The sequence below is a fragment of the Bacillus sp. DB-2 genome (genome assembly GCF_003315125.1).
Lineage (GTDB): Bacteria > Bacillota > Bacilli > Bacillales > Bacillaceae_G > Bacillus_A > Bacillus_A mycoides.
The window spans coordinates 216,405-331,747 of sequence record NZ_QNRN01000002.1 but is presented as its reverse complement, the minus strand read 5'-3'; the positions used below and the strand labels follow the sequence as shown (position 1 = coordinate 331,747).

Below are 115,343 nucleotides of genomic sequence, written 5' to 3'. Positions count from 1 at the left end.
TAAATATTGTTTATAAGTTCCATCTTGGAAAGTAATCCACATGTTACAATCTACTAAATCAGAACCTTCTTCATCTAGCGTTAAATCGCCTTTTTTTGCTGTATCCATACTGTTAATGAATGTTTTTAATTCATCTGTTTTTGTAAGGAAGATAGATTTTTTTGTCTTAAGCGACTCTACATGTATATCTTTTATTTCCTGTTTTCCTAAAAAAACAGGAGGTGCATTTGGGTCTCTTTGAGTTGAAATAATAGTAGCTTTCTTCTTTGGTTTACTTGCTGTATAGAGATCTTGAATAGATTTTCCAGAGTTTAAAAACCATACGGTTCCAAAAATGATCAATGCGCTACCTAGCAGTAAAATGATTTTCTTAATAGAATATTCTCCTCTCTATTACTTCATGTGAAGAGCTTTTCTACTAATATATGATAGGTAAGCGTAAAGTATTATAGTTGAACGTGATTATGCTTCACGGTTTTTATAGGGCGATCAATGAGTAAATTGTAAGTGAGCCCTATTAATACGAGAATTCCACCGATAATTTTTCCGGTTGATAGTTCGTGTGACAGGAAGAAATCGATGATAGTCCCCGTAAACAATTGTCCGATAAAGATGAGTAACGTTAAATAAAATGCTGATATTTTAGGAGTAATATAGTTTGATAATGAGATGACGATAACGCCTACTAATCCGCCTAAGTATACAGCGATAGGTATGGATTGTAACGTATGACTAGAAATATACAACGAATCTGAACTGAAAATTAAAAATAACATGGAGAAAAATAATCCAGTAATATAATTGAAAAATGTGCCTTCCCAATTTCCAATTTCCTTTGCTAAATTCGCGTTAATAATTCTAGCAACAACGATAGAAACACCAGCTAAAATAGCGATACAAATATATAACATTTTCTTACCTCCATTAGTAAATTGTCATGACTATAATTCCAGAAGAGATGAATACTAATCCAATTAATTTTTTCTTATCAAACTTCGAAACTTTCATTCCTAATAAACCGAAATGATCAATAACTATGGAAGCGATGGATTGGCCAAGTAAGCTTAATGCAATCGTAATAGAGGCACCAAGAGCAGAGAAACTTATATTATTAAAAAGAACAGTGAATACTCCAATTGCCCCAGCGCTATATAAAAAAAGTGGAATACCTTTATCAAAATGGAGTTTATTTTTGTTAAGGATTAAAACGAAAATAACTGCTATTAAACCGACAAGATGAATGACAACGCTTGCTGTATACTTGCCAATTAACTCAGATAATATCCCATTCAATGGGAGCATAATGGCAATAAGCACACCAATAAAGACAGAAAGAAAGTTATACAATGTAATATCCCCTTTTTATATTTCATATTTGTAATGACTGTATCATGCTGAAATTGTGTATTACTATGACATATGTCATAGTGAAAGAAGAAAATTTTGTTTACAATTGAGATGAGTTGTAAAGGTGGGGGACTATGAAGAAAGTATGTAATCCTAATAAATTAGCAGAGTATATGAAACAAAATAATATTGATTCATTTTTTAGTAGTGATATGAAACCATATATGGAACTTATATTTTTTAAAAAGAATGAGTTCATTTGCAGAGAAAACGAAGAGATAGATTATTTATATTTCTTTGTTGAAGGAAAAGCGAAAGCGTTTAACACATTAAGTAACGGGAAATCGGTATTATTATGTTTTTATGATAGTTTGCAGTTACTAGGAGATGTGGAGTTAATTCATTCTCAAAAGACTGCTTCAAACGTACAAGTGATGGCAGATTCGTATTGTGTTGGGCTACCTTTAGGGAAAGTGAGAAATCAATTATTTCATGATGCGAAATTTTTAAGATGTATTTGCGGTTCTTTAGCCCATAAATTAAATCGACTTTCAAAAAATAGTACAATTAATTTACTGTATCCACTTGAAAATCGACTTGCGAGTTACATGTTAGCAGCAGGGGAACGGGCGGTTCAGCACGGAAATAGAATTGTGTTTAGTGGGAATTTAACGGAAATAGCTGAATTGTTAGGGACGAGTTATCGGCATTTATTACGTACATTAAATGTTTTTTGTGATAAAGAAATTATAAAGAAAAGCAATGGTTGTTTTGAAGTGATGAATGTAGATGTTTTGCGGGAATTGGCGGCGGATGTTTATAAATAATATATTAAAGTGGGGATTTAGATGAAAATAGCTATAATTTCAGATGTTCATGGGAACAGTCACGCATTAAAAGCAGTATTAAAAGATATTGAACGTCGCAAGGCCGAAATGATAATCAATTTAGGAGATAGTGTGTATGGGCCGTTAGATCCTTTAGGGACAATTGAAATATTAATGAATAACGAGATGATACATATTAAGGGTAATTGTGATCGCATGCTTTGGGAACCTATACAAGAGCAGTCTGCTACACTAACTTTTGTCCAAAATCAATTAACAAAAAATCATATAGATTGGTTAAAACAACATCCTTCCCAATTTATTGTAGACGATATTTTATTTTGTCATGGTACGCCAACTTCAGATGAGGTGTATTTATTAGAAGAGATGGACGAGAATGGTGCAGTATTAAAGAGTGAAAAAAATATAATGGATCAACTCCAAAATATAGAACAAAAAATAATAGTATGTGGTCATACGCATATTCCTAGAGTTGTTTATTTAGCGAACGGAAAAATCATTATAAATCCAGGGAGTGTAGGACTTCCTGCATACAAAGATGAATTACCCGTTTTGCATAAAATGGAGTCAGGAACTCCGCACGCAAAATATGTAGTGATAGAAAAAAATTTGGGAGAATGGATAATTGAACAAATTTCAGTTCCTTATAATTGGGAAGAAGCAGCTGGGTTAGCTGTTCAACAGGAAAGGCATGACTGGGCACAAGCGCTAAAGACTGGAAAGGTAGAATGAAGAGGAGTTTTACTTTATAGTAAACTCCTCTTTTTATTTTATGTAGATGTTGAATTATATAAAAATAAAATGTTATGGTTATGGAAACATATGAATGTGTGAACATGTATTCATATATAAGAGGAGGAGGGATTAGAGTGAAAGACCTAATTATTATTGGAGTTGGTCAAGCTGGATTAACCATGGGATATTACTTGAAGCAAGAAGGGTATAATTTTTTATTACTTGAGGCAGGGAACCGAATTGGTGATTCATGGAGAAACCGATATGATTCTTTACAACTCTTTACACCGAGGGCATATAGTAGTTTACCAGGTATGATATTAAAGGGAGAAGGAAATGGATTTCCATGTAAAGATGAAATGGCAACGTATTTAGAAGAATATGCAAGGCACTTTAAATTACCGGTCCAATTGCAAACCGAAGTTTTAAAAATAAAGAAAGAAAAAGATATATTCGAATTACATACTCCTACAGAAACTTTACAATCAAAAAAGGTTGTTATCGCAACAGGTGGTTTTCAGCAACCATTCATCCCCACATTTTCACAATATCTTTCATCGCATTTTTTTCAAATACATTCATCACAATATAAATCACCATTACAAATTCCAAAGGGAAAAGTACTTGTAGTAGGTGGTGGGAATTCAGGCATGCAAATAGCAGTAGAACTTGCAAAAACTCATGAAGTTACAATGGCTATAAGTCATCCGTTAACCTTTTTACCGTTATATCTTTTTAGAAAAAGCATTTTTAATTGGTTAGAAAAAATGGGTTTATTGTATGCTGAAATACATACAAAGAGAGGAAGGTGGTTTCAGAAGCGAAAGGATCCCATTTTTGGTTTTGAAGGTAAGGAACTTATTCGTAGTGGAGCAATAAAACTACAGGGAAAAGTGGTAAGTGTATCAGGAAATAATATTATGTTTCAGAATGGTGGCACGTATAGTGCACAAAGTATTATATGGTCAACTGGTTTTGTTCAAGATTATAAATGGATTGAAATAGAAAAGGCAGTGAATATGAATGGATTTCCTAATCATACAATGGGAATGAGTCCAGTAAGAGGATTGTATTATATTGGACTGCCGTGGCAATCTCAAAGGGGTTCTGCGCTTATTTGTGGTGTAGGAAAGGATGCGGTGTATTTGCTTTCTGAAATCAAAAAATAGATCAGTAGCAACAGCTACTGATCATCCATATGTACATGAATTAGGAGAGGTCAAACATTTCAAACGTTTATTAGCTTTAGTATAATAGATTTTCACGAAATAAAAAACTGAAAATTATAATTTTTTATTGAGAAAGTTTTTTGTATCGAAATATATAAAAAAACGGGGATTTCTATTGAAAGAAAATATGATATTTAAATTTTAGTAAATTATGATATAGTCTATATAAGATTCTTTTCCTTAAATTAGGTTTTTTGTATAGTAATTACATTCGCAGTTGGAAAGGGGAAAAAATTGTGAAGTTTGATGATCAACGTCTACTAGGAATACGATTAGGTTCTGTACTCATAACAGAAGAAAATCAATATTTAGTAATTAAGAAGAAAGATCATTATGCACTATTAAACATACATAATTTAGAATGCACACATGTCGAAGTGCAGTTAGAACATATTGAAGAACTGCTGCATGAGGATTTCCAAGAAAGTATAACGGAAATTATCGCACCAGAACATATTAAAATTGTGGTGAAAAATGTTATATAAAGAAAGAAGCTGGGAGGATCAGCTTCTTTCTTTGTTTTACTTCGTTAATTATGAGGATAACATTTTTAAAATCTCACCAATAATTCCATCCTTTTGATGAACACCTAAATCCGAGTTCGTCATAATAACAGCGCCATTACCTCGGTATGGATTACATACCATCATACATTGAAATCCAACACCCCAGCCAAGTGAATGAATTTGTAAGTCTTCATTAGAATACTCTAGAAAAAGACCTAACCCAGTCCATTTGGTGAATCCTTGAGGAGAAATCATATCTTGTACTGTTTTTTGAGAAAGTTCCAGTTTGCTATTTCCTTGTAAGGAATGAATGAGTCCGAGTACTAAAGTTGATAAGTCAGTTGGTGTTGTCCAAACGCCTGAAGCTGCTGCGAATGGATAAAATGGATACTTCTCATTTGTTACAGTTCCATCTTTATTATGCCCGCAAGCAAAAGCATCGGTTTTATCTATGTCTTCGGGAGAGAAGAGTGTACTATTTTTCATTTGTAGTGGCTGAAAAATAAATTCTTCAAGTAAAAGGTTAAACGATTTTCCAGTAATATCTTCAAGTAGTTGTTCGATAATACAAAAATTTGCGTCAGAGTAGTGGAATTGGCTTTCTGGTGCATAAGTTACTTCTATAGGTACTGGGCAATATAATGTTTTACCAGCAAGGAGCTCATCCATTTTAGGTAGTCCTTGTGCAAGTGTATAATGTTCAAAACCATTGGGAGGATCAATGATTCCAGATTGGTGACTTAATAAGTTTCGCAGCGTGACTTTTTTCTGTGAAGTAAATAGATTGGTAGGGATGTTCCAAGATGTGAGTCTATCATTTACGTCTTCATCTAAATGTACGATTCCTTGATCTGATAACGTTAGTACAAGCATTGAAGTGATGAATTTGCTAATAGAACAAGAATTGAATATGGAATTCGTAGTGACAGTTCTAGTTGTTCCAGATTCAAGTGTTCCGAAAGCAGTAGCTTCATCAAGTTTACCGTCACGTATAACGGCAAAGCTTAACCCTGCAACAGAATATTGGTTCATTTTCTCATAGATATTGTTACTTTTTAAGTTCATAGTGACTCCTTTCTTTTAAAAACAGAATATTAATTTTATTATACATGAGTAAATAGAGAGAAAAGGAAACACTTCATCTTTTATCGATGAAGTGTTTTCTTAGTTTAAGTTAATTCGAAGTAAATGCTTTAAAAATTTATCTCTGTACATGTACATAAGCCATGAGGCTGTTATAAAGGAAATAAAGATTTGTTTGTTTTTAATTGGTGCACTGAAAACAAGCCAGCCAACTATATCAAATAACAAATGTAGTGCAATTGAAAGAACTACAAATTGTAGTAACGTCTTAAAAAATCTTTTCATAAAGTGTCCCCCTAAAATAAAAGGTTTTATCCCGCATTAACGGGCAGTAAAACTCCCACCTCAAAATTCGACTGGGGCAAAGAAGTTAGGTGGGAGTCGGGCTGCCCGTAAACGCCCGATTGGTGAAGACTAATAATCAGTGGGGGACGAACAAAACCCCCACTGATTAAAGTTTCATTTTATCAATAATGTTGTATATTACTATTATACATTAAATGTTTCCTGTGGTAAAATTTACATAAATTACTTAAATAAAACAATGCTAGTGAGGAGGAACAGTCTTGGAATTTTGGATTGTCATACCGATAGCGGCCTTTGGATTTATGTATCTCGCTGAAAAATTAAATAAAATCGAAAAGAAAACAGATACGCGTTTAAAGAGGATGGAAGATAGATTACAATTAATTTCGAAAGAAATGGGAATTGTAGATAGAGAACCTGAAATTAATAAAGAATTACGCCAGCTTGTAGAAGAAGGAAAAACAGTTACAGCAGTTAAGAGAGTAAGAGAGGCTTTTGGATTTTCATTGTTAGAAGCAAAGCAATATGTCGATAAATTATGAAAAAGATCATCCATTTGGATGATCTTTTTTACTGAACCATACGTGTATTTACATATGCGGCTATTATGACGTGTCCAATTACAATGATAGGAATAACGATTTTGACATTAGGAGTAATGAAGACACTACCAATTGTGGCGATAACACCAGCGCTTAAATTATAAAGGCCAATAATTTTTGATAACTTCACTTTATCTGGTACACGGCGTTCATTGAATCCTGATAAGAGCCAAGTGTATTGTTTTACTCCGATGAAATAAGCTAATGCAAATGAAATGATTGCTAGTATGAATAATGATGGGGAAGCGAAGAGAGTCATTGAAAACACCTCCGTTAATAGGCTATAAATAAATTATAGTATGAATGTTATAATTTAACAAAATACAATTTTGATTTTAAGTGTGATAGAACAATGGAGTATTTGTGATGAGGGGAGATTAAGTATGAATATTGCGGAATTCCAGAGGTATGTATCAAATTTCAGTAAAGAAAAAGGATTTCAAGATACAACAATTGAAGAGCGTACGATGTATGCGATGGCGGAATTAGGTGAATTAGCGGAAGTTATATTAAGGCGTGATAAAATACAAGATTTGAAAAGAGAGATTGGTTTAGAAATGTTTGATGTAATTTGGAATGTATGTGATTTAGCAAACAAGTTAGAAATTGATTTAGAGAAGGCATTCGAAGAAAAAATGATGATTAATAAAAAACGTGAATGGTAAAAGGAAAGTTAAAAAGCGCACAAAATTTTGTGCGCTTTTTATTAATGGTATGAAAAATATGTAAAAAAAGATGGAACAAACATTTGAGATGAACTGTCTAATATAGGTAATAATTATTTAGTTTGAAAGAAAGGGTGGAGAAAATGAAAAAGAATACATTATTAAAATTAGGGGTATGTGTTAGTTTGCTAGGAACAACTCAATTTGTTAGTACAATTTCTTCTGTGAAAGCGGAACAAAAGCTAGAGCAAAAAGTAATAAAGAATGAGACAGGAACTATTTCAATTTCTCAGTTAAATAAAAATGTATGGGTTCATACTGAGCTAGGTTATTTTAATGGAGTAGCAGTTCCTTCGAGTGGTCTAGTTCTTACTACTTCTAATGGGTTAGTACTTGTCGATTCTTCTTGGGATGATAAGTTAACGAAGGAACTAATAGAGATGGTAGAAAAGAAATTTAAGAAGCGCGTAACGGATGTTATTATTACACATGCGCATGCTGATCGAATTGGCGGAATTAAAACGTTGAAAGAAAGAGGCATTAAAGCGCATAGTACAGCATTAACTGCGGAACTAGCAAAGAAAAATGGATATGAAGAGCCACTTGGAGACTTACAAACAATTACGAATATGAAGTTTGGAAATATAAAAGTAGAAACGTTCTATCCAGGGAAAGGGCATACAGAAGATAATATTGTCGTATGGTTACCGCAATACAACATTTTAGCTGGAGGCTGTTTAGTGAAATCTGCGGAAGCTAAAGATTTAGGGAATGTTGCTGATGCATATGTAAATGAATGGTCCACATCGATTGAGAATGTATTGAACCGATATGGAAATATGAACTTAGTAGTGCCTGGTCATGGAGAAGTAGGGGACAGAGGATTACTTTTACATACATTGGATTTGTTGAAATAAGAAACTGTGGGAATATAAAAGCGAGGAGAAATAATTTTCTCCTCGCTTTCTTCTAACTATATTTAAATGCGAAGCTATAAATTATGCCTGCATAAGTTACTGAGATTTTAATTCCAAGTATACAAATACCAGTACCGTCATAATTGCTATAACAACATAAGTAACATCAAGCATTATAAGTGTCTTTAAAGTTTCAGTCATCCTAATTCACCCCTGTTATAAAAATATAACATGACCTCTTATCAATTAAATAAGAGATCATAAAGATAACAATGTACATGAAATTTCTTAAGTAGTTTCTATATAAATATATCATATAAATAATGTAAAAAATGTTAAGATGGTGTAAATGTATTGTAAATAAAGAGGTTTCCTATAAAATCTTTAATCAAAAAATTGATAGTTCTTCAAAATGAAAAAACGCTATTCTTTCTGTTGAATGATAGAAAGAATAGTGTTTTTGTATGCTTATTAGTTGCTAATAGTTCTCTAAATCAATTATCTAGCTATTTGAAGGCATCAACAAAGGTGTCCATTTTTCTGTATGTTTTTTAGTGTCAGTAAAAATATTATGTCAACAATATGAACTGTCACAAATTTATATATATTATTGTGATTGATATCACATCCTTTTTTCCTAATGGGTATTATGCTTGATTTGTAATGAATGATTGGGAGAGGGTGGGATGATATGTTTTGTTATCAATGTGAACAAACGCCAACAGGCGGATGTAAAGTGATGGGTGTTTGTGGTAAGAATGAAACAATTGCAAGTTTACAAGATACGATTGTGTTTGGATTAAAAGGAATAGCGGCTTATCGTACACATGCTGCGCAGCTAGGGTATACAGATGCATTTGTAGATGCTACAACTCAAGAAGCGCTATATATGACATTAACAAATTCTAACTTTAATGAACAAGAACATATTGATATGGCTATGAAAGTAGGGAAATCGGCTTTACGAGTAATGGAGTTATTAGATGAGGCACATACGAATCACTTTGGTGTTCCGGAGCCTGTTCAAATTACGCAGAACCATGTAGAAGGTAAGGCAATTGTAGTTACTGGTCATAATTTATTTGCATTAGAAGAGTTATTAAAGCAAACAGAAGGAAAAGAAATTAACATTTATACGCATTCTGAAATGCTACCAGCACACGGATATCCACAACTGAAAAAATATAAACATTTAAAAGGAAACATTGGTAAGGCATGGTACGATCAACGACGACTTTTCGAAAAATTCACTGGTGCTATATTAGCTACAACGAACTGTGTTATGCCAATTAAAGGATCATACTCTGATCGATTCTTTTCATATGATATTGCAGGCTTAGAGGGCGTACAAAAAATTGAAAATGACGATTTTACACCAGTGATTCAAAAAGCGCTAGAACTTCCAGAAGTACATATGGAGTCGGATGAACAGTTAGTAACAGGGTTTCATCATAATACAGTATTATCATTAGCTCCAGAAATTATTGAGGCAGTAAAGGAAGGGAAAATTAAGCGTTTCTTTGTTATCGCAGGTTGTGATGCACCAGGAAAAGGCGGGGAATACTATCGTGAATTAGCAACGTCACTTCCGCCAGAAACGATTATTTTAACAACTTCTTGTGGGAAATTCCGTTTTAATGATGTAAATTATGGTGTTGTACCTGATACGGAGATTCCGCGTTACATTGACTTAGGACAATGTAATAATTCAATTTCTACAGTGAAAATAGCGGCCGCTTTAGCTGATGCTTTTCAATGTGAAGTGAATGAATTGCCAGTGAGTATTGTTCTATCATGGTTTGAACAAAAAGCGGTTGCTATTTTACTTGGGCTATTTAGTCTTGGAATTCAAGATATTCGCATTGGTCCAAAGGCGCCTGAATTTATTTCACCTGGCGTGCTTGATGTATTACAAGAGACATTCGGTTTAAAACTAATTACAACCGCAGCAGAAGATATGAATATGATGTTATCGTAACAAAAAGGATGTCCTATATGTAGAGTTGACTTTATCCCGCTATTTGCGGGCAGTAAAACTCCCACCTCAAAATTCAGCTGGAGCAAAGAAGTTAGGTGGGAGCCCTGTTGCCCGTAAACGCCCGATTGGTGAGGGCTAATAATTAGTGGGGGATGAACAAAACCCCCCACTGATTAAAGTTTCACTTTATAAAGAATTTGTATGTATTCGCAAGCTCATGTATTAGATGCACAGGTGCATTAGTAGAAGAACAAAAAAAATGATCCGTCTTTTTAATAAGGAGAGCTATCCACATTCATTAACTTCGGAATATTATAACGCCCAAAATAAAAATGCGGAATTTTTGTTTTGGGTATTTCCTTTTCTTAGCTGGATAGGTATGTGGTGAGATTTCTTAAGAAGAAAATAGGCAGTATCCAATAGATAATAGCGGATTTAAGAAAAAATTTAAAAATCGAGTTGACATTCCATCTACATAGTCATACAATGTAGTGGTAATGAGTAATACTGAATAGCGTAGTTTTTAAAAATATATTCAGTATCCAATAGGCAAAAGCGGATTTAAGAAAAAATTTAAAAATCGAGTTGACATTCCATCTACTTAGTCATACAATGTAGTTGTAATAAGTAATACTGAATAGTGAGGTTTCTCAAAAGCTATTCAGTAAAAATTAGCCTTAGTACTCTGTGATACTGAATATAAGTCAGACAGAATAGGGGGTAAAGGAGGATCAGAATATGGAAAATTTAACTGAAATGCTGAAAGGTTCGCTGGAAGGATGTGTTCTGGAAATCATTAGCCGCCGTGAAACTTATGGCTATGAGATTACCCGCCACCTGAATGAGCTTGGGTTTACTGAAGTCGTGGAAGGAACGGTCTATACCATCCTTGTGCGATTAGAGAAGAAAAAACTTGTGAATATTGAAAAGAAACCGTCAGACATGGGGCCGCCTCGCAAGTTTTATTCACTAAATGAGGATGGCCGTCAGGAACTTGAATTGTTTTGGAGAAAATGGGATTTTGTATCATCAAAAATTAACGTCTTGAAGTCAAACTAGCCTCATAAGATTAAATATTCGGCCGATATTTTGGGAGTTTCTTGTTCTGCTTTATAAAAAAGGAGGAAAAATAATATGTTGGAAATGTTCAAAAAATTAATTGGTGATAAAAAAGAGTACAAAATGATGATGGCACGTGTTGGAGCTCTGCCAGAGGACTATCAGTTTGTGTTTAAGAAAATTCAAAACTACATGTGGAATTTCTCAGCTGGTAACGGGATGGATATGCTACACATACAGTATGAACTAATCGATTTGTTTGAAGCCGGTGCGGCGGAAGGCAGACAAGTGCTAGAAATCACTGGGGAGGACGTGGCATCCTTTGCTGACGAACTAGTGGCAAACGCTAAAACTTATGTTTCCAAGTATCGTGAAGATTTGAATGAAAGTATCATGAAGCAATTGAGAAAAAAATAAATGCAACAGGTAATACCGACTGATTAGCTGGTTACAAATGTGAATTGACGCCACTGCTATTCAGTTATATTTTTAAATCAGTACTAAGTAATACAGATTATCAGTAATACTAAATAGAGGGTGTAGGCAGTCTATCTTTACAAAACATTTTTTAAGGAGGAAAAAAGCATGACCAATACAGCGATTTCTGTAAAAGGATTAAAAAAATCCTTTAAAGATAAGGAAGTGTTAAAAGGGGTAGATTTTGAAGTGCAGCGTGGCGAAATTTTCGCACTGCTGGGCTCAAATGGAGCGGGCAAGACGACGATAGTCAATATCCTCTCGACGCTGATGAAGCAAGATGGCGGCGAAGTAGGTATTTGTGGTTTTGACGTTCAGCGTCAACCGGATCATGTTCGTCAAAGTATCAGTCTGACAGGGCAGTTTGCAGCTTTAGACGGTATGCTCACGGGGAGAGAAAACTTGATAATGATTGCCAATTTGCGTGGAGTTTCTAGTCCTGCTCAAGTCGCTGATAATTTGCTTGCAAGATTCAGCCTGACTGATGCAGCCAACGAGAGGGCAGACCAGTACTCAGGTGGGATGAAGCGCCGGCTTGATATCGCGATGAGTTTGATTGGGACGCCAGCAGTCATTTTTCTCGATGAACCGACGACAGGGCTTGACCCCGAAGCGCGGATTGAAGTGTGGGATACCGTCAAGGAACTTGCCGGCGGCGGCACAACCATCTTGCTCACGACCCAGTATCTCGAGGAAGCCGAACAACTGGCGGACCGTATCGCTATCTTGCATGGCGGAAAAATTATTACGACTGGTACTCTTACAGAACTTAAAGAGATGTTCCCGCCAACAAAAGTGGAGTATATCGAGAAGCAGCCGACATTGGAAGAAATTTTCCTTGCGATCATTGGCAAAAAGGAGGAGATGTAAATGAAGAGCAAAACAGGGGTATTATTAGGGCGTTTAATGCGCAACATTATGCGCAGTCCGGATACAATTATTACGGTAGCGATTACGCCGATTATGATGATGCTGTTGTTTGTCTACGTATTTGGCGGCGCCATAAAGACAGGAACGGATAACTACGTCAATTATTTATTGCCGGGAATCTTGCTGATGGCTATCGCATCCGGTGTCGCTTACACTTCCGTACGGTTGTTTACGGATGTAAAGAGCGGGCTGATGGCACGTTTCATTACTATGCCTATCAAGCGTTCGTCGGTATTATGGGCTCACGTATTAACATCACTTGTTGCTAATGTGCTTACTATCGTGGTGGTTATCCTTGTTGCGCTCTTAATGGGCTTCCGTTCCAGTGCTAATATTCTGGATTGGCTCGCGGTAGCTGGAATACTCGGGATGTTTACGCTGGCGCTGACATGGTTGGCTATCATTCCTGGATTGACAGCGAAGTCTATGGAAGGGGCGACAGCCTACTCGTACCCACTAATTTTTCTGCCCTTTATTAGTTCGGCCTTTGTTCCTACCGAAACTATGCCAAAAATTGTTCGTGCGTTCGCTGAAAACCAGCCTGTGACTTCAATCGTGAATGCGATTCGTGCCCTCTTATATGAAGGGACTGTTGGCAACGATATTTGGATTGCACTTGCTTGGTGCGTTGGCATTATGGTTATCGCTTACTTCTTCGCTGGTAAAGCATTTAAACGTCAGTTAGGGTAAAACCATCAGTTCGGTGTTCTATTGCAACTAAATCTTCTGAAATAATATATATGTTTGGAAAAGTGGATTAAAATCACATCAATCTTAGTTAATGCTATAGTTATTGGTATTTTTACTGGTTGCGTAGTTGGTACGTAAGTAGGATCAGACGTTGAGAAAAAGCAGACTGAGAGAGTTAAAAGGGAAGAGATAATATTTTGACCTCAATTCTAATTGCCATATAATAAATGCAATTTTTATACATGAAAAGCCCACCTATTTCCGTAGGTGGGCTATATCTTTACTACACAATTCGAAAGTATACTCTCCTTTTCTAAATATGTAATTATGCATATTTAGAAAAAAATACACTTAATAAATATTACATATAGTAAATGGAAACTTATGGTGTAATTCTTTTAACAGGCTTAACATGATAACCATTATATAAGGTGCGTAGGCTCCTTTGTAAAAGTTCTTCTTTTCTGAAAAATGAATATTAATTCGTTATATGTAATAAAAATTCATGGGAATAATTTTATGTTTTCTAAATTTATTCCTTTACATCAATGTGTATTATTTATTACAACAGCTTCATGTCAAAGATAAGATGTGAAAGCAAAGGGAAATATAAGTATCTTTATAACGAGTTCCTAATATAATCAATGTGTTAACGAAAGGAACTCTGTATTATGTTTATTTTTCTATTAACTAATACAGCTTCAAAAAATAGACACAATTGCTACATACCAATTGTAATTTATTATCTATTCATAATTCTGTTTATTCTGTCTTTCTAAAAATAAAAAAATATTAGACTCGCAAATATAAACGTTATAATGAGGGCGTCGAGAGGTAACCGATTACCTACGAAGAAAATATCAAACATTTTAAAATTGGACAGACTGAAACGATTAATTACAGAAAGGTGTGTGACCAGAAGGGGGATTTCTTCAAAATAGTTTAGCAGCAGCGGATATCGTATTAGCTGGTGTAAACAATATCATCAATGGTAAGTATAGGGTTGGAGGATAAATGCCTCGCACATTAAGAGAGACAGCTTTAGGTGGAATCGTTTACAATATGGTGCATCAAGTAAGCGGTTCATTTTTTAAGAATGGTCTATATTCTTAAGCCTAAAAAGAGACGTAAAAATAGGATACAAGGGGGATTTATTATATGAATGGGAATACTGCAAAAAAAATAGAATTTCAAGCTGAAAATACTGCAGTGAAAAATGAGAAATATCTAGATCCTAAAAAGTGGCATAAACAAGATACTACCTGGGCATTGAGCCTTTTTGGAACAGCAATTGGAGCAGGGGTGCTCTTTTTACCGATTAATGCAGGTTCAGGTGGTTTATTATCATTACTACTAATTACATTGCTTGCATATCCAGTTATGTATTACTCACATAGGGCACTTGCTAAAATGATTTACACTTCTAATTCTGCTGATGAGGGGATTACAGGCACAATAAGAGAGTATTTCGGAAATAAGGCAAGTATCATTTTTAACATCGTATATTTCGGCTCAATTTATACAATCGTATTGATGTATTCGGTTGCGCTTACAAATACCGCAAGTAGTTTTATCGTGCATCAATTGCACATGCCGGAGCCTCCAAGGGCCATTTTATCTCTTGTATTAGTGCTCGGCCTTATTGCTATACTAAATTTTGGTCAAGATATTACTGTGAAAATCATGAGTATGCTCGTATATCCTTTCATAGCTTCTCTACTTTTCATCGCAATATCTTTAATTCCACAGTGGAATACGTCAATGCTTAGCTTTTCAAGTGTTTCTACTGCTTCAACAGGAACAGGATATTTTGGAACGATATTAATGATTTTACCAATCATCGTATTCTCATTTAATCATTCACCTATGATTTCATCATTTGTTGTGAAACAGAAGGCTACGTATGGAATAGAAGCTACTGATGCTAAATGTGCACAAATACAAAAAGTTTGTTATATCATGACATTCGTTGTAGTTATGTTCTTCGTTTGGAGTAGTACACTGAGTTTGACTCCAGAGGATTTAAAAATGGCAAAAGAGCAAAACTTATCAATCCTTTCATATCTTGCTAATGAGCTTAATTCGCCTGTAATCACTATTGCAGCTCCAATCATTGCTTTTGTGGCTATTACAAAGTCTTTCCTTGGCCATTATATAGGAGCATTTGAGGTAATGCGTGACGTGATTATGAAGTTCGGTAAAACACGTGGAAAAGTTATTGAAGAAAAAACAATTAAGACAATGATCCTTACTTTTGTTGTATTAACATGCTGGTTTGTCGCTTATACAAATCCAAGTATTCTTGGAATTATTGATTCTCTGAGCGGTCCATTAGTTGCTGCTATTTTATGTCTATTACCGATGTATGCGATTAGTAAAGTACCAGTACTAGCTAAATACAAAGGGAAAATGAGCAATGTATTTGTTATTGTTGTAGGTGTACTTACTGTTTTAGCAAGTATTAAGTCATTATTCTAAGTCACTATTGTTGGTTTTAGTTCAAAAATAGTGGAATATGAAAAAAGAATGAAAGATCTTATGGATAAGATAAATCCACACTCGAATTTTAACGAAGGTTAAACTCTAATATAAAAAGACATGAACAAAGATTAGTTCATGTCTTTTTTGCGTTCGCGTTATGACTAGAAGAGCGTTTAAAGCAGCGGTAGTAAATAAAATATTTTCTCTATTTGCTTGAAAATAGGGGTAACTGGCATCTAGTCAAACTCAATATTATTTTAGGTGTAACGGGTCACTGCTTATGGGCAGTATAAGCATAATCTCTCTTTTAAACCTTCTAACACTTCTTCAGGAACTTCCCTGATTTTGATATCTTTACCTAGGAAAAGTAGCCAATTTGTTATTTCTATCAATTCATCGAGATTGTTAACATTGATAAAAGTTTTTAGAATGGCTGTGGATTGGTAAGGATTTGTATAGGAAATAGAAATTTTTATAGGATGGTATTTTTTGAACTGGGTAATCGCTTTTGGACCAAGTTCAAGTACAAGGTTGATTGCTTCGTCCTTCTTACCTAGTTTTTCTGAAATTTTTTTCTTACTTAATCTATTTTTCGGCGTATAGGGTTCGACATTAATGAGATGATCGACAAGAAACATCTTCTTTTTTTCTTCTTTTATGTCAAAGCCTTCAATTATCCAATGGCTTTTTTCTTGATAAAGGTGCAGTAGATAAATTGGATAAGACTTGGTTTCCTCCTCTTCTTTTAAGGTAATCAATAAATGGCTATCTAAAAGAAGGATTTGGATGAGTTTTTCTAACATAGGATGGGGGAGGTCAGAAAGCTCAAGTAGGTCAGGATTATGAGGGTTAGTCCCTTCAAAAAGCAAGATTTGATTTAAAAGAACAAGATCATCCTGCTGGATTTCTGAGATGAGTCCTAGTAGTTTTTCAGCTAAAGACTGACGACTTTTTAAATAGGGAAGTTGTTGATTTCTTGTGGCCATAAAGGCAATAAAAAGAGCTTTGACCTCATTATCAGTAAAGCGAACAACGGGCAGGATAGAGTTATGCATGACAAAATATCCTCCATCCCTGCCAACTTCAGCGACGAGCGGCATCCCCATGGCTTCAATTTCTCTAATGTCTCTAATAGCTGTCGATCGTGAGATGTTAAATTCTCGTATGATTTCAGAAATTGTAAAGTGGGAGCGGTTGTTAATATAGCGCATGATCGTATTAATCCGTTCAACTTTTTTCATGTTGGTCTCCTAAACAGTATCATTTTTTGACATGATTTAAAGATATTATAAACTCATCAAGTGAAAAGATAAATCGTTTGATTAATTTAAAAGTGAGGAAGGTTTTAAATATGAAAAATTATACAATAGAAGAAAAAGATAGCTTTATCGTGTTAGGTATTGGAACTGAACTTAAGAGCCACTATACAGACTTTGCGGGCATAAACAAGGAAAAGGCAGACTTTTGGCTGGCCGTCGAACAAGATGGAAGGTTGGACACTTTAAAAGCTTTAGCTACAAATGATTACATTTTTTCTGTGAGTGAAGCGGTGAATAACAAGATGATGTATTACGCTGGTGTCATGACAGAGGCAACGATACAAGAAGAATCTAGAGTTATCCAGTTTCCGAGGGGAGAATACCTAGTAGTTAAAGGGGAAGGCAATACAGCTGAGGAGCTAAGTAATAAGCTTACTGGTATTGCATTTGGTCAAGCATTAGCAGAAGTAAAAGATTTTGCCTATGTTGGTGGGCCAAATACAACAGTTGAGATGGGGCAGCGAAATGGCTTAGTATTTGGTGAAATATGGATTCCAGTTGTTAGGAAGTAAAGTGTTAAAAGGAGAGATGGAATTGTCCAATATAGTTGATTTTAAAAACGTAACTACAGCTGGCATGGAGTCTTCACCTGTAGCAGAAGCACTTGCGGGTTTACGTGCCCATGAAGCACGTTACTTTATGAATAAATACAAGCATGAATTTACGGTTGTATCAGCTAGTGAAAGCGAGAAGACTCTTGATTATGTGAACCGCATTTTGAAAGAAGAACGTGATATTGAGTTTGCGGCAAAACCTTTAGAAACATCACGTTTTCAAGTGGAAAATATTAAATTTGCGTACGTCTTCTACGAGGATGGTCTTGCAGTCAACGTCATGTATACATTGGATAATCCGAAGAAGCGGGCTGTTGGATTTAAGCTTTCAGAGGGAATGGAGATACCAACGGAGTTAGTAGAGAAGTTTAAGTTTGCTAGACAGAAGTCTAAACTTGCTGGAACAATTCGAGGTTCGTTTTTTGTGATAAAAGGAGAATATAGTGTAAGTTGAAGAATCATTCATTTGTTATATTGAGTTATTTTTTAAAAGGTGCGATTAAGGCTAACGATCTTGAATTGTTAGCCTTTTTTTACATAAGTAAATAATATTTACAGTTTGCTACACACTACGTTCAGATAAAATAAAACGAAAGGAAATTACTGTAGGGTGGTGGTGGCGTGAGCAAAAAAAGGCTATTTGAGCTATTCTTAGTAACTTTTGCTTTACTGTTCCTTCATGTAAGTACATTTACTAATGAAAAATTGAATGATAAATTTGGTAACTTTACCTTCTTTGTTGTATTTCTCATGTTTTAATATCAACGTTGCATTTATAGAACGGTATTTTGATGATATACAAAAGTGAATTCGAAATATCACATTTCTTCTTGCCTTGTTAGTAGTAACTTTAATATCACTATGGATAGGTTACTTTTAAAGCCTTGTGATCAAGAAAGTCCCCCAGTTTTAAAAAATGGAGGACTTTTCATAGTCTTCTAAATACAGTGAACCCCGATAATAATAGGCTATGTTAACCTTATATGAATAGGCATACATTAATCTTTTTTCTCCTCAATCATGATAAAATGGACGATAAGAAATTTATGTAAGATAAAGGGGTGGAAGATTCATGGTCAGTTTTAGCACTTTGCTAGCTTTTGCAATTGTTTCACTTAGTATGGTTTGTTCACCTGGGCCTAACATGATTTATCTCATTTCTCGCTCGATTACGCAGGGGCGTATGGCAGGATTCATTTCTCTTTTGGGTATCATGCTTGGCTTCATAATTTATATAATCGCAACAATGTTCGGACTTACAGCCCTTTTCCTAGCTGTTCCGTCTCTCTATGAAGCAGTTAAGTGGGCAGGTGCTGCTTACTTACTCTGGCTCGCATGGAATTCGATTAAGCCTGGTGCTACATCTATTATGGAACCTCGTACTATTGCTATTGAGCCGCCACGGAAATTATTTTTAATGGGACTTATGACGAATCTGCTGAATCCTAAGATTGCTATTTTGTATGTGTCACTTCTACCTCAATTTGAAGATCCTGAGAAAGGATCGTTGCTTCTACAAGGTGCAGTTCTGGGCTTTACACAAATAACGGTTAGCTTTATAGTCAACCTCCTAATTGTATTTACAGCAAGTAGAGTTGCCAAATGGTTTGGCACACGCCCAACGTGGCTGCGAGTGCAGCGTTGGCTTATGGCAAGCGTCTTGACAGGTCTTGCTGTACGTCTTGCTTTTGAACGTCGACAGTAAGAGTCTTCTTGGGGAAAGTTACTATCTTTTTGGAACGATTGTAAGGGGAATAAGAATGATATTAAAAATAAAGCCAGCTACTGTATGTTCTTACTTTTACCTAACGTTTTTTCAAAAATGCTAGTAGATGCTGTTTCTTTTTTTAGAGGATACGGTAGGAATACCGTATTTTTTATTATAGGGGAATTTTGTTTTGTTAGCTTGAGAGCAATGTGAAACCTAAAATAATATGATCATATTATTTTAGGTACTTTTTTTATAATATGATCGTATTATAAAAAGGGAGGAGGATATGAGTGCCTAAAATTGTTGATCAAATACAAAGGAAGAATGAGATAGCCACCGCTACTTGGCGTGTAATATTAGAAAAAGGTATTGATAAAGCTTCCATACAGCAAATCGCTGACGAGGCAAACATTTCGGTTGGACTTGTTCAGCATCATTTTTCGTCTAAAAATGAATTAATTCATTATGCAATGAATTTAGTATTGAATCGAATGGAAGGACGGGCAAACACTCGTACAAGTGAATTTAAGGGAACGAAAGAAGAAGCACTTAGAAGATTAATGAAATTTATTATTCCTTCTAATAAAGAAGAAATGTTGGAAGGGAAGGTTTGGATTACATTTCTGGGTATATCCTTTAGTTCTCCAGAACTTATTGAACTTCGGAAGAAAATGGATGACCATACGAGGTATCTTATGGGAATAATTCTAGATTTAATGAGGGATCTAGGATACGTCACACCAGGTCACAATAGAGAATTTGAATTAGAGATACTGTACGGATTTATTGATGGGCTAGTAATTCATGTCCTTCAAACACCAGAATCATATCCAGAAGAAAAAGTAAATCAACTTATTGAGTATTATTTAAAAGAAAAAAAGAGGGATTAATCGCATGAATAAAGTTTTCATTATTATTCTTGTAGTCGTTATTGTATTGATTATTAGGCAGCTTATCCCGAAGAAAGTAGATAGCTTCGATCTTCTTGGTATACCAATCATGGCTATAATCAGAACTTATATGGGTCTTCCAAATAGATTGGACTATATTATTACAATTGAATTAATTAGCTTGCTTATATTAGGAGCGATAGTTGGTTATTGGCAAGCTAAGAGGGTGAAAGTTTTTCATCATAATAATCAATTATGTAGTGTTGGAGGCTATACGTATATTATCGGATGGATTATTATGCTTTTGGGCAGGAGTGTTATTTTATTGTTGTTCAATCTTAACTCGCTCGTATCGACATTTCAAGCGGGACAGGAACAGTTTACGAGTGAAATAATTAAAGTTCTTTCTCATGCTGGAGATTGGTTAATATGGTCTACTATTCTTGCATCTTCCATCATGTATACCGTTACCTTATATAAAGATCACCCGGATATCAAGAAATTAATACATGATCGTTTTAAAGAAATAAAACAACGAATAAAATATTAATTTAACTAATTGTTGTTATATGGGCCATTGCCGCATGCCCATCAACTTAAGAAAACAAATCAGCCCCAAAACGAAAAAATGAGCTTTTTTGTTACAAATTAGCACAAAATCTCGTTCTGGGGATAGCTGTATTTTCTTAGCTTAATAGCGATAATACAAAATGATTACAACAGTATTAACAGGGCACTCTTTTAAGTACAGGAGATTATTAACAGGTGGAGAAAATGTTGAAGATGTACAGACAGATAAACATATTCCATATGAACAAAATGAATTGTAACAAACCCTAGAAAAGTACGATTCGAAGAAATTTGAGTTATAAAAAGAAAATAGATAAATTGACAAGAGAACAGCACTTTGTGTATATCACAGGTGCTTTTTATTTTCATTTTAATATAGGGCTTGCATTAAATTTTTACACTAAAATATATACGGCAAAAAGAGGGGAGTTCATTGCACAAAGTTATTTATGGAATATTAATTTTAATTTATACTTTGTATTCATTTTTTGTAAGTGATGGAAGTGAAGTAGGGTTTATTATGGTGTTAACTATAGTACTTATCTTTTCTGTGGTTTTAGAAAAAGGAAATGCAAACAAAACGACTGATTAAAGGTCTTTTTGTTTGCATTTTTTTAATTGGCTATTACAGTCCAGATGTTTTAGGGATAGCACCAAATCGCCATCAAGCTTAAAGAACGATTTATCCCCCAACAATAAATACGAGCAACATGCATAAAATTTTCGTTCTGGAGGTGGTATGAGATTTTGAGTTGATGGGCATGTGGTGCTCCCCCATACCCATCAACTTAAAAATTCAGAATTACCCCGAAATGAAAAAATGAGCATTTTTGTTACAAGTTAGCACAAAATTTCGTTCTGGGGGTACTATAAAATTGTAGCTTGATGGAGATTTGACGTTACCCCTATAAAGGTATGGTTTTCGTACTGTTAAATACAATTATGTCACTTAAGTAATGTGAGCGTCGCTGCTATTACATTGTCGACAAAGGAACGTTGGGGGCGAGATTTCATCATAACCGTTAGACCGATTAACGATACAATCAGTGCCTGTGCCAAAGACTTTGCATCTGTGTTGGCTTCCAGCTCACCTGATTGGATTCCTCGTTCGATCGTCTCCTGAAAAATGACGGCGAGGTACATTTGATGTTCTCTGGTCAAAATTTCAAATCTCTCATCATGAGGTGCTAGTTCAACCATTGTATTGATACAAAAACAACCTTTACTAAGATCCCCTGCGTATTCTTCATTGACGACATCGGCAAAGAAAATAGAAAATGCCTCTTTTACAGAGGAGTGACTTTGAAGCCTATTTCGTATATCAGAGGCCCGAGACATTGTATACCTGCGAAGTGCGGCTTCAAACAATTCTTTCTTATCTCCAAAAGTCGAATAAATACTAGGGCGTTGAATGCCCATTCTAGAAGTAAGATCACTTAATGAGGTAGCCTCATATCCCTTCTCCCAAAATAACTGCATTGCTGCATCTAAAACTTGATCCTCATCAAATTCACGAGTTCTTGCCATTAAGAATTCTCCTCCTCAAACTTTGATTTTATTAATTGTTTTAGGATAGGTGTGTAGGTAATTACAATTGTTGTTTTTATTACCAAACAGTATGTAATTATTATATAATTAGCCATTCTTCCTGTCAAATCAAGCTCCATTCATTTAATGCAATATTAACTTTAGTGCAAAAAAATCGTTGACATCATGAATAAGGCTAAGTTATATTTACCAGTAATCATATTGTACTGAACGGTACGTTATGATCAAAAATCTAATGTGATTGGAGGTTAAGGTATGTTTAAAACAGAGACAAATATAGAAGATGATCCACTCTACACTAAGATAAGTCATAAATCTTCCATAACAAAACCTAATTTGAATCAACAGCCATCCATGTCTCACGCTTTGGCATTATTGTTTGCGACTGCCTGTGGAATGTCTGTTGCCAATATTTACTTTGCACAGCCGTTGCTTGATCAACTATCTAATGAGTTTAGTATTAACCATTCCATTATTGGTATTGTTATTACCGTTACACAAATTTTTTATGGAGTGGGCTTACTGCTACTCGTACCGCTTGGAGATTTGCTAAACCAGCGACGTCTAATTGTCGGTCAGATGCTATTATCTACAACAGCTCTGGTTATAGTTGGTACTGCTTCCTCCAGCATGGTACTTTTCGCAGGTATGGCTTTGGTGGGTCTGCTTGCAGTTGTGACACAGACTCTCGTGGCGTTTGCAGCGACCATCGCTTCCCCTACAGAAAGAGGACGTGTCGTTGGCATTGTAACAAGTGGGATTGTTATTGGCATACTTCTTGCACGTACTTTTGCTGGTATATTAACAGATGTTGCGGGATGGCGTTCTGTATATCTATTTTCTGCTGCGCTCATGCTTTTGATGGTTTTTATGTTTATAAAGATGTTGCCCAATGTTGAGCGCGAGGTAAAATCGCTATCTTACCCTCAGTTGATTAGATCGGTGCTTGCTTTGTTTATTCAAGAACGAACGTTACGCGTTCGCTCCATTCTAGCCATGCTGATTTTTGCTGATTTCAGCATTTTGTGGACTTCACTAGTACTGCCACTTAGTACACCTCCAATTGCTCTATCTCATAGTGCAATTGGCGCATTCGGTCTTGTAGGTGTGGCTGGAGCCTTAGCTGCGGCACGGGCAGGGAAATTGGCCGATCAAGGTTACGGACAACGAACGACAGGTATTGCTTTAGCTCTATTATTGATTTCATGGTTGTTCATCAGTTATATAGAGCAGTCATTAATCGCATTAGTGATAGGGATAGTTCTACTTGATTTGGCCGTACAGGCAATACATGTCACGAATCAAACCATGATCCTTCCATTGCATACAGAAGCACGGAGTCGACTTACTGCTGGATATATGGTGTTTTATTCTATCGGCAGTGCTGGTGGTTCAATTGCTTCGACTCAAATATACGCACACTTTGGCTGGGGAGGGGTTTCCTTACTTGGAGCCTCTGTCAGTGCTTTCGCTCTTCTTTTTTGGGCTATGACCAGACGAGTTAAGATTTCATGAAATAAACGTGTGTTAGCCAATATGAGAAACACGTTACTACCATAAAGGAAATGTTTAATTTTTTTGACTTAAAATCTAATTGGACTAGGAGAGATAACAAATGGAAATAGGTATTACGTCTTTTGTAGAAACGAAACCAGATGTACATAGTGGTGAAGTGATAAGTCACGCACAGCGATTACGTGAAGTTGTTGAAGAAATCGTTCTTGCTGATCAAGTAGGACTTGATGTGTTTGGTGTTGGTGAGCACCATAGGAAGGATTATGCAGCATCCTCTCCAGCGATGGTTCTATCAGCCGCGGCACCACAAACGAAAAAGATACGGCTCGCGAGTGCAGTAACTGTGCTTTCTTCAGCTGATCCTGTGCGCGTTTTTCAGGATTTTTCTACACTGGATGGCATTTCAAATGGACGCGCAGAGATTATGGCGGGTCGTGGTTCCTTTATCGAATCTTTTCCATTGTTTGGCTATAACTTGAAAGACTATGAAGAACTGTTTGAAGAACATTTGGACCTACTGCTCAAAATACGTCAGTCCGAAAAAGTGACTTGGGAAGGCGGACATAGACCAGCAATCAATAATTTAGGTGTGTATCCAAGACCTGTTCAAAATCCTTTACCGATATGGGTTGGTAGTGGTGGGAATCAGGAATCTGCTATCCGTGCTGGTTTTCTGGGATTACCACTTATGCTGGCGATTATTGGTGGTAGCCCAATGCACTTTGCACGAATTGTACAGCTATATAAGAAAGCAGCGGCTCACGCTGGTCATGATGTATCAAAGCTTCAGGTGGGATCTCATTCAATTGGATTTGTTGGAGAGAATACGGAATCGGCAGCAGATACATTTTTCCCTTCCACTCAGGCAGGCATGAATAAACTTGGTAAAGAGCGGGGATGGCCTTATTATGATCGTTCCAGCTTTGATGCTGCACGAAGTTTTGAAGGGGCGTTGTATGTTGGTGATCCAGATACAGTCGCCGAAAAAATCATTCATCTTCGTAAGCATGTAGGGATTACACGCTTTATGATGTATGTACCATTAAGTACCATGCCACATGATCAAGTCATGCGTGCCATAGAATTGCTTGGAACAGAAGTTGCTCCTCGTGTAAGAGAGGAAATTGCCAAATGGGAAGCTGAAGGAGAACAGGAGACACATCTATTCCGTTAATTATTCCATAAGGATTACATCAGGTTTCATTATTTAACTGGAGGAATTTATATGAAAATTGACAGTCGAGTATTACCAGAATTAAAACAGGCTTTCTCACAATTTCCAGGCTTTCAATTAGAGGAGGATTTAGAGGCGAGTCGAAGTCTCTTGTCGAATCCACATTTGGAAAAATCAGAGCTTGTAAACATGACCAAGCGAATGATTCCTGGCGCAGCCGGCGAGATGTTAGTTAAAATTTACGAACCCGTTGAGAAAAATCTTGATAAACTTCCAGCTATGCTGTGGATTCACGGTGGTGGATACGTAATAGGCCACCCTGATATGGACGATGTTTTGTGTGAACGCTTTGTTCAGACTGCTGAATGCGTTGTTGTGTCTGTCGATTATCGACTTGCGCCCGAACATCCTTATCCAGCGGCTATTGAAGATTGTTATGCAGGCTTGGTTTGGATGACAAATGAGGCAGACTCGCTGGGCATTGATGTGAATCGAGTTGCGATCGCCGGTGCAAGTGGAGGCGGTGGACTAACAGCAGCGCTTGCGTTAATGGCTCGGGATAAAGGAGGTCCATCTATTATATTCCAGATGCCGCTGTATCCGATGCTTGATAGCCACAACATAACACCATCAAGCTATGAGATTACAGAAGACCACGCAACATGGAATAGATCAAACAATTTGACGGCTTGGAGTATGTACTTGGGCAAGGAGAAAGATTCCAACGAACTATCTCCCTATGCCGTACCTTCGAGAGCAGAAAACTTAGCAGGGCTACCGCCAACTTATACATGTGTAGGTCAACTCGATTTATTTCGAGATGAAACTATTGAATATGTAACACGACTTGCACAAGCAGGAGTAGATGTTGAATTTCATCTCTACCCCGGCTGCTTCCATTGCTTTGAAGTACTTGTGCCTGAAGCCGAAGTGAGTCAGCGTGCCAGTCAGAATTATTTTGATGCGATGGCACGGGCGCTTCATCCATAACTTATCTTAGTTCAGTCATCGGGGTGTTCAACTGAAGGCATGAGTGATAGCTCTAGGTTTATTCGATGAGCAAAGATTACAGGACAAAGTACAAATAGTGCCACCATATACTTTGAATTTTGCCCCTTACTCATTGATTAAAAACAGGAAATACTTCAAAGTTGGAATAGTTAACCAAGATTTCAAAATAGTGTGCTAGCAATTCAACTTTTTACTGCAGTTACGATGATAAGCACAATCAACACTTTGGAGCGTTTTTTTCGTAAGTCGAGTTACTTTTTTAATCGCATTCATACTAAACAGCAGCAGGAAAGGGCGCCAATTGAACATTGGCACCGTTTATAAGAAGCGATAGACTGCATCCTTAGCTGGATCTTCATTTCAAGCTCGGAAAAAATAGAATTAAGTTCTTTTGGTAGTTGATGACATTGGTTATTTTGAGCTATTGTAGTTAAGGCACCTCTTCTGTGGTAGTGATTTCTAGGTAATCTCACTATACCAAGGATCGAGGTGTTTTTCATTTTACTCAAGTTGTACAGTACACAATTGATAGACTCTAAATTCAATATAGCTAAATCTTCCCGCTTATTTTATAGGTGCGAAAGTTGAGTTATTTAATTCCCATCTTAATGAAGAATTATTGAAATATATTCCTCCATTAGAATGGGAACACATTAATATTCTAGGAAAATACCGATTTAGTATAAAAGAAATTGCATCATTAGACTTCCTACGATCACTACAAACAACTTAACAGTAAAAAGCCAATTATTCTCTTAGAGTACCGTTGAAGTGCACCCCGATTGTTAGACTGTGTCTAACAATCGGGGTGCACTTCAGAATAATCGGCTTTTAAAATAATTAATGAGACCCTTTACGGATCTCATGTTTAGCTAAGATTGCTGTGTGTTTCTTTACCTAAAACGTGTAAGATTCACCATCGTCTGGTATTAACACATTAGACGTGATTCCTTTTTCATGAATAAAGCTCTTTAATTCTTCTCTAGACAATGCCCAATGGTTTATAGCTTCCATATGAACAGCAATAATTTTTGCGTTGGGAGCAGCCTTATACACTTCATAAACATCATCTTTCCCCATGACAAGAGAACCACCTTCAAAGAATTGGTTATCTCCAGCATTTACTACAATGATTTCTGGTTTATGTGTATCAATCACTTCTTGGACAGCGTCGTACCATACTGTATCCCCAGCTACATACAATGATTGCTCAGTTGAGTGCTTGAAGACAAAGCCACACACTAAACCAGTAAGTTTTAAAATTTCTCCTCTTCCGTGTTCGCCTTTTGTTTTGATTAATTGGATATTCTCAAAGACTGTATCCTCTTGTAAAGCCTCCACATTTTGAAAACCGGCGTTTCTAACTTCTGTAGCATCCTCTTCATTTTGTATAAACATTTTTATATCTTTTGGCAATATTCTTTGAGCTGCCTCATCAAAGTGATCTAAATGCAAATGAGTCAAAATGACAGCATCTATATTATTAATAATATTTTCAACGGATACTGGTAAGCTAACTAAAGGATTATTTTGATCTTGTCTTGGTGAATTTGGAAAAGGTGAGTAAGTACCTTTCTCAGCTAACATTGGATCTATTAAAAACTTTTTTCCTGCATATTCTACAACGATCGTTGCATTCCTAATTTGTGTGATCTTCATATTTACACTTCCTTTTATTTTTGTTTAGTAACTTACGTATATTCTATAACACTTGCAATATATATTTACATAGATAAAATCAAGTGTTTTTGTAGTTTGACTTGAATTTTGAAAGACCCAACATGTTTTTGTGTTCATGAGTATTAATTAAGCTAAACCACATTTCAATTGAAGAAATATAGAGATTCATTTAAAATAATGTGTGGAGAAAAAGAGTCACTTTATTCTTTTTTAAGTAAATGTGCTGAGCTATTTCAAAAAAATTTGTCATCAGCACAATTTTTAGCATTAACAAACTTATTAAAAAGCACTTCATTTACGTAAAGATTTTTACACTTTTTTGAAAGGATTTGATTTTATGCTGGATCATACAGACATGCGAATATTAGAAGAATTATCTGGAAATAGTCGTATCACTATGAAAGAATTAGGAGAGAAAGTTCATTTGACAGGACAAGCCGCCGCATCTAGAGTTGCTAAATTAGAGGATAATGGGGTAATTGAAGGTTATAGCATTAAAGTAAATCAAGTTAAATTAGGTTGCTTTATGTATGCTGTTATTAATATCTATATAAAAGATACACATCATCAACCGTATCTTTCATTTATTAAAACATATGAGAAACACATCATAAATAACTATAAAATTAGTGGGGAAGGTTGTTATCTTCTTGAATGCAGATTTCCATCTAATGAATCATTAGATCAATTTTTAATGGATTTAAACAAGTATGCAAACTATAAATTATCCATTGTAATCAAGAAATAATACAGCACTAAAAATGTTCGTTTAATTCAAAATAGATAACTAATAAAAAGAAACGATTTTGAAAAAAGTTTTAAATAAACTAATCAAAACAGTTTCTTTTTCTTATGAAATTTTAGCTTGATGGCGATGTGGTGCGACCCCATCGCCATCAAGCTAAGAAAAGCAAATACCCCCAAAACGAAAAAATAAACTTTTTATTACAAGTTAGCACAAAATCTTATTGTGGGTAGTTGTATTTTTTTTGCCTGATAGCAATGTGACGGTACCCCTGTAAGAAGTTCCATTACGGCCTTTTCAAACTCCTCAACGGTAATAGAATAGGCTAAAGATCATCCGTTTTTTCACGGACTTCCCTTATCCTAGGAAATACAAAACTATCAAGGACTTTAAAATAACGATGCTCTAAATGATGTTAGATTTTAGCCAATTCTATAATAGAGCTCCATATTTTTGTAAATGCCCCGTTGAAAGTTTACCTATACCGATATAAGGGTTTACATTTCTGAAAATTAAATCTATTATTAATAGTGGAAAATTAAGTAAGAAGGATGTGGTTCTGTGTCGAAGAAAATCATTCTATCAGGCTGGGAGCTAATTATTCATCTATTGTTGTCGTTTGTCGGTATACTAGCGGTTGGCTCTCTACCAATTCTATTCAAAGGGCTTTCAATAGATATTCCAGGGTATTTTAGTAGTATTTATAAAATTTGCGAGAAGATAATACTACATGCTTCATCTATGCAGTATGGTATGAAGATTAAAAAGGATTTGTTCCCACAAATATTTTTTCACTATAAAGAGACGATGGTTATACTCTCAATTTCACTGATTGTTTCATTAATAGTGTCATTTATACTAGTACACGTAATCTTAAGGGTTAACGAAAAATGGCAGAATAGGATTAAAGAATTCATGTTATTTCTTCAATCTTTACCTGACATATTGTTTATTGTTGGTTCCCAATTGTTGGTGGTATGGATATTCCAGAAAACTGGTGTTATGGCAGCACAAGTAGCAGGAATTGGAGACCAGAAGGTGCGACTCTTACCGATTATCTGTTTTTGTATACCTACCGTTATCATGTTTGTTAAGTTCTTACTTCTAAGATTTGAGGATGAGTTGAGAAAGGATTATGTGTTGTTCGCTGCTTCAAAGGGGATGGATCGTCTTCATATTTTAAACCACCATGTACTAAGAAACGTTCTATTAAGTACTTTGTTCTTTGTAAAAGCTAATATATGGTTTATGCTCTCTAACTTATACATAATAGAATCGATTTTCAATACTCTCGGATTCTTTGTTTTTATTAAAGAATACCAAAGTGTTGAGGTATTCACGGTTGGATTAATATTAATTTACTTACCTATATTCTTATTTTTTAAATGTTTCCATTGGTTGGTACCTACTGCGATGAAGGAGAAAATATAATATGTGGAATTATTTAAAACGTGATAAACGGTTCTGGTTAGGTGGTTTATTTTTAACAATATTAATGGTCCTAAGTATAGGAAATACTGTTTTTAATGACGGAAATATACATAAAGTAATCCTTCAATATGATAAAACTGGTTATCCTGAAGTGCCTCCATTTCCACCTTCAATGCAGTTTTTATTTGGTACCGACAGAGCGGGGTACGACTTACTCAATCTGATAATTGAAGGGGCAAAATGGACTATTGGGTTTGCAATCGTAGTAGCCATATTACGCATGGTGTTAGGCGTTATAATCGGTTTTTTACTTGGTGCATATGTTAAAAGAGGGTTTAAAAAAATTGAAGCATTTTTTGATAGTTTTACAATTGTACCAATGGTTATGATTTGTTATTTCATATTATCAGAAGTACTTATTTATGCAAATGGGACGATACCGGCTCCATTTTACCAAAGACTTCTATTTCAATTGGCTGTGATTGTTCTTTTAAGTGTTCCCACTCTATCATTATATGCTGCAAATGAAGTAAGGAAATTGCAAACTGAAGAGTTTGTTGAAGCTGCAAAGATCCTCGGTGGCGGAAAATTATACATTGTTGTTAAGCACATTCTTCCTCACCTGGTTCCAACGTTTATAATAATGCTTATGCAACAATTCGTACAAACACTAACATTGTTGCTTCATTTAGGCTTACTAACTTTGTTTTTTGGTGGAACAGTTCTTTATGGTGATGAGGCTGATTCTGTAACACATGAGTGGACTGGTTTAATTGGGATGTACTATCCTTCTCTATCTGCTGATACTTGGATTCCAATGGTTCCGATAATCTTCTTTAGTTTGACTGTTCTAGCTGCGAATAAAATAACTGATAGTATTCAAGATTCTTTAGAAAAAAACAGAGCTGCCAGTATCTCTGTTAAAAATACTAATAAGAGTGTTTTGCAGGTGCCTGAAAATGAATTGTTTACATTCAAACATCAAGCATAAACACAGCTTTAATTCTCACTTACAAGGGGTATCATCATATCGCTACCAAGTTTATAAAAAGAAATGCCCCCTAAAATGAAAAAATACGTTATTCTTTCTGTAGAATCATAGGAAAGGATGGCGTATTTTATGTCTGTTTCTGTGTCTGACGAATTACAACTATTTGCTCAAGAGATTCAAAGTTTTTTATCTCCATATGCCTTACGGGATCTTGCTAGAGATGTTGGTTTTGTACAACGAACCAGTAAGTACCAAGCAAAAGATTTAGTAGCTTTATGTGTATGGGTGAGCCAAAATGTAGCTATGACTTCTTTAACTCAGTTATCTAGCTGTTTAGAAGCATCAACAGAAGTACTCATCAGTCCTGAGGGACTAAATCAACGGTTTAATAAGTCGGCCGTCCTACTCTTACAACAGCTACTAGCCGAACTACTAAGCAAAAAATTGGCCGCATCTATGCCGATTTCTTCTCCATACACTTCTGTTTTCAAGCGTATTCGTATTTTAGATTCAACTGCATTTCAACTCCCGGATGTATTTTCATCGGTTTATCCAGGTGCAGGAGGATGTAGCCATACTGCTGGGATAAAAATTCAACTTGAATATGATTTGTTAAGCGGACAGTTCCTACATATTCATACAGGTCCAGGTAAACAACATGATCGTACTTACGGCTCTCTGTGTGCCCCAACTGTGACGGCAAATGATTTATTTATCCGAGATTTAGGTTATTTTCATTTAAAAGACCTTCAATATATACAAGATAAAGAGGCCTACTATATCTCTCGTATCAAGTCGAATACACGTATGTATCAAAAAAATCCTAACCCTGATTATTTTCAAGATGGAAGAATTAAGAAAGGTACAGAGTATATACAGTTAGATATGGAGATGTTACTGAACTCTCTTCAACCAGGACAAACATGTGAAATAGCTGATGCTTATGTAGGAATGATTGATAAAGTGCCAGCTCGTGTAATTGTTCATCGATTAACAAAACAACAGCAACAAAAACGATTACAAGATCAAGCTGTAAGAGAAAAAAAGAAAGGAATGAAGTATTCTTCTCGTAGTAAACGACTCAGTGGTATCAATGTATATATGACAAACACCCCTACAGATATTGTCCCGATGGGACAGGTACATGACTGGTATTCTTTGCGTTGGCAAATCGAAATTTTATTTAAAACGTGGAAGTCATTCTTTCAAATTCATCATTGTAAAAAGATAAAACCAGAACGATTGGAGTGCCATTTATATGGTCAGTTGATTGCCATTCTACTCTGTTCTTCTATCATGTTTCAAATGCGCCAATTGCTCCTCATGAAGAAAAAACGAGAGCTTAGTGAGTATAAAGCCATATATATGATTAAAGACTATTTTCTTCTTCTATTCCAAACTATACAAAAAAACACCCAAGAGCTATCAAAGGTGTTACTTCGTCTGTTCAATCTCCTACAGCAAAACGGGCGGAAATCTCATCGATATGAGAAAAAAACGGTCTTTGATATATTAGGTGTCGTTTACAATTCCATGTCTGATAATCAAGCCGCTTAATTCAAAAAAGTGAAACCCATTAGGGTTTATTTCGTATGCAAATCTTTCAATCACCTACACTTACCCCTTAGAAAAAAGAAACAAATTGACTTTGCATAAGCTTAGCTTGATAGCGATGTGGTGCGACCCCATACCCATCAACTTAGGAAATTCATCGTTCCCCAAAGCAAATAAAATAATTGTGAAATTTCCCTATTCACAATATGATAATAATGCAAGGAAAAATAAGGAAGCGGGGGACGTCGATTTATGAGTGTAGGTATTATGACCCATAACGAGGTTATTAGAATCGGTGATGCATATTTACTTCCATTAGTATCAAACTTGTACGGGTTGCAAGGCTATGAAGTCAAGCCGGTTAAGGCACATACCGGAGGGCGTAATGTCGTTTATACCTGTGAGAAAGAGGGCACTGATGCCAAGATACTTAGAATCTCCTTTTTAAATGACAGAAGCCGAGAAGATTTTCTGGGAGAAGTTGAGTACATCAGGTATTTATTCAAGCATGGAGGAAGTGTATCGGATGTAATCAGCTCTAAGAAGGGGAAACTGCTGGAAGAGATTATCTATAATAATCATACCTTTTTTATCTGTCTATTTAAAAAGGCAAAAGGAAAAATGCTTGTGGAAAATAATTATAGGTACCGGGAAGGAGTTCTGATCTCCGAGTATTATTATAATTGTGGTAAATCCCTAGGAAAACTGCACCAAATATCAAAGGGGTATACTCCTGTCCACCACCGGAATAGTTTTTCTGAAAAGTATAATGCCGAATATGTCGATAAACTTATACCTGACTCGTTATCGCTACTTAAGGAGAAGATGATACAGCTCCTTAAAACCTTAGAAGGATTGGACAGGAACCGTGAGTCTTTCGGTATGGTCCATTTTGATTACAACGATGGGAATTATTCGATAGATTTTGATACGGGGCAAATAACCGTATATGATTTCGATAATTCATGTTACTGTTGGTATATGTTTGACCTTGCAAGTCTCTGGACAAACGGAATGGGTTGGATACAATTTGAACCAGATGCGGATAAACGTAAAAAGTTTATGGATAATTATTTTGAAGTAGTCCTCGCAGGATACAAATCTGAGACCAAAATTGAAAATGCGATGTTAGAAAAGTTACCCTTATTTATCAAGGTAAACCTCATGGAATCTATTATAGAGGAATTCGACTGTATGCGGAACAATGGTGAAGAACCGGAATGCGATGAAGAGTTGTCATATCGCATAAAATGCTTGGAAGACGATATTCCGTATATGGGATTTTTTCATAAAATTTACTCGTGCAAAGAACCCTTTGAGTATGAGGAGCGAAATATATAGTCTTTTTGTAGCAACCTTTAATAATTTCTTAAGTTGATGGGTATGGGGTAGCACCACATCGCCATCAAGCTAAAAAATTGTATCCATAAAACGAAAAAAACGCTATTCTTTTTGTAGAAATATACAGAAAGGATAGCGTTTTTGATGAATCCTATCATTTCAAATGAACTGAATCTTTTCGCACAAGAGCTACAATACTTTTTATCTCCAGTATTCCTACAAGATATCGCCAAACAAGTTGGCTTTGTACAGCGATCTAGCAAGTATCAAGCCAACGAACTCATTGCCCTTTGCGTATGGATCAGCCAAGAAATTGCTAGCACATCACTTACACAATTGTGCAGTCAGTTAGAAGTTTCCACTGGGGTACTTATGAGCTCAGAAGGACTGAATCAACGCTTTAATCCAGCAGCTGTCGCATTTCTTCGAGAAGTCTTTACTTCTCTTCTCACACAAAAACTCTGTTCAAATCACTCACTTTCTGCACACGTGATCTCTACTTTCAATCGTATCCGTATTTTAGATGCAACAGTGTTTCAACTGCCTGACCATTTCGCCACTGACTATCAAGGTTCAGGTGGGAGTAGTAATACCGCAGGCGTGAAAATCCAATTGGAATATGATTTACTTAGTGGTCAATTTCTTAACGTGCAGCTTGGACCAGGAAAGAATAATGATAAAACATACGGTACTATCTGCCTTGAAACCGTAGAAGCGGGCGATTTGTGTTTACGTGATCTTGGTTACTTCGATTTAGGAGACTTACAAACCATTCATGATAAAAATGCTTATTATATCTCGAGGTTGAAGTTAAATACACGCATTTATATCAAGAACCCTGAACCAGAATACTTCAACAATGGTACGTTAAAAAAGCAGACAGAATACATCCAACTTGATATGACACAAATGATGTCTGGTCTAATCCCTGATGAAACGATAGAAATCCCCGAGGTATACATTGGCCAAAACCAGAAACTTCCAGTACGTGTTATTATCCATCGTTTAACCGATGATCAAACGCAAACACGCCTGAAAAACCAAGCGATACGTGAAAAGAAGAAAGGCATTGTCATGAAGGATAAAAGTAAACGTTTAATGGGCATGAATGTATATATCACGAACACGTCGCTAGAAGAAGTACCGACGAACTACGTGCATTCATTATATTCACTTCGTTGGCAGATTGAAATTTTGTTTAAAACGTGGAAGTCATTCTTTGAAATTGATGAATGTAAAAATATTAAAAGGGAACGCCTAGAGTGCCATTTATATGGACAACTCATGGGCATTCTCCTCTGTTCTTCTACAATGTTTCAAATGCGACAGTTTCTGCTTGAAAAGAAAAAGCAGGAGCTGAGTGAATACAAAGCGATTTATATGATTAAAGATTACTTTCCTTTACTGTTTCAAGCGATAGCCGTTGGCACAGAAGAACTTTTAAAAATTCTGCATCGCCTTTATCAGCTGCTCAAAAAAAACGGTCGTAAATGTCATAGGTATAAGAAGATGACCGTCTTTGATATTCTAGGGATTGTGTATAAAACGACGGTGAAGCATAGACAAGCTGCCTAGCGAAAAAATCGCATTTTAATAGGCTTCTTTAGCATGCCTACTTTTTTATCACTTGCTAGTTTTGAAACAAGAATCATTTCGTATCTAGTAATTTACTTGGTTAGCTTGATGGGCATGTGGTGCTACCCCATTATGTTGAAAAGGAAAAGAACATCTGTGGAACTAGTGGTGACAATAGAGTTGTTCCACAAATGAGACAGAAGAATAGTGTGCTCTATCTGGGAAAATTGGAATATTTATGATTATAGAAACTGTAGCTATTGAAAATAGAACAAATAAAAGCTAAATAACAATAATATAATCTCTTTTCTAGATATGCCTTTATCAAGAATCAAAAAACTTAATACCACTTAGTACAAAAGCATCAGAACTTGGGCTATAACCAACTAACTTTCTTGTTCCTTCAATATCAATTCGTTTAAACCTGTTGTTAGATACACCATGTAAAATTGAAAATGGAGGTAAGTTCTTTGCCGTCATCGACTTTAAGAGAAGGTCCATAAAATCTTCTGGGCTTAAGTATGCACTCATATCTCTAGCTGTTAGTGATTTACCATATGGATTATAATCATCATATGCACCTATACGAATAGCAAGACTTTGTAACCCTTCTTCATAAGCAAAATAAGAAGCAACAGCCTCTGCAAAACACTTACTTACCCCGTACATATTTTTGGGTCTCGTGGGTGAATAAGCATGTGGTTGATAATCCAAAGGATAGCCTTCAATTGTTTGAGCACTGGAAGCAACTATCACTTTGGATACATTATTATCACTAGCAGCTCTAAAAATATTATAGGTTCCCTTTATATGATTTTCTAATAAGGAGCCATAAAAATCAGCATTTGGCGAAGGATTACCTGCCAAGTGTATAACTATATCTATACCTTTCGTAAATTCTTGACAAGCAGCTAAATCAGAAACATCTAAATATATGATTTCATGATGTGTATCTTTAAAAGTTTCTAAAGCAGATAAGTTAATATCTGCTAGCCGTAACTGGTAATTCCCTTGCTTATCTAGGAATCTTGTAACATCTTGGCCAATCTTACCTGCAGCACCTGTAACTAAAATTTTTTGCATTTCACTTCATCCTTCCATAAAAAATACATCCCTTGTCAAGGGTCATATAATAGAGCATGCACTTATTGTATGTTGGTAATGGCATTAAATAAAACGAAGAAATATAATGGAGACATGAATAAAATTCATGAGGAGGACCATAGTGACTTTAATAAAATATGAAATATTTAACAAAGTGGCAGAACTCAATAGTTTTACAAAAGCTGCAGAAGTGTTAGGTTTCACCCAATCTGCTGTAAGTCATGCAATTAGCAGTTTGGAAAAAGAGTTTTCCTGTCCTTTATTTATTCGCAATCACTCTACTTTAACATTGACCAAAAATGCAGAGGAGCTTTTAATTACCGTTCGGAAAATTTTATACTATAACAACATGCTGAAGCAGGAAGTAGCCGCTATCAATGGGTTCCAAAAAGGAACAGTAAGAGTGGGGGTTTTTTCGAGTATTTCTAAAAACTGGATTCCTGGTATTCTTAAAAAAATGGAGGAAAAGTTTCCAAATATTGAAATCGAATTACTGGAAGGAAACTATGCTGAGGTTGAGAATTGGTTACAAAACGGGAGATTAGATTGTGGATTTATTAATAATGATACTTACTTTGAATCATTTGAAAAATCCTTTGAAATCGTACAATTGAAGAGGGATCGACTTTTATGTGTTGTATCTAACCAATCCCCATTATGTAAGGAAAACCAAGTATCAATGCAACAAATAGAAAATGTACCTTTTATTATGCCAACATATCAGTGTTATGATGATATTCAAAAAATATTTAGGGAGAATAAAGTTAGCCCCAATATTCGATTCGAAAATATGAATGAATACTCAGTGATCTCCATGGTGGAGAATAATCTAGGAATTAGTATATTGCCAGAAATGATTATACCGACATCAAAAATTTCTTTTGCAGCCATTCCACTTGAAAGTGATAGCTATCGAACTATTGGATTAGCTATAAGAAAACCAACCTCACTCGCGACTAAGAAATTTTCTGAGATTACTAAAAGGTGGGTATCATTTGAATCAATTTAATTTTGCCAAAATCTGAGTTATTTAAACTGATAGGGTTCTTCTTGAACGGAGCAGATTAGTTCAATAAGCAATGAGAAAAAGTTATATATTATGTGTTGATGTAGAACTATAATATAAAAAAATCAGGAGGTAATTATATGGTAATATATAAATTATACGACAGAATACCCTAATAACTTTGACTAATTACTAAACCTATATGAATCTTTATGGTGGAATTCACTTAAATTAACAAGTATTGATTTGGAACGAATGTGCAATCAAAGTTGATACGCGATTTACGCATTTGATGAAAAATAATTAGTGGGTATGGGGCGTGTTATTTCAGATTGTGTAATTACTGGAGTAGTTTGGGGAATATGCGTTCTACCAATCTATCTGTCCGAAGGAATCGCCGCCATGTAAAAATAGCGCTGGGCAATTGAATCATTTTTCCGTTGGATTTAGCTGAACTTGAACGTTTCCGTATTGTTTGGCACAACATCCAATGCGTTGTTCAATCAGTTATTCACAGCTATAATTAATTGCCTATGCTTTGCTGAAATTTCTTCGTGCACAAGGCCAAAAGACAAAATAAACGCTTGTCATTTGCAGGTTTCACACGCCTGTTTCTTTGTGAAGCCTTGTCAATTGAGTGGCAAATTAGTTTGAAAGAAACACTTGAATTCTACAGGTCGATAAATCAAGAAACTGTATTACTTTGGTTAATCAACATACGTGTTAATTTATAGTATAATGATTGCTTGAAATAATGCGGTGGAAAACAGGGGGGAGAGGGAACCGATGCCTACTATACTAGTTGCTGACGACGATGCGAACATTCGCGAACTCGTCTGTTTATTTCTACGCAACGACGGATTCGCAACAGCTGAAGCAGCGGATGGCAAGGAAGCACTGGCCGTCTACATCTCAACGAATGTCGATCTTGTCGTACTTGACATTATGATGCCGATTATGGATGGTTGGACGTTAAGCAAGGAGCTCCGAAGAGCCAATCCTGATCTACCTTTACTTATGCTGACTGCGAGAGGAGAAACATGGGAGAAAGTGAAAGGTTTCGAACTTGGGACGGACGATTATTTAACCAAACCATTCGATCCGTTAGAGTTGACGGTTCGTGTTAGGGCACTACTCAAACGATACAAGATTGGCTCCACGCAGACGATCCATTTAGGGAACGTCATCCTTGATCGACAGACCTATAAGGTGATGAAAGGGACGGAGTCGCTTACGTTGCCGCTAAAGGAGTTCGAATTGCTGTATAAGCTCGCTGGAACACCCGGACAAGTCTATACGCGCGTGCAGTTGATCGATCAGATTTGGGGTATCGATTACGCCGGAGATGATCGAACGGTAGACGTACATATTAAACGGCTGCGTGAGCGGTTCGCGACAACACCCGATTTTCGGATCGAAACGGTGCGCGGACTTGGGTATCGGCTTGAGGTTTATGAATGATCAGATCCTTATATATACGTGTTGTCCTGACATTTTTAGTCTCCATCATCGGGGGCACGATCATTTCTTTTTTGGTGTCAACTTGGATATTCGAAGATAAATTGAACGAAAACGCTCAAATCAACTCACGTAACTTTGGCCAAGACATCGTCCGGATTTACAAGACCTTTCCGTTACGTGAAGCGGACTTGTTCGTAAGTGAAATGAAGCAGCTCGATTCTTATTATATTCGAATTTACGAAGAAACGGGTCAGTTCAAGTCTTACGGTAAACTTCACGGACACAAACCTGCGCCTGTGACGATGGAGCAACTAAAGAAAGTATTAGATGGAGGTGTTGTTCAGGACACTCCTAATGGTATTGCCACGGTCCTCTTAGGGTTGCCGTTGAAAACGGAAATGGGAACGAAAGCGATATTTTTGGAAGCGCTCGCCCCTCCTTCAGCCTCTTTTGTCACAAAGTGGGCATTGGTCTTTGCAACATGTTCGTTGATTGCGGGAAGCTTATTGATTCTAGTTGCCTCTGTATTCCTGGTAAGACCGATAAAAAAGCTGACAAAAGCGACCAAGCGGATAGCATCTGGAGATTTCAACGTCAAGTTGAATATTAAGCAAACGAGTGAGCTGGGTACTTTGGCTCGCAGCTTCGAAGAAATGATGCACGATCTGCAGCAACTTGAGCGGATGCGCAGGGAATTCGTAACGAACGTGTCGCACGAGGTTCAGTCCCCGCTCACTTCGATATCCGGTTATGCTCTAGTGCTTAAGCAAGTTGACCTCTCAGAATACGAACGAAGCCGTTATCTTGATATTATCATCGCTGAAGCGAAAAGGATGTCCAAAATGAGCGATAACCTGCTAAAGCTGAGTTTTCTTGAATCGCAGTCAAAGCAACTGCGGCTCGTCACGCTCAGCCTCGATGAACAAATCCGACGGATAATTGTGGCGCTCCAGCCACAATGGTCTGCTCGCGATATACATTTCGAGCTTGACTTACAGACAGTTAAAGTAACGGCTGATCATGACCTGTTAAATCAGGTATGGACGAATATCCTCAGAAATAGCATCAAATTTTCCGAGGATGCCGGCGTGATTAACGTAAGCATCAAACAAGATATCAAAAACGTCACAATCCTAATATCCGACACTGGTATTGGTATTCACCTTGACGACCAGAAGCGTATATTCGAGCGTTTTTTTAAGGCCGATCGTTCCCACAGTCGTAAGTATGACGGAAGTGGTATGGGACTCGCTATCGTTAAACAGATCGTGTCGCTTCATCAAGGTGACATCCGAGTGAAAAGTGAACCTGGCCAAGGAACGACCTTCATTGTCACCTTGCCAATCACTACACCAACAGATTAGTTAGATTCATTCTCTATGCTACGACTCATATGCAAGCTTACTTGCATATAGAGCCGTAGCATTTTTTTTGGCAGTTCATATTCAGTTCATATTGTCGTCATGGTGAGTACATCTTCATTGGTTAAGTTTTCATTACAGGCACATGAAGGAAGGCAAACAGATCAGGACAGGAGAAGATGACAGTGACACAACAAGAGGAAAAGAAAACGCTGAGCGGAATGAAAATAAAGAAAGTGCGAAACATCTTACTTAAAATCATAGGAGCAATCGTTCTAGCCATTGTACTTTTTTTAGGTATTGTTTATATCGTAAATGTGATGAGTAGTCATTCGGAGCAAAAACGAATAGTGCCCTACGGGCAGCACGTATCTGTAGATGGGAAAAACATGAATGTGTTAATTCAAGGCGAGGGCGAGGAAACGATCGTGCTCCTGCCTGGTTATGGAACAGCTACTCCAGGGCTTGATTTTAAGCTTCTTATCGATGAATTATCTCCATTTTACAAAGTTGTTGTGGTAGAGCCTTTCGGTTATGGATTAAGTGATGAAACTGTAAAAGAGCGAACCACGGAGAATATGGTAATTGAAGTTCATGAAGCTCTACAGCAGCTTAATATTAACAGATACATGCTCATGGGCCACTCCATTACAGGTATTTATGGAATTGATTATGTGAACAAATATCCAAACGAGGTGACTGCATTTGTCGGAATCGATAGCAGTGTTGCAACACAACCGGGTATGGATATCAATTTCCCATTAGAAACGTTTGCATATCTCAAAAAATCAGGCCTCTTAAGATTGGCTATGAAAATCAGTGCTGACCCCTATGCTGGACTGGCATTTGATGAAAAAACCGTAGAGCAAATGAAAATGATTTCGAATAAAAACATGTATAATGACACAACCTTGAATGAGATGGACCATATTTCGTCTAATTTTAAAGGGGCTCAAGGTTTAATCTTCCCTAAATATCTTCCACTTCTTCTCTTTGTACAAGCGAATAGTGAAGATGTAGCAGGATGGATACCTCTGCATGAAGGGCAGATCAAAGACTCGGTACATGGAAAAGTAGTAACCATGGATGGATCACATTATTTACACCATACCAAATTCAAAGAAATCGCTGAAAACGTTAGACTATTTATGAAAGAAGTAAAGTAAGTGTTCAGAGAAATGTTCATCCGTTATTTTATGCATTTGTCTACAGTCTGCAAGACCATCATTTCGATGGTCTTTTTTATGTCCAAACAGTTGTATATTTCCAAACGAAGATTATACTTTCGCCTGAAAGACATTGGGTTTCATTTTCATATTAACTAACGAGGCAGGTGTGCGGCCAAGCCTAGGTCGTATCATATAACGGGTGGGATTCCCGTCGAGTAAGAACTAGCCATTCGCTCGTAGCGAGTCTTGGAGGGCTAAAGGTAACTTTAGTCTTTAAGCGTAGACAGTTAGGTGGCGGATTTGCTTTACTGATCGTTCTATTCATCCTGTTAATCATTATAGGATGTAGTTGTTGGGGCGGCGGATTCGGTTACTAAAAAAAGGGGCACTCATAAGAGTGTCTTTTTTCTCAATATAAGAACTCTAAGAATATGATATTATTTTAATGCAAATTCCCTTTTGTGCAATGAGATAGTAATGTCCAACAAAAAACCCACCTATTTCCGTAGGTGGGCCTTATCTTTATTACACAATATCAAAGTATACTCTCTTTTTCTCGTGAATTTTATGTAATTATACATATTTGTAAAAATTACATAAAATAAATATTACATGTAGTAAAATATAAATTGTGGACACGTTCTATAAAGCTGATTCTCCGATTAGAAGGCGTAACACATCTCAACCATATAGGTGTGGCGTTGCTTTAATCTAGCCAAACAAACGATCTCGATTCTCTTGTATTTGTACACTAACAATCTGTTGAAAATAAATGATTCTGTTTTATAGGACGTGTTTACTTAATGTCCAATACATATTATTAAATTAAAGTGGTTCAAGTCGGAGGAAGGCACCGGCACCTTAGGGTGTCTTTTTTTTATGTAATAATGCATAGAATATTAAATTTAACAGATATTATGATATACTCTCAAGGTGTGATACATAATTTCTTTAAATTGGAAAACTAAACCTTATCTACCCAATTGTGGGGGACGCCTTATGGCGTCTTTTTTTTAGGACGTGCTCAATTCAGGCGTAAAAACATAAGGTAAAGTGAACCCGTTAAAATACATGGAATGAACCCTAGTTTCACCCTCTTATCTAAAGGAGGAAATATTATTATGGGATATGGTGGTAGTTGCGGCGAAGGCTGCGGATTTGCTGGAGGATTTGCTTTACTTGTTGTATTATTTATTTTATTAATCATTATCGGATGCAGTTGCTTCTGCTAAAAAACTATTGGAAAAGACACTCTTATATGGGTGTCTTTTCTTTATGGGGTCTCACCACATCGCCATCAACTAAAAAAATATATAAAACCCCCAAAAAGGAATTTTATATATTTTCAATTTGAAGAGATCAATTTCCTCGTTTGAGGTATTTGTTTACCTTATCATGAGGACAATAAAGTGTTTTATGTTATATTTTTTGAAATATCAGTAAATTATTTGATGAATTAATAAGTTACTATTAATCTATAAATAGTAACAGTGCAGTAATCCAAAAGAAAAATGCTCAAATCGATAAATAGGGGAGGATTCTAGATGAAGGTAAATCAGAATATTGTTTTAAAAATTATTGGGTTAGAATTTTTATTAATGATTTTTTACACGCTTAACGGGGCCTATCAAACTATTACTAAGCCATCCAGTCCAGTATTACAATTTATTGGACTTGTTCCTTTAGCAGTGGGAATTTTAATATATTTAACAATAAAGAACAAGTGGAAATTCTATTTCTTTGATATTAAGTTAAATAATTCAATGAAGAATACCATTTTATTAAATTCCCCATTAGTGATTGTTCTATTAGTAATACTACTTGGTAATAAAGGATTAAACACAACATCGGTATCTGACTTATTTTTTATGTTTATCATGCAATTTTTTGTTGTTGCATTTATTGAGGAAATCTTTTTTCGTGGATTTATGCTCAAAATGTTGTTTTCAAAGGGGATAAAAAAATCAGTTTTGATTTCGAGTTTTTTGTTTGGTCTCACCCATTTATTACAACTAATTGGTGGGCAGTCTATTGAAGATACCATTTTACAAATCATATATGCATTTTTAGTTGGACTTGTTCTGTCCTTACTTATCGTAAATAAGCAATCAATTATTATCACCATTACTTTCCACACTTTTAATAATTTCTTTAATTTTATGGGGAATGTTCAAGCCTCGTCGCTTTTCGCATATGTTATTATTGCAATTTTATTCTTCTACACCATATATTTATGGAAACGTGCTAATAAAAAAGAGTGTATTCGACAGGAAATAAATATAGCAGTTTGAGTTGTGATATTACCTTTTCAGTATAGAGGGCAGCCTGGTACCGCAATATTACCTTTAAAGGGGCTTGCTGCATGCTCATCAACTTAAGAGATTAATTATTCCCCTAAAATGAAAAAATACGTTATTCTTTCTGTAGAATCATAGGAAAGGATGACATTAGGCATGGTTAAACTAATAGAAATGATACATTAAACGTATTTAATGAGTCTGCTAGGTATAAAGATAATTGATAATCATACAATGATATGGAAGGGCCTTTTCTAACGTGTTAGTTACCTCAACGTATATGTATCTCTTGGCGCCTGGGCGAGGGTGCTTTTTTTATTGCACATTATAATATGGACAAGCATAATATTATGTAACAGGACGAGTTTTTCGTGTCCTATTCAATGCTCAGGATAAACCCCAATTCACATTGAGAGCACCAATAGCGAGGGTACTCTCTTTTTATTGAATCTACATTTATTTTTATGCCTAATGAATTCGCTAAGTGGATACTATTTCATGTAAAATGGTGATTTTATTTATATTCTGGATAGATTTCTTGCGAAATATGTAACTAGAGCCGTATTTAAATTGAAATATGATACGATAGTTGTATATATACATTTAGATGGTAAGAGGGGATAAAAGTTGATGAAAAACCATATAAAAGTAAATGGAAAACTCCTTCAAACAAATATATACAATTTTAATTTTTTTGGAGGCGTTCTTCAATAAGTTTTGCTTTTTCATTCACTTTTGTTGTATATGTGAAATCACCGTAACAATATGGATATCTAAAATTTTGTTTATTTCCACCACAAGTGTATGTAGCTGGATTCTGATCAACTTTCAACTTAGAAAACTGTTTAGCTGTATCTTCCGAGTGTTGTTTAGCTTCTTGATTGGCAATAAAATCAATATAGCCTGGCCCCATATTATAGCTTTGGATAATTGTATCCATGCTAACACCTTTTTCTTCTCCATATCTATACATTTGAACAAAGTGCTTTACCCCTTGTTTAATGCTCAAGTTTATCTCTTGGATTTCATTTGGCTTTAATCCAAGTGATTCGGAAGATTGCATAGGGTCGTTGCCCTCACCCCTACTCTCGTGGTACATAATTCCTAGTAAAATTGCTGTTTTTTCTCCCAAATTATATTTTTCTAATTCTTTTTTCATGATGGGCTCATATTGCAATAAACGTTCCTCGGTAGCGAACGCTTTATTTTTTTGAGTATTGGTTTTGTCATTAAAATATAGTATCCCGATTATTGTTCCTAACCCTAAAATACTAATAAAGAATAATATAATAGTTTGTACTTTTCTCTTATTCTTCAAATATTACTCCTCCTTTTACAAGAAACCCTATTTTCAATGGTGGCTGGTTATTAAAAAAATTCAATAATTCTCTATTTCCCAGCTTTTTTAGACTCGAAAATTTTTTTCTAAATGCTAAGTTTAATAGAAAAATTTAAAGATAAGGTAAAGATAAGATAAAGATAAAATAAAGTCCATTTTTTAGGGTATCTATTATGTGTTCTAAAGGCTCTAGATTCAAGAGATATATTATCTACATAACCCATAAGAGAGAAGGAGATAAGCAAAATATCACTTGAAACAGATATAATTCTTTCTTTATTAGATATAAAACTGTGGATGGCCCATCATTCGGAAATTAGTCGCTTAAAAATAAAAAAAATTAAAATCAGAACCGTACCTCAATAAGTCTTCAAGTGTTAATAAAAGAAAGCTATATAAGGTGAGGGAATAAAGATTCAACACCAATGATTATCAATAATTGAAGTGCTAATGATTATAATAAAAAGAACCTTCAATAGGCTCTTTTTTATAGTTGGTAAATATGTTATCAACAATAGATGGTAATAAAGATAGAAATTTAGACACTTTTTATTAATGGGCTAAGTTTTCTTAGGAAGAAATTTATTTCTCATGACTGATCGCTAGATATAACAGGATATATCATTTATTAATTTGGGTGGGTGATTTAGCTTTTTGAGTTTACCAAACTAAAATTTAAATTTTGTTTAGGGACAAAATGTTAAAGTGTTACATTCTGAATTGACAGAAAATTAAAGTGGTAAAAATCCTATTAAATCTTTTATCAGGTAACTCATATTTCTTTGGCCTTATTTTCATGGTATTACCGAACGTTTATATGTCTCTAAGGGAAAGAAATACTTTAAGTTTTATTACCATCTAATGTTTGATTAAGATGGTAATATGAAAATAAAACGTTTACAACTAGAAAATAAAGAAAAAATATAAAAATTCGACTTTTTTCGACATTACGACTATGAGAGAAAGAATCTAAATTAAGTAAATCTTATATTTAGAGGGGATATTTACCTTATACATAACGGTTAAAACATTTGCAAATGTTTCACGAGTAATTAAAAACGTCGAATATAAAATTATATTGTGACAATTTTAAACGAATATACTTTATAATTCATACTTAGACTAATAAATTAATTACTAATAAATTAAATACGCTATATTTAATAGAGTATAATACGGAATATTTAACTTTAATATTCCGTATTATATATAATTATGAATAATTTAACATATTTGTTGCGGAAAATTTTGACATAAGATATTTTAAATATTAAGCACAGAAACATTTCAAAGAAAAAGAGCTATTTTAAAATGTACCCTAAAAACGTTTTTCCTAAAAGTAGTAAGATTTTGCAAAATGTTTCTGTGCCTAATTAGATGAAAATAATATGATAAATTGTTTAAAAGAGATAAAAATAAGTTGCTTTTATGGAGAAATATACGTCCCATACTATTAGAATTATGTCAAATTGTAGTTTGCAAATTACATTTCAAAGTATAAAAGGGGCATTTATTGCAGCTCGAATATCTATTACTGATTTATTGCATAAAAAGGTAGCTGCACAAAAGTACAGCTACTTTTTTCTTGAAAACATTATTATGCAAATAGCATACTTAACGTAAACTTGCGCTTAACGGTACTTGTGAATAAATTGTGAAATTGCTACTCTATGTTTCTAACTAACATTTTTGCACCAGAACCATATAAAAAGAGGACGAATAGTTACGTCTTCTTTTTATATGGTTATATTAGCTACAAAATAATATCATTTAAATAAATCTTCTATTATATTAGCAGGGGATAGTGATAGAAAAGTGTGTTCCTTTTCCTAGTTCACTTTCTATCTCTATATCTCCGTTTAATTCTTTAATAATACTGTACGCAATCATAGTACCAAGCCCAGTACCTTTTTCTGTTGTTGAATAAAATGGCAAGGCAATACGTTTTATTTGTTGGGAAGACATTCCTATTCCTGTATCAATAATATCAATTACAATATTATCTTTTATTTTTTGTATATTTATTTGTAATACGCCACCATTTTTCATAGCCTCAATTCCATTTTGTATGATGTTGGTTAGACATATTTTTAATTTTTCAGTATTAGCATTTATGTAAAGGGAATCTGTTGTAATATGCTGTTTTATTTCAACATTATATGAAAGAGCGAGTGGTGAAATATTATCTTTCACTTGATTTAATATGTAATTAATATCTAGTTCCTCTTTTATAATGTTTTGTGGTTTGGTTAAAGATAAATAGTTATTAATAGTAGATTGTATTTGCTGCATTTCAAGTAACATAATTTCTAAGTACTTATCTTGAGACATCTTAGCACTCTCATCTTCATTTAGTAATTGAGTGAATCCACGTACCGTGGTCAGTGGATTATGAATTTCATGCGCGATCGATGCAGCTAGTTCGCTAGCTATATAAAATTTTTCTGCTCTTTGCATTCTTTCTTTTATTTTATATTTCTCGATCATTCCTTCTATTAAATAAACTGATAATAATACTGTGAAAATATTTATGATTATATAATTGAATAAAAATTCAATGAGAGTAGAGTCAATTTTACCACCTGTATTTATTTGCGTTACAATACCGCAGATAGAAAGGGAAGTTGTACATATCAAAATAAGTAGAATACTTAATAATATCTTCTTTTCCTTGAAATAAGTAGGTGACAAGTAACGAAACATGATTGTAATAACAGAAATAACAGTAAAGATAATAAATGATGGGAAGACTCCGCTTCCACCTAAGTAAAATCTATAAGAAAGATATAAAACTCCAATACAAATAATGCTCTTTGTATTTCCATATAGAAAAACTAATATAATGGGAATAAAACGTAAATCATAAATGAACCCAGCGTGTAAATGAAAAGGAAAAGTCATACAAAAAATAATTGCAATGGAGGAAAGTACAGAAATTAATATATTATTACATGCCATTTTTTCTTTATGTTCTAGCCAAAATACTTGGTAACTAAGGATACAAATAATAATAATAAATGTATTTAATAATAGTGTAGGAATTCCCATAGTTTATACCTCTCTGAGAGTTTGTAAGTAGGATTATGTATGTGTTTAATCTAGGTGTTTGCTTTTATTAGATTTTCTATCTTTAAAAAAGAAAAGGAAGGGCACTTGAAAAAGTGCTTTTTTACCATTTATATTAAAATTGATGAGGAAGATAGAATAAAAAGTTACTTTTACTTATGAACAAAAAAATTGAAAGTAGCCCTTGTATAGGTAAAAGATGAAGCAAATTACTGAAATAGTTACGTTTCTCTGGAGTGAATATTCCGAAAAAACATTGTGTATGGCGAAATCCATTTTATAACCTTCGCCATATTAACATGCAACTTATTAAATTACAAAGAAAAAAATTAAAAATTATTATTTTTTTGTTATTTCAATTTATTTTATTTAAAAACGTAAAAGTATTCAAGAGGTTACCATTGAGATGCTAGGGTACTTAGACCAATATTCGAACTTCGTAATAACGTTGTTACTTTTTTACTAATATTCTTAATACTAATTTTAGTATAATTAATTGATTGAAAGTTCTAATAATTATTTACGTACCCCTTTTTTTATATCATTTTATATTAAATACAATGATATTTATTGTCACATAATAATGCAAATTTTCAGTAAACTAATAGAAAAAATCCTATAAAAACATAATTTACTATCTTTTATATAAACATTGCAGGTGTAAATGCAATAAAATTTCATTATTAATACATATATTCAATCTGAAAATATCTGTTTACATATTAAAATATCTTTGGAGTGGTCCTTCATGCCAAGAATCGTTTCCGTACGCCAACTACCGTTATTCTAGTATTTTACCAAGTTTCTTATTTTGTTAAGTTATCCTAATATTGTTACTTTTGTAAAAAGAAATGTTTTAATATTATAATTTATAGTGGATGTTGAGAAAATGAATAATTTGTAAAAATAATATAATATTTGTAACTTTATGTCTTATAATATGAAATATCTTCGTTGTGATTATTTTAAATATTTGAATAATACATCGGATTCATTTTATCTAGGGAGGTTTTAAAATTGGGGAAAAGAGTTGTTAAAAGAGTTTTTGCATTATTATCAGTACTAGCATTATTCTTTAATGTGTTTCTACCGAAGGCAAATGCGGAGGTTATGACGCATGAAAAGTATTCAATGAACTGGAGTTATAGCAACAGTTTAGGAAAGGATATCCGAACTGAAATTATCAAAAATTCAAGCGGTCAAATTGCTTATTGTTTAACTCTAGGTTTAAAATCACCAAATGGTGAAGATCTTCCTGAAATGGGGAAAACAGATAATGTAGTATATAGGGTTCTATTAAATGGTTTCCCACAAAAAAGTATAGAACAACTGGGAGTAGCTAATAAGAATGAAGCACATTATGCAACTCAGCTTGCGGTTTGGAATGCATTAGGTCAACTTGATGTAAATGAATTAAAGCATGAAAATAAAAATGTTGAAAAAGCGGCTAAGACAATTATTAATGCTGCAAATACAAGTGAAGATACTCAAGATATTTTTATGAATGTGATTCCTGCTGAAAAGCAAAAGGCAGAATTAAAGGGTGAGTTTTTTGAAACAAACCTATACACAGTACAAACAAATGCTAAGAGTGGTTCTTATAAAGTAGTAGCGAAAAATGCACCTAATGGAGTTAAAATTGTTAGTGAAAATGGAGAAGTGAAAGATCAGCTTTCACTTGGGGAAAAATTCCGTATCCAAATTCCTAAAGATACAAAAACAGGTGAATTTAATCTAAGTGTTGCTGCAAATTTAACTAAAGTTCAAGCAATTGCTTATCGCGGTACTGATACTGTTCAGAATGCTACAGTGCTACTAGAAAGAAATGAGGAAAAGCTTAGTAGTGACCTTGCAGTAAATTGGGAAGCTGCTGGTTCTTTAAAAATTAAAAAGGTTGGGGAAAATGGAGAAATATTAGCTGGTGCAGTATTTGAAGTCTTTAATGCAAATAATGAATCAGTTGGAAAAATCACGACGGGTGCTGATGGTACTGCAGAATTAAATAACCTACCAATTGGTACCTACACAGTAAAAGAAATTAAAGCACCAACAGGTTATGTTTCAGGTGATAAACCACAAACTATTGAAGTTAAGACAGGGGAAATAGGAGCTGTTCAAGTAGTAAACAACAAAGTAAAAGGTAACATCGAAATAAAAAAACTTAGTGATTCAGGTAAGATGTTACCTAATGTTGAATTCACGGTCTTTACTGAAGATGGAAAAGAAGTGAAAAAAGTAGTAACAAAAGAAAATGGAATTGCAAATGTTGATGGTCTTACGTATGGTAAATATTATTTCTTAGAGACAAAAACACCTAATGGATATATTGGAAATAAAACAAAGTATCCTTTTGAAATTAAAGAGCACAATAAAACACTTACTTTTACAGTGGAAAATACAGAAGTGAAAGGTAGTGTGAAATTACTAAAAGTAGATAATGAAGATATCAGTAAAAAATTAGAAGGTGCAGTATTCGAGCTAAAAGATGCAAGCGGGAAAGTAATTGGGGAATATAAGACAGATAAAAATGGTGAAGTTAACGTCAAAGATTTAGCGTATGGTAAATATTCATTTGTAGAAAAGGCTTCTCCAAATGGTTACGTTCTTATTACAGAACCGATTGTGTTCGAAATAAAGGAACACGGAAAAATTATTGAGCTATTAGCAGTTAATCATCTTATCAAAGGTGATCTAGAAATTACAAAAGTTGATGTAGCTGATGGAAACAATAAGCTTCCGAATGCAGAGTTTACTATTTATAATGAAGCAGGAAAAGAAGTAGTTAAAGGGAAAACAGACGATAAAGGTATCGCGAAGTTTGAAAAGTTACCATTTGGAAAATACACATATAAAGAAACTGTTGCACCAAAAGGTTATGTATTGAATGAAGAAATATTCTCTTTTGAGATCAAAGAGAATGGTCAAATCATTAAACATATTGTCAAAGATGAAAAGATTCCATCAGTAAAAACAACAGCTACTGATAAAACCAATGGTACAAAAGAAATGCACACTTCTAAGTCTGTAACAATCCAAGATAAAGTGGAATACAAAGACCTACAAGTAGGTAAAGAGTACACTTTAAAAGGTAAATTAATGGATAAAGAGACTAATAAACCATTAGTTGTAAATGGTAAAGAAGTAACTGCTGAAACTAAGTTTACACCAAAAGAAGCAAACGGTTCTATTACACTAGATTTCACTTTTGATGCAACTGGTTTAGAAGAAAAAGAAGTAGTATTATTCGAAGAGTTACTGAAAGACGGAAAAGTTGTTACTACACATGCTGATATCAATGATAAAGGTCAAACAGTTAAGTTCGTTAAGCCATCAGTAAAAACAACTGCTACAAACAAAGCTGATGGTGGAAAAGAGATTCATTCAAAGGATTCTATCACTATTCAAGATAAAGTAGAGTATACTAACTTAGTTGTTGGTAAAGAGTACACTGTAAAAGGTAAATTAATGAACAAAGCTATTAATGAACCATTATTAATTGATGGTAAAGAAGTAACAGCTGAGACTAAGTTTATTGCAAAAGAAAAGAATGGTTTTGTAACATTAGACTTTACTTTCGTTGGTGCTGAACAGCAAGGAAGAGAAGTAGTTGTATTTGAAGATTTGTTACATGAAGGTCAAGTAATTGCAACACATGCTGATATTAACGACAAAGGTCAAACAGTTCGATTTGTAGAACCTTCCATTAAAACAACAGCTACAAATAAGGTTGATGGTTCTAAAGAGTTAGACGCTTCTAAATCTGTAACAATCCAAGATAAAGTGGAATACAAAGACTTAATCGTGGGTAAAGAGTACGTTGTAAAAGGTAAACTAATGGATAAAGCAACAAACAAACCATTATTAGTTGATGGTAAAGAAGTAACAGTAGAATCTAAGTTTACTGCAAAAGAAAAAAATGGTTCTATCACACTCGATTTCACATTTAATGCTTCTGCATTACAAGGTAAAGAAGTGGTAGTGTTTGAAGAATTGTATCAAGATAATGTCTTGGTAGCTATTCACGTTGACATCGAAGATAAGGGTCAAACGGTGAAATTTAAAGAAGTAAAACCGGAACAACCAAAACCAGAACAGCCGCATCAAGATAAAAATACTCCAACTTCAGAACAACCAAAAGAACAACCACAATCTAAGAAAGAAATTCAATCTAAAATTGGATGGTTACCACAAACAGGTGCTGACCTTACAAGTTGGATCTCTATGGCTGCAGGCGCATTACTGTTAATTGTTGGTGGAGTTATATTCTTAAAACGTAAAAATGCATAAAAATTAAAAAATAAGCACATCTGTTTTTTTACAAGATGTGCTTATTTTCTTGTATTATTTTTGATCTAAAATGAAATTTGTTACAGGATCAATTAAATTCATTCCTTGTTTTGTAAATACATTTCCAGCGGAAATAACTTATTTATCATTATTTGTAAGTCGAGTATTAGAAATTCTTTACTTTTTACCAATAGGCCAAGTCCTTCCTTCAGCATATGATGGTTCTACTTTAAATCGTTGGGGATTTTTTCATCTGGATATGTTTTGAAATTTGTATTTACACTTTCAATTGCGCTATAACTTTTGTTCATTCTATCTCTCCAGGCTTGCGTTTTTGAAACTTGATTATCTTGTTTGTTTGCATCGATTTGATTTTGCAGATAGGGATTGGAAATAAAGGGTAGTTAATATTAATTTGTTTTTGGGGGAGGTTTTGATAATTATAAATTCAACTTTTCTATTTTGGGACGTTTCACTTACAGAAGATAAATAATAACATAATTTTCTCAATAAGGAATTTTCTGCTTTTAATATAATTTTTTAACAATTTGTGGTATATCTGTATTAAGGGGACCTTTTCAGTTGATTAGGGAGAAAGATTATAAAAATGATATGGGAGGAACAAAAAATGTCATTGAAAAAGAAATTAGGTGTTGGAGTGGTTTCAGCCGCTCTTGGCTTATCTTTAATTGGTGGGGGAACATATGCATATTTTAGCGATCAAGTGGTGACAAATAATTCATTTGCTTCAGGTACATTGGATTTAGCTATGCAACCAACTACTTCACTTAACTTAGAAAATTTAAAACCTGGGGACAAAATATTAAAGAAATTCAATTTAAAAAATAGTGGTACATTAAATATTAAAGATATCATGATGAAAATAGACTATACTGTAAACGATTTAAAACAAAATAACACTACAGAAGATTTCGGTAAACATATTAAAGTACAATTTCTTTTGGATTGGGATCCTGCGAAAAGCCCTGTATACGAGACAACTCTTGAAGAACTAAAATCGCAAAGCCCAGAGATTGCCTCCAAAAAAGTATTTCATTCTAAGTGGAATGAAACAGGGGGATTAAAACCTGGGAAAATGGATTGGTTTTGGATAAAGTTTGTATTTGAAGACAACGGCACAGATCAGAACGTGTTCCAAGGGGATAGTATTGCGCTAAAAATGGAATTCCAAGCCAATCAAACAGATGGACAAGAAAGATAAATTTAAGAGCATGTTACTGGTAAAAAGTAAAACTGAGTTTATGCCTTTTAATTATTTAAAAGATTGTAGGTTATTTAAAATGAGAAACAAAAAGAACTTGTAGGAATCCCTACAAGTTCTTTTTTAGATAATGCAAAAAAGGTGAAACAAACTATCTCATAATTTGAATCGGAGCAAACACTCTAACTACGGGTTGCCTTCATTATATACCAAATCCTAACATGTGAAGTTTTAATATTTGAAAATTACGTAAATTTAGAGAGAGAAAATAAAACCCTGATTATAATTCCTAAAAACCTCAATTGTTTATTTTGCACAAAACACTTTAAAACAATATTTATATCATAATAAATTATAAAAAATGTGAGTGTAGGTAAATAGAGAAGAATGTAGCATTCTTACAGAAAGGTATATATTTATGTTTAAGATTAATTAACTATAAGAAAATGAATTTCATATTATATCTAAATATAATTCATGAATATATGTAAATGGGGTATTCTTATTTTTTTATTTATGTGATGAAGAAATTTGGTGTAGGAGAATTAAACAAACGTTTGTTAAAATATTTTATCTATGAATCAATGTGCGAGATATATGAGTTACGGGGTTCAATTGTCCACTTTGTTAAATTCCACGTTTGTTATATAAATTTTATATAATAAAGAAAAAAGTATCGCTCAATTATATTTTCTATTATCGGTAACACTTTAGGTAAACTATTTAATGTGGTCTCGTCAACAAAATACGAATCTTGTACGCTAAGCGGATTCCAAAATGGGAAAATATAGTTAAGGGAGCGATGAGAATGAAAGATGTATACAAAGCATTAAACTATTTTGTTTTCATGTGTGTATGTATATTTAGTTTTGGTCTTGTCCGAGAGAAAACTCACAGCTTTACTGTGTAACGGAAGGATAAAAGCCTGGAAGAAACTGTTTAACAGTTTTCTCTTAGGCTTTTTTTGTTTTTTTTGGTAAGAATAAAATTGGAGGTGTCTTTTAGATGAGTAAAGACTGGATTAAAGTATTTATTGCTGCTTTCTTTGAAATTTTTTGGGTTATTGGTTTAAAAAATGCTGATGATTTTTGGACTTGGACGGGGACTATCATTGCTATATTTTTCAGCTTTTATTTAATGATCATGGCAGGAAGAAAACTTCCCGTGGGAACTGTTTATGCTGTTTTTGTTGGGTTAGGTACAGCTGGAACTGTCTTTTCTGAAATCCTGTTCTTTGGTGAACCATTTAAAGTGGGAAAAGTACTCTTGATTTTATTTTTATTAGCTGGAGTAATTGGCTTGAAATTAGTTACAGATGACAAAGTTCAGAAAGGTGATGAATCCTAATGGCATGGATTTCTTTAATCTTAGCAGGTCTTTTTGAAATGTTTGGTGTTGCTATGATAAATAAATTGCATAAAGATCAAAATTGGCAATCATTAGCTTTGTTAATTCTCGGATTTGGATTAAGTTTTATATTTCTTGCTTACGCAATGGAAACACTACCTATGGGAACCGCTTATGCAATTTGGACTGGAATTGGTGCGTCTGGAGGTGCAATTTTAGGCATGGTTTTTTATGGCGAATCAAAAGACTGGAGAAGACTTATCTTTATAGGTATGGTTTTAGGTGCTGCAATAGGTTTAAAACTCGTTTCATAAATGATTTTTTAGATTGTACTATGAAGAAGATAATCTGTTTTTATTAAGCAAATTATCTTCTTCATTTTTTGCACCTCTTCATATGTAATCAGGTGACTATTATAACGTGTGTATACTTATGATGCAATTAATACTGTGGATAGAAAAAGGGATAGAAGTACTGAAATGGGTGATTGAAGAAAATGAAAAGCTTTCAGATTCAAAATTAATAGAAGTGTTCGATATGGAATGGATTAGAAAAAATAATCTATCACCCCCGCTCAATAAGCATTGGGGGAACAATCCTTTTCATTATTTAAATGCAGCATATTGAGGTGAATTTCAATAATGGAAATTTTGTAGAGTGCGAAAAGGATATTGGAATAAATCAACCGCGCTTCAGGTATTACATATATTATTGAAAGAAAAATATAAGATGGCAGAAGAAGATGTACTACAAACATGTGATACGAAGTGGGTTGTTGCAAATGACTTATCAACGCCCTTACATAATTTTTGGAAGAACAATCCGTTTCGTATATTGCATGACTACAATCCAGAAGTATATACAATAGAAAAATGGGAAGTCATAAAGAGGATGAGAAGAAAGAAACGAGTTGGAAACAAAAATACACCTATTGTATAGGTGTATTTTTTAGACTTGAAAACCACTTATGTAGTAGAGATTTCTCTCGGCTACAGTGTACCACATTAGAAAACATGCGTATACATCATATTTGTTACGTAAAATAGTTTTCTTTTAGAATACGGATCATTTAAAATCTAACTTGATCCCCTTTTGGTAACTTAGATATCTCCGCCAGGTTCTGTATTAGCAGGAGCCACGCCAGTATTACCATGAGATTCTAACGTAGGAGCGATTAAATCTGCATGAGTCTCTTTTTTAGGAGCCCAACCTTCCCCATGAGTATTTGTAAATGAAGGTGCCCAAGTATCTCCTTTATTGTATGATGAAATAGGAGGTCTTCCATGATCATAAGCAGGAGCCCATGAATCCCCATGTGACTCTAATCTCGGAGCGCCACCAGTATCCCAAATATTATAGGCAGGCGCGCCAGTATGGCCATGTTCAGCTTTTACAACTCCGCCATCCCCAATGTTTAAGCCAAAAAGACCAAAACTAAAGACAGATAATCCTACAATTGTTGTACCAATTTTTCTTTTCAAACTATACCTCTCCTTTTTTTTCTGTTTTTTCTATTTTGTCTAAACGTGGTAGATAAAATGAAACAAATCGTAAAAAATTACCAATTCCATACGATATACGACTAATTCTGTGTAAGATTTTGTAAAACCTCCTTGATATTTGAATTTTATAAAAATAAATTTCGACAAAAAAACCACCTTTTCAAGTGGTTGTATGGATAAAGGGATATTTTTAAACTTGCACGGAAGGGTCGTGAAAACGGCTTTTGAAGTAGGTAGGCTGGGGCGGCATTTCTATTAATTACAACACAGTTGATCATATCGAAGAAGTGCATGAGGTAAACAATAACACTCAAAATAATGATGATGTGTGGATTTGGTCTTAATAAGATTAGTAATATTAGAATCAAAACAGTAAGACGTACTTATGTTGTAAAAGCTATACTGAAGTGAGTATGGATTATAAAATTTATTTCGATTAAACAAAGGAGAGGAGTCTATTCTATGACTTCTCTCCTTTGCTTTATTCGAACTTTGTTTGAGTCTATTATATGACCATATTTAAGCAAGAATAGCTTTTAAAATCGACACTTTATTCGTAGTAAATAATACATAATTTTGTTTTACAGTTCTAATTAATATACGATCAGTTGTCCCATATGCTGTTCCGATACGGATTGCACTTGGTTCTTCAACACCCGCATAGGTAGCATCTTCGGTAACCTCAATCACATCACGTAATGGAATCGTGACCTCCGCAAATTGCCATGAAATAATTAACTCTTCTTTTGTTTTTTTGACATCAATACCTAGCATTATACCAAGACCTTTCTATAATAGAATGCTGCACTTCATATCTTATTATACAAATTTTTAGATTGTTTTTCTACATGTATGAATAGAGCTGATATTTTAAGGGTGCCAAAAGAAAGGGAAGATATACTATCAATCTATTAAGGAATACGTTATGAAGAAAAGTTCACAGGGAATTAATATGGATTTGATATGGTTGAAGTATGATGAATGAGTAACAGTAGGAGTTGCAGGAAGGAAATGAATGATGAGACTTAAATTAGTAGGAACCTTAACTTGTATAGTAGTAATGTTAGGTATCTTTATCATTTACACCAATATATCTATTGGTAAAGAACCATATAAGACAAACCATGAAACTAGTGAAAACTCCATAAATAAAGAAAAAAATAGTAAGCAAAATGGGACTTCAAATAAGATAGCAAGTTCCTTTGCTAGTATACAAGCTGTAGTAAATAAGGAATATGGTTTACCCGAAGACTATATGCCAGAGGATTTAGTTGTACCAAATGTACCGTTCTCATTTAGTGGAACGGTAGAAAAGAGTCATCTTCGTAAAGAAGCAGCGGAAGCGTTAGAAAAACTATTCCTTTTAGCTAAGCAAGATGGGATCCAGTTGAATGCTGTTTCAGGATTTCGTTCCTATGGGTATCAAAAAGGTCTGTATGCCAACAATGTTAAAAAGAAAGGGCAAGAGCATACGGATCGCTTCTCTGCAAAGCCAGGGCATAGCGAACATCAAACAGGGTTAACGATGGATGTTTCTTCTAAAAGTGCGAACAATGAACTAGAGCTATCCTTTGCGAATACGAAGGAAGGAAAATGGCTGAAAGAAAACGCGCATCGTGCAGGGTTTATCATTCGTTATCCTAAGGGGAAGGAAAGTATTACGGGTTATGCATATGAACCTTGGCATATTCGCTATGTAGGAGATATTGCTGAAAATATATATAAGGAAAAATTGACTTTAGAAGAATATATGAATCTGTGAAAATAGAATTGAAGAGTTAAACTGTATTCATTGTTTATGAATGCTACTTTTTCTATTAAAAAGCCTAATTTCTCAATGTTTTGTAGAGAAATTAGGTTTTTTTCATCACTTCATTAGAGTTTTTTAGGCTTCGTTCGTTGGTATACTTCACACAATATTATAAAGGAAATAGAACTTACTGAAGATAACATATGAATGTTTTATAAATGTATCAAAAAAGTGAACAAAATCGTTATTTTGCACAACAAGGTAGTCAGCTTAATGAAATAACTGCTTGTAAAAAAAGAAGCCCTACAGGAAATATTACAGGGCTTCACCAAGTTGAGTTATGTCGTATTCACAAGGGATTTTAACATGATATTTGTGTTGAATAAACTGGTAAATGTGTCCAAGTAATTTGGAGCTATTTTATAAAAAAAGAGAAGCGCTTAATCAGGACGCTCCTCTTAATGCCAATACACAATAACTATCCCATTATACTATATAAGCGTAAAATATTTAACAATTACCTTCATGGTAAATATTTCATTTTGTCTTAGTGCCTTTAAATCACGAAAAAAGGTTCTGCTGTTTCCAACAGAACCTTTCCTAAAATGGCAAAGAGTAACTCTTACCTTACTCTTTGTTCATATACTACAGGAGTTTTAATGAAAATCCAAGGCTCCTTATATTGAGAAATAAAGAAGAATCATTATAAAAATTTTATCTTTTTTCATAAATAAAAGAGCAGCTAGCAAAAACTAACTGCTCAATACAAGGAGATACAGAGAAAACTAAATGGATTTTGGCATACAGCCTATCAACATTATGGACATAATATTGATTTTTATTCGAAGGAATTCATGTTTTACAAATCAGATTATGATAGTCGATATTCTCCATATTGACCAGAAAAGAACCAAGAATTCTAGTGAAATTCCAAGTGTTCTTTTCCTAGTTTTTTGAAATTCTTTTACTAAATAGCCAATAGCGCTAATTGCTAGAAGAATGAAAAGAATAAGTTCTAGTGTAACTGGCATTTGATCTACTCCTAATCTATTATTTTAATTCAGTATATAACAATTATAAGATATTTTTTTTGTGGTTAGTGGTGAGAAATTAAACAAAACCATCTCTTTACGAAAAAAGGTCCTGTTGTCTCCAACAGAACCTTTCCTAAAATGGCAAAGAGTAACTCTTACCTTACTCTTTGTTTATATACTACAGGAGTTTTAATGAAAATCCAAGGCTCCTTATATTGAGAAATAAAGAAGAATCATTCTAAAGAATCTTATCTTTGTTATAAATATAAGAGCAGTTAGCAAAAACTAACTGCTCATCTCCAAGGGAGAACAAGGAGAAAAATCTAATGTCATCTATATTATTGACGGAATATTGAGTTTTACTCATAAAAAACTACGTTTAACTTAATGCATAACCCACAATCAAAGTTAGTGTTAAAAAAACTGATAATAACAATGTTAGTAAGACTGTTGCTACACTCCTAAGCATCGCAATCCAATTATTCATCTTAGAAAATCCTATAATGCCAGCAAAAAAAGTTCCTATTGTTAAAACTAGTAATATAAATAAAGGGTGAATGTGTAATGAATCCGTGAAAAATTTGAATAATTCAAGTGGAATTTCAAAATATAAACGGAATAGTCCAACGCAAATCAAAGAGCATATAAAGGACCATAGATTGAGGTTATGTTTCATAGCTTTCTCCTATGTTATCAAAATAGTTTTACTCAATTTTAATGGGAAATAAAAGAAAAAGATAGAGGTTATAAATTAGAATCAAGTTTTTAACAAAATAATCCTTTTAATAGAAAGAGAGGAATAACAATGGGACTCGGAAACCGTGGGATGGCATTTGAAATGCTTATCAATCTAGCGAATGAAATGTATCATAGAAACAATTAAAGAAAAAGGGGCTTCTATTAAGTCGTTAAAAGACAATTGGCTTGATACTACAAGCGATAATCCATACAGCACTTTCCGACTCACTGTAATGGCTGGTGTTAATGAGTTAGAACGTGAACTAATTCGAATGCGGCAACGAGAAGGTATTGAACTAGCTAAAGAGCGTGGTGTTTATAAAGGGCGCCCTAAGAAGTACGATGATGATAATCCTAATATGGAACATGCTTTAGATCTGCTTGCAAACCGAAAGGAAAACAAGCTTACAGTAAAGAAGATATGTGAGGTTACAGGTGTAAGCCGCACGGTTCTTTATGAGAGAGCAAAAGAAAAGGGAAGTATGTAGATTTTAAAGTAGCGAATGCGCTGCTTTTTTATTTTATCATTTAAATTGTTTTTGAGTAGAAATGAAAATAGGGGTTTGCCTTAAACATTTATTATTAATCAAGAATATGAGTATAGAAACAGGTCTAAATTCTGTAATGGTGGAGGGGATTGTTGTGGACATAACTCAAAGTGTGGTAAGAATAGTGGTTAATGGGAAAGACCTTCCGTTCACTTCAGTTCAAACCTCTGCATGGAATCATGGACCTGTAAATGATTTAATCGTTTCGACGAATCAGAGAGTGAATGAGCTTTATCAATTCATGTGGTCACAAGTACCAGTTACGATCTCGGTGTATTTTCTTCAAGGGGCGGACTTAATGAGATTCGCTAGGATCGCTGGAATTAATGAACGTGTAACGGGAGAATATATATATCATTTCATTTGGGGATAAGAAGAATTCAAAGTAGCTTAACAGCTGCTTTTTTATTTTGCATAGAAAAAGGAACCATAATAGGCTCCTTAATTTGATTCAGAAGTTGTGTAGTTTTTCTTGATGATATCTTTTATGTTGATAATTAAGGATATAAGGAATCCAGCAGCTAGGATACCGTTTACCCAGTAATATGTATTCCCGGATGTAAATTTATTATAAAAGGAATCGATATTATAATACACTAAGCCTGCTGAAATGACGGTAGAGATTACTAACGTACCAAAACTTTTCATGACGCTGCCCTCCGATTCTGAAATTTTAGACTTTTAATACAATTATACATTTAAATAAAAAGGTTTACAAAGGAATTACCATAAGGAGGAGTTATAACGAGTTTCTTCCAATTGATGGTTTTTATTTTTGAAAAAATAACTATTTTATAAAAAATATTTTTTTGACCCCCATAAAATTATTTATTCCTTCGAATATATATAAGTAGAAGAAAACAAATGAAAGAAAAAGCTAAAATTACCAAAAATATAGCGAAGAGTTATTCAAAGATTGCAGCTAAAATAGAAAAGAGCAAGAAGAACAAGTGGTATTGCAAAAGAAAACAAGAAAGTAATACAAAATACAGACTTCACTTTAGTACAAGTGGAAAAAATAGTCATATAAAAAGTCGGCCTCGAAAAATATGAGCACCAGCAAGTAGACAAGCCCAAAGAAAAGTACTAAGAAAATGTGGTTAAATGGTCACTTGTTTAGTGACCATTTTGCTATTTGAAGCAGAAGGAGGCAGGGAGATTACTAGTGTTGAGTTTAGTAATGAAAATCTTAAAAAAAACGAAAATAGAAAATATCGTATTTAACATACAAAACAACGGAGGAGATAAGGAAGCTTTTATCGTACAGTATCAGCCGTTTATTAGAAAATCAATCTCGTCTGTCTGCCGCAGGTACATTACAGAACAGGATGATGAATATAGTATTGGATTGTTTGCGTTTAACGAAGCAATTGAACAGTATTCATATAAAAAAGGAAAATCTTTTCTAGCGTTTGCTGATCTTCTTATAAAAAGAGATGTAATTGACTATATACGCAAGGAGTCTAAGCATAATCTTGTCTTTTTAAAAGAAGATAAGCAAGAGGAAATATTAGAAATACAAGTATCGCTTACGGAGTATATGAAAGAGATGGAAAATAGTAACCGTAAGGAGGAAATTCTTCATTTTCAAAGTGTGCTAGCTGAGTTTAAAATCACATTTTCAGAGCTTGCTAAGGAATCCCCTAAGCATCGTGATACGCGTGAGCACTTAATAGAAATTGTAAAGATTATTATAAAAGACGAGAAAATGATGGAAGAGCTATTCCGAAAGAAAAAGTTACCCCTTAAACATATTGAACCACGTGTTAGGGTAAGTCGTAAAACGTTGGAGCGACATCGAAAATACATTATTGCGATGTGTATTATCTTTGCAAACAACTATACATATATTCTGGATTATATAAGAGGGGAGAAGCATGATGAATAAAGGAATTGTGATGGATATAAAGAAACATAACGTAGTTGTTTTAACTCCAAATGGAGAGTTTATTACGTTTAAAAGAAAAGTACACTCTTACATGATTGGAGAGGAAATCTCGTTTAACGAACAAGAGCAAAGAGCACCGCGTTTTTCAATGCCACCTTTCTTAAAGCCTACAACAGTAATTGTTGCTGGTTTTCTATGCGTATTGCTGTTTTTCTACAATCAACCGGAAGAAAAAGTGTTTGCTTATGTCTCAGTTGATATAAATCCAAGTTTAGAGGCGAGCGTAACGGAAGATCTTCGTGTTATAGATTTGCGGGCTTGTAATGATGATGGAAGGCGTATTTTAAAAGAAATGAAAGGGTGGGAAAATAAGCATCTGCAAGACGTAATACGTACTATTATAAAGCAGAGTCAAAAGGATAAGTACTTAACGAATGATAAGCAAGTTATGCTAACAGCTGTTACAAAGGACAAATCGCTAGAACCACAGTTGGAAAAGGCTATGCAGGAATTAAAGAAAGAGTATGAGATAAAACATGTTACAGTCGAATATCAAAGCAGTACGATGCAAATACGGGAGGATGCCAATAAAGCAGGAGTTGGCACAGGTGTTTATATAAAGCAAGAGAAAGAGAAGCAGAAATCGCTTACTCCACCTGCATCGCCGCCTAATCAAGAACAACAAAAGTCATCTTCTGATGCATCATCGGACGCATCTCCTGTAAAAGAAGAAAGCAACGAGAAGAAAGAGCATATAGAACAAAAGCAATCTAATGAACAACAACCGAAGCAAATAAAAGAAAATAATGGGAATCAGCAAGAGAACAACGGAAGAGGATCACAAGGAAATAATGGAAATGGGCAAGGAAACAACGGCAGAGGGTCACAAGGAAATAATGGAAATGGGCAAGGAAACAACGGCAGAGGGTCACAAGGAAATAATGGAAATGGGCAAGGAAACAAGGGAAGAGAGTCACAAGGAAATAATGGAAACCAGCAAGGGAACAACGGAAGAGAATCGCAAGGGAATAATGGGCATCAGCAAGAGAATAACGGAAGAGAATCGCAAGGGAATAATGGAAATGGTCAAGGGAACAACGGAAGAGAATCGCAAGGGAATAATGGAAATGGTCAAGGGAACAACGGAAGAGAATCGCAAGGAAATAATGGGAATGGTCAAGGGAACAACGGAAGAGAATCGCAAGGAAATAATGGGAATGGTCAAGGGAACAACGGAAGAGAATCGCAAGGGAATAATGGAAATCAGCAAGAGAACAACGGTAGAGGATCACAAGGAAATAATGGGAATCAGCAAGGGAACAATGGTAGAGGGTCTCAGTAAGGAAAGCTCCTACCACATAATATCGAGTGGAAGAAAAATCTATAGAATATTGAACAGAGGGATTCCTTCCATCTGAAGGAATTTCTTAATATTTTTTAAAATGACGGACATAAAATCGTATATCCTTTCGAATTATATATATGGATATCATTAATATTTATATAAAAGGGGAGAAAAAATATGAAAAAAACAAAAGAAATGTATGAAGAAATCGCTGAAGTATTAAAGGTATTGGCACATCCTGTCCGTTTATCCTTAGTAAAAATAATGCTTGCAAAAGGCCCTACGAATGTAACAACAATGTATGGGGATTTACAAATGCCCCAAAGTACAATTAGTCAACATTTATCCAAACTAAAAGCTGCTAAAATCGTTACAGGTACTCGAAAAGGATTAGAAATTTATTATGAGGTAACGGACAATCGTACAAAAGCGATATTAGCAAGTTTAGTTTAAATGCTGATTTTCTAGCCTGCAAAATTAAGAAGAGGATACGAAAGTAATTCTGTGGCTATAATTTTTAAGACTCCTATACGAGAGTTATATTTATAAGAATATTTAATTTTCTTTCCCTGCAGTTAGTTCTTTTGAGAAGTCAGCGTTTTGTTAACTTAATAGTGATGTGGCGATACCGAATCGCTATGAAGATAACAAAAGCAAATCCCGCCAAATAAATTTTTTCGTTTTTGGAGGTACTTCCCATGCACATCAAGCTAAGATTTTAAAGTACCCCCTAAATGGAAATTTTGTGTTTTTATAGCATCGAAGTTTATTTTTCTCTTTTTGGGGTAACTTGTTTTCTTAAGTTGATAGCGATGTGGCGGTATCCTAGGCCTATCAAGCTAAAATTTTTAATTACCCCCAAAACGAAAAATTTATCTCTCTACAGTCATTTATGAAAAATTAATCGAATTTCTTTTTTTCAACAGATGATTAATTTTTTAAAATTATACTCAAAGGTTAGGATTTTACAATAACTTTTATGAACTATTAATACTTCATAAAAGTTATTGTGAATTTTGTGAATGAGTGTTTTTGGCTTTCTACTTTAATAAATCCATGATGAGCTTCGATAATTGATTTTGTTAGTGCTAAGCCAATTCCAATGGACCCTTCTTTATTAGAATTTTTTGTTTTGTAAAATCTATCGAATATATATGGCAAATCTTCTGATGCAATACCTTCACCAAAATCTTGAATTATAATTTCAGTATGAATAGGAGAGTTTGTGACTTCAATATAAATGGAACCATTCTCATTTGAATGTTCAATAGAATTCTTTAAAATATTTAATAAAGCTTCTTGCATCCAAATACTGTCATGGAAAAGTGATATTTTTTCATTGGTTTTTAAATGTATGTTCATATTTTTTTTATTTAATTTACTGTTCAAACTAGCAATGGCCTCATAAATTGTATCAATAATATCAGAGTTTTCTTTTTCAAATAGTATTGCCCTAGCATCTATTTTTGAAACTTTTAATAAATTATGTATTAAAAAGCTGATTCTTGAAATTTGAACATCATTATTGTGTAAAAAATGATGTTGCTGTTCATTTAATTTACCTTGTAATAAGATATCGTTGTTCACTGTTAGTGTTGAGAGTGGTGTTTTTAGTTGATGAGAAATATCTTGTAAAGTTTGAATTAAAAATTGTTTCTCTTCCAATAAATTATGCATACTTTTTCTAATAACATTTTTCAGTTTATGAAAAGAATTAGCAAGTTTAGCTAAATCTCCTTCTCTATTTTCCTTGATATCAATGGTGTAATCACCTTCAATAATTTTATTCGCTGCAGCTGTTACATTTCTAATTTTTAAGAAAAAAGATTTATATTGTAAGTAATTTAGAAAAATTAGGATTAAACTGAACCCTATTACTCCAAGGAGCATGTATATATTGTTTTGGGATATATGTTTATTTAAATAAGGAAAAAGTCTTGAATCCAATTCAGCAGATAGACCATATTGATTTAATAGCATTTCTCCATCACTGGAATAATCTTTTTTATTCGCTGTATCATTTGTAAGTGTTTGTATTATTTCGTATTCATTTTCTGGGTTTTGTGCAATAAGTTTTCCGGTAATTTCACTCCAAATAGTAATATAATCATTTTTTAAATGGTCATATAGAATATGAACTGTGATAACTTGATATATAATAAATAAAAAAGAGATTAATGCTAATGTAAGTATATTAATTTTTATTTCTCGATTTATCATTAAATTACTCCTTACTGACGTCTTTATTCCAATAATATCCGAGACCTCTTTGTGTGATTATGTAGTTAGGGTTTTGTGGAGTATCCTCAATTTTACTTCTTAATCTTTTTACATAAACAGAAAGAGTATTTTCATCGAAAAACACTTCACTTTCATCTGCTATTTTTTTCAATATCTCATTTCTTTGTAATACTTTATGAGGATTTAGCATTAACGTTAATAAGAGTTTGTATTCTAAATGCGTTAAATTTATACTTTTCTCATGCTTAAAAGCTCTGGCCGCCTCAACTTCAAGCTGTATATTTCCAGACCTCAATATAGTATTAGAAGCTGTTTTAATTTTTTTTCTTAATTGTACCTTTACTCTAGATAATAGCTCTTTTACCCTGAAGGGTTTTGTTATATAATCATCCCCACCAATTTCAAGGCCCATTACTACATTTGCCTCCTCATCTAGTGCTGTGAGAAAAATAATAGGTATATCACCTTTTCTTTTAAGATAGGTACATAAATCATACCCATTTCCATCTGGGAGTCCAACATCCAATATAGCTAAGTCAAATTTATTATTTTCGTATTGATCTTTTGCATCTTGTACAGTAGAAACTCTTATAACCTCAAGTCCTTCTCCTTTTAGAGTAAACTCAATAGCCATTCCTAGATCGTTATCGTCTTCAACGAATAATACTTTATCCACAGTATCTCTCCTCATTTGTCTTTGATTATGGCAGTATTTTAGATTATGACAGTTATTTTACACGTTGATTGGCTAATTTAAAATAGTTTAGTATGGAAATGGACTTTTAGAGGCTTTTCTGAGTATAAGCATAATACCCAAATCGGCTTTCAGCTTTTCAGCACATAATAAGATACAACAATTATTTAAAGCAGAATATTTACGTAATTCATACATGTTCTTGCTTATATTTTGAAAAACCTTGTAATAGAGTCCTGTTGAATTTGTACGTCTTTATAAAATCAGTAATGTTTTATTAAAGTTATCTTATACAAAAATGTTAAATGAAAATTGGATTCGCATTAATTATGTAAATGAATTTTAAAAACAGCTCATTGAGATTAAGAGCCGAATGGGAGCGGATTTTCGAGAATTTGAAAAGTATGTGTGTACTTAAATAAGTGTATAAAAGCCATTTAAGTGTACAATTTTAAAATATATCTTGAGCAGAGTTACGAGTATATAAAAAGTTAGATTTAGTAATCTTACTAAACTGTAAGATTAAAGTATATATAGTAAGACAAGAGTTATTCAATTAGCAATTAAAGACGTCTATACTGAAGGTAATCATTCTTTATTAAGACTTTTAGCATTTTAGCCACTGTTTTATTTAAAGAAGAAAACCACTGTTCTAATCCCAGATTAAACATAGTATATGAGGAGGAAGAAAATGAAAAAGGTAATAGGATTTCTAGCAGTAACAGCAATTTTTATAGGTATAGGGTTTGCTGTAAATCGTTATATAAATGGTCCCTCACAACCAGTAAACGGTATCATGGTATCGGGAACGAAAGAAAATATATCTGCTGTTAAAAATCTGTATAAAGATCAAAACGTACAAACAGCAGATTATAGTTATAAATTGGTCACAGAATTAATAAAACAAGAACTCACTACCGAACAGAACGAAGAAATTAAGAAAGAATGGAAAGAAAAAGCAGGAAATATGACTGAAGAAGAGATGGATAAGGAACTTGATAAACCATTTGTTAGAAAGAAACAATATGCGGTAATTACAAAATCTACAGCTGAAAAATTCTTAAAAAAAGGAATTATAAGAACGCCCTTAGAAAAAGATAGTTCTTCAATGACTTCAACCCCGGTAAAAGAAATAAAAGAATTAGCGAGTGGAAAAAACTTGTTTTATAGGAAAACAGCAGAAGATGAGGAAATAAAGGATGGGAATTTAAATTTAAATGGACAAATGATACCTGTTCAACATATTGAACAAAATAATTGGATTGGTTATTTTTCATCACCAATAGTAATTGTTAATGAGGAAACATATAAACAATTAAAAGAAAAAGAAGTAAGTCTTTCGTTAATTAAGTTTGCAAAAGAAAATTTTGATTATAAAAATAAAAACAAGGTAAAAAAGGTGGTTGAAAACATTACAAAAGTGTATGAAGTGAAAGACGAGAATGGTGACTACGATAAGGATAAAATCTATTTTGTAGAGATTCAAAATTAATCTGTGAAAAGGATGAGTTGTATGGAGGTTGTTAGATTAGAAAATGTAGTAAAAATATATGGAGAGGGAGAAACGCAAGTACAGGCGTTAAAAGGAATTAATCTTTCCATTCATAGGGGAGAATTCGTAACCATAGTTGGAGCGTCAGGTTCTGGTAAAAGTACGTTATTGCATATTTTAGGAGGGCTGGATCGTCCGAGTTCAGGAAATGTGTTTATAGGAGGTGAAAATATCTACAATTATAAAGATAATGAACTATCTATTTTTCGCCGAAGAAAAGTTGGCTTTATATTTCAGTTTTTTAATTTGATTCCTGTCTTGAATGTACAAGAAAATATTGCTTTGCCAGCTCTATTGGATGAGGAACAGGTAGATGATCATTACCTGGATGAAATTATACGAACTCTAGGATTAAATGAAAGACGAGATCATTTGCCATCTGAATTATCGGGTGGTCAACAACAAAGGGTATCTATTGGTAGATCTCTTATAAATAAACCTGATATTATCTTAGCGGATGAACCAACCGGAAATCTAGATACAAAAAATACAAATGAAGTTCTGAATTTATTAAAAGTAACAGCTAAAAAATATAATCAGACGGTGATTTTAATTACCCATGACCCTGCTATCGCATCAAATTCTGATCGAATAATAACCATTGAAGATGGAATGATTATTTCAGATAAACAATTAGTACAAAATCATGCAAACTGTGGAGGGGAGGAATATTGATTCGTAGTTACAAACAGTTAAGTCAAAAATATCTCAGAAGTAATATCAAACGTACTTTGCTAACATTAACAGGGATTATTTTAGCATTGGCGCTAATAACAACGATTGGACTGTTTTTTAATAGCGGATACACTTCGGGAATTGAAAATGCTAAAAAAGGTTCTATGGGTTCCGCAAATATTTCAGTTGAAAATTATAATCAAAAGCTTTTCAATATGATAAAAAGTAATCCGAATATATCTTCTTATGGCACCATAACTCCAGGAGAGACGCTCAATGTTGATGAAATAGCTGTCTCTTATATGTATGCAGACCAACAAGCATTAAAGCTGTTAAATTCTAGTATGCCTGTACAAGGTAAGCTACCTTCAAATGAAAACGAGGCTGTTTTGGAAAAATGGATGCTACCTTACTTTGGGCCCAATCTTAAAGTAGGCGGTATGTTTACTATTCATGAAAAAAAATATAAACTTGTTGGTTTGCTAAATAAGTCTAGTAGTACTCAGGAAAATAAAACAGGTCAATTATTGACATATAAAAATAAGTTTAAAGTTGGAGAAGGTAGCGTATTGATTGAATTCAATAAGTACGCAAACTTTGATGAAGTTGAAAATCAATTTAAATTATTGACGAATAAAGAAAATATAAAAGTAAATAACGAATTAAAGAGAGCCTTAAAGCCTAGTGTGGAGATCATGGTGGCAGCCACTATTAGTATTGGGATTGTTGTGATTTCTACGATTGTTATTATTTACAATGCATTTCAAATTAGTATAGTAGAGCGAATGAAACAGTTTGGGTTATTGAGAAGTATAGGAGCTACAAAAAAACAAATTAGAAAAATTGTGATAAGGGAAGCAACATTTCTTTCTATTATTGCTATCTTTTTTGGGATTTTGTGCAGTATATTAGTAGTCTTTTTACTTAATCAAGTACTGATAAACGTACTTAAAAACGCTATGGGATATACAATTAAATTCGATTGGTTAATTATATGTGTAAGTTCTTTAATTACATTGATAACTGTCTATATTTCAAGCTATTTTCCTGCTTTTTTTGCAGGTAGAATTTCACCGTTACTGGCCGTAAGTAGCCGATTAGCTATAAAAAAAGAAAAAATAAAGAAAAAAAAGAGAACAAAGTTAAAGAAACCACTATCTTTTCCGTTAAGTATGGCATTAAAAAATATCCAAAGGAATCCCAATAGATATACAGTTACAATATTGTCTATTATTATAAGTAGTGTACTGTATATTACGTTTACGTTTCTCATAGATACTGTCATTCAGCGTAAACAACCGGAAATTCAAGCTCTAAAATCGGACATATCAGTTATGCTTAATTCAAATTTAGACAAGCCTAGCATAGATCGTATGAGTCGAAATATTTATAAAGTCAATAATGTAGAGAAGCTGTACAAGCAATATCAGGCAAATGAATTTTATACGAAAGTACCAAAAAATAAACAAATTAAAGAATTACAAGGAAATGAATCGCTGTATCAAAAAGTAAAATATAATAATCAAACTGTAGAAATTATGAAAACACAAATAAAAGCATACGATGAGAATAGTTTAAAGAAACTAGCTGAAAATGTAACTAGTGGAAGAATTGATATTTCAAAATTAAATCGTGAAAAAGAAGTTATTTTAGTAAAACAAGCTGCATCAAATGATATGAATACAAGTAAAAAATATATAGGTTCTCTAAGTACTTTTCAGGTAGGGGATGAAATCCAATTAACAAGTCAGCAGGAAAGAAAATCTACAGAGGAAACCTCCTACAATGAAGAAAAACTAGAAACTTTAAAAATAGCCGCAATTGTAGAATTGGATATTTTTAATATGAGCAGAGCGATGGATACCATAACTTTTATTACTAGCGAACAAGTAGCTGATTATATTACACAATCCCCACAAAAATTAACAGGTTTTGAAATTGAATTAGAAAATCAAGCTCAGGCTGATGCTACAATTTTAGATATACAAAAGAAACTGGGTGGAGATGCACCTATAGATGTAAAAAATAATATTGTTCAAAGTAATTTCCATAAAGATAATATACTTTATATAAAAATATTAGGGTACGGATTTATAGCTGTTATTACACTGATTGGTTGTGTAAATATTTTAAATACCATTACAGTCAGCATCATTATGAGAAGAAAAGAATTAGCTGCTTTAAAATCGATTGGTATGTCGCAAAAGGATTTGAAAAAGATGGTTATATATGAAGGACTCCTGTACGGTTTCTTTGGAAGTATACAAGGAATCTTTTTCGGCTGTATGCTGTCGTATATTCTTTATGTAGCACTGTCAAATACGGTGTCGTTTGAATGGATTATTCCTTATCAGGCTAGCTTTATCACATTTATAACTGCACTGTTGATTAGTTATGTATCGGTACTAATTCCGCTTCGGAAAATTAAAAAGGATAACGTTATAGATGTAATTAGAGAAGAATAGCAGTAGTCATAACAATATGTGATTCTGAGGTTCAGCCGAGATACGTGTAAAAGGGTTCGTAATCTGTATTATATTTCTATTATTGGGTTTTTAGCTAAAAATATCTGCCTCACGATTAACAAATAGCTGATTACCTAAATGCTATAAGGCCCGATACGACCGAAAAAAGAAAATTGTAAGTTTAGGGGTTCAGCCACATCGCTATCAAGCTAAGCTCATACAACGTCAATCATAGTAGAGGTTGTTTCTTTTTTCTGTAATAATTGCCAAATCCATTCCAGCTACAACGAGGACAAACACACGAAATTCACGAAGCCTATATCAAATTGGGTTAGTAACACATCGGTATCAAGTTTAAATTTTATAGTGCCCCCAAAACAGAAACTTTTTGTCTTTTATAGCAAAGAAGTTCATTTTGGGGGTAATCTATTTTCTTAACTTAATAGTTATGTGACGATACTCCTATTACAAAATTTCAAAAGAATTCTTTGCATAGAAGATGTAACAAAGTAGGTAGGGTTCTTTTAGTCATTTAATCTTTTCATCTGATGATCTTTTCCCCATTCAAATAGTTCATTCATAATTTTCATTAAAGATTTTCCGTGTTCACTTATTGTGTACTCAACCTTTGGTGGTACTTCTTGATATACGGTACGATGGATAATCCCATCAGCTTCAAGTTGCCGAAGTTGCTGTGTAAGAACTTTTTGTGTAAGGTTTGGAATTTCTCGTTTGATTTCATTTGTTCGCATTTTTCCATCCATCAAAACACATAAAATATAAACTTTCCATTTTCCACCGATTACATCGAGTGTCGTTGCAATTGGGCAGTCATCATTTTGATTCATATAACACCTCCAAAGGTACCTCAAGGTTCCTATAGCACCTGAAAGTACGTACTTTTCAATTATATGTGACTCATTCATACTAATACTAAAGCGTTTGAATTATTTATAAGGGGGAAGAAAATATATGAAAACACTTGTAATTGTAGCACATCCTGATATTGAAAAGTCTCGAATTAATAAAAGATGGGTAGAAGAACTTGAGAAATATTCAGATGAAATTACGGTGCATGAACTATATAAAGTGGCACCAAATTGGGAGTTTAATATTGAAGAGGAACAAAAGCTGTTAGTAGAACATGACCGATATATATTTCAATTTCCGTTCTACTGGTATAGCTCACCACCATTATTAAAAAAATGGTTTGACGATGTATTAACATATGGATTTGCTTACGGATCTAATGGGGATAAAGTGAAGGGGAAAGAGTTTGGTGTAGCTATTTCTATAGGTGGATTAGAAAAAGACTATAAAAATAGCGGAACCACAATGGATGAATTAACGAAACCATTTCACGCTACAAGCTTATATACAGGAATGGAATTTATACCATCATTTTATTTATATGGAGCAGAATATGAAATCAGTGATGAAGAGATTAATAAAAGTGCACCTGAGTATGTACAATATGTTATGAACAAGAAGTATTCTAATATATGAGGAGAAATAGCCATTTACTTGATAAGTAGATGGCTATTTTTTATTTATTTTATATTCACTAAGTGTAATCTTTAGTAAATTAATATTTAATCTGGTAAAATAAAAAACCTAACATATATAAAGGGGAGTTTTACTTGAGAACGATGCGACAATTATTACCAAAAAGAGCAATACAATCACCAAATTTGGAAGCGCTTGTTGGGGGAGAGAAAAGGTATTCGTTTCAACAATATAATGAACGAGTAAATCAGCTTGCACATTACTTGTTACATAGTGGTGTACAAAAAGGGGATCGCATAGGGATCTTATGCAAAAATAATCATCCGTTTCCAAGCGTTATGATGGCAAGCTTAAAAATTGGAGCGGTATTTATTCCGCTTAATCATCAGCTTACTGCTTATGAATTAGAATCGATTGTAAAAGAAGCGAGATTAAAAGTATTAGTTATTGATGATGAATTTAGTGAAGTTGTATTAAAGATTAATGGAGTTAAAGAAATTCCTTATGTAATTGAGACGACAAAAGAAGGATTTGGCTCATTTGAATTAAAATTAAAGGAACAGCCAATAACAGAGCCGAATGTGGAAGTTCATGAAGATGATGATGCCATTTATTTATTTACTTCAGGAACGACTGGACAGGCAAAAGCATGTGTAATTGGTCATAAAAACTTACACCATTATTTTACTGAAATTGCGGGGCAAAGAGAAATTCCAGCAGGTGAACGCTTTTTATCAGTGCACCCATTGTTTCATATGAGTGGCGTGCTTTCTATTTTAAATTGTATTTATCATGGCGTTACGATGGTCTTTTTAGCTGATTCGAATCCTACTCTTATTTGGGATAAGATTGAAGAAGAGAAAATTACTACGATGCTTGCGTTCCCAGCTGTTTATAGTTACATGCTTGATGAATTAGATAAAAAAGAGCGCAACATTTCGGCCTTTAAAGTAGCGCAAAGTGGTGGTACAAAGGTGCCAGAAACACTCATTCAAAAATATATGGAAAAAGGCATTTATATGGTGCAAGGTTATGGGAGTACAGAAGGTTGGGTAGTAACTTCTTGGCATCCAAATATGGGAAAAGAAAAAATGTCTTCTGTAGGGAAAACTTTGAAACATGTAGAGCTGAAAATTGTTCATCCAGAAACAGGTGATGAGCTAACAACAAATAAAGTTGGAGAGATTCACGTGAAAAGCCCGTACATGTTTAAAGGATATTGGAATAATGAAGAGGCAACAAAGAAGGTAGTAAAAGATAATTGGTTTAACATGGGTGATGCCGGTATGATAGATGATGATGGATTTCTACATATTATGGGAAGATATAAAGACGTTATCGTACGCGGTGGTGACAACGTATATCCAGATCAAGTAGAAGATGTAATTCATGAAATAAATGGCGTTTTAGAAGTTGCAGTAGTTGGGATCCCAAATGACTTTTGGGGGGAGGTTCCAACAGCTTACATTGTAAAGGACATTCAAACGTCTTTAACAGAAGAAGAGATTATTCAGCATTGTAAAGAAAAACTAGCAAGCTATAAAATACCAGAAGTTGTATTTATGGACGAATTACCGAAAAACGCTTTAGGGAAAGTGTTGAAGAGGGAATTAAGGGATGTTTTTCTTGTGAAATAAAAGGTTATTAAATAATGAAGAATCCAGTTATGTAAAAAGCATAACTGGATTTTTGTTTATAAAAAACATAATGATTTACTAGATTTTGTATTTTGTGTAAGATAATAAAGAATATTCAATTAACAATTAAAGGAAGAGATATAAATGAAGCTGCCACTATTACAAGTAGAGACAGAGAGACTGATTATTCGTCCATTTCAAAAAGAGGATTATGAAAGTTGGTTAGATGGATTCAATAAGAGGTTACCATCTCAATATAAATACGATGATGGCTATCATGACATGTCGTCTTCAACGAAAGAATGGTTTACGGAATGGATAAGAGGATTTGATGAGGCGGCAAGACGGGATGAAATGTACGTTCTAGGTATTTTTCAGAAAGAAGATGGCGCCAATATTGGAAAGCTAGAACTTATAAAAATTTTACGTATGGACTATCAATGGGCGATGATGGGCTACTCTATTCATAATCAATATTGGAAAAATGGATACGGAGCAGAAAGTGTAATAGCTGCGCTGCCGTTGTTTTTTAATGGCCTTCAATTTCATAGAATCGAATTACATATACATATCGATAATGAGCCATCTATTCGTCTTGCAGAAAGAGCTGGTTTTTCATTTGAATGTACGAGAGAGGCATTTTCTATGGGGAATGGTAAGTGGGCAGATTTTCTTATTTATTATAAAAATAAGGAGATGGATATATGAGGGTACTTATTACAGGTGGAAATCGTGGATTAGGGTTACAGCTAGTGAAAGTGTTTCATGAAAATGGACATATTGTTTATCCGCTAGTTAGAACTGAGGTTGCGGTAACGCAATTGAAGAAAATGTTTAGTTCTAGATGTTTTCCTATATTAGCAGACTTATCGATTGATGAGAGTACGGAGCAAATTAAGAACCAGCTGGAGGAATATACAAAGTATATTGATCTAGTTATAAATAACGCTGGAATTACTGGTAAGGAAACCGAGATTTTACGTACAAATTCTGAAGAGTTAATGGAACTATTTAATGTTCATTGCTTAGGAGTTATTCGAGCTGTAAAAGGTACATATGTGGCTTTAACTAAGTCGAATCAACCAAGAATAATAAATGTATCCTCTCGTTTAGGTTCATTGCATAAAATGGCGAACAAAGAGTTTCCACAAGGTAAGTTCTCATATTCATATCGGATCGCAAAAGCCGCACAAAATATGTTAACGCTCTGCTTACAACAAGAGTTTGAGAATAAAGGAATTCGTGTAACCGCAATTCACCCTGGAAAATTAAAGACTGACATTGGTGCCTTTGATGCGAATATGACTCCGGCTGAAGGAGCAAAAAATATATATGATTGGGTAATAGATTCAAATGAGGATGTTTCGGGTAAGTTTATTGAGCCGGGTGTAGGGGAATTGAAGTGGTAAAGTACAATCTTACAAGTATTAACAATTGGAAAGTTAGAAGAAGATTAGGGGACAAAGAAATGAAGACTATAAACGTATTTCATTACGACGCATTTACGAATAAACCAAATATGGGAAATCCAGCAGGTGTTGTACTAGAGGCGGATGGATTAACGGAAGAGGAAATGCAGCGTATTGCTGAAAAGGTTGGATTTAACGAAACAGCTTTCGTTCTTTCTTCAGAAGTAGCAGATATAAGAATGCGCTATTTTACACCAGGGTTTGAAATGAATTTATGTGGTCATGGGACAGTTGGCACTATATATGCCTTGCGTGAAAGAGGTTTATTAGAAGAAAAAACAAACCTTACGATTGAAACGAAGGCAGGTGTTTTACCAATACAAATAGGTGCAAATGAAAATGGAGAAACCTTTATTAAAATGAGGCAGGCAGCACCTCAGTTTAAAGATTTTGCAGGTTCAAAACAAGAATTAGCTCATAGTATCGGTTTGGAAGTAACGGATTTAGATGCAAGTGTACCGATTGTATATGGAAGTACGGGGAACTGGACTGTAATTGTACCGATTAAAAATCTAGATGCATGTGAAAGAATGAAACCTAATAATGATAAATTTCCATCGGTATTAAAAGAAATATCTAACGCTTCTATTCATCCACTTTGCTTGGAAACATATGATGCAGAAGCAAAAATGCACGGTCGTCATTTCTCATCACCTTATTCTGGAACAATAGAAGATCCTGTGACAGGAACAGCTTCAGGTGTAATGGGAGCGTATTATGCGACGTATTTGGAGAAAGATTTTGACCATGAACTGGAGTTAATCGTTGAGCAAGGACAGGAAATAAATAAAGATGGTCGTGTAATGGTTTATGTAACGAAAGATGTAGAAAATGATAACTTACAAATTGATATTGCTGGAACAGCGGTGTATGTGAAAGAGTTTGAAATTTCAATATAAAAGAATAAAGCCCAGCACATAGCTGGGACTTCTCTTTATCTGTTCAACACTTCAATATAAGAAGCATCTCCAGCTGTTCTAATAGTAGAGCGGAAATTATTGTGTTCTAACGTTTCAGCAACTTGTTTTAATTGCTGTGCATCATCATGGTGGATAAGTAAACTATCTGCACCACTTTCTTCTATATGAATATGCTCAACATTTCCAATCGCTTCATGTATAGCTTTTAAAAATTCAGGTTTCATATTGTCCTCCTATATGTATGTAACGTCGTTAAATAGTATTTCCTTATTTTTGAAATATAAAAGTAAATGAAAGGAGAAATGAAAATGAATATAACGCAGTTTAAAGAACATATTACATCACTTTTTGAAGAGCATCTAAATAAATACGGTGATGACGAGTATGGCTTTACTCACATTAGTAAAGAGGAATTTCACAAAATAGGTTACACGACAAATTTGACGCTAGAAACAATTGAAGAAGCGTATAGAAATGGTGTCGATATGATAGTGACACATCATGCACCGTGGAGTTTTCTATTCGGTATGGAAGAGGCTTGTATTGAGAAATTAAAAGAATATGAAATGAATCATTTTTGGATTCATTTGCCGTTAGATTTTGTAAAGTTTGGCACGTGTACGTCGTTATTTAATGAAATTGGGATTGATACAATACTGGAATATTCCACGTATGAGGAAGAAGAGCTACCGGGAATAGGAGAATATAAAGAAGCGATTCCCTTTTCAAATTTAGTTGAAAAACTTGAAGAGAGAATGGAAGAGAAAGTGAAGAGCTGGAAAAATCATGACAGACCAGTGAAACGGATTGCGATATTGACAGGTGCAGGGAACGATACAAATTTGATTGAGCGTGCGCTAGAAAAAGGTTGTGATACGTACATAACAGGAGAAAAAACATTATATACGGTGCAACATGCAAAATTTAAAAGGATAAATTTAATTGTAGGAAGCCACACATTTACAGAAGTATTTGGTGTAGAAAGTTTGGCTCGTAAGTTAAAAGAAAGAGATCGTGCAATAGAGATTATTAGATTAAATGAAGAGCATTTGGAGTGAGGGAAATGGTAACTATATGCGCAAATTATGGGGAATCAAAAGTGAGGTTAACGTGGAAAAAAGATTGTATATTGCCAGAATACGAAAGAATCACGAGTGTTCACGGTTTTTGTTTTCATAATAATAAGGTTTTACTGATAGACCATGAGCAGCGTGGTTGGGACTTTCCTGGTGGGCATATAGAAGAAGGGGAACTACCAGAAGAATGTTTTAAAAGAGAAGCGTGGGAAGAAGGTTATGTAAAAGGAGAATGTACTTTATTTGGATATATTATCGTTGACCATAGTGATAATCCAAATTGGAATGAAAATAGTCCGTATCCAAAAGTAGGGTATCAGCCGTTCTACCGGATGGAGATTAATGAAGTGCATAAGTTTGACGGTGAGTATGAATCCGATAAAAGGATGTTTGTTAGAGTAGAAGAGAGTGCAGCGTATCATTATAAATGGAATGAATTATATGATGAAATCTTGAAGGAAGCCGTTTTGATAAAATGAAAATTAGTTTCTGTAATATTAAGATGTTAGAAGGGATTCTCTTGTGATTGTCAAATAATAGTAAAGTTGTCTTTTGAATTGAAGGAATCTTCAGACGTGAGGGTGAGTGAATGAACATTTCAGTAATCGCTAAACAATTAGTTAATGAGAAGATTATTTCACATTATCCAAATAGCATGAAAGTGTTGAGCGGAGGAACGACAAGTACTGTATATTTGTTGGATGGAAGATATGTTGTGAAATCGAATGAAGCGAAAGTAATACGTGAAGAAGCTAATTTTCTTTCTTTTTATGAGGGGAATGCGTTATTTTCAAAGCTTTTGTATAAAGAACCTTTACATACATATGTTGTGTATTCTTTCCTTGAAGGTAGTACTTCGTACGAACAAGGACATAAACGAAGTACGCTTATTACACTTGTAAAAGAAGTTATCAATAAGTATAAAATTGTTCCAGGTGCAGATGGCTGGGGATGGAAAGAAAGTCTGGTTCAATCTTGGAATGAATTTTTAACGGCAAATGTGATGAAAGCTTATGAAAATGTAAGACGTTACATAAGTGAGGAAGAGTATAGAATTGTTCTTAAACTAGCGAATAGTCCAAATAGGGGGACTGGAATAAATCAGCCATTTTTATTACATGGTGATTTCGGATTTCATAATTTTATATTCCAAGAGAATGAGCTGTATGGTGTAATTGATCCATTACCAGTACTAGGAGATCCTATATATGATTTAATTTACGCGTTCTGTTCAACTCCAGAAGATGTAACAAAAGAAACGATTGATTATGTGATAAAACAATGTGTATTTCATAAAAAAGAACGAAATTTATATGAGGAAATAGTCATAGGCTTATATTTACGTATAGATACGTGTATAAGACACCACCCAAAAGATTTAGAAGATTACTTAGTAGTTTGGCGTTATTGGATGAATGAGATTATGTTCGATAGCGAAAATAAGACGACATTATAGCACTTATATTTTGGGGGAGATATAGAAAAGAACATTTCAGAAGCAAAAAGCGATTTAGCACAAAAAACGAAGAAGGGATTTCCTGTTATAATAGCTGGTCTTTTATTTTGGATTGTAGCGAGCATAACTGGTGTTCTTCTTTCAGAAAAGCAAGTTGTGTGGGTATATTTAATTGGTATGGGCTGTGTGTTTCCTTTCGGCTTAATGATAGCTGCTATATTAAAAATTGACATGTTTGCGAAAGGAAACCCGCTAGGGACTTTAGCTGGAGTAATTGGTGGGATAAATGTATTGAATATCCCGTTTGTATTACTTGCATATTTTCAATTTCCGGAGTGCTTACCTTTTGTAGTAGCGATGTTAATAGGTGTTCATTTTTTACCATATGTATGGATTTATGAAAGTAAAAGTTATGGTTTTTTATCAGTAGGAACTGTATTAGTAACGTCAGTATGTGGGATTCTTTTTGCGGAAAAAGGATTTATTGTAATTCCTATGGCGGTTACAGTTGTCTACTTTATTACTCTTATAAGCGTATCACTTGAAAATAAAAAAGCAGAAAACGATCAACAAATATCAGCTTAATAAAAAATTAAAGGGATAGGGGAATAACTATGAATAATTTCGTTTGTACAACGTGTGGAGTACAGTATGCAGCGAGTGTGGAAGAACCGGTAAGTTGTGTTATTTGTGATGAGGAGAGACAATATGTTAATCCGAAAGGGCAGTCTTGGACGACTTTAGAAAACTTGCAAACGAGTGATACATATAAAAATGAAATTATAGAAGAAGAAAATGGGCTTTATAGTATTACGACAAAACCAGAATTTGCGATCGGGCAAACGGCGTTTGTAATCAAAACAGAGTCATATCGTTTGCTATGGGATTGTATTACTTATTTAGATGAAACGACAGTTGAACAGATAAAAGAGTGGGGCGGATTAGATGCGATTGCACTATCTCATCCGCATTATTATTCAACGCAAGTAGAGTGGGCAGAAATATTAGATGTACCAATTTATATACATGAAGACGATAAAGAGTGGGTTATGCGTCCAAGTAGTCGTATTATTTATTGGTCTGGTGAGTCTTTACCATTAGCGGATGGAATTACTGTTCATCGTCTCGGAGGGCATTTTAGCGGCGGTTCTGTATTACACTGGGAAGAAGGAAATGATGGGAAAGGTATTTTATTAACAGGTGATATCATACAAGTTGTAGCGGATCAACAGTGGGTGAGCTTCATGTACAGCTATCCCAATTTAATTCCATTACCGGCGAGAAAAGTTGAGAAAATGGCGAATCGAGTGAAACCGTTACAATTTAATCGTTTATATAATGCTTTTCACCGAGTAGTAAAAGAAAATGCAAATGAGGCAGTTGAACGTTCTGCGGAAAGATATGTGAAAGCTATAGAAGGAAAGTTGTTTCATACTTAAAAGGAGAGTTAGATTTATGAAAACGTTAGTATGCTTTGGCGATAGTATTACAGCTGATGAAACATTTTTTGATGGAATGCCGAGGTTAACACCACCTTTGCAAGAGATGTTTCCAAATTGGAAAGTGGTTAATGCGGGTGTTCCAGGTGATAATACGTTCGATGCGTTAAATAGGATTGAAGACGATGTAGTATCATATAAACCAGACTTTGTAACAGCTTTTTTTGGTACGAATGATTCGGTGTTATTTGATCCAGTGCCATTACAATCTTACAAAGAAAATTTAGAGAAAATTGTAAGTGCGATTTCATCAGAAAAAGTATTACTTATTAGTCCTGCACCAGTTGATGAAGCAAGGCAACATAATAGAACGAATGAAGTACTCGGTCAATATGTAAATGTGGTTGAGGAAGTGGCGAAAGAAACAGGAAGTCATTTTCTCAATTTGTACGCTGAAATGATTCAAGAAAAGGATTATAAGAGATTTGTAGAAGATGATGAAAAAGACGGTTTACACTTCGGACCACAAGGTTATGAATATTTAGCGAAGTTAATTTGTGAAAAGTTAAAAGGGATTTTGTAGGAAGCAAAGCGTGGGCGCTTTGCTTTTTTGTATTTCTTGTAATGAATTCGCGTGTATTAATTTGGCTTTTTCGGTATTCACACGAGTAAAATATAGTATCTTTTCGCAAGGACATTGTAGCACTGTAAAAATGCAAACACCTTACTATATTTTAATTAATCAAGGAAGTAGACAATTCTTGTACTAAATGTTTAGTATCTATAGCACTTTAAAGTACATACATTTTTAATGTGTTAAATATAATTCATAATAGCACCAGTAAGAAGAAAACAAGCGTTACGGTACTATAGAGTCTGGTAATTCTAAAAAATGCCAATGTGGTATAAGACAATTAGGGAGGTTAAAGATATGAGTACTTCAAATTTGAGTGAAATAAGTAAACAAATATTAATAGAGGAGGAAACACTTCAATTTTCCTCTTTTACAAATGAAGATGCCTTGCAATTAGGCTTATATATCGTTGAAACAGCAAAGCGAGAGGGAAAGTTGATTGCTGTTGATATAACCAAAAATGGTGTGCAATTATTTCATTTCAAGATGACAGGGACAACTGAGGAAAATACGAAATGGATTGAGCGTAAAAAACGGGTCGTTTCCCTGCATAATCATAGTTCGTATTATATGCAGATAGAAAGTGAAATAAGCGGAATTCCATATCATGAAAAATACCGTTTAGATGGCTCGGAATATGCTGCGTTTGGTGGATGTTTTCCTATCCAAATAAAAAACGTAGGGGTTATTGGAATGATAACCGTCTCAGGATTACCACCAGAAGTAGATCATGAGTTGGTTATATGAGCAGTTAAAAATCATTTAAATCAATAATAGAAGTAATTTTAATGGTTAAATAAAAAGGCAAAAATGAACATATTCCTGTTCGTTTTTGCCTTTTTATTATTTCTTTTTCGGTCTACGTACTAACTCGCCGCCACAATTTGGGCAAACGTTTTGTCTTTCCTCTGTACATGGTGCACAAAATGTACATTCATACACGCATATGTATGCTTCAGAATCAGGCTGAAGGGAATGGTCGCAAATTTGACAGTTTGTTTTCATTTCTAATGCCATCGTAATCCTCCTTGTTATTCGAAAGTTCTTAATTTAATTATAATTAATGTTGTAGTGGGTGTCCTTTTTAAATGAAAAGAAATAGATGGATTATGTTGTTGTTTGAAATGAAATATAACCGTTTATTTTAAATTTGATAATTTACTATAGTTGGATTATTATGGAATAGTTGAAAGGTAGCAGGGGGTATATATTTTGACTAATAATAACGATTATTTTCATGTAGAAGAGGATGCAAATCACAATAGTTTAAAAGCGGATTGTGAAAAATGTTTTGGTTTATGTTGTGTAGCATTACCGTTTGCAGCATCAGTAGATTTTGCGGTGAATAAAGATGGTGGTAAACCTTGTACAAATTTACAATCAGATTATAAATGTAGTATACATAGAGATCTTAGAGAAAAAGGGTATAAAGGTTGTACAGTATTTGAATGTTTCGGTGCTGGGCAAAAGATTTCTCAAGTTACGTTTAAAGGAATTGATTGGCGGAAAGATGCCGAGCATGCGAGAGAAATGTATGATGCTTTTCCGGTTATGCATCAGCTTCATGAAATGCTGTGGTATTTGAATGAGGCTATTCTATTAAAGTCGACGCAGACAATTCATAAAGAGCTGAAGGAAGCAATTGAAGAGACAGAGCGTCTTTCTAATTTAAGTCCAGATGAGTTAATGGAAGTAAATGTGCCATTACACCGAGCGGAAGTGAATGTTCTCCTTCTGGAAACGAGTGAACTAGTCTGGAAGGAAATGAATTCTAAAAGTAAGAAAAGGATCAGTCACCGAGGGGCTGACCTAATGGGAGCGAATCTAAAAAAGAGAGATTTACAAGGAGCCAATTTAAGAGGGGCGTATTTAATTGCGGCTAACCTTAATGGTACAGACTTACGCGGAGCGGATCTCATTGGAGCAGATTTGCGTGATGCAGATATTAGAGGGGCAGATTTTACGAATAGTATTTTTCTTACGCAAGTCCAAATTAATGCGGCGAAAGGGGACAAACATACGAAATTACCGAAAGTGTTGTCTCGTCCAGCACATTGGCCTGCGTAAAGAGTATGGAGTGAAATAGTTTGGATATGTTTCAGTATTTAGAGGAAATGCAGGAAGACGTATTTTCGTTATCAGTATCTCAAATAGAATCGAAGTATTATGATATTTGTAGCACACTAGCGTCAAGTGAGGATGCGGAGCGCGTTAAATTGATTCCATTAGATTCATACAAGGAAAGTATGAGGATAGGTTTGAAAGAAGCATTAAAAGTCGCTGAAAGTGAAGAAGCGAAGGCAATTTATTTTGAATATGACCTTGATAATGAGTGGGATAGTCAGTTATATGTTTGTGACGATTACATGTTTCTTGAAGTAGAGGATGATGATTGGGCCAGTGATTGGACGGATGAAATAGAAGGACCATCTTTAGGAGAGTTAGCTGATATTTATGGTGAAAATGGCTTTGATTCAAATAAAAAGGCTGTAGGTATTACTTTATATTTAATCGCAAGAACAGTGTGTAGTTTTATCAATGCACGTAGTGGTTTGCAAAGTAATATACCAATTTGCATTGGTTTTCACGACCAAGACCCAATTATGCGAACAGGCAGAGACTAAGTCTCTGCCTGTTTTTTATACTACGTTCTCTTTTCAAAAGTAGTAATTATAACGCTACATATAATAAGGATACCACCAATGAAAAAGTTACTACTTAACGTCTCATTTAATAGGAGCCAGCCAAGTATTGAACCGACGATAGGTTGAAAGAAGAAAAATAATGAGCCAATGCTAGCATCCATTAATTCTAACCCTTTATTCCAAAGAAAAAATGCACCTGCGGTTGAGACAATTCCTAAATAGAGTACGCCTAATAATACGTACATGTTTATATGTTCAATAGGACTTGATTGGAGTTCCCATACCATAAAAGGTGTAATGAAAAAGAGTGAAAAGAATATTGCGTACGTTGTAATAATTAAAGATGAAAATCGAGCGGAAGCGATTTTTACATAAATGGATAGTAAAGCCCACGTAATAGCAGCTCCAACTAAAATGATTGTACCGATAAAATAGGAGCCGATTTCAATATCCCATCCGATAACGATAATGACACCGATTGTCGCTATTATAGTTGATAAAAGTCTACGAGTAGTTAGTTTCTCTTTTAAAATGAACGCTGCAAATATAACCATAAATGCAGGTGTAGCTGATGTCACTAAGGAGCCTGTATGAGCATCGGATAATTTCGTTCCGATAAATTGACATGTGATTGAAATGAAATACCCGATGAATCCAATCCAAGTAAATAATAGCCAATCTTTTTTGTGGATGGGTACTTTTTTCTTTTGCTTTTTTTCAGTTATTTTCAAAATCACATATAAAACAACAAAAGCGATAATAAAACGTAGCCAAACGAGTGTAAGTGGCGGGATAAAGTCGAGTACGTATTTACTAACGACGTACATACCGCCCCAAATACTTGCTGCTAGAGATAAACATATAGCTCCTAAAATTGTTTGTTTCATTTGAATTACCTCCGTCTATTTTTAGGGTTATGATTTATTCCCTAAGACGAGGCATAGTGCACTTGTTATATGAATGCCCGTCTTAGATTATAGACGGACTACAGGTTGATCGTTTTCGAATGAAGTGTTGTAGTACATGAGCGCATTCCTCCTCCATAATTTTATAATGATATTATAACTTAATTTTCAGTTTATTGGGATGTTAATTGTACGGAGTTGATTCTTTAGAAAATGGTGGTTGTCGAAGAAAGCATAGTATATGGTAGAAAAACATATTTTAAAAATAAAAGAAACCAATTACATAACTGATAAGTATATTAAGAGTAGGATGAAAAAGTAGATTAATAGAGAAAGAGGAGGAGATTATTATAACTACAACCGTTATTTCTCATTTTTACAATGAAGAGTATTTATTACCGTGGTGGCTTATGCATCATACGAAACTGTTTGATCATGGTATTTTAATTAATAAAGGTTCTACAGATCGTTCAGTCGAAATTTGCAAAAAATTCGCACCGCATTGGGAAGTGCGAGATTCTACAAATCCAGAGTTTGATGCATTAGCGACAGACCATGAAGTGATGAGGGTGGAACAAGAAGTAGAAGGTTGGAAAATGATTTTAAATACGACTGAGTTTCTTTGTGTGCAAGATAAAAATCAGTTTTGGAAATCACTAAATGAATTGGGAGAGAGGATGTATTGGCTGGAAGGGCTTATTATGGTCGATGATCTTAACTATAATTATCCGGAACTTAACTTTGGAATACCTTTAATGAAACAACGATTTCACGGTTACTTACCGGAAGATTGGAGATTATGGAGAAGAGGTAGATTCATTCATAATAATGAACATGGAAGCTACACTGTTGGAAGGCATTTAACTGCACATGAATTTATGAATTACCCACCTCTTGCTTGTATTGCATGGTTTGGATTTAGTCCGTGGAACGATGCGATGAGGAAGAGGAAATTACAAATTGGTCCGACTCTTTCTGAAGGTAGTAAGCATGCAGGAATGGGGACACATCACATTATTACACCTGAAAGATTAGAAGAATGGTATAAGGAATTAGCGAGAGGGACGAAGGATTTACGTTTTAGTACTGCGTATCGTTATGCTTTTTTATAAATGATTCCCACCATAAAATTGTTTCTTCGATTCCAGTATTTAGATTGTACGTCGGTTTCCAGTTTACTTCAGTTTTTAAACGTTCTACATTAACACCGACGAATAAAGGTTCATCTTTAGAGAAAGGAATCGCACCTAGTTTAATTAAATTTTCTTTTCCTATCTTTTTAGCAATGATAGAAGCTAATTCTTTAATTTGTACAGATTGACCAGAAGCGATATTGATTGTGCCTGTAACATTGCGTTCTAATACTGTTACGAGAGCATCAGCGACGTCACTCACATGGAGGAAATCTCTTAATTGTTTTCCATGTGTACATAGTGCTTCCTCATTTTTTAATAAGGACGTGATAATGTTAGAAACGAGTCGATTCCCTTGTTCGTGAGGGCCATACATATGAAAAATGCGGCTCCAACACATGCTGAGGCCGGTTTGCCCAGCGTATGATTGTAGCCAGTAATGTAGTGCGTTTTTACATAATGAATACGGGGTTTTATAGGAAATAAGCGGTGAATCTTCAAATAATACGCCGTTAAACCATTCATATTCTGCGCCAGTACCGGCAACGATGACTCGCTTTCCGCCGCATGTTGTGAAGTGTTGAATTAATGAGATACTGGATGTAAGCCAATAGTAATTATTAATAGATACATAACACGCTGGTGGCACTGCTTCCCAAGCTAAATGAATGAGATGACTAGGCTTCATGTCGTAAATGAGTTTTTTTACTTCTTCATCGCAAAGTAAGTTTACTTTATGCCAATGGCAAGAAAGGTGAGAAGGCTTATTTGTATTGTAGGTGGCGTGCACTTCATAGCCCTTTTGTATAAGAGAATTTACAACATATTTACCAATCCATCCACTACCGCCTGTTACAAGGATTTTTTTCATGGCTCAATCACCTCAACTTCTGGAATCGTTACTAAAAATTTGCCGCCCCATTCACGAATGAAAGAGCATTCTTTCATAATTTCGTCTTTCAAATTCCAAGGAAGTATGAGAATATAATCAGGTTTTGTACGTTTTATTTCTTCAGGAGATTGTATTGGGATGCGGGTTCCTGGTAGAAGGAGATTTTGTTTGTGAGGGTTTTTATCTACTGTATAATTTAGAAACTCTTTTCCTATCCCGCAATAATTTAAAAGGGTGTTTCCTTTAGCAGGAGCGCCGTAACCGATAATTTGTTTGTTTAAAGCTTTTGCTTCGATAAAAAACTTTAAAATACTTATTTTCAATTGTTCTATGCGTTCAGAAAAAAGGAGATAGCAATCTAATGTATCTAGCCCATGATCTACTTCTTTTTGGATTATATTTGTAACACTGGAATGGATAGTGGATGAGTCACTGTGATGGTTTACAAAAATACGCAATGAACCACCGTGCGTTGCAAGTTCTTCTACATCGACAATTTGTAAATGATGATGAGCTAAAACTTTTTGAAGACTTATAAGTGAGAAGTAGGAGAAATGCTCATGATAGATCGTGTCAAACTGTTTAAAGGATATGAGGTTTAATAAGTGCGGGAATTCAATTGTTATCGTGCCATCGTGTTTTAATAATGTTTTTAAACCGGCAACAAAATCATGCAAGTTTGGAACATGTGCTAATACGTTATTTGCGACGATTAAATCAGCTTGTGGTAACTTTTTTGCTAAGTTATTGCTGAAAAAATCCACTTCAGTAGGAATTCCTTTTTGGATAGCGATTTCTGCTACATTTTTTGCTGGTTCAATTCCTAACGTTTTGATATTTTCTTTTTGAAAGTATTGTAATAAGTACCCGTCGTTACTTGCGATTTCAATCACTTTCGAATGGTTTGTTAAGTTGAAACGCTTAATCGCCATTTCTACATATTGCTTAGCGTGTAGTAGCCAACTGGAGGAATAAGAGCTAAAGTATAAATAGTCATGAAAAATATTGTACGGAGATTCAAATTCATCTAATTGTACAAGTAAACAAGAGTTACAAACAAACGTGTGCAGCGGATAAAATGGCTCCATTTTATATGAGTGTTCTGGAGCTACAAATGAGTTAGCGAGAGGAGAAACGCCTAAATCTAAAAAAGTATTTGTGAGTAATGAATGGCAAAAACGGCATTTTTTCTGTTCCATTTTATAGCCCCCTTATAAATTTTTGAATGCATCGATTTGTTGTCGCGTGAAAGATTCCATATTTTCACCAGATGCATATTTTTTGTACCAATCAACAGTCCAAGCGATAGAATGATCTGTTGATAATTTAGGAGTCCAACCGAGTTTATTTATTGCTTTTGTACTATCAAGTGTTAAAATAGGTGATTCATAAAGAGTATTTGTATGAGGGAAAAGTATTGTTAGTGGTTGATTCCATAATTTTATTATAGATTGAATGACATCATGAACTGTTCTGTTAAGTTCATTCATCGGACCGAAATTCCACGCTGCTGCATATTCGGGGTTTTTCCAAAGCTTCTCAGCTAAAAGAATATAGCCATGTAAAGGATCTAATACGTGTTGCCATGGGCGAATAGCGTTTTTGTTTCTAATATTTAATGTATTATCTTGTAAATATGCACGGATTATATCCGGGAATAATCGGTCTTCTGCCCAATCACCACCGCCGATGACGTTACCTGCTCTTACTGAGGCAAGTTTCAGAGTGTTAGTGTGGAAGAATGATTTTTGATATGATGTTGCAACTAGTTCAGCGCAAGCTTTACTAGCACTATAAGGGTCAAAACCTCCTAGTCGGTCAGTTTCCACGAATGCCCGGTTACCGCTCCCATCATTTTCATAGCATTTATCACTTGTAACATTAATAATGCCACGTATACTTTCTATATGTTTTGCCGCTTCTAATACGTGAACAGTACCTAAAACATTCGTTTTAAATGTTTCGATAGGATTTTTGTATGAAGCGGTGACGATTGGCTGAGCTGCTAAATGAAATAGTATGTCAGGGTTATGTTGTTTCAGGGCATGGAATAAAGAATCGTAATCTGTAATATCGCCTTTAATTGTTATGCACTCTTTTGATACGTTACATTGTTCAAAAAGGTTAGGGGTGGATGGGGGGTGAGAAGAATAGCCAACTACTTCTGCACCTAATGAAGTTAAAAAAAGGGTAAGCCATGAGCCTTTAAAGCCAGTATGTCCTGTAATAAATACTTTTTTCTTATTCCAAAAAGATGATGAAGCCATATTACCAAACCTTCCACGGAGCGTTATTACTTTCCCATAGCTCGACTAATTTATTTTTATCGCGCAATGTATCCATTGGATGCCAAAAACCAGTATGTTGATATGCGGCCAATTCGTTTTTGTTTACTAACTGAACTAAAGTGTCTGTTTCAAAAACAGACTTATCTCCACTAATGTAATTGAAAATATCAGGATTTAAAACGAAAAATCCACCGTTAACCCATCCGCCATCCCCGAGTGGTTTCTCTTGAAAGGATGTTACAGACTGTTTATCTAATACGAGAGAACCAAATCTGCCTGGAGGTTGTACGGCAGTAACAGTAGCTATTTTGCTGTGTTTTTTATGAAATGCCATGAGTTCTTTTATATTTATATTACTTAATCCATCGCCATAAGTGAGGTAGAAAGGTTCGTCCCCGACGAAATTTTGTATTTTCTTAACTCGTCCACCTGTTTCGGTATTTAGACCGGTATCAATCAGTGTAATTGTCCATGGTTCTATACGATGAGAATGGTTAGTAATTGTATTGTCGCTTAAATGTATCGTGAAATCGGACATGTGTAAGTTGTAATTTAGAAAGAATTCTTTAATTGCATATCCTTTATAGCCTAAGCAAATAATAAACTCAGTAATGCCGTAATGACTATACAAACTCATAATGTGCCATAGAATAGGCTTTGTTCCAATTTCAATCATAGGTTTTGGTTTTAAATGAGTTTCTTCCCCAATCCTTGTTCCGTATCCACCTGCAAGAATAACAGCTTTCATTTTTTCCTCCTAATTATAAAAAGAATTTGATATCGATGTTATTATGATATGTACTTAAATTAGAAAGGAACGGGAAATTTCATAGTTATATTTCGTTCGTTTTGGTTTTTTGAATTTAAGTATTTTATTATACAATTAAATTAATGGATTAGATTGTATAAGATGAGACGATAAATTTTGTATAAATTATGAATGATAAACCGTCACGTTTGACTGTACAGTTTATGTATTGTATGATGGTAGTAATATAAACAAGGGGGGAAAGATCGTTGGGAAGGTGTATCGAATCGGACAGTTGGCTCTCATGGCTCACGTGTCGAAACGAACGATTGATTATTATACGAATCTAGGAATCTTAAAAGCGGAGCGATCTCAATCTAATTATCGCTATTACGACGAAACAGCATTTGAGACATTACAATTTATTGAGAAGTGCAAAGAAATGCATATGCCGCTTTGTGAGATTAAAGAGAGAATCGAGGAGAAGAAAAAGCTGCTCGGTATCAATGAACACGTTTCGAAACAAGTGAATGAAGTGACAGACCATATTCATCGATTAGAAGCAGAGTTAACGGAGTTAAAGCCGCTTTTAGATGAATTGACTGATTCACAACGTGAAAAAATATCGAAATCTTTATCTGGTCAAACGACAGCTTTAATACAAACGCTTGCTCTATTATTATAGGATAAGTGAAATCCGACCTCTTTAATTTTTGTATCGGGCTATGTTTTCTAACGAACAAATAAGAAAACATTATAGTATACAGGAGGTGGACACCTTAGTTTTTTAACTAAGGGGATTCATTGGAAATATTTAATTTAGTCATGGTTGCGATTTTAATCGCATTTACTGGATTTTTCGTAGCAGCAGAGTTTGCGATTGTAAAAGTACGTTCAAGTCGTATTGATCAGCTTGTTGCGGAAGGGAAACGCGGTGCGTTAGCAGCGAAAAAGGTAACAACAAATTTAGATGAATATTTATCTGCTTGTCAATTAGGTATTACAGTTACAGCGATGGGATTAGGTTGGTTAGGTGAACCGACAATCGAAAAGTTATTACACCCGTTATTTGAGAAATGGAACATAAATCCTTCCATCTCATCAGTATTAACTTTTGGTCTTGCTTTTATGCTAATGACATATTTACACGTTGTAGTAGGGGAATTAGCTCCGAAAACGCTGGCAATTCAAAAGGCTGAAAAAGTAACGTTGTTATTGGCAACTCCGTTAATGATGTTCTATAAAATCATGTATCCATTTATTTGGGTATTGAACGGTTCAGCTCGTGTTATAACTGGTTTATTCGGTTTGAAACCAGCTTCTGAACATGAAGTAGCTCATACAGAAGAAGAATTACGTCTTATTCTTTCAGATAGCTATGAAAGTGGCGAAATTAATCAAGCTGAATACAAGTATGTAAATAATATCTTTGAATTTGATAATCGCATCGCGAAAGAGATAATGGTACCTCGTACAGAAATCGTTGGTTTCTATCTTGAAGATTCAGTAGAAGAACACATGAAAGTAATCCAAAATGAACGATACACACGTTATCCGATTTTTGGAGAAGATAAAGATGATATTATCGGTATGGTCAACGTAAAAGATTTCTTTATTCGATATATGAACAACGATCAAGAAGATTTATCATCGATTCGCACGTATATGCGTCCGATTATTGAAGTTATGGAAACGACTCCAATTCATGATTTATTACTGCAAATGCAGAAGAAGCGAATTCCAATGGCTGTTTTATATGATGAGTACGGAGGAACAGCTGGAATTGTAACGCTTGAAGATATATTGGAGGAAATCGTCGGCGAAATTCGTGATGAATATGATGAAGATGAAGCACCACCAATTCAACATGTGAACGAATATCATAAAATTGTTGATGGAAAAGTGCTTATATCAGAAGTAAAAGATTTGTTTGGATTACACATTGAAGAAGACGATGTGGATACAATCGGTGGATGGATTATGATGCAAAATCATGAAATCGAAGAAGGACAATACGTTGAAGCAGAAGGCTATGAATTTAAAGTGTTAGAAAAAGATGCTTATCAAATTAAACGTGTTGAAATTCAAAAAATGGATCATGAACAAGAACAAGAGAAAGCAGCAACTGTGTAAGTTGCTGCTTTTCTTCTGACACATAATAAAATGTGAAATTAGGAGCGGATATTTTGATTCAAGTAGCCTTACGTGTATATCGATTACAATTGTATACGATCTTTAGTGGTTTACTACTAATGTGGGCGGTTACTCCTTTTGGGAAACAAGTGACAGGGTTCGGTATCGGTTTAGCAGTTAGCGCATATTGTCTTTGGCTATTAGCTCGCAGAGTGGAGAAATTAGGAAGAAGTATCGTGATGAAAGAAAAGGCTCCTGGATTAGGAGTTCTAAACCGATTTGCAGCCGCAATATTAGGGGCTATCATTATGTTTGAAATTGAGCATGAAATGGAAATGTGGGCATTTGGTACTGGAATATTGGGTGGCCACTTTTTAATGATTGCGAATTTAGCCTATGCAAATATGCAGCTAGTAAAAGAAGAAGAGAAGCAAAAGGAAAATGCTTCGAAAAACATAGAACTCTGATGAAAGGGACCTAATGGGGTTCCTTTTTTGCGTTTAAAAATAAATGATATAATACGAATGATTTACTGGTACTTATCGAATTTATGCCAAACATAATACGCTTATTTTTGGGGCATTTCAATAGTATGAAAAAAAATTAAAAAAAATTAAAAAACCCATCGATTTCTAAAGCTTATGTATGTTATCATGACAAAAGAATTTGCGAAAGAGGTGGATACCAATGTTACAAGCTTTACTTATTTTTGTGCTTCAAATTATTTACGTTCCAACTTTAACAATCCGTACGATTTTGCTTGTAAAGAATCAAACAAGATCCGCTGCAGGTGTAGGATTGTTAGAAGGAGCAATTTATATTGTCAGTTTAGGTATTGTGTTTCAAGATTTATCAAATTGGATGAACATTGTTGCCTATGTCATCGGCTTTAGTGCGGGACTATTATTAGGCGGTTATATAGAAAATAAATTAGCAATTGGATATATTACGTATCAAGTTAGTTTACTAGACCGTTGTAATGAATTAGTAAATGAATTACGCCATTTTGGATTTGGCGTTACAGTATTTGAAGGTGAAGGAATAAATTCTATACGTTATCGCTTAGATATCGTTGCAAAGCGTTCTAGAGAAAAAGAACTGTTAGAAATTATTAATGAAATTGCACCAAAAGCGTTTATGTCTTCTTATGAAATCCGTTCGTTTAAAGGTGGATACTTAACGAAGGCGATGAAGAAGAGAGCGTTGTTGAAGAAGAAGAAAGATGAACATGCATCGTAAGAAAAAGGAGTAGTATGGCTTAAAAATAAGTTTATAACCATAATCCTATATGAATACGAAAATGTAAAAGAGAGGAATCTATTTTTAAAAAAATTCCTCTCTTTTTTATGGTTTCTCGTATAATTCTAAAAAAAATTATGTATGATTATTTTTTATTGCTCTTTCTCAAATTAACAATTAGCCATATAGATTGAATAATTATCGGTAATATAAAAACAATTAATAAAACGATAAATGCCACTAATTTCAGCTCAGGTGTTTGAGTAACACCAGCACCATCAACCTCTCTTAGCCAAATGATAGCTGCCAATATCCCAAAAATGGTAATCCAAAATATGTTACCAATCCACCAAAAAATCCATCGTCTTTTCATATTAGCACCTCTTATATTTACCCTCTGTTAAAAGTATATTTTCGGTTGTTATATTTAAATGAAATAACTATAAAACTACTTTTTTTCAACTGTATATCTAACTTGTTTAAAGGTTGCCATGTCTCCATCTTCTTTATCATCTTTCGTTTGCAAAAGTTGAACTCTTGGCTTGTAGTCCGTCCTATGAGCGTGTTCGATATCTTTAATGTTAAGTTTGTAGGATTCACCATTATTTATTTTTTGTTCCAATACTTTTTTATTGGCAACATAAATAAAAGTCACTTTATTTTCATCAATGCCCTCGGTCTTAATTTCTAATTCATTATCTTTTGTTGTAATCGTTGGTGTTAATAATTCAATACTGCCGTTTCCAGTTTCTAAATAATTTTCTGCTATAGTGGAACATCCAGATAATATGATTCCAATGAATAGAAGAACACTTAATTTCTTTTTCATAAGCTCCCCCGATTTCAAGTGATTTTTGATTTTGGTATTGCTAGACTGCTAGTGTGGAACGTAAATGTTTAGCTAGCACTCTTTTATTGTACCATAATATGTAAATTAAAATAGGTTATATATCCAATTTAAGGGAGATTGAAAAGTTTACTTATTGTGGTGAATCAGTATTTTTACAGTAGGTATTTATTTTCTTTAGAAAGCGGTGTTGATAAAATCATTACGAATTGGATATCCAAATATATGATGAAATGTAGACAGGAGAAAGAGCTTAATACGAAGCAATCTTATTTTTATAGAAATTACAATTTTTACATATTAAAATGATGATAGGGAATAGATGAATCCATTCACTTCGGAGGTAGTTACTTGAACATTAACGAGAAGGCAATTGAAATGTTTGAACAAAATGAATATGAGGAAGCGATGGAACTGTTTCAACAAGCAGTACATGAATCTAGAGGTGTACAATCTCTCAATAATCTTGCTTGGATGTACTTTTATGAGGAAGAGAATGATGGTAAAGCTCTTGAATTAATAAAAGAAGCTGTTAAGTTGAATCCTTCCTCATACTTTCCTTATAACATCTTAGGGGAAATTTACATGAAACAAGAAAAGTGGGAAGAAGCGAAAGATGCATTACAAAAATCTATTTCGATTCAACCATCCGATGAAGCATATCACAATGTAGCTGTAGCTCATTATAATCTTGGAGAGTTGGAAAAAGCTTCGGAATTTTTCTTGCGAGTTGCAGGGGATTCAGACATTATAATGTATAACTATGTAAAATGTTTAATTGATTTAGGGCGAAAAACAGAAGCGAAAGAGAAGTTGGATGCTTTTAACAGGAAATCTGATGATTTTGTAGGAGAAATTAATGTAGCAGATTTATATGTTGAGTTGAATTGCTATAAAGAAGCAATTGAATGGTTCGAAAAGGGATACAAAGAATACTGGAAAAGTCCCAATTGGATTGGTAGATTTGTTTATGCTCTATATAAAGCTAATAATTTCTCCTGTATAAATGAAGTTATACGGGAATCTATCGAAGCGAAGACAGTAGAAATAGAAGATGTTCAGAATGAAGAAGTAGAAGAAAATTGGACAGAAAACGATAAGAAAGAGTTAATTGAGGAATATATAGAAGAGAATAATTGTTATAAAAAAATGATAGAACATATCAAATCTGGATATGTTCCAGGGTTAGAATTTGAAACGGACTATATAGGGGCTTGCTATTTATTTGGTTGTAAAAGACATAATCATTTTGAATATGAAAAATAAAAAGATTCGACTGTCAAACATGATGGTCGAATTTTTTTATTATAGGCTGCTTGTCTAAAGGTACCATCACAATTGTAATGTGTTAAAGATGTTTCGTCTGATTACATAGGTATATATCCTCTTTAGAGATCCCTTTTTTAATATTTAAAATATGTAGTGAAATAAAACCAATAAGTCCTATTCCGCCGAAAATAAGCCATGGTGTATACATGCCGTTTAAGTTGGATGTAAAAGATGTACCGGTATAATTACCGATGATAAAACCAAATGCGAGTGATAGTTGATAGAATCCGAAGTAAGTAGCTGTATATGATTCGTTACTGTAATTTGCAATAGCGATATCAGCGTTAGGTAATACGAGTGTTTCACCGATTGTAAATAAAATTACACAAATGAATAGCCAATATGGGTGTTGAAATAAAGGAATGAGTAAAAAGGAAATACTCATTAATAAAACACCGTATTTAATAATTGAAAGTGTGTTGTATTTGTGAAATAGTTTTCGGAATAACACCATAAATATGACGCCTGTTATTGCATTCATCGTAATAACTAGTGTAGCAAGCTGGTTGCTATTACTAATGTTTTTCATATGAAGTGGAAGTGCGACGGTAAGCTGAGTAAACATAATATAGAAGAAAATCATAATAAATGAAAACAAAAGGAAAGATTTGTTTTGTAAGATAGCCTGTAGCCCTAATGTAATAGACGTGTTTTCAGTAGTGACTTGGAAGTGATTTTTAAGTAAGTAAAAGATAAAAGCGAATAACAGCATAAGAGATCCTGTTAGAAAAAAAGCATAGATTGGATCGAGTAAGAGTAAGAACCCTCCTGCAATTGGTCCGATTATTGCACCGCAATTAAAACTAAGGTTTAAATATGTAAATAAATTTTTTCTCATATGAGCTGGTTGTGAGCCGAATATGGCGCGCGCAGCAGGTTCGTAAAATGCAGTTCCGAAGCCAATAAGTGCAGAAGAAATAGAAATTGTATAGAAATCAGAGCATATTCCTAAAGCGATAAATCCGATTCCTCTTAAAAATAATCCGGCTATCATCATAATGATATAGCCTATTTTGTCAGCAATTAATCCTGAGAATAATGGGATAACTCGTGATGTGATTATCATAATCGTCAACACTGTTCCTACTTGAACAGCAGAAAAATGAAGAAAGCTTAATAGATAAATAGCTAAAAATGCGTATACTGCAAAGTACCCAAAAGACATAAAAAATGAAGAAATAAGCATGAAACGTATCGGTATTGAGAAACTTTTCATAGAACTCCTCCTAATATTGTAACCAGTAAAATTATTTAATGGTTAACTATTTTATATTATAATTATACATAAAGTCAGAAAAAAGTAAATTTTAAGAAGAAGGTGGATGGAATTGAATCAAAATGCACCAAATGAATTAGAATATATTCGGGAATTTTTAAATACATGGAAAATACCAAACGATACGAGAGAGCCAATTGATATGCTGCAAACAGAAGAGGATATCATGCTCTTTATGAAAGAATATTTTCATGAAGAGGTTCCATTTCATACGATAGAGGAATTAAAAAGTTTTCGAGAAGATATTCGGGTGACAATTGAAGGTGGAGAATCATTGCAAAAGTGGTTAGAGAAATACCCATTTCATGTACATGTAAAGGCAGATATGAAAGGTATTACATATGAGCCTGTGTACGAAGAGAATGTATATACAAAAGTATTAAGCATTGTTTTAATGACGATTCAAGAAAATTTGTGGGGAAGGTTAAAAGCATGCCCAGATTGTCGCTGGGTATTTTATGATCATTCGCGAAATGGAAGTAAAAGATGGTGCGGTATGTATGCTGGAGAAGAAGGAGGAAGAGCGTGCGGAACGATCGCGAAAGTGAAAAATTACCGGGCGAAGAGAAAAGGGAGATCGGGTTATAATGTGTAATTTATAGTAGGGGAAGAAAATTGGATGGGGGAATGTAGGATATGAAAGGTACACAAATGTTAGCTTTAAATAAAAAGTGTTGGAACTGATTCATTCATATGTAAAGCCAGGAGGAAGCTTTGTTTTTAGTTGGGAGCATCCGGTATATTCAAATTTACAGTATGGTACAGAAGAAATTGCTTTAAAGTCTTCTTATCATGAGGAAACTCCTATTACGTTTGAAACATTTAAAGGAGAAAATGTACAAGCGACATTATATAAGAGAAAAACAAGTACATACATAAATGAGTTAAATAGTGTGGGATTTACAATTGAGAGAATAGAAGAGCCTGAACCATCTATCTCATTTGATGAAGAACTAGCTGAGCCGTCTACGAAATATTATTCTTTATATAAAGCTAGAATGGTGCCAACGACTTTTATTATTAAGGTGAGAAAGTAAAGTGCTTTATAAAAAGAAGCCTATCATTTCAAATAAATGAAATGATAGGCTTTTTTATTTTTTAAAAAATGAGGTCAAAGATGTACTTTTCATATAAAAATGCATTTCATATAAAAAGTGTAATTATTTTGGGGAAGGGGGATTGTTGTGCGTCATCATAGAAAGTGCAAAAAATTTGGAGTGGCACTGCCTCTTCCGCTTGAAGGAGCAACTGGCCCTACTGGTAACAGTGGTCCAACAGGTCCAACTGGAGGGCATGAAGGTCCGGTCGGGCCTCCGGGAATCACTGGACCTAGAGGCGCAACTGGTCCACAAGGTCCTCAAGGTATTCAAGGAATCCAAGGTCCGCGAGGGACAACAGGAGCTCAAGGAATACAAGGTGCCGTTGGTGATACTGGAGAGCAAGGTGTAACAGGTCCAGTTGGTTTGCAAGGTCCTCAAGGATTAATTGGAGAGCAAGGTCCAGTTGGTGATATTGGATTACAAGGACTAGAAGGTATACAAGGGATTACAGGACCTACTGGTAGTCAAGGGCTACAAGGTCCCCAAGGAATACAAGGAGAGACAGGAGAGCAAGGACAAACTGGCGCACAAGGAATACAAGGAGAAATGGGGGGGACTGGGATATCAGGTGTAACAGGTCCTCAAGGTCCCCAAGGAGCGCAAGGAATACAAGGAGAGGATGGAACTACAGGCATACAAGGAGAAGAAGGCCCGCAAGGAATACAAGGAATTACTGGAGGGCAAGGACCACAAGGTGATCAAGGGCTACAAGGTGTAACTGGCCCAACTGGTTCTACTGGAATACAAGGACCTCAAGGTATAAGTGGAATAAGGGGGCTAACAGGTGTAATAGGTCCTCAAGGTCCACAAGGTGTTCAAGGAATACAAGGAATAAATGGATCCACAGGTTTTCAAGGAGCAAAAGGAGTACGAGGGATAACAGGAGCAACAGGGAGTATTGGTACGCAAGGCCTAGAAGGACCACCGGGTGGTCCGATGGGCACTACTGGTCCAATTGGTCCATCTAGTGGAGTGACTGGTCCATCTGGCCCACCCGGTCCACCTGGTGGACCAACAGGTCCAGCGGGGGAAACTGGTGCACAAGGTGTAACAGGTGTGACTGGTGCAATAGGTATACAAGGAATACAAGGGATAACTGGTCCGAGTGGTCCTCAAGGTGTAATAGGTCCTCGAGGTTCCCAAGGTGTAGTTGGAGCAGTTGGAGTACAAGGTGCACAAGGTTCACAAGGTAACCAAGGAATAACAGGAGCAACCGGTGTAGAAGGTCCAATAGGAATACAAGGTCCGCAGGGAGAAATTGGTCCAACTGGTGCAGAAGGTCCTAAAGGTATGCAAGGAATACAAGGGGGAACTGGTCCTACAGGAGCACAAGGAATACAAGGGTTACAAGGAATAATAGGTCCCACAGGCACAACAGGAGCGGCAGGAGTCCAAGGTCCCCAAGGAATACGAGGGGAAACAGGAGCAGCTGGAGCACAAGGAATACAAGGACCTCAAGGAATACGAGGAGAAACAGGAGCAGCTGGCGTTCAAGGGATACAAGGACCTCAAGGAATACAAGGGGAAAATGGATTGACTGGTCCACAAGGTTCTCAAGGAATGCAAGGAGTTCAAGGAATAACAGGTCAGGCAGGAGCAATTGGTTTGCAAGGGTCTCAAGGAATACAAGGTATAGTAGGTCCAACAGGAGCGCAAGGCTCTCAAGGAGTTCAAGGAATACAAGGAGTAACAGGTCCAACAGGTGCACAAGGAATTAGAGGTCCCCAAGGGAATTTAGGAGAAAACGGGATAACAGGTCCACAAGGAGTGCAAGGTGCGCAAGGTAGTCAAGGAGCTGAGGGACCACAAGGAAATGTTGGAATAACAGGTGTAACTGGAGAAACAGGAGCGACAGGAGAAACAGGGGCGACCGGGGCACAAGGTATACAAGGCGTTCAAGGGATTATAGGTATACAAGGAAGTACAGGAATGACAGGACCTATCGGTGCAACTGGAGTAACCGGAATCCAAGGTGTGCAAGGTATTCAAGGAATACAAGGCCCAACTGGAGCAAGTGGAATAACAGGGGGAAGCGGTAGTCAAGGGCCAGCTGGAGCGCAAGGTAGTCAAGGGCCGATTGGAGCTGTGGGACCTACTGGAGCCATTGGTAGTCAAGGGCCTATAGGTTTTTTAGGAATTGTAGGTGCAACAGGAGCGACTGGTTTACCTAGTGGTGGCGGTTATTTCTTTTCTACTTCAACGAGTGCAATTGCAGCGAATGCGTTAATACCAATTAATTCCGGATCTACAGTTTTTGGTTCTGAGGTCAGTTTAACAAATGCAACAACTGTAACGTTAAGTACGCCGGGAATATATTTAGTCAGCTATTATTTTCAAGGTGATCCAACTGCTGGAAATGAAACGATTTCCGTGAGGCTTACGTTAAATGGTACGCAAGTCGCAGGGAGTTTTATTTTTTACGTCACGGCAGGTTTTGTATTAGAACCAGCGATTTCTAATACGATGGTCATTAATGTTGCTTCTTCAAATGCTACTTTATCTTTGCAAAATGGTCCATTAGCTATTGGTCATGTAACAACATTATCTGGTGTGATAACAGCTAGTTTAAATGTATTAAAAATAGTTTGATATGTTATAACGGGGGGAGATGCTTGTGAAGGAGCAAGATAAGTGTAGTAAGTTTCAAGCACCTATTCCTTTTCTGCCTTCAGGTATTACGGGACCAACTGGTCCAACCGGTCCGACAGGTTCTTTAGGTGGACCGACTGGACCGCAAGGAATACAAGGCGTTCAAGGGCCAATTGGTCCAACTGGTCCGGCCGGAATTCAAGGAGTGCAAGGGGTGCAGGGAGAAATCGGTCCAATAGGCCCAACAGGTTTAACTGGGCCACGAGGTTCTCAAGGGAGCCAAGGACTGATGGGGGAACAAGGTCCACAGGGAATTCAAGGTGTTCAAGGTATACAAGGAGAAAGGGGGCCAGCCGGTCCAACCGGAATTCAAGGAATCCAAGGAATACCTGGTCCAATGGGAGAAACAGGTCTAACAGGAATACAAGGCATTCAAGGTATGCAAGGTGAAATCGGGCAGGCGGGTCCAACAGGAATACAAGGTATACAAGGAGTGCAAGGCGAATTAGGTCCGACTGGTCCAACAGGAAATACTGGTATACAAGGTATGCAAGGGGATTTAGGGAGTAGTGGTTTACAAGGTGTAACAGGTATACAAGGCATTCAGGGTCCGATTGGTCCAACGGGTCCAACAGGCTCTCAAGGAATTCAAGGGGAACAAGGGCCAATGGGATCAACAGGAGCAACTGGCGTTCAAGGTTTACAAGGGCCACAAGGTGAGATGGGTCTAACTGGTCCAACAGGTTCTCAGGGGATACAAGGAGTGCAAGGTGTAATAGGACCAACAGGAGTAACGGGCTTGCAAGGGGATCCAGGTCCAACAGGCTCAACAGGCTCAACTGGGGGAATCGGCCCAACTGGATCTGCAACTGGTCCAACAGGAGCAACCGGTCCAACCGGTCCGCCAGGAGGCCCAACCGGCCCAACTGGTCCAGCAGGATCTCCAGGAGGTCCAACTGGTCCGACGGGAGCAACTGGGGCAACCGGAGTGACAGGAGCAACTGGGACGACTGGAATCCAAGGCGTACAAGGAGTGATTGGCCCAACCGGAGTAACTGGTTTAACAGGTTTGCAAGGAGTACAGGGACCGATGGGGGCAACTGGTCCAACGGGTGACCAAGGCATTCAAGGTCCGCAAGGAGTAATGGGAGTAACCGGTCCAACTGGATTACAGGGTTTACAAGGAGTACAAGGACCGATAGGAGCAACAGGCCAGGCTGGTCCACAAGGAGTGCAAGGGGCACAAGGTCCAATTGGTCCAACAGGCCCGCAAGGAATACAAGGAATACAAGGTGAGCAAGGAGTAATGGGAGCAACCGGTCCAACAGGTTTACAGGGTCTACAAGGAATGCAAGGTCAGATTGGTCCAACTGGTCCTCAAGGAGTGCAAGGAGTGCAAGGGCCAAGTGGTATAACAGGTCCAACTGGTCCTCAAGGAATTCAAGGAATACAAGGTCCACAAGGAGATATAGGTCCAACCGGTGCGACTGGAATACAAGGAGTGCAAGGTCCAGAGGGTCCAACTGGTCCAACGGGTGCAACAGGCCCGCAAGGAATTCAGGGAATACAAGGAATTCAGGGGCCAACCGGTCCACAGGGCATTCAAGGTCTTCAAGGAATTCAAGGTCCGATTGGTCCAACAGGCCCAACTGGACCTCAAGGAATACAAGGAATAACCGGATCAACAGGTCCAACTGGTCTAACCGGGGTAACAGGAGCTACGGGAGCAACGGGTCCACAAGGGGTGCAAGGAATACAAGGTCCACAAGGGGTAACGGGGCAGGCGGGAGCAACAGGAGCTACGGGAGCAACGGGTCCACAAGGGGTGCAAGGAATACAAGGTCCACAAGGGATAACGGGACCAACGGGAGCGACCGGAGCTACGGGAGTAACGGGTCCACAAGGAATACAAGGAATCCAAGGTCCACAAGGTGTGACGGGTCAGGCGGGAGCAACTGGATCGACTGGCTCAACAGGTGCGACTGGACCGACAGGGATACAAGGAATAAGAGGAGTAACCGGTGCAACCGGTTCAACCGGAGTAACGGGTCCAACTGGTGCTACAGGTTCAACTGGATCAACCGGTCCAACTGGATCGTCTGCAATATCAACAGGTGGCGGCTATTTCTTTTCTACATCAACAAGTACAATTGCAGCAAATGCCAACATTCCAATTAATTCAGGATCTACTGTATATGGAACTGGTGTATCTTTAACTAGTGCTACAAATGTCACGGTATCCACACCAGGAATATATTTAGTAAGCTACTATTTCCAAGGGGACGCGAATGGTGGGAATGAGACTGTATCTGTTAGGTTACTATTAAATGGAACACAACTAACAGGGAGTTTTATACAAAACGTAACGACATCAACTGTAGTAATCGAACCAGCTATTTCAAATACACTTCTTGTGAATGTAGCGAGTGCAAATTCAACGTTAATATTACAAAATGGTCCATTAGGTGTTGGGCATGTGACCACTATTGCAGGAACAATTACGGCAAGTTTAAATGTGGTGAGGATATTATAAAGGTAGCATAGGAAATAAAAAAAACACAAGGTGTGTCAATGAAGACATTCCTTGTGTTTTTTTATTTTAAATGAACATTTTTTTATCTTTTCGGCTGAAAAATATGCTGAAAGAAGTATTTGTGATGTAAGTTATCTACAACTTTATTTGCTTGATATGTGCGGTGTTGTTCGAGTCGAAGTCTTTGCTCCATCATTTTTATTGCGTGATCTGATAAACGTAACATTGTACCAGTCTCCTTTTCTATAAATATAGTTTTCTGATTGATATCGATTCCATATTTATAACTAAGGAGGCAAAGTGTGTAACATAGGCAAAAAGCACCTTCCTCTCCCATTACGCTTACGAGGTTAGCTGTCGGACTCGGGAAGTGAGAGTTTCCCTACTTAAAAAAGATTCGCCCCAAGTAGCATAGCTACAAAAATGGTTCCCCCGCTCCAAAAAATGGACTCAGCAAAAGGTTGTATAAAGTAAAAAATAACATAAATAAATAATTAAGTCAAACTATTTTGTGTTTTCTGTCTTTTAAGTTGCGTAAGAATCATGCCATCAGGTAGTGTTGTATCTGTTACTTCAATGAAGCTGTGTTTTTTATATAATGTGAGAGCTGGAGTATTGGCTTTACCTGTTTGTACAATGTATGTCATTGAAGACGAGAACATGTTAAATATATAAAGTAGCAGTTTCGTTGCGATTCCTTTTTGAAAAAAATCGGGCGATACAACTAATCTGTGGATATCGATTAGTTCTTCTTCTTGTATAAAAGAAATAAAGCCGACGAGTTTATTTTCAGAGAAATATCCATAGAATGTTTCATCACAATTTTGAATATCGTTTACAGTATCATATAAACGAGGTATTGCAGTACTGTTTAAAAAGTCTGCTTCAATTTTATAAGCTGGAATTTGAACATTTAAAATGGATGTTGCTACTTCATAAGAAGTGGGAAGTAATTTATGAATCATAGATAATAACGCCTCCTTTAAATATGATATATTAATATAATTGATTTGTGGGTAAGTTTGACAATTTTTTTCTTTTTTGCATATAATATATGTATCTCCATACATAAAATGTTCGTAGGTATATTTCTATAGTAGGATATGGTTAGCGTAGATAAATACGTAATCTTATATAAGAGTTTAGCTACTCTTGTATTTGATAATACAAACTATAATAGAAATGAGGGACTAAAAATGGGATGGATTATTACATTAATAGTTGGTGCTATTATAGGTATAATTGCTAGTTCTATAACCGGCAAAAATTTTCCAGCTGGTATGTTTGGAAATATAATTTCTGGTTTACTAGGAGCTTGGTTAGGTAGTAGATTATTTGGATCTTTTGGGCCATCGTTTGGTGGGATTCATGTCGTACCAGCATTATTAGGTGCAATTGTGTTAATTCTTATTGTATCATTTGTAGTAAAAGCTGCAAGGAAATAAAGGCTATTATTAATTATTTCATAAAGCCCTTTTTAGGGCTTTTCCTAATTAGAGAGGTGGTACACTTGGAGAAAGTAAATATAAGAAAAAGAGATAAGTTGAAAAAGTTTTTTAAAGAACAAAATTATTTAGCTGTACTACTGGGATTCGCGTTGCTGTTTGTAAATATATTATTACTTACAAAAATATCATTCGTTTTTACACCGTTCGTCGTATTTTTAAAAACAATCTTTTTCCCAGTATTATTAGCGGGAGTACTATTCTATATAGTGCATCCATTCGTTTCTCTTTTAGAGAGAAAAGGTGTGTCGAGAATTGTGTCAATTGCCTCGATATATATAATTGTTCTTGGATTATTTGTTTTTCTTGCGGTCACGGTTATTCCAATTATTAAAGATCAAGTAAATGCTTTAATAGATAACTTGCCATATTTCGGGCATGAAATTGAAAGGGCAGCACGTAAATTTGGAGAAAGTAATGTAATTGGTAGAATGCAGGAAAGTTTAAATATTGATGTTGCTAATATCGTAAAAGATTCTACAATGAACTTTACAAAATCATTATCATCAGTAACAGGAAATGTAACTGGATTTTTAAGTACAATTACTGAAGTTGTTTTAACATTTGTAATGGTTCCATTTATTTTGTTCTATCTTTTAAAAGATGGTGAGCAATTACCGAATCATTTTTTAAAGTTTATATCTGAGCAAAGACAACCAGCTGCGAAGAGAATACTAGATGATATGCATTATGCGATTAGTTCGTATATTAGAGGACAAATTATTGTTAGTTTATTTATCGGTATTATGCTATTCATTGGTTATCTAATAATCGGCATTAAATACGCTGTATTACTTGCTATTTTGGCGATGATTGTAAACATTGTTCCGTATGTAGGGCCAATTATCGCTATAACGCCAGCGTTAATTATTGCTTTTATTGACTCGCCAGCAATGATTTTAAAAGTAATTATTGTCATGATGGTTGTACAATTAGCAGAGGGGAAATTTATTTCACCACAAGTAATGGGCAAAAAGTTAGACATTCATCCAATTACTATCATTTTTATTATTTTAACGGCCGGAAATTTATTTGGAATTATGGGGATTATTTTAGCAATTCCAGGATATGCGATATTAAAAGTGTTAGTAACGCATGGGTATAGATTTGTTAAGTTGAATACGTGAAAAAAGAGCTAAAACAGATAAAACTGTTTTAGCTCTTTTTCATTAACAATTGATTTGCGTATTGGCGTGCCCATTGATCAGCTTCTAATATAGCATCGAGTGAAGGATCTTTTACGTTATGATGAGCTTCAATTGTATTGTAAATTGTTTTTTCGATATCGAAAAATGCAATTTCATTTTTAAGAAATAGTGCATTTGCAATTTCGTTCGCTGCATTTAATACGGCCGGAGTTGTACCGCCAATTTTTCCACATTCAAATGCATATTGTAGACAGGGGAACTTCTCTAAATTTGGTTTTTCAAAATGCAAACTACCAATTTCTAATAAATTTAATTTTTCATAGGATGAAGGTAGTCGAGTAGGGTAGTGAAACGCATATTGAATCGGCATTCTCATATCAGGAGCACCGAGCTGTGCCATGACTGATCCATCAATAAATTCCACTAAAGAGTGAATGATACTTTCTTTATGAATCATAACATCAATTTTTTCATAAGGAATATCGAATAGCCACTTAGCTTCCATCACTTCAAACCCTTTATTCATTAACGTGGCAGAATCTATCGTTAGTTTTGCGCCCATTAACCAGTTTGGGTGTTTTAAAGCATCCTTCGCTTGTAATATTTTCATTTCTTCACGTGTTTTATCACGAAAAGCGCCGCCAGAAGCTGTAACAATTAATTTTTCGATTTCCTTATTATTTTCCCCATTTAAACATTGGAAAATGGCTGAATGTTCACTATCAACTGGAATTAGGCGGCATCCGTTTTGTTTCGCTAGTTCGGTGACGATATGTCCAGCTGCAACTAAAGTTTCTTTGTTAGCGATAGCGATATCTTTCTTCGCCTTTAATGCTTCAATTGTTGGGAGTAAACCTGAAACACCGACAACTGAACTTAATACAAGATTTGTATCAGGATGGGTAGATACTTCAAGTAAACCATCAGTTCCATATGTAATTTTTGTATTTGTTGAAATACGAGAACGTAATGTGTCCGCTAATTCTTTTGTCGCTACGCTTACAATACGAGGCTGAAAAGATTCGATTTGTTTTTCGAGAAGATCGATATTATAATTTGCGGTTAAACCGACGATTTTAAAATGTTCAGGATGAGCGGAAACGACATCTAATGCAGATGTGCCAATGGATCCTGTTGAACCTAAAATGGATATATATTTTACCATGAAAAAACCTCCAAAGTTGTTTCGAGTATTTCTGCAAACCTATATACTATTAGACAATTAAGGTGGAAATTCCTGCTATATAAAACAGAAAATTAGGGTTTAATTTGAAAGGGAATGTGATAAACTGTAAAAAACGAAAAAGCAATGAAAGAGAAGAGTACATATTCACAACTTTTCAGAGAGCTGATATGTGGTGGAAATCAGTAAGGGATGAATATGGAATGGGCTCTGGAGCTTCTCACTGAAATGAGTAGGTAAAGACGGTTACTTCACGTTATCGAAGTATGAAGTGAGCTAATGATAGCTAATTAAGGTGGTACCGTGGGAGTCTCTCGTCCTTTTTATAGGATGAGGGGTTCTTTTTATTTTTATGTTGAGGAAGGAGGAGTTAGTGTGAGTGAAAAAATAATGTTAACAGGAATTAAGCCGACAGGTTATCCGCATTTAGGAAATTATATTGGTGCAATTAAACCAGCATTACAAATGTCAAAAAATAATGAAGGAAAAGCATTATATTTTATAGCTGACTATCATGCGTTAAATGCTGTGCATGATCCGAGTCAGTTTAGTAGTTATACGAAAGAGGTAGCAGCTACTTGGTTATCACTTGGACTTGGTGAAGAAGTTATTTTTTACAGACAAACAGAAGTGCCGGAGATTTTAGAATTAGCTTGGATATTAGCTTGCCTAACTCCGAAAGGTCTTATGAATCGTGCTCATGCGTATAAAGCGAAGGTGGAGCAAAATAAAGAAGCGGGTTTAGAGGTAGATGCGGGAGTGAATTTGGGGTTATATACGTACCCGATTTTAATGGCAGCTGACATATTACTATTTCAAGCTACTCATGTACCAGTTGGAAAAGACCAAATTCAGCATATTGAAATTGCGCGTGATATTGCGACGTATTTTAATCATACATTTGGCATGACATTTACGCTTCCGGAGTATGTCATACAAGAAGAGGGTGCCATTTTACCTGGCCTTGATGGAAGAAAGATGAGTAAAAGTTACGGAAATGTAATCCCATTATTTGCAGAGCAAGAAAAGCTACGAAAGTTAATATTTAAAATCAAAACCGATTCTTCACTTCCAAATGAACCGAAAGAGCTAGAAACGTTATTTACAATTTATAAAGAATTTGCGACAGAAGATGAAATGCAGTCGATGCGTGAAAAGTATGAGACCGGCATTGGATGGGGCGATGTGAAAAAAGAATTATTCCGTGTTGTTGACCGTGAATTAGCAGGTCCTCGGGAAAAATACGAAATGTATATGAATGAGCCGCATTTATTATATGAAGCGTTAGAGAGAGGTGCTGAGAGGGCACGAGCTATCGCGAAGGTGAATTTAGCGGAAATTAAAAAACGAATTGGATTTGAGAGGGAACGTTAAGCGTTCCCTTGTTTTTTTATAAAAAAATCGAACGAAATTTAAATTTGTTACCAATATAGATTAAGGGAGGGATAGAGATGGATGCAATTCTCGAATTAAAAATGTTGTTATTTCAAATAGGAACAGAAATTGTACCACCTAGTAATTTGAAAGAAAAAATTTTAATTCAGGTTAATTTGGTGGAGGGAATAAAACTTAATAATGTTGAGGTGAATAATGATGAGTGAAGTTGTGTTAGCAGTTCAAGATTTAAGTAAAACATATGAGAGTGTTGATACAAATGTTAGGGCGTTACAAAATGTATCTTTGGAGTTAAATAAAGGAGAACTCCTTGCCATAATGGGGACGAGTGGATCTGGGAAGAGTACATTACTTAACATACTTGGTGCTTTAGACAAGCCTGATGAGGGAGTTGTATATGTAAATGGTGAAGTGCCTAACAATATGTTTGTTGAACCATATGCGACGGAATACAGGCGGGATAACATAGGATTTATTTTTCAGTCATTCCATTTATTAAAGGATTTATCTGTAGAAGAAAATATTGCATTACCCCTCATATTATCAGCTGATTCAGAAGAGGAGATACGAGAAAAAACAAATAAAATATTAGATGTTCTTGGTTTAGTAAATTGGAGAAATCATCGACCAGTTCAGCTTTCTGGGGGACAACAACAACGTGTTGCAATTGGTAGGGCGTTAATAACATCTCCTCCAATTGTTCTTGCAGATGAACCTACTGGAAATTTAGATTTGAATACGTCTAATGATATTTTACGAGTACTAGTCGATATGAAACAAAGATTCAATCAAAGTATGATTCTTGTTACTCATGATCCTCACATTGCTACGTATGCAGATCGGGTTCTCTTCTTTCATGATGGAGAAAATGTTGATGATTATACGTGTACTCATGGAGTAAATGATATGAATATCATTTTAGATAAATTTAAAAAATTACTGGAGAAATCAAAATGATAAAATCAGTACGAGGATTAAGTTTACGCTTTTTTAAGACGAATAAATTCACTGCTATTTCCTCTATAGTTAGCGTTATGTTGGCTGTTTCTCTAATTATTACGATGGTTGTATTTTCGAGTCATGCGAAACAGTCTGTTATAAATGAAGTGAAAAATGTATATGGAGATATGGATTTATCAGTTGGATATAACCCTGATCAAAATAAGTTGATGGATAAATCTTTACTACAAAATATTAAAGCACAAAAAAATATTGAATACATATCAAAAGTATTAGTAAATCATTTGCAAGTGAATAAATTGAATACCGCTATTTATACAGTAGGTGTTCAAAATGATTCGTTATCGAAAAGTCGATATCACTTCTCTAAAAATCTATCAAATGAAGAAGTAACATTAAATCATGGATTAGCAGAAACTCTACAAGTAAACGTTGGGGAAAAGATTGAAATAGAAAATAAATCCTATGTAGTAAAAGAAGTGTTATCTGATATAGAAGCTGGAGGTTCAGCTCCAGATATACTCGTTTTATCGAAAGGTGCGGTGAAACAGCACGTATATGAAAAAACGGGTAAACACAATGAAGCTACTTATGTGTTGATAAAAGCAAAAGCGAATGCGGATGTACTAGCTTTGTCTAATCAAATTCATAAAATAGACAAAGAATTAAGAATCGATATTGCGGAGGAAGACGAGTTTTTAAAAAGTAACTTAGCGTCATTACATATTTTTATAGTTATTTTATCTGTATTAATACTTATTATTACTTCATTATTATTAATGTCTAATTTTGAAGTGTTTTTATATAAATATAAAAGTCAATTTGCGATTATGCGATCAATGGGAGCAACAACGAAACAAATGTTTACAGTTATATTCATTCAATGTAGTGTAATTAATTTCTTTGGTGGAATATTTGGTTTGTTACTAGCTGTAATAAGTAACCGTTTTTTACAAAGTTGGCTAGAGCATTTATTTGCTTTTCAAATTAATTCGATGAGTTTCGACTATAAACTAGCAATTGTAACTGTGATTTGTAGTATCTTTTTTATTGAACTGTTTATATTATATCCGTCATATAGAAGTTCGAAAATATTGCCAGTAAAGCTTATGCGCGAAAATGAAGAATCCGATTTTTCTAATAATAAAACACGCAGTATTATGGGGAAATTCCTTTTAATTAGTAGCATAGTTTTAACTGCTTTAGGTGGATTTGTAGCAAATACTGGAGATACACAGGCGATAGTGATATTAATAGGATCTATATTTCTTGTTTTAGGAGTGTATGTTTTATTTCCTATTTATCTTTCTTGGATATTAAGATTATGTCTACCTATGATGAAAAAAATATTTGGAAGGAATACATTTGTTGCTATTAAAAATGTAATTCCACAAGTGAGAAAAAATACATTTGTTATCTTAATGATAAGTACAATGATGGTGATAGTTGTCTTCGGCTCCACTATATTTAAAACGATGCAAAAAAATAATGAAAGATATTTAAAACGAGAATTTCCAACACATATTGTTGTGGAAAATCGTTTGACTAATGATTCAACCATTACCTTACCTCATATACAAAACATATTTAAAGAAATAAGTAGTGTAAAAGGAGCTAGTACAATTAGTACGAACTCACTGGCAGAATTAAAACAAGGTGAAAAATATATTACTTTTGACTATAATTTAGGTGATTTAAAGGAAATGGAAAAGCAAGGATTACTGTCAGAAGTACCTGCAAATTTGGAGAATAGTATAATTGTTACAAAAGAGTTAGCGGAGCGGTATAAAATTCATGTAGGTGATATCGTTCAATTGGGTCTATTTTCAGAACAGGAACAAAAAGTTAGACCGACTAGTAAGGTAGAAATCGGATTAATTGTTAACGAGCTACCGAATTCTCCTTCAGTACTTATGGATTGGAGTAATGTAACATATAAACAAGATTATACAGTTTTTGAGCGGGCATTTATTAGTTCAAATAACGAGAGAGAGACGTTGGAGCAATTAAAGAAAGTGAAAGGTCAATATCCACAATTAAAAATAAGTAGTTATGCTCAATCGTTAAAACAATCTAATTTAATGTTTAAGCAAAGGTGGTCCATTTTCATCGTTGTTATTGTAGTAATTTTGTTTAGTGTAACATTAGGGGTATGTAATACACTTATAAATAATATTCAATCTAAAAGAAAAGAGTATGCTATTTTACGAGCAATAACAGTTAAGAAAAAAGGGATTGTACAAATTATTTTGACGCAAGTTAATTTATATGTACTTATTGGAATCGTACTAGGGGCTGTTATAGGAGCATTATTAACCTATATGGTAAGTATAATAGATCGTACACCTTTATTTTTTGATTTCAAACTTATCGTAACGGTAATAGCGGGGATGTTCGGAATAGTCCTTATTATTTTTATACCTTTTGCTAATAGAATAGGGAAAAGGGACATTGTAGAAGAGTTAAATAAGGATAATAAATAAAAGAGGTTAACCCAAGTTGCTATTCAGCTACTTTTGGGTCAATCTCTTTTTATTAACAATTGATTTGAATATTGGTGTGCTCATTAATAAATGTATAGTATAGCCCCTAAAGGAGAGGATTTCATATGATGATGAGTCTCAATGGTTTTAATGAAAAACAATGGATCAATCATTATATTAGTTAAATGCCACCAAGTAATATCATTAGGTGAAGTAAGGAGTTCACATTTCCTTTCAAAACTTATTAGTTGCACATATTAAAAAATATGCTAATATAGGGATACTTATTAAATGTGTTTAATAAGTATAATTAAAGTCACTTATTAAAGTTGTTTAATAAGTGTAATTCATTCTATAACGAGGGAGATGCTTGGATGAAAACAGAGAAAGAAAAGATGTTAGCGGGAGAAATGTATATTGCGGATGACGAAGAATTAGTGGCTGATAGGGTGGAGGCAAAACGTTTAACACGCCTTTATAACGAGGCGATGGAGACAGGAGATGAACAACGTTTTACGTTATTAAATCAGCTTTTAGGTTCTTCAGCTGATGGGAAAGCCCAAATTAATCCTGATTTTCGTTGTGATTACGGCTACAATATCCATGTTGGAAAGAGCTTTTTCGCAAATTTTAATTGTGTGATTTTGGACGTTTGTGAAGTGCGAATCGGTGATAATTGTATGTTTGCACCTGGTGTTCACATTTATACTGCTACGCATCCGTTGCATCCGGTAGAGCGGAACTCTGGCAAAGAATATGGAAAGCCGGTAAAGATAGGTAACAATGTTTGGGTTGGCGGGGGCGCTATTATTAACCCTGGTATTTCAATTGGTGATAATGCTGTAATTGCCTCAGGGGCAGTTGTGACAAAAGATGTACCTCATAATGTAGTAGTTGGTGGTAATCCAGCTAAAGTTATTAAAACGATAGACGAATAAAGGGCGTTTTCACTAGTTCGTAAATTATCGTATAGACAATGTGAAAGGTGTTTCATATGGAGAAATATAGTGCGGACAATCATACAAAGACATTACGTGCCTCTCGAAATGCTCTTTTTCTCTTATTTGCTTTGCCAGGTGTCGCGTTTGCTACATGGATTTCAAGAACAGCAGCTACTCGAGATATTTTAGTAGTGTCAAATGCAGAAATGGGCTGGATTTTGTTCGGACTATCTGTCGGTTCAATAATTGGTTTACTAAGTTACTAAGTGCAAGCCGCTTCATTGACTGTAAGGGAGCTAGAGACGTTATTATAGGCAGTATGTTTTTTATGATTGTTGGATTGATTTGTTTAGGTATAAATATTTATTTTGTTTCTAGTATGGGGGTTTTTAGTAGCTTACTAGTATTTGGAGTAGGATACGGATTAGCAGAAGTCGCATTGAATGTAGAAGGTTCTTCCATTGAGCAGAAATTAGGAACAACTCTTCTTCCGAAATTCCATGGCTTTTTTAGTGTAGGAACTTTAGTAGGCGCGCTCAGTGGTTCTGTCGCAGCGTCGCTTCACATTCCGATTCTGTATCAGTTTCTTGCGATTTCGGTCGTGTTTGTATTACTTGTATGTATGGTGTATCGTTTTCTTCCGCATGGAACAGGAAAGACGGAGAAATCGCGGAACAAAAGGAGAGAGAAGCATACGACCTTACGTATGGAAAAAAAGGTGCTTTTAATTGGTCTTTTTGTACTCGGAATGGCATTTGCAGAAGGTAGTGCAAATGATTGGCTACCTATCGTGATGGTAGATGGACACGAGCAAAGTATAGTGGCAGGTTCTATTATGTACACAATTTTTGTATTAGCAATGACGTTAACTCGTATGTGTAGCAGCTATTTCCTTGATCGATTCGGTCGTGTCGCTGTCGTACGTGCCACCATTATGATGGCGATTCTAGGAGTTTCAATCGTAATATTTGGGAGTAATTCGTATTTTCTAGCATTTGGTGTAGTACTGTGGGGGATTGGTGCAGCGCTAGGGTTCCCAATTGGTCTGTCAGCTGCTGGAGATGACCGTGAAAATGCGACTTCTAATGTTGCTGCAGTTTCTATCATTGGTTATACAGCCTTTTTAGTCGGACCGCCATTTTTAGGGATACTTGGGGAAGCATTCGGAATACGTAATGCCTTGCTAGCTGTTTTATTATTTGTTCTTTTGTCAGGAATTGTATCGTCTATTACGAGAGAGAATACATCGGGTTAAATAAGAATGGCATGCAGCGGAAATATATCATCTCTATTGCTTTAGAAAATGATGTATGATATATTGTCAACGCAACTTATTAAAAGAGTTTAATAAGTATGTTGATTAAGGTGGTGAGCGATTTGAGTGAACAATTTGTTACTCAAAAATCGATTAAAGAGACGATCCTTCGCGGCATTCGTACAGCTCTTCTAGAGCAAGGAAGTGCGACGAAAGTTGAGCTTAGTAATACATTAGAAATTAGTTTTCCAACGATAAGTAAATTTATAGAAAATATGAAACAAGACGGTGAAGTCACTTTAGTCGGTTTAGATGATTCAAGTGGCGGAAGAAGAGCGAAACGATATGCGTATAATCCGGAATATATGTTAGGTTTAGCGATATTTTTAGAAAAAAATGAGACAAACTATACAATTTTCAACTGTTTAGGGGAAGTAAAAGAACAAGGAAGTACTTCAAGTGTATTGATGGATACGGGCGTACATTTATTAACAGAACATATAGAAGGTCTTATAGCTACATTTCCGAAAATCAGCTCTATATCAATTGGTGTGCCTGGTTCGGTTGATAATGGTCGTATTTTCTATATTCCTGGTTATGAAAAGTTCCAAAACTTTAATTTAAAAAGTCACTTGGAGGATCTGTTTTCAATACCTGTAGTAATAGAAAACGATATGAATGCAGCAGTGCTTGGTTATTATAAAAGCACTGGAAATAACGACAATTCATCTCTTGTGTATTTGTATTCAGGTCAAAATGGCCCAGGGGCAGGGATTATGATAAATGGAGATGTAGTGAGAGGAAGCACCTTTTTCTCAGGAGAGATATCTTTCGTTCCGCAGTACGATAATAAAAATTTCTTACAAGCTTTAAGAAGTGAAGACGAAGTTAACGATGCAAATAATCCAGAAAAATATAATATAGATGCTATTACTCGTTTAATAGCTACATGTATAGCTATTATTAACCCGCATGCGTTTATCTTCTGTGATGATGAAGTGAATCAATTCGTAATAGAGCAAATTGTAAAAAGTTGTCCGCAGTACATTCCAGAAGAACATATTCCGAAAATAACAGTGAGTAATTGGAAAGAAGATTATTTATTTGGGTTAAAAAGCCTTGGGCT

At 34.9% G+C, this 115,343-nt stretch carries 110 protein-coding genes, 11 pseudogenes, 1 riboswitch and 1 other annotated feature (2 of these 123 cut by a window edge); of the genes and pseudogenes, 89 read left to right on the top strand and 32 right to left on the bottom strand.

Going from position 1 to position 115,343, the window contains the following annotated elements; genetic code table 11:
• The 3 genes from DET63_RS04670 to DET63_RS04660 form a co-directional block, all read right to left on the bottom strand.
• Window positions 1-342, bottom strand: the 5' portion of a protein-coding gene (locus DET63_RS04670; protein ID WP_002033404.1) for a hypothetical protein. It extends 138 nt beyond the left edge of the window; the window shows 342 of its 480 coding nt (coding positions 1-342); the start codon lies at window positions 340-342; its stop codon lies beyond the left edge, outside the window.
• Between the two features lie 104 nt (window positions 343-446).
• Window positions 447-911, bottom strand: a complete 465-nt coding sequence (locus DET63_RS04665) for a DMT family transporter (RefSeq protein ID WP_113936004.1) — start codon at window positions 909-911, stop codon at window positions 447-449.
• A 13-nt stretch (window positions 912-924) separates the two neighbouring features.
• Window positions 925-1,347 carry a DMT family transporter gene (locus DET63_RS04660; RefSeq protein ID WP_061689262.1) on the bottom strand — a complete coding sequence of 141 codons (423 nt, stop codon included), beginning with the start codon at window positions 1,345-1,347 and terminating at the stop codon, window positions 925-927.
• A 134-nt stretch (window positions 1,348-1,481) separates the two neighbouring features.
• Here DET63_RS04660 and yeiL point away from each other — a divergent pair, with 134 nt between their 5' ends.
• The 4 genes from yeiL (at window position 1,482) to DET63_RS04640 (ending at window position 4,644) form a co-directional block, all read left to right on the top strand.
• On the top strand, window positions 1,482-2,174 hold the full coding sequence (yeiL, locus tag DET63_RS04655; RefSeq protein ID WP_113936003.1) for a transcriptional regulator YeiL: 693 nt from the start codon (window positions 1,482-1,484) through the stop codon (window positions 2,172-2,174).
• Window positions 2,175-2,195: 21 nt separating this feature from the next.
• The gene (locus DET63_RS04650) at window positions 2,196-2,927 is read left to right on the top strand and encodes a metallophosphoesterase family protein (RefSeq protein WP_113936002.1); all 732 of its coding nucleotides are present in this window, start codon (window positions 2,196-2,198) and stop codon (window positions 2,925-2,927) included.
• A gap of 137 nt (window positions 2,928-3,064) precedes the next feature.
• A complete protein-coding gene (locus tag DET63_RS04645) occupies window positions 3,065-4,099 on the top strand; it encodes a flavin-containing monooxygenase (RefSeq protein ID WP_113936001.1) in 1,035 nt (344 codons plus the stop codon).
• Between the two features lie 296 nt (window positions 4,100-4,395).
• Complete coding sequence (locus tag DET63_RS04640) at window positions 4,396-4,644, top strand: hypothetical protein (RefSeq protein ID WP_002087603.1); 249 nt, start codon at window positions 4,396-4,398, stop codon at window positions 4,642-4,644.
• A 48-nt stretch (window positions 4,645-4,692) separates the two neighbouring features.
• Here the strand turns inward: DET63_RS04640 and DET63_RS04635 are convergent, their stop codons facing one another.
• Window positions 4,693-5,730: a serine hydrolase domain-containing protein gene (locus DET63_RS04635; RefSeq protein WP_113936000.1), complete on the bottom strand. Its 1,038-nt coding sequence runs from the start codon at window positions 5,728-5,730 to the stop codon at window positions 4,693-4,695.
• Between the two features lie 109 nt (window positions 5,731-5,839).
• A pseudogene (locus tag DET63_RS04630) lies at window positions 5,840-6,033 on the bottom strand (hypothetical protein).
• A 281-nt stretch (window positions 6,034-6,314) separates the two neighbouring features.
• Here DET63_RS04630 and DET63_RS04625 point away from each other — a divergent pair.
• Window positions 6,315-6,596: a hypothetical protein gene (locus DET63_RS04625; RefSeq protein ID WP_113935998.1), complete on the top strand. Its 282-nt coding sequence runs from the start codon at window positions 6,315-6,317 to the stop codon at window positions 6,594-6,596.
• A 28-nt stretch (window positions 6,597-6,624) separates the two neighbouring features.
• On the opposite strand, the gene DET63_RS04620 is transcribed toward DET63_RS04625, so the two are convergent.
• Complete coding sequence (locus tag DET63_RS04620; RefSeq protein WP_113935997.1) at window positions 6,625-6,915, bottom strand: DUF3784 domain-containing protein; 291 nt, start codon at window positions 6,913-6,915, stop codon at window positions 6,625-6,627.
• A 124-nt stretch (window positions 6,916-7,039) separates the two neighbouring features.
• On the opposite strand from DET63_RS04620, the gene DET63_RS04615 reads away from it, so the two are divergent.
• The 10 genes and pseudogenes from DET63_RS04615 to DET63_RS04580 all read left to right on the top strand — a co-directional run bounded on the left by DET63_RS04615 (window position 7,040) and on the right by DET63_RS04580 (window position 15,850).
• Window positions 7,040-7,321, top strand: coding sequence for a MazG nucleotide pyrophosphohydrolase domain-containing protein (locus tag DET63_RS04615; protein WP_113935996.1), 282 nt, complete (start codon window positions 7,040-7,042; stop codon window positions 7,319-7,321).
• A gap of 143 nt (window positions 7,322-7,464) precedes the next feature.
• Window positions 7,465-8,238, top strand: a complete 774-nt coding sequence (bla2, locus tag DET63_RS04610; protein WP_002137546.1) for a BcII family subclass B1 metallo-beta-lactamase — start codon at window positions 7,465-7,467, stop codon at window positions 8,236-8,238.
• A 691-nt stretch (window positions 8,239-8,929) separates the two neighbouring features.
• Window positions 8,930-10,216, top strand: a complete 1,287-nt coding sequence (gene hcp / locus DET63_RS04605; RefSeq protein WP_113935995.1) for a hydroxylamine reductase — start codon at window positions 8,930-8,932, stop codon at window positions 10,214-10,216.
• Between the two features lie 738 nt (window positions 10,217-10,954).
• A complete protein-coding gene (locus DET63_RS04600; RefSeq protein WP_002128372.1) occupies window positions 10,955-11,275 on the top strand; it encodes a PadR family transcriptional regulator in 321 nt (106 codons plus the stop codon).
• Window positions 11,276-11,350: 75 nt separating this feature from the next.
• Window positions 11,351-11,692, top strand: coding sequence for a DUF1048 domain-containing protein (locus tag DET63_RS04595; RefSeq protein WP_002014108.1), 342 nt, complete (start codon window positions 11,351-11,353; stop codon window positions 11,690-11,692).
• A 168-nt stretch (window positions 11,693-11,860) separates the two neighbouring features.
• The gene (locus DET63_RS04590; protein WP_113935994.1) at window positions 11,861-12,622 is read left to right on the top strand and encodes an ABC transporter ATP-binding protein; all 762 of its coding nucleotides are present in this window, start codon (window positions 11,861-11,863) and stop codon (window positions 12,620-12,622) included.
• Complete coding sequence (locus tag DET63_RS04585; RefSeq protein ID WP_002014105.1) at window positions 12,623-13,372, top strand: ABC transporter permease; 750 nt, start codon at window positions 12,623-12,625, stop codon at window positions 13,370-13,372.
• Window positions 13,373-13,426: 54 nt separating this feature from the next.
• Window positions 13,427-13,622, top strand: a pseudogene (locus DET63_RS30895) (PRK06770 family protein); the annotation flags it as partial.
• 607 nt (window positions 13,623-14,229) lie between these two features.
• A pseudogene (locus tag DET63_RS30530) lies at window positions 14,230-14,383 on the top strand (L-serine ammonia-lyase, iron-sulfur-dependent, subunit alpha); the annotation flags it as partial.
• Between the two features lie 147 nt (window positions 14,384-14,530).
• Entirely contained in the window at window positions 14,531-15,850 is a 1,320-nt protein-coding gene (locus DET63_RS04580; protein WP_002087587.1) for an aromatic amino acid transport family protein, read from the top strand.
• A gap of 281 nt (window positions 15,851-16,131) precedes the next feature.
• Here the strand turns inward: DET63_RS04580 and DET63_RS04575 are convergent, their stop codons facing one another.
• The gene (locus DET63_RS04575; protein WP_113935993.1) at window positions 16,132-17,094 is read right to left on the bottom strand and encodes a helix-turn-helix transcriptional regulator; all 963 of its coding nucleotides are present in this window, start codon (window positions 17,092-17,094) and stop codon (window positions 16,132-16,134) included.
• A 110-nt stretch (window positions 17,095-17,204) separates the two neighbouring features.
• Here DET63_RS04575 and DET63_RS04570 point away from each other — a divergent pair, with 110 nt between their 5' ends.
• The 7 genes and pseudogenes from DET63_RS04570 (at window position 17,205) to DET63_RS30130 (ending at window position 21,489) form a co-directional block, all read left to right on the top strand.
• The gene (locus DET63_RS04570) at window positions 17,205-17,684 is read left to right on the top strand and encodes a GyrI-like domain-containing protein (protein WP_016091906.1); all 480 of its coding nucleotides are present in this window, start codon (window positions 17,205-17,207) and stop codon (window positions 17,682-17,684) included.
• Window positions 17,671-18,180, top strand: a complete 510-nt coding sequence (locus DET63_RS04565; RefSeq protein ID WP_113935992.1) for a phage tail protein — start codon at window positions 17,671-17,673, stop codon at window positions 18,178-18,180. Before DET63_RS04570 ends, DET63_RS04565 begins: the two co-directional genes overlap by 14 nt.
• Window positions 18,181-18,347: 167 nt before the next feature.
• A pseudogene (locus DET63_RS04560) lies at window positions 18,348-18,606 on the top strand (DUF3963 domain-containing protein).
• Window positions 18,607-18,798: 192 nt separating this feature from the next.
• A complete protein-coding gene (locus tag DET63_RS04555) occupies window positions 18,799-19,431 on the top strand; it encodes a LysE family translocator (protein WP_002066409.1) in 633 nt (210 codons plus the stop codon).
• Between the two features lie 296 nt (window positions 19,432-19,727).
• Window positions 19,728-20,327: a TetR/AcrR family transcriptional regulator gene (locus DET63_RS04550; protein ID WP_113935991.1), complete on the top strand. Its 600-nt coding sequence runs from the start codon at window positions 19,728-19,730 to the stop codon at window positions 20,325-20,327.
• A 4-nt stretch (window positions 20,328-20,331) separates the two neighbouring features.
• Window positions 20,332-20,877: a hypothetical protein gene (locus tag DET63_RS04545; RefSeq protein WP_002066412.1), complete on the top strand. Its 546-nt coding sequence runs from the start codon at window positions 20,332-20,334 to the stop codon at window positions 20,875-20,877.
• Window positions 20,878-21,330: 453 nt separating this feature from the next.
• Window positions 21,331-21,489, top strand: a complete 159-nt coding sequence (locus DET63_RS30130) for a hypothetical protein (protein WP_002137521.1) — start codon at window positions 21,331-21,333, stop codon at window positions 21,487-21,489.
• A gap of 353 nt (window positions 21,490-21,842) precedes the next feature.
• Here the strand turns inward: DET63_RS30130 and DET63_RS04540 are convergent, their stop codons facing one another.
• Entirely contained in the window at window positions 21,843-22,424 is a 582-nt protein-coding gene (locus DET63_RS04540; protein ID WP_061689662.1) for a TetR/AcrR family transcriptional regulator, read from the bottom strand.
• 276 nt (window positions 22,425-22,700) lie between these two features.
• Between DET63_RS04540 and DET63_RS04535 the strand changes: the two genes are divergently transcribed.
• The 3 genes from DET63_RS04535 to DET63_RS04525 all read left to right on the top strand — a co-directional run bounded on the left by DET63_RS04535 (window position 22,701) and on the right by DET63_RS04525 (window position 26,124).
• Window positions 22,701-23,960 carry an MFS transporter gene (locus tag DET63_RS04535; RefSeq protein ID WP_113935990.1) on the top strand — a complete coding sequence of 420 codons (1,260 nt, stop codon included), beginning with the start codon at window positions 22,701-22,703 and terminating at the stop codon, window positions 23,958-23,960.
• Between the two features lie 100 nt (window positions 23,961-24,060).
• Complete coding sequence (locus DET63_RS04530; protein WP_088293829.1) at window positions 24,061-25,134, top strand: LLM class flavin-dependent oxidoreductase; 1,074 nt, start codon at window positions 24,061-24,063, stop codon at window positions 25,132-25,134.
• A gap of 51 nt (window positions 25,135-25,185) precedes the next feature.
• The gene (locus DET63_RS04525) at window positions 25,186-26,124 is read left to right on the top strand and encodes an alpha/beta hydrolase (RefSeq protein WP_113935989.1); all 939 of its coding nucleotides are present in this window, start codon (window positions 25,186-25,188) and stop codon (window positions 26,122-26,124) included.
• A 918-nt stretch (window positions 26,125-27,042) separates the two neighbouring features.
• Here DET63_RS04525 and DET63_RS04520 read toward each other — a convergent pair.
• On the bottom strand, window positions 27,043-27,804 hold the full coding sequence (locus DET63_RS04520) for an MBL fold metallo-hydrolase (protein WP_113935988.1): 762 nt from the start codon (window positions 27,802-27,804) through the stop codon (window positions 27,043-27,045).
• Window positions 27,805-28,162: 358 nt separating this feature from the next.
• Here DET63_RS04520 and DET63_RS04515 point away from each other — a divergent pair, with 358 nt between their 5' ends.
• From DET63_RS04515 to DET63_RS04490, 6 genes are all read left to right on the top strand, one after another.
• Entirely contained in the window at window positions 28,163-28,573 is a 411-nt protein-coding gene (locus DET63_RS04515) for an Lrp/AsnC family transcriptional regulator (protein WP_113935987.1), read from the top strand.
• A 558-nt stretch (window positions 28,574-29,131) separates the two neighbouring features.
• The gene (locus DET63_RS04510) at window positions 29,132-30,001 is read left to right on the top strand and encodes an ABC transporter permease subunit (protein ID WP_063225630.1); all 870 of its coding nucleotides are present in this window, start codon (window positions 29,132-29,134) and stop codon (window positions 29,999-30,001) included.
• 1 nt (window position 30,002) lies between these two features.
• Window positions 30,003-30,992 carry an ABC transporter permease gene (locus DET63_RS04505; RefSeq protein WP_113935986.1) on the top strand — a complete coding sequence of 330 codons (990 nt, stop codon included), beginning with the start codon at window positions 30,003-30,005 and terminating at the stop codon, window positions 30,990-30,992.
• A 129-nt stretch (window positions 30,993-31,121) separates the two neighbouring features.
• Window positions 31,122-32,549 (top strand): IS4 family transposase, encoded by a 1,428-nt coding sequence (locus DET63_RS04500; protein WP_113935985.1) that lies wholly within the window; start codon window positions 31,122-31,124, stop codon window positions 32,547-32,549.
• Between the two features lie 249 nt (window positions 32,550-32,798).
• Window positions 32,799-33,887, top strand: coding sequence for a phosphotransferase enzyme family protein (locus tag DET63_RS04495; RefSeq protein ID WP_181777890.1), 1,089 nt, complete (start codon window positions 32,799-32,801; stop codon window positions 33,885-33,887).
• A 144-nt stretch (window positions 33,888-34,031) separates the two neighbouring features.
• Window positions 34,032-35,462: an IS4 family transposase gene (locus DET63_RS04490; protein ID WP_113935984.1), complete on the top strand. Its 1,431-nt coding sequence runs from the start codon at window positions 34,032-34,034 to the stop codon at window positions 35,460-35,462.
• 324 nt (window positions 35,463-35,786) lie between these two features.
• Here the strand turns inward: DET63_RS04490 and DET63_RS04485 are convergent, their stop codons facing one another.
• Window positions 35,787-36,545, bottom strand: coding sequence for an NAD-dependent epimerase/dehydratase family protein (locus DET63_RS04485; RefSeq protein ID WP_113935983.1), 759 nt, complete (start codon window positions 36,543-36,545; stop codon window positions 35,787-35,789).
• Window positions 36,546-36,687: 142 nt separating this feature from the next.
• Between DET63_RS04485 and DET63_RS04480 the strand changes: the two genes are divergently transcribed.
• The 8 genes and pseudogenes from DET63_RS04480 to DET63_RS04445 all read left to right on the top strand — a co-directional run bounded on the left by DET63_RS04480 (window position 36,688) and on the right by DET63_RS04445 (window position 43,854).
• A complete protein-coding gene (locus DET63_RS04480; protein ID WP_113935982.1) occupies window positions 36,688-37,575 on the top strand; it encodes a LysR family transcriptional regulator in 888 nt (295 codons plus the stop codon).
• Window positions 37,576-37,722: 147 nt separating this feature from the next.
• Window positions 37,723-37,968, top strand: a pseudogene (locus DET63_RS30525) (GNAT family N-acetyltransferase); the annotation flags it as partial.
• A gap of 390 nt (window positions 37,969-38,358) precedes the next feature.
• On the top strand, window positions 38,359-39,033 hold the full coding sequence (locus DET63_RS04470; RefSeq protein ID WP_001142154.1) for a response regulator transcription factor: 675 nt from the start codon (window positions 38,359-38,361) through the stop codon (window positions 39,031-39,033).
• Window positions 39,030-40,397: a sensor histidine kinase gene (locus tag DET63_RS04465; protein WP_113935981.1), complete on the top strand. Its 1,368-nt coding sequence runs from the start codon at window positions 39,030-39,032 to the stop codon at window positions 40,395-40,397. The genes DET63_RS04470 and DET63_RS04465 overlap by 4 nt, the downstream gene beginning before the upstream one ends.
• A gap of 182 nt (window positions 40,398-40,579) precedes the next feature.
• Window positions 40,580-41,560, top strand: a complete 981-nt coding sequence (locus DET63_RS04460; protein WP_113935980.1) for an alpha/beta hydrolase — start codon at window positions 40,580-40,582, stop codon at window positions 41,558-41,560.
• Window positions 41,561-41,853: 293 nt separating this feature from the next.
• Window positions 41,854-41,940: pseudogene (locus DET63_RS04455) on the top strand (YjcZ family sporulation protein); the annotation flags it as partial.
• Window positions 41,941-42,684: 744 nt separating this feature from the next.
• Entirely contained in the window at window positions 42,685-42,795 is a 111-nt protein-coding gene (locus tag DET63_RS04450) for a YjcZ family sporulation protein (RefSeq protein WP_000540371.1), read from the top strand.
• 312 nt (window positions 42,796-43,107) lie between these two features.
• On the top strand, window positions 43,108-43,854 hold the full coding sequence (locus tag DET63_RS04445; protein WP_002084319.1) for a CPBP family intramembrane glutamic endopeptidase: 747 nt from the start codon (window positions 43,108-43,110) through the stop codon (window positions 43,852-43,854).
• 691 nt (window positions 43,855-44,545) lie between these two features.
• Here DET63_RS04445 and DET63_RS04440 read toward each other — a convergent pair.
• Window positions 44,546-45,178, bottom strand: a complete 633-nt coding sequence (locus tag DET63_RS04440; protein ID WP_002035240.1) for a lysozyme family protein — start codon at window positions 45,176-45,178, stop codon at window positions 44,546-44,548.
• Between the two features lie 1,449 nt (window positions 45,179-46,627).
• Between DET63_RS04440 and DET63_RS30040 the strand changes: the two genes are divergently transcribed.
• A complete protein-coding gene (locus DET63_RS30040; RefSeq protein WP_033732005.1) occupies window positions 46,628-46,822 on the top strand; it encodes a hypothetical protein in 195 nt (64 codons plus the stop codon).
• 168 nt (window positions 46,823-46,990) lie between these two features.
• On the opposite strand, the gene DET63_RS04435 is transcribed toward DET63_RS30040, so the two are convergent.
• The gene (locus DET63_RS04435; protein WP_016100949.1) at window positions 46,991-48,247 is read right to left on the bottom strand and encodes an ATP-binding protein; all 1,257 of its coding nucleotides are present in this window, start codon (window positions 48,245-48,247) and stop codon (window positions 46,991-46,993) included.
• A 1,035-nt stretch (window positions 48,248-49,282) separates the two neighbouring features.
• On the opposite strand from DET63_RS04435, the gene DET63_RS04430 reads away from it, so the two are divergent.
• From DET63_RS04430 to DET63_RS04400, 6 genes are all read left to right on the top strand, one after another.
• A complete protein-coding gene (locus tag DET63_RS04430; RefSeq protein ID WP_113935979.1) occupies window positions 49,283-52,552 on the top strand; it encodes a VaFE repeat-containing surface-anchored protein in 3,270 nt (1,089 codons plus the stop codon).
• A 628-nt stretch (window positions 52,553-53,180) separates the two neighbouring features.
• A complete protein-coding gene (locus DET63_RS04420) occupies window positions 53,181-53,774 on the top strand; it encodes a TasA family protein (protein ID WP_113935977.1) in 594 nt (197 codons plus the stop codon).
• 1,005 nt (window positions 53,775-54,779) lie between these two features.
• The gene (locus tag DET63_RS04415; protein ID WP_002090534.1) at window positions 54,780-55,121 is read left to right on the top strand and encodes a DMT family transporter; all 342 of its coding nucleotides are present in this window, start codon (window positions 54,780-54,782) and stop codon (window positions 55,119-55,121) included.
• Window positions 55,121-55,435 (top strand): DMT family transporter, encoded by a 315-nt coding sequence (locus tag DET63_RS04410; protein ID WP_061675676.1) that lies wholly within the window; start codon window positions 55,121-55,123, stop codon window positions 55,433-55,435. Before DET63_RS04415 ends, DET63_RS04410 begins: the two co-directional genes overlap by 1 nt.
• A gap of 118 nt (window positions 55,436-55,553) precedes the next feature.
• On the top strand, window positions 55,554-55,748 hold the full coding sequence (locus DET63_RS04405; protein ID WP_142675673.1) for a hypothetical protein: 195 nt from the start codon (window positions 55,554-55,556) through the stop codon (window positions 55,746-55,748).
• Between the two features lie 30 nt (window positions 55,749-55,778).
• Entirely contained in the window at window positions 55,779-56,060 is a 282-nt protein-coding gene (locus DET63_RS04400) for a hypothetical protein (RefSeq protein ID WP_113935975.1), read from the top strand.
• Between the two features lie 188 nt (window positions 56,061-56,248).
• Here DET63_RS04400 and DET63_RS04395 read toward each other — a convergent pair.
• Both DET63_RS04395 and DET63_RS04385 read right to left on the bottom strand, forming a co-directional pair.
• A pseudogene (locus DET63_RS04395) lies at window positions 56,249-56,602 on the bottom strand (hypothetical protein); the annotation flags it as partial.
• A gap of 540 nt (window positions 56,603-57,142) precedes the next feature.
• Window positions 57,143-57,397, bottom strand: a complete 255-nt coding sequence (locus tag DET63_RS04385; protein ID WP_002165351.1) for a SunI/YnzG family protein — start codon at window positions 57,395-57,397, stop codon at window positions 57,143-57,145.
• A gap of 244 nt (window positions 57,398-57,641) precedes the next feature.
• Here DET63_RS04385 and DET63_RS04380 point away from each other — a divergent pair, with 244 nt between their 5' ends.
• Window positions 57,642-58,385, top strand: coding sequence for a M15 family metallopeptidase (locus DET63_RS04380; protein ID WP_181777895.1), 744 nt, complete (start codon window positions 57,642-57,644; stop codon window positions 58,383-58,385).
• A gap of 1,401 nt (window positions 58,386-59,786) precedes the next feature.
• Here DET63_RS04380 and DET63_RS30520 read toward each other — a convergent pair.
• Window positions 59,787-60,083: a hypothetical protein gene (locus tag DET63_RS30520; RefSeq protein WP_002142559.1), complete on the bottom strand. Its 297-nt coding sequence runs from the start codon at window positions 60,081-60,083 to the stop codon at window positions 59,787-59,789.
• 129 nt (window positions 60,084-60,212) lie between these two features.
• On the opposite strand from DET63_RS30520, the pseudogene DET63_RS30515 reads away from it, so the two are divergent.
• From DET63_RS30515 to DET63_RS04365, 3 genes and pseudogenes are all read left to right on the top strand, one after another.
• Window positions 60,213-60,281 (top strand): annotated as a pseudogene (locus DET63_RS30515) (Holliday junction resolvase RecU); the annotation flags it as partial.
• A pseudogene (locus DET63_RS04370) lies at window positions 60,274-60,633 on the top strand (recombinase family protein); the annotation flags it as partial. The pseudogenes DET63_RS30515 and DET63_RS04370, both read left to right, overlap by 8 nt.
• A 61-nt stretch (window positions 60,634-60,694) precedes the next feature.
• On the top strand, window positions 60,695-61,066 hold the full coding sequence (locus DET63_RS04365; protein ID WP_113935972.1) for a hypothetical protein: 372 nt from the start codon (window positions 60,695-60,697) through the stop codon (window positions 61,064-61,066).
• Window positions 61,067-61,134: 68 nt separating this feature from the next.
• Here the strand turns inward: DET63_RS04365 and DET63_RS04360 are convergent, their stop codons facing one another.
• On the bottom strand, window positions 61,135-61,341 hold the full coding sequence (locus DET63_RS04360) for a hypothetical protein (protein ID WP_000834521.1): 207 nt from the start codon (window positions 61,339-61,341) through the stop codon (window positions 61,135-61,137).
• A gap of 517 nt (window positions 61,342-61,858) precedes the next feature.
• Here DET63_RS04360 and sigI point away from each other — a divergent pair.
• From sigI to DET63_RS04340, 3 genes are all read left to right on the top strand, one after another.
• Window positions 61,859-62,581: an RNA polymerase sigma factor SigI gene (gene sigI, locus DET63_RS04350; RefSeq protein ID WP_113935971.1), complete on the top strand. Its 723-nt coding sequence runs from the start codon at window positions 61,859-61,861 to the stop codon at window positions 62,579-62,581.
• The gene (locus DET63_RS04345) at window positions 62,574-63,923 is read left to right on the top strand and encodes an anti-sigma factor domain-containing protein (RefSeq protein WP_113936104.1); all 1,350 of its coding nucleotides are present in this window, start codon (window positions 62,574-62,576) and stop codon (window positions 63,921-63,923) included. The genes sigI and DET63_RS04345 overlap by 8 nt, the downstream gene beginning before the upstream one ends.
• A 180-nt stretch (window positions 63,924-64,103) precedes the next feature.
• Window positions 64,104-64,379, top strand: a complete 276-nt coding sequence (locus DET63_RS04340) for an ArsR/SmtB family transcription factor (RefSeq protein WP_002146515.1) — start codon at window positions 64,104-64,106, stop codon at window positions 64,377-64,379.
• Window positions 64,380-64,913: 534 nt separating this feature from the next.
• On the opposite strand, the gene DET63_RS04335 is transcribed toward DET63_RS04340, so the two are convergent.
• A complete protein-coding gene (locus tag DET63_RS04335; RefSeq protein WP_113935970.1) occupies window positions 64,914-66,146 on the bottom strand; it encodes a sensor histidine kinase in 1,233 nt (410 codons plus the stop codon).
• 4 nt (window positions 66,147-66,150) lie between these two features.
• On the bottom strand, window positions 66,151-66,843 hold the full coding sequence (locus DET63_RS04330) for a response regulator transcription factor (protein ID WP_002137384.1): 693 nt from the start codon (window positions 66,841-66,843) through the stop codon (window positions 66,151-66,153).
• A 709-nt stretch (window positions 66,844-67,552) separates the two neighbouring features.
• On the opposite strand from DET63_RS04330, the gene DET63_RS04325 reads away from it, so the two are divergent.
• The 3 genes from DET63_RS04325 to DET63_RS04315 are packed head-to-tail and all read left to right on the top strand — an operon-like array spanning window position 67,553 to window position 71,553.
• A complete protein-coding gene (locus DET63_RS04325) occupies window positions 67,553-68,353 on the top strand; it encodes a lipoprotein BA_5634 family protein (protein WP_002137382.1) in 801 nt (266 codons plus the stop codon).
• A 21-nt stretch (window positions 68,354-68,374) separates the two neighbouring features.
• Complete coding sequence (locus DET63_RS04320) at window positions 68,375-69,088, top strand: ABC transporter ATP-binding protein (RefSeq protein ID WP_113935969.1); 714 nt, start codon at window positions 68,375-68,377, stop codon at window positions 69,086-69,088.
• A complete protein-coding gene (locus DET63_RS04315; RefSeq protein ID WP_113935968.1) occupies window positions 69,085-71,553 on the top strand; it encodes an ABC transporter permease in 2,469 nt (822 codons plus the stop codon). Before DET63_RS04320 ends, DET63_RS04315 begins: the two co-directional genes overlap by 4 nt.
• A 524-nt stretch (window positions 71,554-72,077) precedes the next feature.
• Here DET63_RS04315 and DET63_RS04310 read toward each other — a convergent pair.
• Window positions 72,078-72,401, bottom strand: a complete 324-nt coding sequence (locus DET63_RS04310; RefSeq protein WP_113935967.1) for a winged helix-turn-helix transcriptional regulator — start codon at window positions 72,399-72,401, stop codon at window positions 72,078-72,080.
• Window positions 72,402-72,525: 124 nt separating this feature from the next.
• On the opposite strand from DET63_RS04310, the gene DET63_RS04305 reads away from it, so the two are divergent.
• From DET63_RS04305 to DET63_RS04285, 5 genes are all read left to right on the top strand, one after another.
• Window positions 72,526-73,059: an NAD(P)H-dependent oxidoreductase gene (locus DET63_RS04305; protein ID WP_002066333.1), complete on the top strand. Its 534-nt coding sequence runs from the start codon at window positions 72,526-72,528 to the stop codon at window positions 73,057-73,059.
• A 134-nt stretch (window positions 73,060-73,193) separates the two neighbouring features.
• On the top strand, window positions 73,194-74,696 hold the full coding sequence (locus tag DET63_RS04300) for a class I adenylate-forming enzyme family protein (protein ID WP_113935966.1): 1,503 nt from the start codon (window positions 73,194-73,196) through the stop codon (window positions 74,694-74,696).
• A gap of 144 nt (window positions 74,697-74,840) precedes the next feature.
• Window positions 74,841-75,404 (top strand): GNAT family N-acetyltransferase, encoded by a 564-nt coding sequence (locus DET63_RS04295; RefSeq protein WP_113935965.1) that lies wholly within the window; start codon window positions 74,841-74,843, stop codon window positions 75,402-75,404.
• Window positions 75,401-76,105, top strand: a complete 705-nt coding sequence (locus tag DET63_RS04290; RefSeq protein WP_113935964.1) for an SDR family NAD(P)-dependent oxidoreductase — start codon at window positions 75,401-75,403, stop codon at window positions 76,103-76,105. The genes DET63_RS04295 and DET63_RS04290 overlap by 4 nt, the downstream gene beginning before the upstream one ends.
• A gap of 59 nt (window positions 76,106-76,164) precedes the next feature.
• Window positions 76,165-77,064 (top strand): PhzF family phenazine biosynthesis protein, encoded by a 900-nt coding sequence (locus DET63_RS04285; RefSeq protein ID WP_113936103.1) that lies wholly within the window; start codon window positions 76,165-76,167, stop codon window positions 77,062-77,064.
• Between the two features lie 35 nt (window positions 77,065-77,099).
• On the opposite strand, the gene DET63_RS04280 is transcribed toward DET63_RS04285, so the two are convergent.
• Complete coding sequence (locus tag DET63_RS04280; protein ID WP_002066340.1) at window positions 77,100-77,309, bottom strand: hypothetical protein; 210 nt, start codon at window positions 77,307-77,309, stop codon at window positions 77,100-77,102.
• 84 nt (window positions 77,310-77,393) lie between these two features.
• Between DET63_RS04280 and DET63_RS04275 the strand changes: the two genes are divergently transcribed.
• The 7 genes from DET63_RS04275 (at window position 77,394) to DET63_RS04245 (ending at window position 82,437) form a co-directional block, all read left to right on the top strand.
• Complete coding sequence (locus DET63_RS04275) at window positions 77,394-78,143, top strand: Nif3-like dinuclear metal center hexameric protein (RefSeq protein WP_113935963.1); 750 nt, start codon at window positions 77,394-77,396, stop codon at window positions 78,141-78,143.
• A 5-nt stretch (window positions 78,144-78,148) separates the two neighbouring features.
• Entirely contained in the window at window positions 78,149-78,640 is a 492-nt protein-coding gene (locus DET63_RS04270) for an NUDIX hydrolase (RefSeq protein WP_002014049.1), read from the top strand.
• A 110-nt stretch (window positions 78,641-78,750) separates the two neighbouring features.
• A complete protein-coding gene (locus DET63_RS04265; RefSeq protein ID WP_113935962.1) occupies window positions 78,751-79,617 on the top strand; it encodes a phosphotransferase in 867 nt (288 codons plus the stop codon).
• Between the two features lie 21 nt (window positions 79,618-79,638).
• The gene (locus DET63_RS04260; protein WP_113935961.1) at window positions 79,639-80,202 is read left to right on the top strand and encodes a DUF7010 family protein; all 564 of its coding nucleotides are present in this window, start codon (window positions 79,639-79,641) and stop codon (window positions 80,200-80,202) included.
• A gap of 29 nt (window positions 80,203-80,231) precedes the next feature.
• Window positions 80,232-81,056, top strand: a complete 825-nt coding sequence (locus tag DET63_RS04255) for an MBL fold metallo-hydrolase (RefSeq protein WP_113935960.1) — start codon at window positions 80,232-80,234, stop codon at window positions 81,054-81,056.
• Between the two features lie 16 nt (window positions 81,057-81,072).
• Window positions 81,073-81,639, top strand: coding sequence for an SGNH/GDSL hydrolase family protein (locus DET63_RS04250; RefSeq protein WP_113935959.1), 567 nt, complete (start codon window positions 81,073-81,075; stop codon window positions 81,637-81,639).
• A gap of 348 nt (window positions 81,640-81,987) precedes the next feature.
• Window positions 81,988-82,437, top strand: coding sequence for a heme-degrading domain-containing protein (locus DET63_RS04245; RefSeq protein ID WP_113935958.1), 450 nt, complete (start codon window positions 81,988-81,990; stop codon window positions 82,435-82,437).
• A gap of 96 nt (window positions 82,438-82,533) precedes the next feature.
• Here the strand turns inward: DET63_RS04245 and DET63_RS04240 are convergent, their stop codons facing one another.
• Window positions 82,534-82,707 (bottom strand): DUF1272 domain-containing protein, encoded by a 174-nt coding sequence (locus DET63_RS04240; protein WP_001162783.1) that lies wholly within the window; start codon window positions 82,705-82,707, stop codon window positions 82,534-82,536.
• Window positions 82,708-82,902: 195 nt separating this feature from the next.
• Between DET63_RS04240 and DET63_RS04235 the strand changes: the two genes are divergently transcribed.
• Both DET63_RS04235 and DET63_RS04230 read left to right on the top strand, forming a co-directional pair.
• On the top strand, window positions 82,903-83,757 hold the full coding sequence (locus DET63_RS04235) for a pentapeptide repeat-containing protein (RefSeq protein WP_113935957.1): 855 nt from the start codon (window positions 82,903-82,905) through the stop codon (window positions 83,755-83,757).
• 20 nt (window positions 83,758-83,777) lie between these two features.
• Window positions 83,778-84,314, top strand: coding sequence for a hypothetical protein (locus tag DET63_RS04230; RefSeq protein ID WP_113935956.1), 537 nt, complete (start codon window positions 83,778-83,780; stop codon window positions 84,312-84,314).
• 20 nt (window positions 84,315-84,334) lie between these two features.
• Here the strand turns inward: DET63_RS04230 and DET63_RS04225 are convergent, their stop codons facing one another.
• Window positions 84,335-85,222: a DMT family transporter gene (locus DET63_RS04225; protein WP_113935955.1), complete on the bottom strand. Its 888-nt coding sequence runs from the start codon at window positions 85,220-85,222 to the stop codon at window positions 84,335-84,337.
• A 344-nt stretch (window positions 85,223-85,566) separates the two neighbouring features.
• On the opposite strand from DET63_RS04225, the gene DET63_RS04220 reads away from it, so the two are divergent.
• Entirely contained in the window at window positions 85,567-86,352 is a 786-nt protein-coding gene (locus DET63_RS04220; RefSeq protein WP_113935954.1) for a glycosyltransferase family 2 protein, read from the top strand.
• On the opposite strand, the gene DET63_RS04215 is transcribed toward DET63_RS04220, so the two are convergent.
• From DET63_RS04215 to rfbF, 4 genes are read right to left on the bottom strand one after another with little or no spacing between them, the layout of a single operon-like run.
• Complete coding sequence (locus tag DET63_RS04215) at window positions 86,321-87,244, bottom strand: NAD-dependent epimerase/dehydratase family protein (protein ID WP_113935953.1); 924 nt, start codon at window positions 87,242-87,244, stop codon at window positions 86,321-86,323. The two genes, DET63_RS04220 and DET63_RS04215, sit on opposite strands and share 32 nt — an antisense overlap.
• Entirely contained in the window at window positions 87,241-88,464 is a 1,224-nt protein-coding gene (locus tag DET63_RS04210; protein WP_113935952.1) for a class I SAM-dependent methyltransferase, read from the bottom strand. Before DET63_RS04210 ends, DET63_RS04215 begins: the two co-directional genes overlap by 4 nt.
• A gap of 12 nt (window positions 88,465-88,476) precedes the next feature.
• Window positions 88,477-89,532, bottom strand: a complete 1,056-nt coding sequence (rfbG, locus tag DET63_RS04205) for a CDP-glucose 4,6-dehydratase (RefSeq protein ID WP_113935951.1) — start codon at window positions 89,530-89,532, stop codon at window positions 88,477-88,479.
• 1 nt (window position 89,533) lies between these two features.
• Complete coding sequence (gene rfbF, locus DET63_RS04200) at window positions 89,534-90,301, bottom strand: glucose-1-phosphate cytidylyltransferase (protein WP_113935950.1); 768 nt, start codon at window positions 90,299-90,301, stop codon at window positions 89,534-89,536.
• Window positions 90,302-90,578: 277 nt separating this feature from the next.
• Here rfbF and DET63_RS04195 point away from each other — a divergent pair, with 277 nt between their 5' ends.
• The 4 genes from DET63_RS04195 (at window position 90,579) to DET63_RS04180 (ending at window position 93,673) form a co-directional block, all read left to right on the top strand.
• Window positions 90,579-90,986, top strand: coding sequence for a MerR family transcriptional regulator (locus DET63_RS04195; protein WP_081338161.1), 408 nt, complete (start codon window positions 90,579-90,581; stop codon window positions 90,984-90,986).
• A 119-nt stretch (window positions 90,987-91,105) separates the two neighbouring features.
• Entirely contained in the window at window positions 91,106-92,434 is a 1,329-nt protein-coding gene (locus tag DET63_RS04190; RefSeq protein ID WP_016091821.1) for a hemolysin family protein, read from the top strand.
• 53 nt (window positions 92,435-92,487) lie between these two features.
• Window positions 92,488-92,901: an ATP synthase subunit I gene (locus DET63_RS04185; RefSeq protein ID WP_002084378.1), complete on the top strand. Its 414-nt coding sequence runs from the start codon at window positions 92,488-92,490 to the stop codon at window positions 92,899-92,901.
• Between the two features lie 220 nt (window positions 92,902-93,121).
• Window positions 93,122-93,673, top strand: coding sequence for a DUF2179 domain-containing protein (locus DET63_RS04180; RefSeq protein ID WP_002014015.1), 552 nt, complete (start codon window positions 93,122-93,124; stop codon window positions 93,671-93,673).
• Between the two features lie 145 nt (window positions 93,674-93,818).
• Here DET63_RS04180 and DET63_RS04175 read toward each other — a convergent pair whose 3' ends face one another.
• On the bottom strand, window positions 93,819-94,046 hold the full coding sequence (locus DET63_RS04175) for a DUF3923 family protein (protein WP_016091820.1): 228 nt from the start codon (window positions 94,044-94,046) through the stop codon (window positions 93,819-93,821).
• Between the two features lie 75 nt (window positions 94,047-94,121).
• Window positions 94,122-94,502, bottom strand: a complete 381-nt coding sequence (locus tag DET63_RS04170) for a hypothetical protein (RefSeq protein ID WP_113935949.1) — start codon at window positions 94,500-94,502, stop codon at window positions 94,122-94,124.
• Between the two features lie 369 nt (window positions 94,503-94,871).
• On the opposite strand from DET63_RS04170, the gene DET63_RS04165 reads away from it, so the two are divergent.
• A complete protein-coding gene (locus DET63_RS04165) occupies window positions 94,872-95,786 on the top strand; it encodes a tetratricopeptide repeat protein (RefSeq protein ID WP_113935948.1) in 915 nt (304 codons plus the stop codon).
• Window positions 95,787-95,868: 82 nt separating this feature from the next.
• Here DET63_RS04165 and DET63_RS04160 read toward each other — a convergent pair whose 3' ends face one another.
• Window positions 95,869-97,065, bottom strand: a complete 1,197-nt coding sequence (locus tag DET63_RS04160) for an MDR family MFS transporter (protein WP_113935947.1) — start codon at window positions 97,063-97,065, stop codon at window positions 95,869-95,871.
• 112 nt (window positions 97,066-97,177) lie between these two features.
• Between DET63_RS04160 and DET63_RS04155 the strand changes: the two genes are divergently transcribed.
• The 4 genes and pseudogenes from DET63_RS04155 to DET63_RS04140 all read left to right on the top strand — a co-directional run bounded on the left by DET63_RS04155 (window position 97,178) and on the right by DET63_RS04140 (window position 103,347).
• Window positions 97,178-97,720, top strand: a complete 543-nt coding sequence (locus DET63_RS04155; RefSeq protein WP_113935946.1) for a CGNR zinc finger domain-containing protein — start codon at window positions 97,178-97,180, stop codon at window positions 97,718-97,720.
• A gap of 73 nt (window positions 97,721-97,793) precedes the next feature.
• Window positions 97,794-98,162, top strand: a pseudogene (locus DET63_RS04150) (SAM-dependent methyltransferase); the annotation flags it as partial.
• Window positions 98,163-98,309: 147 nt separating this feature from the next.
• Window positions 98,310-100,814 (top strand): collagen-like protein, encoded by a 2,505-nt coding sequence (locus tag DET63_RS04145; protein ID WP_113935945.1) that lies wholly within the window; start codon window positions 98,310-98,312, stop codon window positions 100,812-100,814.
• Window positions 100,815-100,833: 19 nt separating this feature from the next.
• Complete coding sequence (locus DET63_RS04140) at window positions 100,834-103,347, top strand: BC_3345 family exosporium-associated protein (RefSeq protein WP_113935944.1); 2,514 nt, start codon at window positions 100,834-100,836, stop codon at window positions 103,345-103,347.
• Between the two features lie 82 nt (window positions 103,348-103,429).
• Here DET63_RS04140 and DET63_RS30125 read toward each other — a convergent pair whose 3' ends face one another.
• Window positions 103,430-103,573: a hypothetical protein gene (locus DET63_RS30125; RefSeq protein ID WP_000945246.1), complete on the bottom strand. Its 144-nt coding sequence runs from the start codon at window positions 103,571-103,573 to the stop codon at window positions 103,430-103,432.
• A 97-nt stretch (window positions 103,574-103,670) separates the two neighbouring features.
• Window positions 103,671-103,813: riboswitch (cyclic di-AMP (ydaO/yuaA leader) on the bottom strand.
• Between the two features lie 28 nt (window positions 103,814-103,841).
• Window positions 103,842-104,312, bottom strand: a complete 471-nt coding sequence (locus DET63_RS04135; protein ID WP_113935943.1) for a GNAT family N-acetyltransferase — start codon at window positions 104,310-104,312, stop codon at window positions 103,842-103,844.
• 231 nt (window positions 104,313-104,543) lie between these two features.
• Between DET63_RS04135 and DET63_RS04130 the strand changes: the two genes are divergently transcribed.
• Both DET63_RS04130 and DET63_RS04125 read left to right on the top strand, forming a co-directional pair.
• A complete protein-coding gene (locus DET63_RS04130; RefSeq protein WP_113935942.1) occupies window positions 104,544-104,792 on the top strand; it encodes a GlsB/YeaQ/YmgE family stress response membrane protein in 249 nt (82 codons plus the stop codon).
• A gap of 65 nt (window positions 104,793-104,857) precedes the next feature.
• Window positions 104,858-105,979: an AI-2E family transporter gene (locus DET63_RS04125; protein WP_113935941.1), complete on the top strand. Its 1,122-nt coding sequence runs from the start codon at window positions 104,858-104,860 to the stop codon at window positions 105,977-105,979.
• Between the two features lie 28 nt (window positions 105,980-106,007).
• Here the strand turns inward: DET63_RS04125 and DET63_RS04120 are convergent, their stop codons facing one another.
• The gene (locus tag DET63_RS04120) at window positions 106,008-107,165 is read right to left on the bottom strand and encodes a 1-deoxy-D-xylulose-5-phosphate reductoisomerase (protein ID WP_113935940.1); all 1,158 of its coding nucleotides are present in this window, start codon (window positions 107,163-107,165) and stop codon (window positions 106,008-106,010) included.
• Between the two features lie 135 nt (window positions 107,166-107,300).
• Window positions 107,301-107,508: a binding site (T-box leader), on the top strand.
• A gap of 5 nt (window positions 107,509-107,513) precedes the next feature.
• On the opposite strand from DET63_RS04120, the gene DET63_RS04115 reads away from it, so the two are divergent.
• From DET63_RS04115 to DET63_RS04090, 7 genes and pseudogenes are all read left to right on the top strand, one after another.
• Window positions 107,514-108,557, top strand: coding sequence for a tryptophan--tRNA ligase (locus DET63_RS04115; protein WP_113935939.1), 1,044 nt, complete (start codon window positions 107,514-107,516; stop codon window positions 108,555-108,557).
• A 77-nt stretch (window positions 108,558-108,634) separates the two neighbouring features.
• Entirely contained in the window at window positions 108,635-108,784 is a 150-nt protein-coding gene (locus DET63_RS30120; protein WP_181777889.1) for a hypothetical protein, read from the top strand.
• Window positions 108,777-109,535 carry an ABC transporter ATP-binding protein gene (locus tag DET63_RS04110; protein WP_113935938.1) on the top strand — a complete coding sequence of 253 codons (759 nt, stop codon included), beginning with the start codon at window positions 108,777-108,779 and terminating at the stop codon, window positions 109,533-109,535. The genes DET63_RS30120 and DET63_RS04110 overlap by 8 nt, the downstream gene beginning before the upstream one ends.
• A complete protein-coding gene (locus tag DET63_RS04105; RefSeq protein ID WP_113935937.1) occupies window positions 109,532-112,021 on the top strand; it encodes an FtsX-like permease family protein in 2,490 nt (829 codons plus the stop codon). Before DET63_RS04110 ends, DET63_RS04105 begins: the two co-directional genes overlap by 4 nt.
• Window positions 112,022-112,395: 374 nt before the next feature.
• Entirely contained in the window at window positions 112,396-112,959 is a 564-nt protein-coding gene (locus DET63_RS04100) for a maltose O-acetyltransferase (protein WP_061674342.1), read from the top strand.
• A 56-nt stretch (window positions 112,960-113,015) separates the two neighbouring features.
• Window positions 113,016-114,217, top strand: a pseudogene (locus DET63_RS04095) (MFS transporter).
• 122 nt (window positions 114,218-114,339) lie between these two features.
• A protein-coding gene (locus DET63_RS04090) for an ROK family transcriptional regulator (RefSeq protein ID WP_113935936.1) crosses the window boundary here: on the top strand, window positions 114,340-115,343 show its 5' portion. The gene runs 37 nt beyond the window's last position; the window shows 1,004 of its 1,041 coding nt (coding positions 1-1,004); the start codon lies at window positions 114,340-114,342; the stop codon falls past the right edge of the window.

Bases quoted from the DNA above. Each gene is read 5' to 3' on its own strand.
- DET63_RS04540 (WP_061689662.1), bottom strand. From the start codon at position 22,424: ATGGCAAGAACTCGTGAATTTGATGAGGATCAAGTTTTAGATGCAGCA.
- rfbG (WP_113935951.1), bottom strand. From the start codon at position 89,532: ATGGCTTCATCATCTTTTTGGAATAAGAAAAAAGTATTTATTACAGGA.
- DET63_RS04175 (WP_016091820.1), bottom strand. From the start codon at position 94,046: ATGAAAAGACGATGGATTTTTTGGTGGATTGGTAACATATTTTGGATT.
- DET63_RS04345 (WP_113936104.1), top strand. From the start codon at position 62,574: ATGAATAAAGGAATTGTGATGGATATAAAGAAACATAACGTAGTTGTT.
- DET63_RS04575 (WP_113935993.1), bottom strand. From the start codon at position 17,094: ATGAAAAAAGTTGAACGGATTAATACGATCATGCGCTATATTAACAAC.
- DET63_RS04115 (WP_113935939.1), top strand. From the start codon at position 107,514: ATGAGGGGTTCTTTTTATTTTTATGTTGAGGAAGGAGGAGTTAGTGTG.
- DET63_RS04120 (WP_113935940.1), bottom strand. From the start codon at position 107,165: ATGGTAAAATATATATCCATTTTAGGTTCAACAGGATCCATTGGCACA.
- DET63_RS04535 (WP_113935990.1), top strand. From the start codon at position 22,701: ATGTTTAAAACAGAGACAAATATAGAAGATGATCCACTCTACACTAAG.
- DET63_RS04305 (WP_002066333.1), top strand. From the start codon at position 72,526: ATGAAAACACTTGTAATTGTAGCACATCCTGATATTGAAAAGTCTCGA.
- DET63_RS04180 (WP_002014015.1), top strand. From the start codon at position 93,122: ATGTTACAAGCTTTACTTATTTTTGTGCTTCAAATTATTTACGTTCCA.
- DET63_RS04500 (WP_113935985.1), top strand. From the start codon at position 31,122: ATGTCTGTTTCTGTGTCTGACGAATTACAACTATTTGCTCAAGAGATT.
- DET63_RS04525 (WP_113935989.1), top strand. From the start codon at position 25,186: ATGAAAATTGACAGTCGAGTATTACCAGAATTAAAACAGGCTTTCTCA.
- DET63_RS04335 (WP_113935970.1), bottom strand. From the start codon at position 66,146: ATGATAAATCGAGAAATAAAAATTAATATACTTACATTAGCATTAATC.
- DET63_RS04105 (WP_113935937.1), top strand. From the start codon at position 109,532: ATGATAAAATCAGTACGAGGATTAAGTTTACGCTTTTTTAAGACGAAT.
- DET63_RS04485 (WP_113935983.1), bottom strand. From the start codon at position 36,545: ATGCAAAAAATTTTAGTTACAGGTGCTGCAGGTAAGATTGGCCAAGAT.
- rfbF (WP_113935950.1), bottom strand. From the start codon at position 90,301: ATGAAAGCTGTTATTCTTGCAGGTGGATACGGAACAAGGATTGGGGAA.
- DET63_RS30120 (WP_181777889.1), top strand. From the start codon at position 108,635: ATGGATGCAATTCTCGAATTAAAAATGTTGTTATTTCAAATAGGAACA.
- DET63_RS04420 (WP_113935977.1), top strand. From the start codon at position 53,181: ATGTCATTGAAAAAGAAATTAGGTGTTGGAGTGGTTTCAGCCGCTCTT.
- DET63_RS04385 (WP_002165351.1), bottom strand. From the start codon at position 57,397: ATGCTAGGTATTGATGTCAAAAAAACAAAAGAAGAGTTAATTATTTCA.
- DET63_RS04615 (WP_113935996.1), top strand. From the start codon at position 7,040: ATGAATATTGCGGAATTCCAGAGGTATGTATCAAATTTCAGTAAAGAA.
- DET63_RS04295 (WP_113935965.1), top strand. From the start codon at position 74,841: ATGAAGCTGCCACTATTACAAGTAGAGACAGAGAGACTGATTATTCGT.
- DET63_RS04570 (WP_016091906.1), top strand. From the start codon at position 17,205: ATGAAAAATTATACAATAGAAGAAAAAGATAGCTTTATCGTGTTAGGT.
- DET63_RS04160 (WP_113935947.1), bottom strand. From the start codon at position 97,065: ATGAAAAGTTTCTCAATACCGATACGTTTCATGCTTATTTCTTCATTT.
- DET63_RS04215 (WP_113935953.1), bottom strand. From the start codon at position 87,244: ATGAAAAAAATCCTTGTAACAGGCGGTAGTGGATGGATTGGTAAATAT.
- DET63_RS04595 (WP_002014108.1), top strand. From the start codon at position 11,351: ATGTTGGAAATGTTCAAAAAATTAATTGGTGATAAAAAAGAGTACAAA.
- DET63_RS04225 (WP_113935955.1), bottom strand. From the start codon at position 85,222: ATGAAACAAACAATTTTAGGAGCTATATGTTTATCTCTAGCAGCAAGT.
- DET63_RS04380 (WP_181777895.1), top strand. From the start codon at position 57,642: ATGAGACTTAAATTAGTAGGAACCTTAACTTGTATAGTAGTAATGTTA.
- DET63_RS04435 (WP_016100949.1), bottom strand. From the start codon at position 48,247: ATGGGAATTCCTACACTATTATTAAATACATTTATTATTATTATTTGT.
- DET63_RS04635 (WP_113936000.1), bottom strand. From the start codon at position 5,730: ATGAACTTAAAAAGTAACAATATCTATGAGAAAATGAACCAATATTCT.
- DET63_RS04340 (WP_002146515.1), top strand. From the start codon at position 64,104: ATGAAAAAAACAAAAGAAATGTATGAAGAAATCGCTGAAGTATTAAAG.
- DET63_RS04665 (WP_113936004.1), bottom strand. From the start codon at position 911: ATGTTATATATTTGTATCGCTATTTTAGCTGGTGTTTCTATCGTTGTT.
- DET63_RS04590 (WP_113935994.1), top strand. From the start codon at position 11,861: ATGACCAATACAGCGATTTCTGTAAAAGGATTAAAAAAATCCTTTAAA.
- DET63_RS04140 (WP_113935944.1), top strand. From the start codon at position 100,834: ATGCTTGTGAAGGAGCAAGATAAGTGTAGTAAGTTTCAAGCACCTATT.
- DET63_RS30520 (WP_002142559.1), bottom strand. From the start codon at position 60,083: ATGAAACATAACCTCAATCTATGGTCCTTTATATGCTCTTTGATTTGC.
- DET63_RS04405 (WP_142675673.1), top strand. From the start codon at position 55,554: ATGATGCAATTAATACTGTGGATAGAAAAAGGGATAGAAGTACTGAAA.
- DET63_RS04265 (WP_113935962.1), top strand. From the start codon at position 78,751: ATGAACATTTCAGTAATCGCTAAACAATTAGTTAATGAGAAGATTATT.
- DET63_RS04320 (WP_113935969.1), top strand. From the start codon at position 68,375: ATGGAGGTTGTTAGATTAGAAAATGTAGTAAAAATATATGGAGAGGGA.
- DET63_RS04410 (WP_061675676.1), top strand. From the start codon at position 55,121: ATGGCATGGATTTCTTTAATCTTAGCAGGTCTTTTTGAAATGTTTGGT.
- hcp (WP_113935995.1), top strand. From the start codon at position 8,930: ATGTTTTGTTATCAATGTGAACAAACGCCAACAGGCGGATGTAAAGTG.
- DET63_RS04130 (WP_113935942.1), top strand. From the start codon at position 104,544: ATGGGATGGATTATTACATTAATAGTTGGTGCTATTATAGGTATAATT.
- DET63_RS04415 (WP_002090534.1), top strand. From the start codon at position 54,780: ATGAGTAAAGACTGGATTAAAGTATTTATTGCTGCTTTCTTTGAAATT.
- DET63_RS04490 (WP_113935984.1), top strand. From the start codon at position 34,032: ATGAATCCTATCATTTCAAATGAACTGAATCTTTTCGCACAAGAGCTA.
- DET63_RS04445 (WP_002084319.1), top strand. From the start codon at position 43,108: ATGAAGGTAAATCAGAATATTGTTTTAAAAATTATTGGGTTAGAATTT.
- DET63_RS04240 (WP_001162783.1), bottom strand. From the start codon at position 82,707: ATGGCATTAGAAATGAAAACAAACTGTCAAATTTGCGACCATTCCCTT.
- DET63_RS04520 (WP_113935988.1), bottom strand. From the start codon at position 27,804: ATGAAGATCACACAAATTAGGAATGCAACGATCGTTGTAGAATATGCA.
- DET63_RS04450 (WP_000540371.1), top strand. From the start codon at position 42,685: ATGGGATATGGTGGTAGTTGCGGCGAAGGCTGCGGATTTGCTGGAGGA.
- DET63_RS04515 (WP_113935987.1), top strand. From the start codon at position 28,163: ATGCTGGATCATACAGACATGCGAATATTAGAAGAATTATCTGGAAAT.
- DET63_RS04170 (WP_113935949.1), bottom strand. From the start codon at position 94,502: ATGAAAAAGAAATTAAGTGTTCTTCTATTCATTGGAATCATATTATCT.
- DET63_RS04360 (WP_000834521.1), bottom strand. From the start codon at position 61,341: ATGAAAAGTTTTGGTACGTTAGTAATCTCTACCGTCATTTCAGCAGGC.
- DET63_RS04210 (WP_113935952.1), bottom strand. From the start codon at position 88,464: ATGGAACAGAAAAAATGCCGTTTTTGCCATTCATTACTCACAAATACT.
- DET63_RS04585 (WP_002014105.1), top strand. From the start codon at position 12,623: ATGAAGAGCAAAACAGGGGTATTATTAGGGCGTTTAATGCGCAACATT.
- DET63_RS04100 (WP_061674342.1), top strand. From the start codon at position 112,396: ATGAAAACAGAGAAAGAAAAGATGTTAGCGGGAGAAATGTATATTGCG.
- bla2 (WP_002137546.1), top strand. From the start codon at position 7,465: ATGAAAAAGAATACATTATTAAAATTAGGGGTATGTGTTAGTTTGCTA.
- DET63_RS04275 (WP_113935963.1), top strand. From the start codon at position 77,394: ATGAATATAACGCAGTTTAAAGAACATATTACATCACTTTTTGAAGAG.
- DET63_RS04280 (WP_002066340.1), bottom strand. From the start codon at position 77,309: ATGAAACCTGAATTTTTAAAAGCTATACATGAAGCGATTGGAAATGTT.
- DET63_RS04110 (WP_113935938.1), top strand. From the start codon at position 108,777: ATGAGTGAAGTTGTGTTAGCAGTTCAAGATTTAAGTAAAACATATGAG.
- DET63_RS04600 (WP_002128372.1), top strand. From the start codon at position 10,955: ATGGAAAATTTAACTGAAATGCTGAAAGGTTCGCTGGAAGGATGTGTT.
- DET63_RS04245 (WP_113935958.1), top strand. From the start codon at position 81,988: ATGAGTACTTCAAATTTGAGTGAAATAAGTAAACAAATATTAATAGAG.
- yeiL (WP_113936003.1), top strand. From the start codon at position 1,482: ATGAAGAAAGTATGTAATCCTAATAAATTAGCAGAGTATATGAAACAA.
- DET63_RS30040 (WP_033732005.1), top strand. From the start codon at position 46,628: ATGGAGAAATATACGTCCCATACTATTAGAATTATGTCAAATTGTAGT.
- DET63_RS04580 (WP_002087587.1), top strand. From the start codon at position 14,531: ATGAATGGGAATACTGCAAAAAAAATAGAATTTCAAGCTGAAAATACT.
- DET63_RS04135 (WP_113935943.1), bottom strand. From the start codon at position 104,312: ATGATTCATAAATTACTTCCCACTTCTTATGAAGTAGCAACATCCATT.
- DET63_RS04270 (WP_002014049.1), top strand. From the start codon at position 78,149: ATGGTAACTATATGCGCAAATTATGGGGAATCAAAAGTGAGGTTAACG.
- DET63_RS04255 (WP_113935960.1), top strand. From the start codon at position 80,232: ATGAATAATTTCGTTTGTACAACGTGTGGAGTACAGTATGCAGCGAGT.
- DET63_RS04365 (WP_113935972.1), top strand. From the start codon at position 60,695: ATGAAAATAGGGGTTTGCCTTAAACATTTATTATTAATCAAGAATATG.
- DET63_RS04325 (WP_002137382.1), top strand. From the start codon at position 67,553: ATGAAAAAGGTAATAGGATTTCTAGCAGTAACAGCAATTTTTATAGGT.
- DET63_RS04290 (WP_113935964.1), top strand. From the start codon at position 75,401: ATGAGGGTACTTATTACAGGTGGAAATCGTGGATTAGGGTTACAGCTA.
- DET63_RS04545 (WP_002066412.1), top strand. From the start codon at position 20,332: ATGAATAAAGTTTTCATTATTATTCTTGTAGTCGTTATTGTATTGATT.
- DET63_RS30125 (WP_000945246.1), bottom strand. From the start codon at position 103,573: ATGTTACGTTTATCAGATCACGCAATAAAAATGATGGAGCAAAGACTT.
- DET63_RS04650 (WP_113936002.1), top strand. From the start codon at position 2,196: ATGAAAATAGCTATAATTTCAGATGTTCATGGGAACAGTCACGCATTA.
- DET63_RS04620 (WP_113935997.1), bottom strand. From the start codon at position 6,915: ATGACTCTCTTCGCTTCCCCATCATTATTCATACTAGCAATCATTTCA.
- DET63_RS04470 (WP_001142154.1), top strand. From the start codon at position 38,359: ATGCCTACTATACTAGTTGCTGACGACGATGCGAACATTCGCGAACTC.
- DET63_RS04555 (WP_002066409.1), top strand. From the start codon at position 18,799: ATGGTCAGTTTTAGCACTTTGCTAGCTTTTGCAATTGTTTCACTTAGT.
- DET63_RS04285 (WP_113936103.1), top strand. From the start codon at position 76,165: ATGAAGACTATAAACGTATTTCATTACGACGCATTTACGAATAAACCA.
- DET63_RS04250 (WP_113935959.1), top strand. From the start codon at position 81,073: ATGAAAACGTTAGTATGCTTTGGCGATAGTATTACAGCTGATGAAACA.
- DET63_RS04530 (WP_088293829.1), top strand. From the start codon at position 24,061: ATGGAAATAGGTATTACGTCTTTTGTAGAAACGAAACCAGATGTACAT.
- DET63_RS04505 (WP_113935986.1), top strand. From the start codon at position 30,003: ATGTGGAATTATTTAAAACGTGATAAACGGTTCTGGTTAGGTGGTTTA.
- DET63_RS04310 (WP_113935967.1), bottom strand. From the start codon at position 72,401: ATGAATCAAAATGATGACTGCCCAATTGCAACGACACTCGATGTAATC.
- DET63_RS04465 (WP_113935981.1), top strand. From the start codon at position 39,030: ATGATCAGATCCTTATATATACGTGTTGTCCTGACATTTTTAGTCTCC.
- DET63_RS04495 (WP_181777890.1), top strand. From the start codon at position 32,799: ATGAGTGTAGGTATTATGACCCATAACGAGGTTATTAGAATCGGTGAT.